Genomic DNA, 115,343 nt, shown 5'->3' with positions numbered 1-115,343 from the left:
CTTGTGAGATTAACGGTTGAATTCCCTGAGCAACACCAGTAAACAAAGACAAGCCGACCAATAATATATTGGCTAAAACACCATAGGCTGCCACAGCAATATCACCGCTTAAGGTAAGTAGGACTTGATTGAAAACTAAAATACTAATACCTGTACTCATTTCAGTCAAAAAAGAGGCTAAGCCCAATTGTGCGCTACGACTAATCGTTTTTAATTGGGGCAATGTAGGTTGCCAAAATAAATGGCGGTTGTTTTTTTTTCGATGGGTGCTTAAAATCATTAAACTTAAAACAGGAGATAATACAGTAGCTAACGCAGCACCAGCCATTCCCATATGCAAGAAAAACACAAAAATATAATCAAAAATAATATTGAAGAGACTAGAAAATAGCATCGCTTTCATTGCAAGTTGGGGATTATTGTCATTTCGAATGAAGGCCAGAACTAAATTATTACAGATAAAAAAAGGTGCCATGATTAAAATAAAACGCAAATACGTGGTCGTCAGCTGCAGTGTTTCTAAACTAGCTCCAAGTAAAGAAGCTAAAGAAGTAGCAGCGGTCACTCCTAAGAAAGTAAAGAACAGGCCTACTCCCATGCCGGTAATTAGTAGCTGGGAAAAATAGTTTCCTTTTCCACCTTTTAAGACAAATAACGTCGCGCCTCCCATTCCCAAAAGTAACCCCAGTCCATTTAATAAGTTGAAGAGAGGTAAAGCAATATTAAGAGCAGTTAAACCGAGTGTTCCTACACCGTTTGCGATAAAAAAGGTGTCTGCTAAAATATACAAAGATAACCCAAAAGTGCTTAAAACACTGCGCGCAACATAACCTCTAATTTCTTTCATAAAAATTCCTCCAAAAAAAGAGCAGAACTTTATCCTCCATTGGCCTATGGGATAAAGAGCTACTCTCAACAATTTTTTTGTTGGCAAAACCCGGCGATTTTGCATGTGTATGAATTAAATTTATTTTAGCAAGTTGTCTAATTTTGCGCAATCTTAATGAGCAAAGGTTCATTTTATTTTTCAAATGAAGTTACTAAATAAGAAAAAAATGGAAAAAAATCAATTTTCATTTATGTAATTTAGTAAGTAAGGAGATGATAAAATGGTTTATCAATGCTTGTTAGAAAAAGATGAACGATTGATTTGGCAAATTTATTTATTAAAACGAAGAGGTGGCTTTATTTCCTATGAGCGATTACAAAAAGAGTTCAGCTTTACTATAAAAAAATTTCATGGTTTATGTGATTGGTGGACAGAAATTGAAGAAAAAAAAGCAGTGGGTATTTGTTTTATAATTCAAAATACTGGGATAGAAATCAAGATTGCCAATTATTTTTGTGAAGCTCGTTTATGGCAGCATCTTTTGTTAGAGAGTCTAACATTTCAGCTATTATGGCAAAAATTAAATGATCCATTAATCTCGATTACTGAACTTTCGCAGCAGCATTATATTGCGCGCAAAACTGTCTCGCGGCGCTTGGAAACATTGCAGCCGTTGTGGGAAAATTTCAATTTGCGTCTAGATGATAATTTTCAAAATTGTCTTATGGGAATGGAAAGCCAGAAACGATATTTGATTTTACAATTAAAAAAGATGCAACTTCTATCTTATGAGCAGAAAAGTTATGAATTGTTATGTTTTATGCAGAAAGTTAGTGAGAAAAGGAAAAATTTTGGTTTTAACATATCCGCAATGGAAACAAAAATTTTACATAGTCGTGCGCCACAACTAGCTTATCAGCTTGATGAAAAAGGCTGGCAATTTTTGTTGCAACAAGTATTAGGGGCAGAAATTTGGTTGCCTAAAAGTTATTCTAAATTTTTAATGGCATTGGAAAAAGAGCCACAATTACGCTCACTTTTATTAGCGGATAAAAAAGCCATTTATCGCTATCATCTTTGTTTGCAACTTTTTTATGGTGAGAGCTGGGAGGAGTTTTTTACACCACAAACTTATTTACCCGAAACGTATTTGATACAAGAGCTCAGTGGCATTTATGTGAATAAGTACGCCCTCTTCACGCGTAAACATACCAATATTCTTAATGGCTACAATTTTTTATTAAAAAAGAAACTTTCCACTTTAGAATTAAGAAAAGTATAATTTTATCTGTGCTTTTATTGCATATAATTATAATATTTTAGCGAAAAATGATAAAATATGCGTAATAAGTGACGGAAGTAGGTGGCAGTATGCTGGAATTATTTTGGTCTTTAGTAGTTGGCAGTGCTTTAGGTCTATTGGCTGGAGTAATTATAGGAAATGATGTCCGTAGCGGTTTTTTAGGCTATATGGTGACAGGTTTTTTAGGTAGCTGGGTTGGGCGGATTTTTCTTGGTCCTACTGGTCCAGAAATTGGCGGCTTTTATGTAATCCCTGCTCTAGTCGGTTCAGTCATGTGTCTGGCTGTCTGCTCATACCTCTTGCAAAAAATTCGTCAACTGGGATTTTACTAATGGATTTTTAGTCACGCATTTTGCGTGGCTTTTTAATTTGATTAAAGTTATTTACTTTTTTTTGTAAACGTTTTAATTTGTGCTATATTAAAATAAATAGAATGACTTCTTTTTAGCTTTAAAGGAGATTGCTGATGAAATTTTGGAATCGCTTATTTGGCAAGAGTCAAACAAATAAAAGAATGCATCAAGTTGTTCCACCAACTAAAATAGCGCCAGAGAAAATATCTGTTGAAGACGAAGGATGGGAAGAAATTCCTTTTTTTATTCCTAGTGAAGCAGTTGAAAAGGAGCTAATAAGTTTGATTGCCACCAGTATAGCAGCTGAAAACCACACAGAAAGTTCTTTTGTAATTAAAAAAATTATGAAAAAAAATCCTGAAGTAAAACACATAGCAATAATTGTAGCAAGTATTGCATCTGGGGTGGCGCCAGCGTCACAGTTTGTTATAAGAAAAATTTACCAAAAAAAATAAAGGAGGAATGATATGTTACGAAAGTTTAAAATTTCAATTGATGGCAAGGAATATTTAGTCGAAATGGAAGAGTTGGGAGTGCCAGCTGTGCAAGAAGAAAGGGCAACAACGAGTGTTACAGAACCAAAGCCTGCACCAACTTTGCCAACAATGATGCCCCCGCAAGCAAAAAATTCGACAGTTTCTTCAGAAAGTCAGTTGTTGACAGCTCCCATGCCAGGTACAATTTTAAAATTACTAGTAAATCCTGGCGAATCTGTTAGTGCCAATCAACCGGTAATGATTTTAGAAGCTATGAAAATGGAAAATGAAATTGTAGCCCCAACAGATGGACATGTTGCTGAAATTTTAGTGCAAGTTGGAACAATCGTCAACGCGAGTGATCCTTTGATCTCCTTTAATTAACCCAAGTACTAATGGACTATCTGATAAAATGCCTGTAATAGTGATAAATGGTTTAAAGACAAATTATTAGGATAAAAATAGTTGCCAAATTTTTTGGAAGGATTTGCTGATGTCTTAATTTTTATCTTAGAAGATGTCATAAAAAGGCAAATTTTATAATTTTGCAAAAGACCGACCTTGTAAGTAAAGTTACAAGCGTTAGTCTTTTTGTTTTTAAGAGTTTTTGCGGTGAAGTTGAGCATGAAAAAATACCTATCAAAAATAGGTATTTTCAATCAAGTATTCTATCTTACGACAAATAGCTTGCCACTTTTGTCGTGATTAAGTCAACTGCGACGTGATTTTCTCCACCTTCAGGCACGATGATATCAGCATAGCGTTTGGTTGGTTCAATAAATTGATGATACATTGGTTTTACTACAGATAAATATTGTTCAATGACAGAATCAAGAGTACGCCCTCGTTCTTCCATATCGCGTTTGATACGACGGATGATTCGAATATCATCATCTGTGTCCACATAAATTTTAATATCCATTAAGTCTCGTAGACGTTCATCTTCTAAAATTAAAATTCCTTCTAAAATAATGACTTCTTTTGGTTCTTGTACGAGAGTTGCTTTGCTACGTGTATGAGCTACATAGTCATAAACAGGTTTTTGAATTGCTTCATAACACATCAATTTTTTGATGTGTTCGATTAAAAGATCGGTATCAAAAGCAAAAGGATGATCGTAGTTTGTGTTCAAACGTTCTTCAAAGCTTAAATTACTTTGATCTTTGTAGTAAGAATCTTGTTCCAGCATCATGATCGAATGGTCGGGAAAATTATTGAAAATTGCCCGGCTGACACTGGTTTTACCACTACCAGAGCCACCAGTCACACCAATAATGATGGGCTTGTTCTTTGTCATGAGAAAACCTCTTTCATTTTTTGTACTAGGTCTATTATATAGATTTTTTCAGAAAATGCTATGCTTTTTCGTCAAATGAGGTGCCTAAAATAGGATAGAGTTGCTCTAAGTCCTTAACTTCATAAGTTGGTTTGACATCTGGCAGTAATTGTTTTGCTTCAGGATTTAACCAGACACTATCTAAACCAGCATTATTGGCTCCTTTAATATCAGAAGTTAAAGAATCCCCGATTACCAATGCCTTTTGCGCAACAAAATGCGGGATACGTTTTGCCACGTAGTCAAAATATTCTGGCATTGGTTTTTGATAGCCAGTATCTTCAGAAACAAAAATGTCTTTAAAATAAGGAAGAAGTTTGGCATCTTCTAAACGCTTGTATTGGGTTTTGGAGACACCATTTGTGACCACGTATAAATCTGCTTTGTTTGCCAGATCAGCAATAATCCGGCGGCTATTACCTAATAATTGATGACCTTGCGTTAAATAGTGGCGATACTTTTGGTCAAGTTGGGAGCCATCAACATTTTTACCTAAATTAGCAAATAATTTTTTAAAACGACTGTCTGTTACTTCTTGACGGCTTATTTTTCCTTGTTCATAATCTGCCCATAAGTGACGGTTCATCGTCTTGTAATATTTTTTTATTTCTGGTGTCAAGGTGGTATTCATAGTGTTAAAAAGCTCTTGTAAGGCATGATCTTCAGCGGCCTTAAAGTCTAACAAGGTATCATCTAAATCAAATAGCAAGGTGGAATAATTCATTTTTCTAACTTCTTTCTATCTAAAATAAGGTTTTAATAATGTTAACTGGGTCTTTGTTAAGGGGTGATATTTTCCAGGCTGCGAGTTTTTAGGTAAGTATAAAGGACCCATTGCAATTCTGCGTAGAGTGATCACTTTTTTTCCACGAGCTAAAAACATTTTTTTTACTTGATGAAATTTACCTTCCCAAATAGTTAAATGAATCAGGCTGTGACCTGTTTTATAATCACTATACAAGATTTTTAAATCCGCCGCTTGACAACGAGTACCGTCTGAAAAAACAATTCCTGCTTGAAAGTGGTAAATATCTTCATTTGTCACAATCTCGTTGATCCAAGCTTCGTAAGTTTTTGCTACTTTTTTACAGGATGGAGTAAATCATAGACTAGTTGCCCGTTGTTTGTTAAAAGCAAAAGGCCAGAAGTATCACGATCAAGTCTACCAACGGCGGACAAATCGTCAAGTTTATCGGTGGGGGTTAAACAATCAAATACGGTTTGATGATTTAAGTCAGAATTAGCAGTAACAACACCTACTGGTTTATCCAATAAATAATAGACTTCGTTAGTGAAAAGGACTTGGTTGTTTACCATGATTTTATGAATTTGACTGTCAACATTACGATTTTGTCGAAATTCTTTTACCCCATCGATTGTTACTTGACCACTTAAAAAAAGACGTTTCATTTTTTTACGGCTGGTATGTAGCTTCTTTTCAATTAATTTATCTAAGCGCATATTTACTCCTTTATTCAGTAACAAAGTCTTATTCATTATAGCGAAAAAAAGAGGATTTTCCAGTAAAACAGCACTTTCCTTGACTTAAAATTAAATAAGGCCTAAGGTTAAATAGTAAAGTAAATAAAGTTTCTCATACACACAGCGTTACGACCTGGTGGAGAAAGTTTTAACCGACTTTGACAGGACAGTTGTGTATACGGCTGTCCTTTTGCGTATTTTTATACGTACCACACTGATGTGCTGAGTAACAAATTTGCTTTTAAAGATTACCGCAAAAGCGGCCAAAATTTAGGAGGAATTTAGTTATGGCAGTAAAATTAAATGTAGAAAAAAGAGCAATTCGTCCCCGTTCCCTTCGCAATAAATTGCGTCACGAAGGTAAAGTTCCAGCAGTTGTAAATGGTTACCAAATTGAAAGTACGCCAGTTGCAGTGGATGCAGCAGCTCTTGAAAAAATCTACCGTGAACACGGTGCCAATGCTGTTATCGTATTAAGCATTGACGGTAAAAACGTGAACACATTAGTCCGCGGCACACAATCAGATACTTTTACTAAAAAATTAACACACGTAGAATTTTTGTCAGTCAATATGACAGAAGAAACAGAAGTAGAAGCCGAAGTATTACTTGTCGGTGAAGCAGCAGGGGTCAAAGCTGGTGGCGTGTTAACACAAACATTGTATAATGTTGTTGTTTCAGCAACACCTGATAAGTTGCCAGAACGCATTGAAGTTGATGTTACAGCACTTGAAATCGGTGACGCACTAGCAGTTGCTGATTTACCAAAAGATGCTGACTTCACCATCGTAACTGATCCGGAAGAACAAATTGTAGCGGTGAGCGAAGCACAAGTTGCTGAAGAAGAAGATAGCGAAGATGCAGCTCCAGAAGCACCGGCTGAAGCTGAATAATTTTGTTTAACAGCACCGCTTTTTGCGGTGCTTTTTTTGTCCACTACTGTTTAATTTGCGTAGTGCTAATTATTTAATCAAAACTTTTATAACTTGCCTTTATAAGTGCAATTTTTTTGCATTATTACTTATTTAAAGTATGATAGACATAGAATTGATACTGCTGTTTAATCTGCGAATCAAGGATGGAGAAAAAGCCACTTAAAAAAATGATCGCAGTAAACACTGTCTTAGGAGGTTTTGAATTTGTTTGAAGTATTTGATAAAAAACGTAGCCGCTTTGCTTCTGTTGGCGTTGTTTCCAGTATGCCAGGAGAATTAATTGACAGCATTTGGTTTATTATCGACCTTGATTTAAAAGGGGTAGTACCTTTAAATAATTTAATCGCTTTTGAATTACTTAATCACGATGGCAAAGTAACAATGCATTTTTCACAAGAGAATAGTGAGGTTGAAATGGATATTGACTTACCATTTCCATTTTCTTATGAATTGCCACAAGAAGTTTATGCTTATGATGATGGCAAACAGCAAACAATATTGTTGCCAAGTGAAACAAATCGTTAGACCCACGGAAGCTGATTTCACCTTTAAAGATGAATATTTTTCGTTAGAAAAGGTTGGTTTCCAGAATATGCACGTTATGTTGATTCATAATGGATACTGATTAAAAACAAAAGATTGACAAGCGATAGATTTGCAGTTAAAGTAATGGACATGCGATGAGTCGATAAGACCAACTTGTTTGGTCGAGTCAACAGCAACACCAGAAGAAAACTTCACTGCCGGATTTGCAGGGTGTTGGAAGTAAGGTAGTGGACGACCAAGCTTCTACCAATTTTGGTACTGGAAAAAAACAGTCTCGAGATTTTTCTCGAGGCTGTTTTTTTATTGCGTAAAAACCACTGAGAGAAAAAAATAAGCTTTGCAGCAAAGATAAAACGGTTTTTCAAACACTTTTAAACATAGTATTTTTAAAAATGTTTGAAAAATGTTTTTAAATGTTTTATTATAAAAGGGAAGATGAAATTAATGGAGGAGGAAGATACAATGCGTGTTGTAATTGGTTCAGATGCACAAGGGATGAATTTAAAAGAAACTATTAAAGAATATTTAGTAGCAGCAGGATTTGAGGTTGTTGATAAAACACCAACGCCCGCGGTAGATTTTGTTGATTCAACATTAGCCATCGCAAAAGAGATTAAAGAAAATGAAGGTGCAATGGGAATTGCCTTTGATGGCTATGGTGCAGGTAGTTTTATGGTAGCAACCAAAGTGAAAGGCATGGTCGCAGCAGAAGTTTCTGATGAACGATCTGCTTACATGACACGAGAACATAATAATGCACGGATGATTACGATTGGTTCTGAAATAGTAGGAGAAGGATTGGCTAAAAATATTGTCAAGGAATTTTTAGCAGCCCATTATGATGGCGGGCGCCATCAAATTCGGGTCGACATGCTAAATAAAATGGCATAATTGTTTTATTTTATCTATGGATAAAAATATCACTTTTGAATGACAAATAATGAAATGAATCTTTTGATGAGAGGGAGTATGAAACATGAAAATTGCAATTGGTTGTGATCATATTGTGACAGATACAAAAATCGCAGTTTCTGATTTTTTGAAAAGTAAAGGTTATGAAGTAATTGATTGTGGAACGTATGACTTTACCCGCACACACTACCCTATTTATGGTAAGCGCGTGGGGGAAGCTGTAGCTAGTGGTGCTGCAGATTTGGGTGTAACAATTTGTGGAACAGGTGTTGGGATTACCAACTCGGTAAATAAAGTGCCTGGTATTCGAGCTGCATTAGTGCGGGATATGACGACGGCGATTTATTCCAAAGAAGAATTAAACGCAAACGTGATTGGCTTTGGAGGAAAAATTACCGGAGAATTTTTAATCAACGATATTATTGAAGCTTTCATCAAAGCTGAATATAAAGAAACGCCAGAAAACCAAGCATTAATTGAAAAAATCAATGCAGTTGAAGGACCAAAACCAGAACAAGCGGATTCTCATTACTTTGATGAATTTTTAGCAAAATGGGACCGTGGCGAGTATCACGATTAATTTTTAGCAATAAAGCGGAGATTTTGTAAATTCTGTTTATTTCTGTTAAATTTTAAATACAGTTATAAAAACCAGCAGTTGATATTCAGCTGTTGGTTTTTGTTATAAACGAGGATAGCCACTAAAAGTGCGTATTTATTTTTAAAGCTATGGGTAGCAAGAAAATCTGTATAATTTTTGACAGTAATTATAGTTTTGAAAGGAGAGTAGATCATGATTTCTTATGGGATCGTCAGTACCGCATCTATTGTACCACGTTTTGTAGCGGGGATACGAGCTAGTAAGGAAGGAAATGTAGCAGCGATTGCTTCACGAGAATTAGCCAAGGCACAAAAAGTAGCAAAGAAACTTCAGATTCCAAAAGCTTATGGTTGCTATGAAGAATTGTTTGGCGATGAAGAAATTGATATCATTTATATTGCAACTTACAATAAAGGACACTACGAGACTGCCAAGCAGGCGCTAGAAGCAGGAAAGTCCGTATTGCTGGAAAAACCGTTCACTTTAGCAGCTGATGAAGCGAAAGAGTTATTTGAAATAGCTGCAAGAAAAAAACTTTTTTTAATGGAAGCTCAAAAAGCTGTTTTTCTACCGATTACTTCAGCAGTAAAAAAAGCTATTGAAGCTGGAAAAATTGGGGAAGTCAAATTCATGCGTTCAACAACCTCCTATCCTCATATTGACCATGTCAAGTGGTTTCCGAGTTTGGAAGCAGGGGGTGGAACTTTGCATGGCTCAGGCAGTTATCCACTTCATTATATGCACTACGTTACAGGTAAGAATTATCAAGATGTTACAGGTAACGCAATCATGCCACAAGGACGTTCTGACATGCAAAGTGATTTGAGTTTGAAATTTGGGACGGATATTTTAGCCAACATTTTTATCACGACTGAGTTCGGGACTGAAAATGGTATGACAATTTATGGAACCAAAGGCAAAATTGAAATTCCAAATTTTTGGAAAACAGAAGTTGCTACTATTTTTACTCAAGACGGACAAGAAACGTTACAAATTCCTTTTACGAGTGAGTTTGCCTATGAAGTCGACCATGTGAATGAATGTTTAAAAGAGGGCTTGCTAACAAGCCCAATCATGACGCCCGAGTTGACAATTGAGACCGTGACACTTGTGGAGCAACAATATCAAAAATGGTTACAAATTTAAGTAAAATTAAAGGACCAACAAAAAATTACTCACGATAGTAATTTTTTGTTGGTCCTTTTGTATAGTTAATGTTTAAAAGGGAGTTTGACTCTGAAAATAACCCCGCTTGGCTTTAAGTCGTGAACGGAAATTTTACCCTGATGGTCTTTGACAATTTGTTGTGCAATAGCTAGTCCTAAGCCAAAACCACCACTGTTTTTATTGCGAGAACGTTCTTCTCGGTAAAAACGTTGAAAAATTTGGTTCTTATCTTCGTCTGCAATATTTGCCCCAGTATTACGAACTTCTAAAAGCCAATTGTCATGTGTAATCTGAGAAAGAACTGTAATTTTATCTCCAGCTTTTGTGTATTTCAAGGCATTGTCTAATAAAATAACTAGTAGTTGATGGATTTTTTTTTCATCTGCGATAACTTTTTCACTCGCGTAGTTTTCTAAAATAAAAGTTTTGTCATCTAACTGTGCAATCTCTTGGAAAGGCTTGGTCAATTGTGCAATAAAAGGCTGAGGAGTGATCGTGGTTAAGTCAAGGACTGTTTCATTGGCATCGCTTCTGGCGATTGTTAATAGATCAGTCGTAAGAGAATTTAGCCGTCTTGTTTCATTTAGTGCTTGTGCAATGACTTCAGACTCTTCTAAGACAGTATGATTGGGTGTGGTAAACAATTTTTGCAAACTATTTTGAATAATGGTCAGTGGCGTCCGTAATTCATGGGAGGCATTTTCCACGAATTCTTGTTGTTTTTGCCAGGCTAATAGAATGGGTGTCATATTTTTTTGGGAGATAAAATAACTGATTGCTAAAGATAACAACCAAAAAACAATCATACACATAATCAAAATTGTTTGGAATGTCTGTAATGATTCATCAATTTGATCGGTGTTTTCTAATAATTGTACATAGGCAACGTCTTCTTGTGGTGTTGTCAGTTTACGCATAATAGAGCGAAAATGTAATGTTTGATTACCACTTTTAACGGACAAAGCCTGAATAGTATTTAGATTTTTTTTACTTAATTGTAAATTTTGCAGCTCTGCAAAACGAGCGCCCAAAACCGCTTTATTCAAAATTTTCCCTTCTGCGCTCCAAAGAATTATTTGTGAATTGAAGCGATTATTTCGCGTAGTTGCTGGTGGAAAATCATTATTTTTAGGTGCTAAAAATGGATTATCTGTTTGTAGCCGTGATATTTCCATAGTAATGACACGATTATCTTGACTAGTGTTTTTTAAGGATTCATCTGTCTGTTTATAAGCAGAACTTTGCAATAGTTGTAAAACGATAAAACCCAATAACAAAAAAATAAGTGCAAACGCACCTGCATTTACTAAGAAAAACTGACGGCGTTGTTTTTTTGACAGTTCTGTATTCATAATCATAATATGCTCCTACTCTTGCAATAAATAGCCGACATTGCGTAGGGTCTTGAAATCATTAGCTATACCTGTTGGTTTTAAATGTTTACGGAGGTGACTCATATAAACTTCTACCACCGTTAGCGTTGTATCCGAATCAAATCCCCAAATACGATCAAAAATTTGTTCTTTTGTCAAAATTACACCTTTGTTTTGAATGAAATATATGAGGAGTTCAAATTCTTTGCCTTGAACTGCTAGCACATCGTTTTGAAAAAGGACTTGTTTACTTTGTAAATTGCAGCTAATTGGTCCATATGTCAGTATGTTTTCTTCATATAAACCAAGGGAACGTTTTAATAGTGCTTTTACCCGTAATAATAATTCTTCGCGATAAAAAGGTTTCGTCAAATAATCGTCTGCTCCTTTTTGAAAACCAGTAACTTTATCATCAATACCATCTTTAGCTGTTAAGATTAAAACGGGTGTTTGAATATTTTGTGTCCGTAATTGTGCCAACACTTCGTAACCATTTAACCCAGGTAGCATTAAATCCAATAAGATTAAATCATAAATATTACTTTGGGCTTCAAACAGCCCAACCTCCCCATCAAAGGCCTGCGTGATTTCCCCTAGTGGCTGAATGATTTCTTTTATATTGTCAGATAAGGTCTGTTCATCTTCTATAACCAGTAATTTCAACATACATTTCACCTCGGTTTAATTTTACCATGTTGACCATAAATGAAACTTAATTTTTCATCGGTTATATAAAAGATAATTTTTTGTTGTTTTAAGCCGATTTTAAGCTGAAAAAAATAGGCTAAAAAAGTAAGTAAAAACAACAAAATAGGAGGACTTAAAATGAATTTTTTTAAGCGCGCTTATCAGAGCCTGTGGGCTAAAAAGGGGCGAAGCATATTATTAATTGCGGTCTTTTCAGCAATTCTAATTTTTGTATTAGCTGGATTGACAATTAAAAGTGCGGCTGAGGTTGCAAGTGAAAATGCCAAAAAAAGTATTGGCGCAACTGTGACTTTGACTACAAATAGAGAAAAGATGTTTGAGCAACACAAAACGAGTGAAGGGGAAGATAGTCGTCCAGAACCAGGTAATTTTGAAATGACGCCCGTCAAAATAGAAGATGCAAAAAAGATAGCTGCTTTAAGCGGTGTGAAAGATTATTCATTTGAAGTGAGCACTTCTGCTGCGAAATCCACTGGAATAGAGCCAATCTCGACTGAGGAAAACCAAGATCAAGAAGATAAGGAAGATGAATCGGAGGAAGAAAATGGTTTTTCTATGCCAGCTGGAGGAAAAATAGAAAAGATTAGCCAAGGAGACTTTCAAATCACCGGCGTTTCAACTAGTGAGACCTATAATAGTTTTGCACAAGGAACAGCAAAAATTATAGAAGGTCAAAGCATTACCACTGAAGATGAAAGTAGCAATAATGTTCTGATTGAATCAGCGCTGGCTAAAGCAAATGGGCTAGCAGTTGGAGATACTTTCAAACTCAAAGATAGTGATGACAAAGCCGTCACGCTTAAAATAAAAGGAATCTATGAAACCAGTGATAGTGGTACAAGTATGGGAATGCGCTTTAACTTTATGAATCCAGCAAATACAATTTTTACTTCCTACACCTTAGCCAATCGGTTAAAAGGTAGCGAGAGCACAGACACCATTGATTCAGCACTTTACAATTTATCTGATCCAAAAAATATGGACAGTTTTGTTGCAAAAGCTAATAAATTAATTGATACCGATACCTATAGCATTCAGACGAATGATCAAATGTATCAGCAAATGGCGCAGCCATTAGATAATGTGGCAAAATTTGCGCAAAATATTATTATTCTCGTAGCGTTAGCCGGTATTATTATTTTGACCTTGATTGTCATGTTAACCATTCGCGAACGCCGGTATGAAATAGGAGTGCTGCTTTCATTAGGAGAAGCACGCGTAAAAGTCATTTTACAATTTTTCACAGAAATTTTTATTTGCATGTTATTTGCTTTATTGCTTGCGACAGCAAGCGGCAATCTGGTTGGAAATGTTGTGGGAAATCAATTACTTGAACAACAAAATCAGACTACCCAAGTGGCAAGTAACCAACCAGCCGCAAATCAAAATAGAGGCGCTAGGCCAGAAGAAGCACCAGGAAAACAAAATGGCAAGTTCGCTAGCATGATGACGTCAAATAAAGCTGTCCAGGAATTGAAGATTAAAGTTTCACCGACTGAAATAGCAAGTCTTGTGGGTATGGGACTTTTAATCAGTATGGGGGCCATTTTATTAGCAAGTATTGGTATCTTTCGTCTTAATCCTAAAGAGATTTTAGTATCTTAAACGTCGATTACCCGGTTAAAAAATACACTACTAACAAATGAATCTAGATTAAGTGTTTTATCAAAAGGAGTAGACAAATGACATTAACAACACAAAATTTAAGCTATTGGTATGATGCACAACAGCCACTATTTGAAAATATCAATTTAACATTTGAAAGAGGGAAACTTTACGCAATACTTGGTACGAGTGGGTCTGGAAAAACTACATTTTTATCTTTAATTACAGGCTTAGATGAACCAAAAAATGGAACTGTTTTATATCAAAATCAATCCCTAAAAGAAATTGGACTTAGAGAATACCGTCGCAAAGATGTTTCAATTGTTTTCCAAGCATACAATTTATTACCCTATATGTCAGCTTTGGATAATGTTTTAACTGCAATGTCGATTGCCAAGACGCAACAAGGAGATCCTACTGCCTATGCCTTAGATAATTTAGCACAAGTTGGAATTACGACAGATTTGGCTAAAAAGAAAATTACACAGCTTTCAGGGGGGCAACAGCAGCGGGTGGCGATTGTCCGAGCGTTGTGTTGTGATCACGAATTGATTGTAGCTGATGAACCCACGGGTAACTTGGATGAGAAGACTTCAAAAGAAATCGTGACGTTGTTTCAAAAAATAGCCCATGAACAAAATAAATGCATTATTTTAGTGACCCATGAAAAAGAAGTTGCGAAAGCTTGCGATACAGTGTATGAGCTGTCTAATCAACAATTTCATTTGATTGAAAAAATGGCTGATTAGAAAAAGAGAAAAATTTGCTAAAAGATCGCTCCTACGTCATACTAGTTGTGAAAAGATTGATGAGGAAGTGAAAATATGCGTTTTGTAGTGGATGGGGATGGTTCACCAGTAAAAAAAGAAGTGATTCAGCTAGCTAAAAAATATCAAGTGGATGTACTAATCGTGACCAGTATCGATCATTACACAACAGAAACTTATCCAGATTTTGTGCAATTCATTTATGTAGATAAGGGAGCTGACAGTGCAGATTACCGCATTGTAAAAGAGATTAAAGCCGATGATTGGGTGATAACGCAAGATTATGGATTAGCTTCATTAGTTTTACCAAAAGGGGCACGGGTATTTCATCATAGCGGAAAAGAATATTTGTTAGAAACAATTGATCAATTGTTAGAACAACGTTACTTAGGCGCTAAATTAAGAAAAGCCGGGCAACGAACAAAAGGACCAAAAGCGTTTACGGCAGAAAATCGGCAAGAATTTGTTACCCAAATGGAAAAATTACTGAAAGAAATAGAATAAAAAAGCAGTATTGTAGTCAAAATACATAAATTTCGACTGCAATACTGCTTTTATTGTTTCTTTTGTTTTTGCGCCAATCCAACCGTTAAGTGAAGGTGCTATTTTTTAAAGCGGCGATAAAGATACCCAATAGCCAATAGTAAAATAGTCACAAAGGCAGCAATATAGCCAAACAATCCCAAATTGTTAACAAACTTCGGTTGAGTATCCGGACTTGAAACGACTAACAAAGAAGAACTTAAAATTACAGCTGCTAAAATCAAGGCAACGACAATCCGATTGAGCATTGTTTCAAGCCGATCTAAAATTTGTTTTTGATCCTTGATTTCTAAATTGACCCGACTCTTACCGTTACTAATGGTATCAAGTGCATTGCTGATTTTTTCTGGTAATTTTGGCAAGTTCCGTAAGTTTTTAAAGAGGTTTAAGCCTTGCCGTTTTGCTTCCTCTTTAATATCAAATTGCTTGAAAAAATATTTTTGCGCGAATTTTTGTAAAACTTCCATCATAGAAAGTTCAGGATCCAATTCTTCAACAACACCTTCTAATGTACCAAAGGCTTTAATTAGCATTGTAATCGCTTGATCCATTTGCAAATTATTGGCGTTACAAATCCTAATAACCTGACTTAGCACTTGTTGTAAATCAATTTCTTTTAAAGACAAGTGATAATACTCCACTAAAAATTGTTCGAGTTCGTCGTGAAACCGGTATTCATCAAACGGTCCTTCTTGACGGCACAAACGCAACACAGCCTGGGCTACAGCTGTAGTATCTTGGGTATAAAGGGCAATGACTGTATCTGTCAGTTTTCCTCGCAAAGTATCATCTAAACTGCCCATCATACCAAAGTCCAAATAGACAATGCGGTAAGGTTGGCATTTTGCAGTTGTTTGCCATCTTGCTTCGTATCCCCAAGGTCCAAATTTACCTACTCGTTCTTTATCAGAAGCGTTGTTTTCTTTTGCGCTGATTAATTGAAAAAAAAGATTCCCAGGATGTGGATCAGCATGGAAGAAACCATCTTCAAAAACTTGTTTCATAAAGGATTCGACTAAAAGCAGACCAATTTTTTTCTTTAAGTCTTTTTTGGTAACATCTTCGTAGGCGACTTCTTTTGCTGGTGCCTCTAGTAAATAACGTAGACTTTCTCCAGGCATAAATTCTAAAACAATGACTTTCTTTGTACAGTATTCATGGAAAACTTGTGGAACTTTGACTTCATGCCAATTATTGTTATTTTTATAAAAACGTTCTGCATTTTTGCTTTCTTTTAAAAAATCTGTTTCGTTATCAAGAGAAGTTTTGACTTCTCGTAAAACACTACGCAAATCAATGACTTTTGTTTCAGGAATTTTCGCAAATAAAGGAATGGCTTTTTCAAATAAGGCCAAGTCGACATGGATAGCTGAAATGATGCCAGGGTGTTGGACTTTTACTACCACTTGCTGGCCGCTTTTTAAAGTCGCACGATGAGCTTGACCAATTGAAGCAGAAGCAAAAGCTTTTTCTTCAAAATCGGCAAAAATAGTATCAAGGGGAAGTTCCCACTCGGTTTCTAATAGTGCTTTGACCGCTGTAAAGTCATCACTTTTGACATTATCTTGCAGGCTTTTAAAGGCTTTAATATAAGCAGGTGAAAGTAAATCAGTGCGTACGGATAGCATCTGCCCAATTTTAATGAAAGTTGGCCCCAACTCTTCAAAAGCAGTTCTAACGGCAGTTGGATTTTTTTGCTGGGTAAAATTTTGGATAACTTTATATTTTGTAAAAATTTTGATGATTGTCTGTAGCCGCTTTTTTTTAGAAACTTCTGCGCTCATTTTTGCACCTCCTACAGGTTCAAACTAAAATGGATTGCTTTTCTTCTATGGTACTGTCTAAATGTTGTGGTGACAAATAATACAGTTACAAAAAGAAGTTAGGAGCTATTTTAAATGAAATTTACAAATAAATTTGGTCAGTACGCTCAGCTACTTTTGAAATATTATGTCGCGAAAGTCTTTTTTGTGCTAAAATGTGAGAGATAAAAAAGATGTGAGTTGATCACGGGAGGAAATACTTTTGAAAATCGTATTATTATATGGCGGTCGCAGTGCCGAGCACGATGTCTCAATTCTTTCAGCTTATTCAGTGCTGAATGCTATCTACTACGACTACTATCAAGTCCAACTAGTTTTCATCACAAAAGACGGCGTATGGGTCAAAGGTCCATTGCTAACTGAAAAGCCAAAAAATGAATCAGTTCTTAACTTAACTTGGGATACAAAAGATGCAACTGGCGAAGTGATTTCACCAAGCACTATCAAAGAAGAAGATGCTGTTGTTTTTCCATTGCTACACGGACCAAATGGTGAAGACGGTACCATTCAAGGCTTCTTAGAAACGATCGATATGCCTTATATTGGTGCGGGCGTCTTAACAAGTGCTTGTGGTATGGATAAAATTATGACGAAATATATTTTACAAGCTGCAGGTATTCCGCAAGTTCCTTATGTTCCGGTATTGAAAAATCTATGGAAAGAAAATCCTAAGCAAATTTTTGAACAATGTGAAGGTACTTTGTTGTACCCAATGTTTATCAAACCAGCCAACATGGGTTCTTCTGTTGGTATTTCAAAAGCGGAAAACAGAGAAGAATTACAAAACGCCTTACAAGAAGCGTATAAATATGATACACGGGCAATTGTAGAACAAGGGATTGAAGCGCGAGAGATTGAAGTTGCTATTTTAGGCAATGAAGATGTCCGCACAACTTTAGCGGGTGAAATTGTCAAAGATGTAGCGTTTTATGACTATAATTCTAAATATATCGACAACCAAATTGTCATGCAAATTCCAGCGGAAGTAACAGAAGATGTGCAAGAAAAAGCGCAAGAATTTGCGAAGAAAGCCTACATTATGCTAGGTGGTAGCGGATTGTCTCGCTGTGACTTCTTTTTAACCAATAAAAATGAATTGTTTTTAAATGAATTAAACACAATGCCTGGTTTTACCCAATATAGTATGTATCCATCACTATGGGAAAAAATGGGATTAAAATATGGTGATTTAATCGAAGAATTGATCCAATTAGCATTAAAACGTTATAAACAACGGCAAAGCTTTTTAACCGACGTGAAATAAAAAAAAGGTGAGATGATTCTTTGCGAATATCTCACCTTTTTTATTTGAATACAATAGATTTGCTCGTTTATTGGTTAATAATTTGAGTTGATTTTTGCCACTTAAGTCAAAAAGTGTAACGGAATTTATAAAATCTTTTTCATTAAAAAGTCAAGTCGGTTTGGGTAGCATTGGTCATGAATATGTTTAGAATGGAGATCAAAATGAAGTTAACTGTTAAAGAAATTGCTACTTTATTTGGGCAAAATGAATTTCAAGAAGAAACGATTATCTCAACTATTGAATTTGATAGTCGCAAGATTACAAGCGGTGGCTTGTTTGTTCCTCTAGCGGGGGAACGAGACGGGCATGACTTTGTCGCCGCCGCAAAAGAAAACGGGGCAGTCGCAACATTTTGGAGTCGAGATTTAAAAGATGCGCCAACGGATATGGTTGTCATTTTAGTTGCTGATGTTTTAGCGGCATTGCAAACTTTAGCACAGTACTATTTGCAAAAGGTCAATCCAAAAGTTGCAGCAATTACTGGTAGTAATGGTAAAACGACCACAAAAGATATGACGGCGGCTGTAATGGCAACACAGTTTAAAACATACAAAACACAAGGCAACTATAATAATAATATCGGTATGCCTTATACGATTTTGCATATGCCAACAGATTGTGAAGTTTTGGTATTAGAGATGGGAATGGACCATGCAGGAGAATTAACAGAACTTTCTTTATTAGCGCAACCAGATGCTGCGGCAATTACAATTATTGGTGAAGCTCATATTGAAAATTTAGGTTCTCGTACAGGGATTGCCAAAGCAAAAATGGAAATTACTGCGGGATTAAAACGGGATGGCTTGTTGGTAATTCCGGCTGATGAGCCTTTATTAACGCCACTTATTGTTGATTTGCCACAAAAAATCACTACTTTTGGCTTAGATAGGGGCAATCTAACAGCAACTATTACAAAAGAGGATAAAGCTAAAACAACATTTATGATTCACAAGACAGAATACACGATTCCCGTTATTGGGGGGTATAATGTTAAAAATGCATTGATTGCGTATGCTCTGGGAAAATATTTTGGCGTGTCACCACAAAATATTCAACGAGGATTAGCTGAATTTCAATTAACTAAAAATAGAACAGAATGGCTTGCAGCGAAAAATGGTGCCCAAATTTTGAGCGATGTGTATAACGCCAATCCAACTGCTATGGGATTAGTCTTAGATACAGTCTCTAATTTAAAAACAGACGGACGTAAATTAGCAGTCTTAGCTGATATGTTGGAATTGGGGCCAGATTCAAAAACAATGCATGCGAATATGGCATATCATATTGATGACCGCTTCAGTGTCATTTTCTTATACGGTAGTGAAATGAAAGCTTTATTTAATGCTTTGACCCAAAAAGATAGCCAGTTTACGGTGTATCATTTTGATAAAGAAAATAAAGCTGAACTAATAAAATTAATTCAAGCTGAGTTGCAACCGACGGATACGATTGTATTAAAAGGTAGTAACGGAATGGGCTTAACAGAAGTTGTATCAGCTTTAGTGTAAAAATGAGAAGGCAAACAATTTGTAATTAGAATTGTTTGTTTTTTTTGTTCCAATATCAAAATTGAAAACTTGCTGAAAGTTTCATTCTGTGTTAAAATGACGCGATACCGAAAATCAAGGGTAAAGTGAAATTCACTTTTTGAAGTTAAGAGGACGGTACAAAAGTAGACAATGAATAAGCGAAAGCAATTTTTATGCTTTATGAATGACTCAAGCTTTTTGATTGTGCCTCTTTTGGCCTTCCTCTTTTGCTATTTGGCAGCAGGCTGCCGAGAGTTATTTTCGGTAGAGGGGCATCTCAAATATAATAGATAAGAAACACATCTCAAGGAGGAAACTTTTGAAATTTAACGAACTTAATTTATCACCTGAATTATTGCAATCTGTCGAACGGGCCGGCTTTGAAGAAGCAACCCCAATCCAAGAAGCAACAATTCCTTTAGCACTAGCAGGTCGCGATGTAATCGGTCAAGCACAAACTGGTACTGGTAAAACAGCAGCGTTTGGTCTACCAATGTTAGAAAAAATTGATACTAACAATCATACCTTGCAAGGACTTGTTATTGCACCAACACGTGAACTTGCGATTCAAACACAAGAAGAATTGTATCGTCTAGGACGTGACAAAAAAATTCGCGTGCAAGCTGTTTATGGTGGTGCAGATATTGGCCGTCAAATTCGCGGCTTAAAAGATCGTCCCCATATTGTTGTTGGGACACCTGGTCGAATGCTTGACCATATTAACCGTCACACATTGAAATTAGGAACTGTTCGGACATTAGTCTTAGACGAAGCCGACGAAATGTTGAACATGGGCTTTTTAGAAGATATTGAAAAAATTATCTCCCAAGTTCCAGAAGAACGCCAAACATTACTATTTTCTGCTACGATGCCCCCAGCTATTAAAAGTATTGGCGTAAAATTTATGAAAAATCCTGAACATGTTCAAATTAAAGCTAAAGAAATGACGGCTGATTTAATTGATCAATATTATGTTCGGGCAAAAGATTTTGAAAAATTTGATGTAATGACGCGCTTATTAGATGTTCAAACACCAGAACTTGCGATTGTTTTTGGTCGAACAAAACGTCGTGTAGATGAATTAGCCCGTGGTTTAGAAACCCGTGGTTATCGTGCAGAAGGTATTCATGGTGACTTGTCACAACAAAAACGAATGAGCGTACTACGTGCTTTTAAATCAGGTCAATTAGACATTTTAGTCGCTACTGACGTTGCTGCTCGTGGTTTGGATATTTCTGGTGTAACACACGTCTACAATTACGATATTCCACAAGATCCAGAAAGCTATGTTCACCGTATTGGTCGTACTGGTCGTGCCGGCAAAGGCGGGATGTCTGTAACTTTTGTAACACCAAATGAAATGAGTTATTTGCACGTTATTGAAAACTTAACGAAAAAACGCATGTCACCATTACGTCCACCAACCGAAAAAGAAGCGTTCAAAGGACAACTAGGTGCTGCAGTCCAACAAGTTGAAGATGGCTTAAAAGAAAACGGTTTGGAACGGTATATGACTACGGCTGAAAAATTAATTGAAGGCTATGATCCAGAAGTTTTAGTTGCATTGTTACTAAAAACTCTTGCAAAAGATCCAGCCGATGCTATTCCAGTTAAAATTACCCCAGAACGTCCGCTACCAAGTGGTAAAAAAGGATTTAATAAAAATAATCGTCGTGGTGGCGGTGGTAATAACCGCAAAGAAGGCGGAAATTACCGCAATAAAAATAAAAACAGTCACTACAATAAAGAAGGCCAAAAACGTAACGATCGTCGTCGCGATGACCGTCGCCGTGATGACCGTCGTCAAAATGATGGCGGCGGCAAACGCAGTTTTGTTATTCGTAATAACCAAGATTAATATGTTACAAAAAGCAACGGATCAAACAAAATTGATTCGTTGCTTTTTTACTATTTATTAACAAAAATATAAATTTTTATATAACAAATAATTCTTTTTTTATTTAAAAAAGGGTTTACATAACGTAGACATTTGCGTTACGCTTGAGATTGAATAAAATTGCCTTTATAATATTTCGTTATAGTTTGTTGAAAGATGTGAAGTCTTTTAATGGTTTTTCTCGCAACATTTGGTAGAATAATACTAGTAAAAAATCATCGCTTGAATTACACAGAAATTGTAATGTGGGAGTTTTCAAATGATAAAAGGAATTGGCATTGATGCTGTTGAACTAACTCGGATCAAAAAAATTATTACAGATAAACCACAATTTGCACAACGTGTTTTAACAGCTAAAGAGTTGGCAATTTTTGAAAATTTGTCATTTAAACGACAAGTAGAGTTTCTTGGTGGACGTTATGCGTGTAAAGAAGCTTTTTCTAAAGCTTGGGGTACAGGAATTGGTAAAGTCACATTTCAAGACCTTGAAATTTTACCAGATGATTTTGGTGCACCAAAAATGACTGCTTCTCCTCACAAAGGTCAAGTATTTGTCAGTATTACACATACAGATGAAACAGCATTTGCCCAAATTTTATTAGCAGAATAATTTGTTTAAACATAGAAAGAAGGAAAAACCGTGGTTACATCGATTCACCGTCCGACTAAAGCAATCATAAATTTAAGTGCTATCGCACAAAATATTAAAAATGTCTTACAGCAATTACCAAAAGGAACCAATCTGTTTGCTGTAGTGAAAGCAGACGGGTATGGTCATGGTGCAGTAGCTGTAGCAAACGCTGCGATAAAAGGTGGGGCAACAGGGTTTTGTGTGGCAACAATCGATGAGGGGATTGAGTTGCGTGAGAGTGGAATTACCCAACCTATTCTAATTTTAGGAGTAGTAGATATTGCGTATTTACATTTATTAAGTGAATATGACTTGTCGTTTCCAGTTGCAACGTTAGCGTGGTTAGAAAAAGCAGCATTGGTTCTTCAGGCAGAGCAGTTGCCACATCCATTGAAAGTTCATTTAAAAGTTGATACTGGAATGGGTCGGATTGGATTTTTGAATTCTGAAGCTGTTAATCAAGCCGTTCATTTAATGGAAGCGATACCGCAAATGCAATGGGAAGGAATTTTCACCCATTTTGCGACAGCAGATCAGGCAGACAAAGATTATTATGAGATACAGAAAAAACGGTTTTTGACTGTTTTGGAGCAATTGCCTTATCAACCTCTTTTTGTACATGACAGCAATAGTGCTACTGCGTTGTGGCATGAACCAATCGGCAATCTAGTGCGCTACGGAATTGCATTATATGGGCTAAATCCTTCAGGCAAAGCATTGGTAGAACCTTATGAGCTTACGGCTGCATTAGAATTAGTGTCAGAGCTCGTGCAAGTGAAACAAGTACCTAAAGGCTATGGTATTGGGTATGGTGAGACATATATTACCTCCAAATCAGAATGGATTGGGACAGTTCCCATTGGTTATGCAGACGGCTGGTTACGGAAGTTACAAGGGTTCAATGTTTTAGTAAATGGGAAGTTTTGTGAAATTGTCGGTCGCGTTTGTATGGATCAAATTATGATTCGTTTGCCATATGAGATGTCAGTTGGTACAAAAGTGACGCTAATTGGGAAAAATGGGAATAATGAAATCACATTACAACAAGTTGCAGAAAAATTAGAGACAATTCACTACGAAGTTGCTTGTGGCATTTCGCCGCGGGTACCACGGGAATATATTGAATGAGGATGAGTTAAATGGTGAAACGCGGAGATATTTTCTTTGCTGATTTGTCACCGGTTGTAGGATCTGAGCAGGGGGGGATTCGTCCTGTTTTGATTATCCAAAATGATCGGGGCAATCATTTTAGTCCAACGGTGATTGTAGCAGCAATTACGGCTAAAATGGCAAAACCTAAATTGCCAACTCATGTCGGCATCAAGGCGGCAGAAAGTGGTATTAATAAAGATTCAGTGATCTTGCTGGAACAGATTCGCACAATTGACAAAAGCCGCTTGAAGGAAAAAGTCTGCGTTTTAGATTCCATTACAATGAAAGCTGTAGATCGTGCGTTACGTATCAGTGTCGGGTTAGCAGACTTAACGCCTGCACCTCAAGATACATAATAAAAAAACACTTCAACAAGTTTTGCTACTTTGTTGAAGTGCTTTTTTATTATTTAAATACTCGTGGGAGGACAAGCATTTTTTATTTATAAGCAAATATGACGAGGTTGTGAATATCATTGATACAAGCCTGTAAGGTAACTCTTTCACCGCCACCAGTACCGATCATTTTGTCCCAATAGTCAGCACCATCACTAAGCCGATATGCTTCATCATCAACTTGAGCAATTTCGCCGACCGTATACGTAGAAATTTTTCCGCTGGCATCTGATATCCTAATTTGAGAGCCAATTCCAAGACTAAAGATAACATCAAAGGCACCGGGGTTGTGGGCGATAATATGTGTATTTAAACCGTCGTCACCAGATTGAACAGGAGCTCCGCCCCAAGTAGCGGCACGACTATGATCTGCATCAATAATTGCTTGACCGCTTCCTTGACCAGCATTTTGATAGTTAATCAATTTGCCGTTAATTTCAAGTTGCATTGGTTGAATAGTTGTAGGAGCAGCTGGAGCAGAATTTGTGTTGGCGCTGTTTGTATTTGCTGGTTGCGCATTATTTTGCGACTGGTTACTAGCTACTTTATTTGTCCTACTTTCAGTTTCATTTGTATTAAAATCACTTGAAGGCGTATCTTGTTGAGTATTTTCAACTTGTGCTGCAATTTCTTCTTGCTCTTTAGCGGCTTTTTCTTCTGCCGCTTTTTTTTCTGCTTGTTCTTTTTTAGCTTGTTCTTTTTTAGCTTGTTCCTCAGCTTTTGCTTTTTCTTCTGCTGCAGTGTCGATGACGTTAACAGTAATTTGTTTAGTACTTGTATTGCCTAGTTCATCTTTAGCAGTCAGTAAGACTGGTGTAACACCTACGACAGATGTATCTACAGCTGTTTGAACTTCTAAAGTAGGATTTTCATCTTGATCGTCTGTTACAGTAAAATGATTGGCTGGTTCAAAAGTCTCTCCGCGTTCCAATGTGATGACTGCATCACCAAGAATTGTGGGTGCGATTACGTCACTCGGTGTTTGCGCCGCCGCTGAATTACTACCATATGTAGTACCAGAAGTATAAAAATCAAAAGCTAAAAATGCAATAAGTGCACCTAGACAAACAATAATTAATTTGGTTGCTCGTTTATTCCATAATTTTTTTAACATAGTCGTTCCCCCCAATTACTATGTTTCCTTATGTGACAAAAGATAATTTATAGTAGTCTCGTTCTTTACACTCTTAGCTTAACGAGAATTTGATAAAAAGTTAAATGGATTTCACAATAGATAACAATGTTTGCTTTTTAAAGCAGGATAGAACAATTGGTGCTATCGCTTTTTCAAAAACCATTCATAAATTTCTTTTTTGTGAAAAAAAGTGGAGTAAGTAAAATTCATCTTCAAAAGTGGCTCGAATTATTCCATACTTGATGCTATATATGTTAAAATAAAATTAAAAAATGGCAAGTTGGTGAGAGCGATGCGAGCATTATTGAATACGGCTGCAAAGAGGCGTCTTTATTTAATTGAATTTTTAACAAAGCACCAACGCTGGTGGTCGCTAGAAGAGGTTGCAGCTCATTTAGATTGTTCTACAAAAACGTTAATAACAGACGTGAATTATATTAATGATGAATTGGAAGAATACCTTCATATTGACAGTTCAAAAGTACGAGGGATTAAGGCGCATCCGCTGCAATCCAATAAGATTAACAATATTTATCAAAACGTAATTCAAAATTCTAATGAATTTCAATTTATTGAGCAGGTTTTTTAAACCCCAATCAAGATGCAGATTATTGGATCAATAAATTATATTTAAGTGAGGCGACTTTTTATCGCTTGGTGAATAATACAGCAAAAGCGTTAAAACGAAGAGGGCTGGTATTAGAGCGTAAACCATTTCGCGTTATAGCACCAGACGAACGCTGGGTACGCTTTTTCTACCAATCATATTTTCTTGAAGCATATGGTACTACTGAATGGCCTTTTGATTTGGAGCGCCAGCAACTCGTTTGTTTTGTAATGCGAACTTCGACGGATTTTGATATTTTATGGGACGATCATGAAATTATCGAACATGCTTATTTATTAATGGTGACAATTATTCGTGCATCGCAAGGTTTTATGTTAAGTGAAGAAATCTACAGTGAGCCAGACGATTTCTTGGACCAACTTATTAAGAGTAATCATAGTTACAGTGAGAAATTTGCCACGACTAATTACAAATTAGTCCCCTTGTGGCATCGGGAAACGAGTCGAACGGTTTTTCACGAATACTACAGTTGGGATAATCGGCAACAAGAATTTCGAATTCAGGCAGCTATTGAACATTTTTTGCATGCCGTTTCTCAAGCTGTTGATTTTCCTTTAAACGAACGGGATGAAAAGAAAATTATCCAGCAGATGATGGGATTGTACTCCACATATAGTCTTTATCCCTATGATCGTGAAATTTTACACAATCAAAGTCAGGAATCTGCTCAAAATATTCAACGGATTTACCCCATTTTTTCTAAAATCGTTAGTGTGAATTTACGGGAAATTGAAAAAGATTGCAATTTCCCTTGGGTACAAAAAACAGAATCAGATGTGTTATGTATTTTATTAAAAGAATGGGGAAATCTGCCTATTCAATTAGAAGGATTACGCCGTCGCTTGTCTATTTTAATTATCAGTGACATGGGCGTGCGTCATGCCAAAATGTTACGTAGTTTATTAAAAGGGCAATATGGGGAACGATTTAAAATTGATTTGTACAACGACTCGCCGTTGTTTGTTTCCCCAGAAGAATTAGCGCAGTTTAAAGAATATAATCTTGTGATTACCAACAATCAAATACACAATTATCAGAATGAGAATTTGATGATTGTCGACAATTATCTTTCAGAAACAGATTGGGAAGTTTTAAATCGACGTGTCATTTCTATTCAAAAAGCAATTTCTGATGAATATTTAGCAAAATTAGATACGGCAGATTTCCGTTCTGGTCGTTCGGTTTATCCAACTAGCCAATCTAATGAACGAATTGCAACTTTTATTATGGATGAAACGCTAAATAATCGAAAACAACAATGATTAAATTTTTAGAAGCTAAGCACCTTGTAACCTTCATTGGTTACAAGGTGTTTTTTGGATTATAATGAGGATAAAAAGTGGTAGGAGGAACGATAATGAAAGAAGAACAGTGGCAAAAAATTAAAGCGAACTATAATGAGAAGCGAGAATTTTTAGATGGCGTGTTTTATCGCTTACGATTATTACCAAATGATACCGCAGAGCTTGCTATTATCCATTCTGGTCCATGTGGCGAGACAATTCATGCGCCTAAAGTAACTTTTGATGTGGTAACTAGACAGCCACTGCGTGTGTTTGATAGTTTGGCAACGCCGACAATCAATGTGACTTACGCTGAGGCACCAGATCAAGTTAATGAGCTGTTTGAATTAACAGTAACGAAATTTTTAAATGCAAAGAATTTAGGGTGATTTGATGACAGAAATGGTAATTTTTGATATGGATGGCTTACTGCTAGATAGTGAACAAATGTACCAACGAGGTTGGTTGAAAGTAGCCAAAAATCATGGTATCTCACTAACGGAGGCTGATATGAGAGGATGGAGCGGGCAAAGTGCTAGTCAAACGATGAATAAACTAGCTGCTCATTTTGGCTCAGAAGAAATTGTAGAAAAAATGAAAATAGAGCGGGAATTTTTTATTGCTGAGGAATTGGCAAAAGGAGCATTGCAGTTGAAGCCTTATGCAAAAGAAACTTTGGCAAAGGTTAAAGAAAAAGGTTTATTTTGTGGCTTAGCAACGTCTACTTTGAGACAAAGAGGTGAAATGTATTTGGATTATTTCCAATTGGCTTCTTTTTTTGACGCAATAACGTTTGGAGATGACGTCAAAGCATTAAAACCTGCCCCTGAAATCTATCTGACAACTGCGGCAAAAGTTGGCGCTGATCCTAAAAATACGATTGCAGCAGAAGATTCATTGACAGGGGCTAAGGCAGCTATGCGCGCAGGAATGAAAGTCGTTTTAATACCAGATCAAAGTCTTCCTGCCAACCACCGCAATCCAGCAGAAATTGGCTTAAAACCTTTTTTAGAAGGCACCACTTTAAAAGTGTTATGGGATTGGTTAGATACCACAAGTGAAAAATAAGAGTATAAAAAATAATAGTTTCCAATCAGCGGTAGTGTTAACCAAGATTGGAAGCTATTATTTTTTTGCGATGTTCAAAAGAACCGTATTTATTTCTATATAATGCTAACTTTGGTAAAATTAAAGTAATGTTTAAGAAGAAATGCAATTTGGAACAATGCAACCCTTTTCTTTATGACAGATCGTCATAAGTGTCAAAAAGTCAGATATGACGAGATTTTTTCGATGGTTCCTTAAAATAAAAAATGGTAAAGTAAGCAAGCAGAAAAAAATAAAGGTGATGAATATGCAGCATATTAGAAATGTTTTTGAATTATATAAAACGGACTGGAAACGAATTTTTAAAAATCCAATGGCAACGTTTTTAATCGTTGCATTAATGGTTTTACCTTCTTTGTATGCTTGGTTTAATATCAAAGCATTGTGGGATCCATATGGAAATACAGGCGAGCTGCCAATTGCAGTCTATAGTGATGATGCAGGTGCTAGTCTACAAGGCAAAAAAATTGAAATTGGTGATCAGGTAATTGATACCCTTCACGCTAACAAACAATTGGGGTGGCGCTTTGTTGATTCTAAACAAGAACTGACAAAAGGCGTGCGTTCAGGTAAATACTATGCGGGCATTTACTTGCCAAAAGAATTTTCTACGGATTTATTAAGTTTTACAACTGGGACGATTAAAAAGCCTACGATTGAGTATTACATTAATGAAAAAATTAATGCGATTGCACCTAAAATTGCTGATAAAGGGGCAAGTAGTTTACAGACTCAAATCTCTGATCAATTTATTGATACGGCCAGCAATACTTTGTTGAAGGTATTTAATGAAATTGGCTATGATATTGATAGCAATTTAGTCAGCATTAATAAAGTGAAAAATTTGATTTTGACCACTAATGATAACTTAGATCAAATTGAAGGTTATACAAAAGAAGTTGTTGCTTTAAAGGATAAAATGCCAGAAATTAAAGAAAAGTTGTCTAAGGCCAATCAATTTATTGATTATTTACCTCAAGTAGATGAAATGGGAAATAAACTCGTCAGTCTAAATGATAAAATGCCGCAATTAAAAAAAGAAGCAGCTATTATTTTAGATTTACAAGCTAAGATTCCTGAAATTCAAAATGCTGGTAAGCAGTTGGCGATGGTTGATGGTGATTTTGATAATATTAAGAGCACAATGGATGCAGGGATCAAAGATGCCAAACAAGGTCTAACGATCATTGAACAAGTTCAAGGGGTTTTACCAGATATTCAAAAGCTGGGAAATGAGGCACAAGCATTTGCCAATACCACTAAAGAAGGGGCCGAAGAATTGCAAAAGGCAATTCCGAACATTACCCAAAGTGTTAACATGATTTTAAATAATTTGCAGTTTATTCATACGGAATTAAATAGTGCATTAGAAGATGTCTCTACAGCTTTAAAAGATAATCAGTTATCCGCTGAAGAAAAAAAGGCAATCGACAAAACGCTTCAAGATTTTGTTAGCCATTTAAATACACAGCAGACAATTATTCAAAATCTGATTGATTTTATCAACAAGTTACCCAATGCCAGTGATAGTCAAATTTTACAAGATTTAGTCAGTCGCTTAAATAATGCCAAAACACTGATTAGTGGTTTAGCTACTTGGATTACCACGTTAAATAGCTATATTCAAGCCGGGGATGTCAACGCAGCGCTTAACTTTATTGACCAAGTCCAAAATGTAGGCGATGAAGTAAATAAGGTTTTAAGTGGCATTGATGCCACTGAGATTTCCAGTGAAATTTCAAAAGGTTTGACGCAGTTAATTGCAACCATTAATACAGCGGATGGTTTATTGACAAAAGCGCAACATATTGATTTTCAAGCGTTATTAGCTTCAACGAAAACGACAGTGACCAATGCGATTAAAATTTTAGAGAAGTATCAAAAAGAAATGCCAGCAATCGGGAAAGAGTTGCATGATGCCAATGTAATGTTAAATGGTCATATGAGTGCAATTGTTGCTGGTATTAATAAAGGTGCTGATCTTTATCAAAATGATCTGCCGGAAGTTGAGAAAAAATTAGCATTAGCCGTTGATTTTTATGAAAAAGATTGGCCAGGAATCAAAAAAGATTTAACCAGTACCATGGGAATGGTTAATGAAAAATTACCTGAAGTTGAAAAAGCATTGGATGTAGCGACAGATTTAATTCAAAATAATTGGCCTTCGTTACGTGCGGGGATTGAAAAAGCGGCCGCCGCTATTAAAAAAGGTGAAGAAACTGCTGATCTTGGTGAAGTCATCAAGCTCTTAAAACTGGATGCAAATAAAGAAAGTGAATTTTTCACTAATCCAGTTGCGTTAAAAACCAATCAAATGTATCCAATGGCAAACAATGGCTCTGCTAGTACACCGTTTTATACTGCACTATGTTTGTGGGTAGGCGCATTGTTATTATCAAGTGTAGCAGCAACGGATGTTTTTATAGAAGATAAAAACAAAGGGCGTTTTTCAAAACGTGAAACTTTCGTTGCCCGAATGCTTACTTTCTTAACAGAGGCAGTGGCACAAGCATTAATTGTGACATTAGGAAATTATTTCCTATTGGGTGTCGATGTCAAACAACCTGTTTATGCGGTGTTGTTTGGATTGCTAGTGGGGCTTTCCTTTATGATGATTGTCTACGTCTTGGCGGCATTGTTTGGCAATATCGGGAAAGGAATTGCGATTATTATTCTTGTTTTGTCTATTTCTGGGGGCGGCGGGAATTATCCAATTCAAGTCTCCGGTAAATTTTTCCAAATGATTAATCCGTTACTGCCATTTACCCATGCAGTTGATTTATTACGCGAGTCAGCAGGAGGAATTTATTGGGCAAATGCATGGCCGAACATCTTCATTATGGTAGGATTATTTGTTTTCTTTGGGGTAGTAGGGACAATTGCCTATCCGTATTTAGAAGGTGTTACCAAGAAACTTGGGAATATGACCAAAGAAAGCCATTTTTTCCACTGATAGAAATGAGAGCAAATTGCAAGACAGATTGTTATTGCAATTTGCTCTCTTATTCATAGTTTTAGTAAACGATTACATTTCCTTCACAATAATACTGGTGAATTTAATAAGTAACAGGAGATTTTTAACTGAAATTTTCATTGACTTTTTCAAAAGAGAAGCGTAGCATACACTCTTGATTGCAGCAATTATTTCTATTTTTTAGGGTTGTTATAAACTACTAAGCATTCATTTGTTAGACTAAATTATTTTTGTAAAGGAGTAAGGAAAAGTGAACTATTTAAAACGGCTGTTAGTGGGGCGGCCTTTGAAATCAGCAGAAAATGATGAACAGAAGTTAACACGATTTGCAGCATTGGCATTATTATCATCAGATGCACTATCTTCTATTGCATACGGAACAGAACAGATTGTGGTTGTTTTATTGGCATTATCTACAGCAGCAATTTGGTATTCGTTGCCAATTGCAGCGTTTGTCATTATTTTGTTGGTTTCCTTAACACTGTCTTATCGTCAAATTATTCATGCTTATCCACACGGCGGCGGTGCTTATGTAGTTAGTAGTGAGAATTTGGGACGCAATGCGGGACTTATTTCCGGAGGGTCTCTTTTAATTGACTACATGCTGACAGTAGCAGTATCAGTTTCTGCTGGTGCTGAAGCAATTACTTCTGCTGTACCAGCACTATATGGTCATCAAGTTGCAATCTCAATTTTTATTGTTTTGTTAATTATGATGATGAATTTACGTGGATTAAGAGAGTCAGCTAGTTTTTTGATGGTGCCGGTTTATACGTTTATTGCCGTTATTACGATTTTAATCGCTGTGGGATTGTTTAAGATTGTCAGTGGTATACAGCCGTTAAATGCAACAGCATTACCAGGGGCAGTGGTACCTGGAATTTCCATTGCGTTAATTTTACGAGCTTTTTCTTCGGGTTCTTCTTCTTTAACTGGGGTAGAAGCCATTAGTAATGCTGTACCTTTCTTTAAAAAACCGCGGGCAAAAAATGCAGCGGCAACATTAGCCATCATGGCAAGTATTTTGGGCTTCTTCTTTGTGGGAATTACTTTTATCAATTATTGGTATGGCGTTGTACCGAAGCAAGAAGTAACAGTCCTATCTCAAATTGGAGAAGCTGTTTTTGGCCATGGAATTATGTATTATGCACTACAATTTAGTACCGCTCTAATATTGGCTGTTGCTGCCAATACAGGTTTTTCTGCGTTTCCAGTTCTGGCTTATAATTTAGCAAAAGATAAATTTATGCCTCATATGTATCAGGATCGTGGGGATCGTCTTGGGTATTCTAATGGTATTATTACTCTGGCAGCAGGGTCAATTGTCTTGTTGTTTATTTTTCAAGGCTCAACAGAACGCTTAATTCCTTTATATTCTATTGGTGTATTTATTCCTTTTGCTTTGTCTCAAACAGGAATGGTTCGCCACTGGCAAAAACAAGGCAATGGTTGGTTAAAAAAATCGATTGCCAACATTGTAGGGGCGTTTATCTCTTATGCGATTATTGCAATTTTATTTATTTATCGTCTAGGTGATATCTGGCCATTTTTCATTATTATGCCAGTTTTATTATTTGTTTTTTATAAGATTCATGATCATTATCGTAAAGTAGCCGAACAACTGCGTTTAATGGAAGACGAGGCAAAACTGCATACGTACGATGGTAATACAGTGATTGTTTTAGTCGGAAACGTAACGCGTGTAAATGTGGGGGCGTTAAATTATGCGCAATCTATCGGCGATTATGTTGTCGCGATGCATGTTTCACTAGACGAGGATGTAAAAAAAGAAAAGGAAATCGAAGCAGAGTTCAAACAAAATTTCCCAGATGTTCGATTTTCTGTGGTTCATTCCTCTTACCGTTCAATTGAAAATCCGATTCTCCGTTATGTCGATCTTGTCAGCAAAAATGCAAAGAAACACAATTATACGACAACGGTAATCATTCCCCAATTTGTGCCACGTCGGCGCTGGCAAAATATTTTACACAACCAAACAAGCTTACGCTTAAGAATGCGTCTGTCTTGGCGACAAAATATTATTGTTAGTACCTATAGTTATCATTTGAAAAAATAAAAAAAGACTTTTAAATTTTATACCGCTGTTCATTACTGGTTTTTGTGCCAACAATGAACAGCGGTACTTTTTACAAGTCTTTTTCTTTATTTTGAAGTTTTCCCAGCTGGATCTAGGCGGTGTTCCACCATTCCTAAAATCCAGTCTGTAATAATGGCCATTAAAGCAGTTGGCAATGCACCGGCCAAAATAATAGAAGCGCCATCTGTAGCATTTGTACCGCGAATAATAATATCGCCTAATCCTCCTGCTCCTACGAATGCTCCAATTGCTGTAATTCCAATTGCAACAACTAAAGCATTCCGAATTCCTGCCATAATAACAGAAATGGAAAGAGGAAGCTCAATCATATAAAGCCGCTGCCAGCTGGTCATTCCCATCCCTTTCCCGACATCCAAAGCATTTTTATCTACTTGCTTCATACCAGTATAGGTATTTTTAATAATAGGCAAAATGGAGTAAAGAAAAACTGTTACGATAACAACGTTTACCCCCAAACCTAAGCCAATCATCAAAATAGATAACATTGCAAGCTGTGGCACGGTTTGAATAACATTGGCAATCCGAATAACCCAATCAGCTAATTTGTGTCTTTTTGAAATTAAAATCCCTAACGGAATAGCCACAATTGCTGCTAATAGTACGCCATAAATCGAAATTAAGAAGTGACGTAAAAATTGGCTGAAAACGTAACTGCCATTTTCTTTAAAATAATAAACAAATTGTTCGGCTAAATTCATATTTTGCAGATCCATCTACTCACTTCCCTTCGAAATAATGATTGTCTTTAAGAAATTTTTCTGCGACGACAGAAGGTTCAACTAAATTGTTATCGGCTTCATAATTTAATTTCTGCATTTGCTTGGTATCAATAACACCTTCTAAACGTCCCAAAGCTGTTTGCAAATCTGGATATTTTTTTAATAACTTATTATCTGCAATTGCCGCTGCATCATAAGGCGGGAAGAATTTTAAATCATCTTCTAACATTACCAAATCATAGCTGGCAATTCGCCCATCAGTTGAGTAACCTAAAACAATATCCATTTTTCCAGCTGCTACTGCATCGTAAACGAGACCGATTTGCATAGGTAAAATATTTTTAAATGAAAAGCCGTATTCCTTTTGAAAGCCATCGTAGCCGTCGCCTTTACGATTTATCCAAGAAGTATCAACGCCAGCAACAAGCTCATCACTCACTTTTTTCAAGTCACTAATTTTTTTCAAATTATATTTTTCAGCTGTATCTTTTCGTACTAAAAATGTATACGTATTGTCAAAACCATAAGATTTAAACCACGTTTGTTGATACCGTTTGTTAAATTCAGTTTTGACCAGTTTGAAAGCTTCTGCAGGGTCTTTAACAGGTTCCATGCCTAACGTTGCAGTTAAGTCTGTTCCGGTATAACGTGCGGCAGATATTTGGGCATCTCCATTTACCATAGCTTGGTTATTAATTGTGGTTGTTGCTAAATTATTAATAATTGTTGTATCCAAATCGGTATAATGTTCAATCATGCCAGCAACCAAACTTGCCAAAATTTGCGCCTCAGAAGTAATACCGCCAGTAATAGCAACAGTATTTTCACTACTTGAAGAAGCTAGTCCTGGAAAGGAACAACCAGCTAATAAAATTGTTGTCACCAGTGCAAGGAAGAGTGTTTTTATTTTTTTCATTAATCCGTCCCCCTTAAAGCTTTAGGTGTTAAATGATTTTCTAATAAGCCTAAAAGAAAATCACTTAATAAAGCCAATAATGTTACTGGAATCGTCCCAGCAAAAATTAAATCGGGTTGGTAGTTATTTAAACCACTAAAAATCAGATCCCCTAAACCGCCGGCGCCAATATAAGAAGCTAGCGTCGCCCAAGCGATAACATAAACAGAGGCTAAGCGAATACCTGCCATAATGGTTGGCATGGCAATAGGGAGTTCTACACTAAAAATTGACTGTAAATTCGTCATGCCCATACCACGTGCAACATCTAAGTAATTTCCATCCACATTTTTCATACCGATATAAGTGTTACGTAAAATTGGTAGCAGAGAATAAATAAACAGTGCGATAATCGCAGGAACTTTCCCCACACCAAAAATAGGAATCATTAATGCCAAAAGTGCAAGAGAGGGAATAGTTTGCAATGCACTGGTAACAGTAATTACAATGTTGGCTGCTTTTTTGAAGCGAGTTAAAAAGACGCCTAGTGGAACAGCGATAACAATTCCCAGTATTAAAGCAAAAAATGAAATATAAATATGCTCAAAACTTTTATTTAAAATTTCCGAACCGTGTTTTGCAAAAAAATCAGCCATACTTTACGCCTCCTCTTTTGCAGATTCAATTGCTTCACTGATGGAAGTTTCATCACCCCATAAAACATCGTAGACAATATCGACCAATGAGGCCCGCGTTAAAATTCCGACAACCCGATTTTTTTGATCGACGACCGGTACATATTTTAAACCACGTTTTAAAATGCGTTGTAACACATCTCGGAGTAACTTATCTTCTTTGACATAAAAGACATCTTTATTCAAAATGTCCCCAACACTGGAGGCTTTTCCTCGCATTTTATCAATTGACTCTACATCAATGAAACCTTTTAAAATTTTACTATTATCTGTGACAAGCAACGTATCTACGCGTTTTTCTCGCATAAGAGAAATTGCTTCTCGCAAAGATTTTTCTGGGGTAATGGTAATCGCATTTTTTAGCATGACTTCGCCAACAGTTGTTGTATCTGGTTTTGCCTGTAAGAGTCGGTCTTCACCAATTAACTCTTCGACGAATTCATTGGCTGGACTTCGTAAAATATTTTCTGGTGTATCAAATTGAATTACTTTACCTTCACTCATAATAACAATGCGATTTGCCAATTTTAAAGCTTCGTCCATATCATGAGTAACAAAGACTATCGTTTTACCTAAGCGTTCTTGTAAATCTTTTACTAAATCTTGGAGTGCATCGCGGGTAATCGGATCTAAAGCTCCAAAGGGTTCATCCATTAAAATGATATCTTGGTTAGCGGCAAGTGCCCGAACAACCCCAATCCGTTGTTGCTGACCACCAGAAAGTTCTGCGGGATAACGATCCAACATTTCTCGTGGTAATTCTACTAAATCAATCATTTTTTCTGCTGTTTCTTGGCGAGTTTGTTCATCGACTTTCAGCAACTTTTGGACTAACGTAATATTTTCTCGAATCGTCATATGGGGCATTAGACCAATGTTTTGAATCACATAGCCAATTTTACGTCGCAATTCAACCGGATTAACTTCTTTTATGTCTTTGTCGTTAATTAGGATTTTTCCTTTAGTTGGTTCATTCATCCGGTTAATCATGCGCATGCAAGTTGTTTTACCAGAACCACTTGTACCAATAAAACAGATAAATTCGCCTTTATTAAAAGACAAATTGACATCTTCCACAGCGACTTTGCCGCCTTTATAAATTTTTGTTACGTGTTGAAATTCGATCAATGTGCTTCACCTCTTCATCATTTTCCCAGTTGTGTATCACTACTAGTATGAAAGTAAATGGAAAATATGACAAATAATACGCATATTTTTTCAAAAATAAACGATTTAGAAGTAAGATGATAGCGTTTTTTAGCAATTCATCTCCTAGAATTACTAAAAATAGGTATGCACGAAAAAGCCTGTAACAAAACTTGTTACAGGCTTTAAGTAAAATCGTTTATTTAATTAGTCAATTGGATATAAATTTGCTTGGATTTCAGCACGTTTATCGGCTAGAAAAGGAGGTAATGCAAAACTTTCTCCTAAACTTTCCAAAGGTTCGTCAAGGGTAAAGCCTGGAGACATTGTAGCAAATTCAAGGCGATTTCCACCAGGTTCGCGAATATACAAGCTCTTAAAGTAACCACGCGAAATAATTTCTTCAATTTGCCAATTTTGTTCTTGTGCTTTTTGATATAAATCATTTAAGGCTTTATCATCTTTTACTGCAAAGGCAATATGATCAATACTGCCACGACCCATCCGGGTTTTTTCTGTTGTATTCGTTTGATAAAGCTCCAAATGTTCTGTCTTACTCAGTGTTATTGTGCTGTCTATCACATTCCAATCCAAATACTTCTTGAAAAAATCAGTGGTAGCTGCTAGGTCTGATACATGAAGCTGGGTTGAAGCTAAACCTAAAATTTGTTTGTCTGCTGGAATATCATTTTTAACCTGCAATTCAGGTTTTAAGGGAGCTTCTGCAACTTCTGTCAAAATTATTCCTACATGATCGGGATCATCAAAAAATATTTGATTTTTCTTACGAGTAACTAGAATACCTTTATTTTCTAAGCGATTTTGCCAATAACTTAAACTATTCGTTGGAATATTTAACCCAATCGTAGCTAAAAAGTGATTGTGATCATAACGTTGCCCCAGATGAGGAACAATAAAAAAGGTAACCACGCTACCGGGACTCCCTGTATAATCGCCGTAGTAGTAATGTAACATTCTATTATTTTCTTGATTGACAGTATTTTTAACAAAGCGCATGCCCAATAATTCGGTATAAAAAGCAACATTTTGCTTGTGATTTTTGGTTAATAGTGAAATATGATGAAACGCTGGCATAAAAGACACCTCTTTTTTAAGTAGCGAAATTCAAATAGTCGCCAATTTTTTCTTACTTAATGTAAGTTTACCGACAAAAAATGTTTTCAGCAAGTATTGTGTCTCATTCATCGTCAAGGATTATAAAAAGTGTTAAAATACAAAAGACAATTTCAGGAAAAGAAAGAGTGGTAAATATGTTAACAACAGAAGATTTTGATTTTAATTTGCCAGAAGAATTAATTGCGCAAACACCATTAGAAAAACGTTCCAGTTCACGATTGCTGGTAGTAAATCGGCAAACAGGTGAGATGCAAGACAAGCACTTTGGCGATATTATTGATGAGTTAAATCCAGGAGACGCTTTAGTAATGAATGATACTCGCGTTTTACCAGCTCGTTTGCATGGTGAAAAACCTGACACTGGTGGGCATTTAGAGGTCCTGCTTTTAAATAATACCAAAGGAGATACGTGGGAAACTCTGATTAAACCTGCTAAAAGAGCCAAAGTTGGGACAGAAATCACTTTTGGTGATGGGCGCTTAAAAGCTGTGGTAGAAGAGGAATTAGAACATGGTGGGCGCATCATTACATTTAAATACGAAGGGATTTTCTTAGAGATTTTAGAATCATTGGGAGAAATGCCCTTACCTCCGTACATTAAAGAACGGCTGGAAGATCCGGAGCGTTATCAAACCGTGTATGCAAAAGAAAATGGCTCTGCTGCTGCGCCAACAGCTGGCTTACATTTTACACCAGAATTATTGGCAGCAATTGAAGCAAAAGGGGTAAAATTAGTTTATTTAACCTTACATGTAGGGCTTGGTACCTTTAGACCAGTTAGTGTCGATAACATCGCTGAACACCAAATGCACAGCGAATTCTATCGCTTGACAGAAGAGGCTGCACACGTATTAAATGATGTTCGCGCAAATGGTGGTAAAATTATTGCTGTAGGAACAACATCCATTCGTACTTTAGAAACAATCGGTACTAAATTTGCAGGGGAAATAAAAGCTGACAGTGGCTGGACCGATATCTTTATTACACCCGGCTATGACTTTAAAGTTGTCCAAGCTTTTAGTACCAATTTTCACTTGCCAAAATCAACGCTAGTTATGTTGGTGAGTGCTTTTGCCGGACGCAAATTAACGTTAGATGCTTATCAACACGCAATCGATGCGCGTTATCGTTTCTTTAGTTTTGGGGATGCGATGTTTGTCAAATAAAAAGAAGAGGATGGGCTCTCGAGTGCCCATCCTCTTTTATATCATGGAAGGATTTGTTGAAAAGGGTTATTTGCAGTTTATATATGCAAAGTACTCATCTCTTGTGTTAAACATAAAAATTTTGTTTTCACTACATTTTCTACACTAAAACATGTGATTCTTGTTGCTATTCACTTGTAATCTTGTATCCTGTAATTGTTACGTATTGATTTTTACTACATGTTGTATTACTTTTCAACCTCTAATACGCATTCACTATTTATAATTTGGTTCTACTTCACACATATAAATCTAGGTGAATCTTGTACATCGAACAACTTTTAGCTTGTTTAATTTTTCTTCTTTCGAGATCTCCTTTCCAACAAATAACTTCCTTCCTTACACCCATAGTATAGCACTTAATAAAAGCGCTTTCAAGTAATAAACTCACCTTTTTTTTAATAAAAATCCCTACCTTAATTGTGAATAAAAAATGAACATTTGTGAAAAAACCGCATATAATTTGTTGTATTAAAAAATCGTATGTTATAGTTAAATTATGAATTAAATTAAGGGAGAGAAGATGATGGACTATTATAAAAAAACGACCCATGAAATACTGAATGAGTTTTCTTCACAAAGTAAAGTTGGACTTGGTAATGCTGAGGTACAAAAAAGACATGAAAAATATGGCTTCAACCGTTTTGCTGAAGAAAAAAAAGATACCATGCTAAAGAAAATTCTATTAAGTTTAACGGACTTTACGACATTAGTTTTAATGGTAGCAGCAATTATTTCGTTTTATACAGCAATTGCGACCGATCATGGAGATCTATTTGAAGGAATTTTGATTATTGCAATCATTGTTATTAATTCTGTCTTAACGATTGTACAAGAAGGAAATGCAGAAAAAGCGTTAAGTGCTTTACAAGATATGAATAAACAAACAGCAACAGTGATTAGAGAAGGGCAACAACAAGACATCGATGCAGACGAGTTAGTGCCAGGTGATTTACTCGTTATCGAAAATGGTGCGATGATTGCGGCAGATGCTCGTTTAACGCAAGCTTCTCAATTGCGAATTGAGGAGTCTGCTTTGACCGGGGAAAGTGAGCCGGTAGAAAAAGATGCTGATTTCATTAGTAGCAAAGACTTACCTTTAGGAGATCAGCAAAATATGGTATTTAAGGGCTGCACGGTAGTAAATGGTCGTGGCCAAGCGATTGTTACTGCGACCGGTATGCAAACGCAGATGGGTAAAATTGCGGGCTTACTAAGTGATTCAGGTAATTCGTTAACTCCTTTACAAAAAAGATTAAATCAATTAGGCAAACGAATTAGTTTAATTGCATTAGTTGCAGCAGCTTTGGTTTTTTTAATTGGTTATTTACAAAACGAACCGCTTTTAGAAATGTTTATGACTTCAGTTTCGTTAGCTGTTGCAGCAGTCCCAGAAACACTAACCGTAATTGTAACCTTGACATTGGCTTATGGCGTGCAGAAGATGGCGAAAAAAAATGCAATTATTAGACGTTTGCCAGCAGTTGAAACTTTGGGCACTGCAAGTGTTATTTGTTCAGATAAAACTGGGACGTTAACACAAAATAAAATGCAAGTTCGCCGTGTTTGGTCTAGAGGTGATGAAGTAACAGATGTTGAAGATGGCATGACTGATGAAGCAATGGAAGTATTAAAAATTGCCAGTCTTTGTACTGATGTTATCGTTGAAAAAGGTGAAGACGATGAAGTACTTGTGAAGGGAAACCCAACAGAGGTAGCCATCGTTCGTGCCATTGAAGAAAATTATCATACAAAAAAAGAACTTGACGAAGAATATCCACGAATTGCAGAACTACCTTTTGACTCGCAAAGAAAAATGATGACAACCGTGCATAAAATGGGAAATAAAAAATTTCTTTCTGTTACTAAAGGGGCATTTGATGTATTGATGCCAAAATTTCATTATGGTGATGTAGAACGGGCACAAGTCGTAAATGACCGTTTTGGGAAGAAAGCATTGCGGGTCATTGCAGTGGGGTATCGTGTCTTTGAAGCTGAACCAACTGAAATTACCTCAGAAAATTTGGAACAAGATTTACGTTTGCTGGGCTTAGTAGGCATGATTGATCCGCCACGACCTGAAAGTAAAGGTGCGATTAAAAAAGCGCGTAAGGCAGGAATTAAGACCGTTATGATTACTGGCGATCATGTTGTAACTGCGAGTGCAATTGCAAAAGAGTTAGGGATTTTAAGTCATAAGCAACAGGCAATTTCTGACTCACAATTGCAAAAATTAACAGATGAAGAATTAGATGGAAAAGTAAAAGATTTAACGGTTTATGCGCGGGTGACACCTGAAGATAAAATTAGAATTGTAAAATCGTGGCAGCGTACAGGGGCTGTTGTCGCCATGACCGGAGATGGTGTCAACGATGCTCCAGCGTTGAATGCTAGTGACGTTGGCTGTGCGATGGGGATTACCGGGACAGACGTTGCAAAAGGGGCAGCAGATATTGTTTTAACTGATGATAACTTTGCAACCATTGTCGATGCAGTGGCTCAAGGGCGAACGGTTTATCAAAATATACGTAAAGCAATCAACTTTTTATTAAGTTGTAATATCTCGGAAATTTTTATCGTTTTAATTGCCATGTTAATTGGCTGGGGAGCACCTTTTAGTGCGGTTCAATTGTTGTTTGTCAATGTTGTGGCCGATGGTTTACCAGGTTTTGCTTTGGGAAGAGAGCCAGCAGAAGCAGGTATCATGAAAGAGCCGCCAATTCCAGCGCATGAAGGGATTTTTGCCCGAGGTCTTTGGAAGAAAATTGCTGTGAATGCCGGTATTTTTACTATCGTCACTCTTTTTGGCTATTATTTAGGAACATTTGTAAATAGTGTTAGCCCATGGGTAGATGCAAGTCCAGAAGTTGGCCAGACGGTTGCCTTTTTAGTATTAGCCTATTCTTCGATTATCCATGTCTTTAATGTGCGAAGTAGCCGCTCTATTTTTCAAGTGAAATTATCTACCAATAAATCACTCTTTGAGATGGCAATCTTAGCAGTTTTGATTACAACGGCAATTGCCTTGTTACCATTTACCCAAGATTTGTTTAACTTGGTGCATATTAGTTTGAATCACTGGTTTTTAGTAGCAATTTTGTCGATTATACCAGTGTTTGTAAATGAAATGATTAAATTCCACTTTTCCTCTGAGGAAGAGTAAAAAAAAATCTCTGGGATTTTTCCCAGAGATTTTTTTTTATTAAAAAGTATCTGCTTCGTTAGGTAAATTATTGTAAAAAGCAGCTTTTGTAGCATAGATATACGGATTTAACCATAAGTAACCAATACCGCAAGTTAGCAAGGCTAAGATATGCCAGCCGATAAAACTTAAATCCAACCAGAATAATTGTCCTTTAAAACCATCCATTAAACGTCGACTAGTGGTAATACACTCTAAATAACCAGGTTTTTGACCCGTACCTTCCAAAATATCGTAGTAAATAAAGTTTGCTTGAGAATAAGAATAACTTTTTACAATCCCTGGAATAATAAGAAGAAGAGACCATAACCCAATGAAGATAGTTGAGAGTAAGTAAATACATAGTACACCCACAAGAAACGGACTTTTGAATGCGCGAAATACATCATTCAAAGGATTAATATCTACGCGTTTACCGCGGTAAATATCTAAAAAAGTCCAAGACATACCTGAAACAAAAAGGGTTGTTATCAATCCACTAATAATGCCGCTACCTTGATTTCCAAGTTGAGCAGTCCAAGAAATATCGCCATTCCCGCTTTGGATATTATTTGCTACATTGTCCACAGCATCAGGATTAAGCAATGCAATTCCACCAATAATTGTAACCAAAGGAATAATGATAATAGCAGCAATCGCAATTCCGATAAGTGTTGGAATCAGGTTCATCAATACGGCATCTTTCCAACGCCCTTGTAACATTTGTTTTGCTTCTAATTTTAATTCACCAGATGTTTTCATTTTTTTCAACTCCTTTTCAAATTAAATTCAGTATACCAAAAAGCCACTCATTTGGAAATTACAAGTATTTTTTTGAATTTTGATGATTATTCCAATTATAAAGGAAATTTGTTTAAGAGAAAATAACAGTGGGAATTATGACCTTGCAAAATTATTCTTAAGCCTTTATGATGATTGAAGTTGCACAGATCAAAGTAGAAAGTAGGGAGTAAAATGGCGCAAGAACCTGCCATCAAATACCGTTTAATAAAAAAAGAAAAACACACAGGTGCCCGTCTTGGTGAATTAATTACACCCCACGGCACTTTTCCAACACCAATGTTTATGCCAGTTGGAACATTGGCAACGGTTAAAACAATGGCACCAGAAGAATTAAAAGAGATGGGTGCTGGTGTAATTTTAAGCAATACGTATCACTTATGGCTACGTCCTGGGGAGGATTTAGTTGCAGAAGCGGGCGGGCTACACAAATTTATGAACTGGGATCAGCCCATTTTAACCGACTCTGGCGGCTTCCAAGTATTTTCATTAGCAGATATGCGTAATATCACAGAAGAAGGGGTACACTTTAAAAATCATTTAAATGGTGCTCCTCTTTTCCTCTCACCGGAAAAAGCAATTGATATTCAAAATAAGTTAGGTTCGGATATTATGATGAGTTTTGATGAATGTCCACCTTTTGACGAAAGTTACGACTATGTCAAAAAATCTGTTGAAAGGACGTCTCGCTGGGCGGAACGCGGACTTAAAGCGCATGCTAATCCGGATCGTCAAGGTTTATTTGGAATTATTCAAGGTGCTGGTTTTGAAGACTTGCGTCGTCAAAGTGCCAAAGATTTAATTAGCATGGATTTTCCTGGCTACTCTATTGGTGGATTATCTGTGGGTGAACCGAAAGTTGAAATGAATCGTGTTTTAGATTTCACGACGCCTTTAATCCCTGACCATAAACCACGCTATCTAATGGGTGTTGGAGCAGCAGATTCCCTGATTGATGGTGTAATTCGTGGAATTGACATGTTTGATTGTGTCTTACCAACAAGAATTGCCCGCAATGGCACTTGTATGACTTCACAAGGACGTTTAGTTGTAAAAAATGCGAAATTTGCTCATGATTTTAGACCATTAGATGAAAAATGTGACTGCTATACTTGTCGTAACTATAGTCGTGCGTATATTCGTCATTTGATCCACTGCGATGAAACATTTGGAATTCGGTTAACGACTTACCACAATTTGTATTTCTTATTGAATCTAATGAAACAAGTTCGTCAGGCAATTATGGATGACAATTTGTTAGAATTTCGTCAAGCTTTCTTTGAAGAGTATGGCTATAATAAAGAAAACGCGAAAAGTTTTTAAAATTCATAGAAAAAACTAGTTTAAGTAAAGAATCTTTGTTAAAGTTATTCTTGTGAATTAAATTAAACGAGGTGAATAAAATGGGTGGCTTACCAACGATTATCATGTTCGTTGTTTTATTAGGGGCGATGTGGTTTATGTCACGTTCAACGAAAAAACAACAACAAGAACGTCAAAATACGTTGAATGCAATGAAACCAGGCGATGAAGTTGTAACAATCGGTGGTTTACATGGTGTTTTGTCTGAAGTTGACGAAACGAATAAAACTGTGACAATCGATTGTGAAGGTGTGTTTCTTGTTTTTGATAAACAAGCAATCAAATCAATTACACCTGGAAAATCAGTTGTAGTGGACGATACGGTGACAGAAGTTAAAACAGAAGATTTGATTTCTAATCCAACTGATGAAAATAGTGATAAAGAATAATCCTGCTTTTGCGGGATTTTTCTTTTATCCTTTAGTGTTAGTCAGCTAATAAAAAACCAATACATAAAAAAGATGGAGTTTGCACTGCCTTTTTAATACAAGGAGAAAAAAATGCAAAGCTTAATTAATAAACTGCAAAAAAGACGGGACCAGCTAAGTGAATTGGAACGCCAAGTTTTTGATTATATTTTACGCAATCCACAAAAAATTGGGCAAATGACCGCCGATGAAGTCGCTGGGCAGCTGTTCATTTCAACGGCGACAGTATCGCGTACGGCAAAACATCTAGGATTTCGCGGCTTTCAAGAATTAAAATACGCGATTGCGCAATATGACGATGTGGAAAAAGCAGAACAGCACGATTTACGAATTGATCACGATATAAAAACCATTATGGCCTCAATTGAAAAACAATTGCATCAAACATTTCGTCTGTTGCAAAAAGAGCTGTTAGATGAAGTAGTGACAAAGCTATTTCATGCTGAAAAAATTGAAATATTTGGTGTTGGAGGCAGTTTGCCAAATTGTATTGAAGTTGCACGCAAATTAACCTTCTTAGGTAAAAATGCCTCTGCAAGAATTGATTGGGATGAACTTCAAGCGGTTTCTAAATCTTTAACAAAAAAAGATGTCGCAATTATTGTTTCCAATAGCGGCGAGACAATTCATTTAATGGAATACGCCCGTAATCTGATGGCAAATAAAGTTCCAATCATTGCTATTGTGGGAACGAAGAATTCAACCTTGGCTAAACTGGCGGACTATCCCTTACAAGTTATGGTAGAAATGGTTTATTTTGATCAAGTTGATTTAAGCTCGCGGGTGTCTTTAACAGCTGTTACAGATATTTTAATGATGAAATTAGCAGAAAAAATGGGGTAAAAATGGTAATAGCTATAATGAAAGAGCATACAAAGCCTTGTATGCTCTTTCATTATCTTTAGCAAATATTGCATTTTTGTTTTAACTGGCTAAAATAAGACAAGTGATAAGAAAGCGGATACATAATGTTTCTCTTGTTACAGGTGATGCGTAGTAAAATAAAAAATATTATGCACTACCACAAATTAAAAATTATCATTGAAACTTATCTAATGTATCAGCAATAATTTATAGCACTCATTTAATTAGCATAAGAACAGATGATAATAAAAATAACAAGTTTGGAGGACACAAAAATGAAGAAAAAAGCTGGATTTTGGGAATTTTTTCAAGGATTAGGAAAAACGTTTATGCTTCCCGTAGCATTGCTGGCGTTTATGGGGATTTTACTGGGGATTGGGAGTTCATTTTCTAGTGAGTCAACAATCCAAGCCGTACCATTTTTAGGAAATAATATCTTACAAGTTATCTTCCGTTTTATGTCAGCGATTGGTGGCTTTGCATTCACTTATTTACCAGTTATGTTTGCCATGGCAATTCCTTTAGGTTTGGTTCGTAAAGAAAAAGGGGTAGCAGCTTTTTCTGGTTTTGTCGGCTATGTTGTAATGAATTTAGCTATCAATTTTTACTTAACTGAAACGAACAACTTAGCTGCTGCTGAAAGTTTACGAGAAGCAGGCCAAGGGATGGTCTTTGGTATTCAGACAATAGAAATGGGTGTACTAGGTGGTATTATTGCCGGAGTAATCGTCTATCATCTGCATAATCGTTTTTATCAAACGCAGTTGCCAGATAGTTTTGCTTTCTTTTCAGGTGCTCGTTTTGTTCCAATTATCACATCACTTGTAATGGCATTGGTAGGGACAGCGATTCCGATGATTTGGCCATTATTTGCTTTACTTATTACTGGTATTGGCACTTTAATTCAAAAAGCAGGTCCATTTGGTCCGTTTTTATTTGGTTCAGGAGAACGTTTATTACTTCCATTTGGTTTGCATCATATTCTAGTATCTATGATCCGTTTCACAGAAGCTGGGGGCCATGCAGTAATTGATGGTAAAGAAGTCTTTGGTGCTTTAAATATTTTTTATGCAGAATTGCAAAATAATTTACCAATCAGCTCTGCTGCTACTGCCTTTTTATCACAAGGTAAAATGCCAACATTTATGTTTGGTCTACCAGCAGCAGCACTGGCAATGTATCAAACTGCCAAACCAGAAAATCGTCATAAAATCAAAGGCCTATTAATTTCCGGCGTAATTGCAACTTTTGTAACAGGAATCACAGAACCAATTGAATTTCTATTCTTGTTTATTAGCCCATTACTATGGATTTTCCATGTGATTATGACCGGCGCTGGTTTTATGGTGATGAGTTTATTAGGAGTTACGATTGGCAACACAGATGGTGGGGTATTAGACTTCTTAATTTTTGGGGTGATGCAAGGCAATTACACCAAATGGTGGATGGTATTAATTGTGGGTGCTTTTTGGTTTGCGATTTACTACTTCGTCTTTAAAACCGTTATCTTACGAAAAGACTTGAAAACACCAGGTCGTGAGGCAATAGTAGATGAAACAGAATACACAGATACTGAAACAAACTACGCTAAAAAAGGTAGCTATGATGCGACTGGTATTTTAAATGCTTTAGGTGGCGCAGAAAATATTGAATCATTGGACAATTGTATTACACGTCTTCGTTTGGTTTTACAAGATGGTAAAAAAGTTCAAGATGATGAATTAAAAAAACTAGGTGCTTTAGGTGTCGTACATTTGGATGATACCAATGTTCAAGTCATTATCGGTACTAAAGTTACAACAGTGCGCAATGCACTAGACAATTTGATTTAAGAAAAGAGGCAAAGACGATGGATTTTGACACAGTCGTCAATCGTAAAGGCACATTTTGTACCCAATGGGATTATGTTCAAGATCGTTTTGGCGTAGCGAACTTGCTACCTTTTACGATTTCAGATACCGATTTTGCTTTACCTGATGAAGTAATGACAGCTTTAAAAGAACGGCTGCAACATCCAGTTTTTGGCTATACCCGCTGGAATCACGAAACATTTAAACAAAGTATTTTACATTGGTATGAAAAAAGGTTCACGAGTTATCTAGCTCCAGAAGATATCGTTTATAGTCCGACAGTTATGTATAGCATTTCAAAATTATTGCAAATCGTCTCGAAAAAAGGAGAAGGTGTCATCGTTCAAACGCCGGCCTATGATGCTTTTTATAAAACAATTGATGGCAATGAACGTAAAATTATTCCCAATCCCTTACGCTATGAAGAAGGTCAGTATGAAATTGATTGGCAAGATTTAGAACTAAAATTAGCAAGTCAAGAGAATACGGTGCTGTTATTATGTTCTCCTCACAATCCTACTGGACGTGTGTGGCAAAAAGAAGAATTGACTAAAATTGTCAGCTTGTGTTGGCAATACGATGTCTTTTTGATCAGCGATGAAATTCATATGGATATTCTTCGTAAGGGGCAAAAGCATTACCCGATTATAGATTTCATGGATAAAAATGTTGCGCTAGTAACATCGGGGTCTAAAACTTTCAATTTTCCAGGGTTAATTTTTTCATACGCCATTTTACCAGATGAAAGAATACGTGAGCAGTTTCAACTGGCTTTGAAAAATCAAGATGGTCTGTCTTCAGCTAGCAATCTTGGCATGTTGGCTACTATGACTGCGTATTATGAATGTAGCTACTGGGTGGATGAATTAAATGAATACTTAGACGATAATTTTGCCTTTGCTAAAAAATATCTGGCAGCAAATTTGCCGCAAATAAAAAGCGTTGATTCAGCAGCAACGTATCTGATGTGGTTAGATATCACAAAACTTAATTTACCAATGGAAGTTGTTCAACGATGCTTAATAGAAATTGGGCAAGTTGCAATTATGGATGGCAGTGTTTACGGCGATGAGGGGAGTAATTTCTTGCGTCTAAATATCGGGTGTTCAAAAAGCAAGTTAGAACTGGGATTAGAAAAAATGGTAAAAAGTTTCACTTGAAAATAAATTGTGGTTTTTTGCACGAGTTTTTAAATGGTATTAAAAAGTCTAAATGAAAATAAAATACTTAAGTTATAATTAATCTATTTTCATTTTATCTAACGAAATAAAAAAATATTTTATGAGCAGTTACAATAGATGAAAATCTTGTAACTGCTTTCTTTGTTTTTAAATCAGTGTTTGTCAAAACGTGATTAGAACAGTAAAAACAGCGTTATAATAAAAACTGTGAAAAAAATCACAAAAAGTATTTACAACGAAAAAAATATAGTGTATAGTTCTGTATGTGAAATGATTAACAAAGAAAAATTAACCAACTTTTAGGAGGAACACAATGGCTAAGACATTGGAAAAAGAAGTTAAAGTAATCGATACAGATGCAGTAATCGACGAGTTAGCAGCAAAAGCAAATGCAGCTGCAAAACAAATGGAAAACTTTACACAAGAACAAGTAGATAAAATCGTTCATGAAATGGCAATGGCCGCTTTAGACAAACATATGCCTTTAGCAAAAATGGCAGTTGAAGAAACTGGTCGTGGGATTGTTGAAGATAAAGCAATCAAAAACATGTATGCATCAGAATATATCTGGAATTCAATTAAACATGATAAAACAGTTGGGGTTATCGGCGAAGACAAACAAAAAGGTTTAATCGAAGTTGCAGGACCAGTTGGCGTTGTTGCAGCAGTTGTACCAACAACAAACCCAACGTCAACAACAATTTTTAAAGCAATGATTTCATTGAAAACTGCAAATTCGGTTATCTTTTCATTCCACCCATCTGCACAAGAGTGTTCAAAAGAAGCTGCGCGTATTGTACGTGATGCAGCAATCGCAGCGGGTGCTCCTGAAAATTGTATCCAATGGATTGAAAAAGAACATTCTTCAATCGAAGCTACACAAAAATTAATGAATCATCCAGGCGTTGCAATTGTATTAGCAACAGGTGGTCCTGGCATGGTGAAATCAGCTTATTCAACTGGTAAACCAGCTTTAGGCGTAGGTGCAGGGAATGTTCCAGCTTACATCGAAAAAACAGCAAAAATTAAACGTGCCGTAAATGACGTGATTGTTTCAAAAACATTTGATAACGGTATGATTTGTGCCTCTGAACAAGGTGTAATCGTAGATAAAGAAATCTACGCAGCTGTAAAAGCTGAATTTGAAGCACATCAATGTTATGTTGTGAAAAAATCAGAATTGAAAAAATTAGAAGATGCTGTTATGAACGAGGGCAAATATGCTGTTAACCCAGCAATCGTTGGTCATCCAGCAGTTGAAATTGCCAAATTAGCTGGTATCAAAGTTCCTGAAGGTACTAAAATGTTAATTGCGGAACTTGACGGTGTGGGAGCAGATTATCCATTATCTCGCGAAAAATTATCACCAGTTTTAGCAATGATGAAAGCCGAAAGTACAGAGCATGGTTTTGATTTGGCACAAGGAATGTTGGAATTAGGTGGTCTTGGTCATACAGCAGTTATTCACTCTGAAAATGAAGACTTACAATTACAATATGGCTTGAAAATGAAAGCTTGCCGTGTCTTAGTAAATTCTCCATCTGCTGAAGGTGGTATCGGAAATATTTACAACGAAATGATTCCATCATTAACATTAGGTTGTGGCTCTTACGGTCGTAACTCTGTATCTAAGAACGTATCTGCGATCAACTTAATCAACGTTAAAACTATCGCGAAACGGAGAAATAACATGCAGTGGTTCAAATTACCTTCAAAAATTTACTTTGAAAAGAACTCTTTATTATACTTGGAAAAAATGGAAAATGTTGAACGGGTTATGATTGTTTGTGATCCAGGTATGGTGCAATTTGGTTATGCGGATACAGTACGTGAAGTTTTAGCTCGTCGTAAAAACGATGTTAAAATTGAAATTTTCTCAGATGTTGAACCTAACCCTTCGACAAACACGGTTTATAAAGGTCTTGAAGTCTTCAACGCTTTCCAACCGGATACAGTAATTGCTCTTGGTGGTGGTTCTGCAATGGACGCGGCAAAAGGGATGTGGATGTTCTTTGAGCACCCAGACACTTCATTCTTTGGCGCAAAACAAAAATTCTTAGATATCCGCAAACGAACTTACAAAATTGGCAAACCTGAAAAAACACAATTTGTATGTATCCCGACGACATCAGGTACTGGTTCAGAAGTAACACCATTTGCCGTTATCACAGACAGTGATACACATGTAAAATACCCATTAGCTGACTACGCATTGACGCCAGATGTTGCGATTGTGGATCCTCAATTTGTTATGTCGGTGCCAGCAGGCGTTACTGCTGATACTGGTATGGATGTTTTAACACATGCAATTGAATCTTATGTTTCTGTTATGGCATCTGATTACACCCGTGGTTTAAGTTTACAAGCAATTAAAATTGTCTTTGACTATTTAGAAAAATCAGTAAAAACACCGGATATGGAATCACGTGAAAAAATGCATAATGCTTCCACAATGGCTGGGATGGCATTTGCAAATGCATTCTTGGGTATTTGTCACTCAATCGCTCACAAAATTGGTGGCGAATATGGTATTCCACACGGACGTACGAATGCGATTTTATTACCGCACATCATCCGTTACAATGCCAAAGACCCACAAAAACATGCAATGTTCCCTAAATATGACTACTTCCGTGCTGATACAGACTATGCGGATATTGCAAAATTCTTAGGTCTTAAAGGTGAAACTACTGAAGAATTAGTTGAAGCATTAGCAACAGCAGTTTACGAATTAGGTAAAAAAGTCGGTATCGACATGAGCTTGAAAGCACAAGGTGTAACGCAACAAACATTGGATACAACTGTTGATCGCATGGCAGAACTTGCTTATGAAGACCAATGTACAACTGCTAATCCAAAAGAACCTTTAATCTCGGAATTAAAAGGTATCATTATTGAAGCGTACAACGAAAAAGCTTAAATTTTACAGCTAACGTTTAAAACGTATAACCAACAAAAACCGTCAGGCTTCTTAGCAGCGTGACGGTTTTTTATTTGCCTTGACTTTTTGTAGCCATAATTTGATACTTGGCTATAAGAAATAAAAGGAATGAAGGTGAAAAAATGTTAACAGCCAAAATTGTGCAATTAAAAACATCCCAAACATTGTTGAAGAAATTTATCGCAGGAATTGAAAATTCTACAAATGATGCAACAATATCTCAATTACGCGATGATTTAATTGATTATGGTGAAAGTTTATCTGTGATAAGCTATTTGGTAACTGAGCAAGAAGAAATTCAATCTGAAAAATACGAAATACGGAATATTTTGCAACAGCAATATCTGCTGATACAAAATATTATGGCTGCGTTACAATCAGCAGAAGGTCAACAAGAAGCACAAGAAATATTTGCCTTGACTCCTGGTGCAATTCGACGCATGAGGGAAAGTTTAAAGGGGATAATGGAGCTCAACCGAACATTGCAAAAAGAGCCTAATCTAATAGTCGATTTGACTAAAGTACCTGTTACAAACAAAACGGCAGTACCAGAAAAGCAGAGCTTTTTGAAACGTCTTTTTAAAAAATGATAAAACAAAAATAGCATTCTTTTCAAATTTTGAGAAGAACGCTATTTTTTTGTTGAACTCAAAAGCTAAATGTGTTTAAAAACGTAGAGGTATTTCATTTTGTCCTCTACCGGCATACTTTTTTACATCGATACTGCGGGCTTGGCACCATTGCCATACCTCATCAGTAAAGATAACTGGGACTGTTTCCAGAGTATGTGTATTTTTTTTACCCACCATTGTGTAAAGCAGGGCTAAGTCTTCTTGCCAACTTTGAATCATCTCAATGGTAGCCTCAACGCCATGGCTTAAAAGGTGATTTAAGATTGTGGCAGAAATTCCGACGGTGTCGGCACCTAAAATAAGGGATTTGAAAATATCAAAAGCGTTCCGAATACCACCTGAAGCGATTACTTCAAACGAGCGGGTTACTTGGGCAGCCTCAAGTAAAGAAATAACGGTCGATTGACCGAATTCGCTTAAATATGCCATCTCGCGCTTTGGTCGGCGTGCATTTTCAATTTGGGTAAAGCTAGTACCGCCTTGTCCAGAAACATCAATTGTTTGAACTCCGGCACTAATTAACTGCAGCATTGCTTCTCTTGTCATACCAAAGCCCACCTCTTTGACGACCACAGGTACTTCAAGTTTAGCAGTAATCTCAGCGATATTATCCAACCAATCAGAAAATGAACGATCGCCTTCTGGCATTACCAATTCTTGTGGTGCATTTAAATGAAGTTGTAAGGCATTTGCACCAAATAGTTCCACAGCGCGCTGCGCATTTTCTAAGGTATTGTGCGCACCAATATTTGCGAGAAAAAAGCCAGTGGGATTTATTTTGCGCACCACTTTAAAACTATCACTAACACTTTCATCTTTTAAAGCTGCGGTAACAGAACCAGTTGCCATCATTAAACGGCATTCTTTTGCAACGAAGGCCAAATCACGATTGATTTGTAATGATTTTTTGGAACCACCTGTCATGGCATTAATGAAAAAAGGAAATTCTTCCTTGTGATTTAAAATTTCAGTAGACAAACTGACATCTTTAACGTCAATTTGCGGCAAAGGGTTGTGAATTAAACGGACTGCGTCAAAATCATTTGTTTTCTCTTTGTGAAAAGCTTTTGCTAAGCTTACGTGTTCATCTTTGCGATTCATGCTGCGTCCTTTCTTCAACCTTTTTAGGATAATGATAAACGTGTAGGGGAAGTGGCGTGATACCCGCTTTTTCCCAAGCGCTCATCAGAGGCAATATACCACTTTTTTGATCGGTAATTACAATTCCGCAATCACCACCGCCGGCACCAGATGATTTAGCAGCACCACCGTAGTTTTCAGCTAAATCACACAATGTTTTCAATGCCGGCGTTTCGATTGTGACATTGGTGATTTGCGTTAACTCATTTAAAAGACGACGATTTTTCTTAATCATTTTCTTGATTAAGGTGATATTTTTAGTGTGAAATCCAGTAACCATTTGTTCCACACATTCTTTGCTAGCAGCTAGGAATTCTTCATAGGAAGTAGAGGTTTGTTTATTTGCTCTGGATTCATTTACTTGATCCACTAAATCAGAAGTAGAAGCAGGAGATCCTGTCCAACCAATTAATAAACGCAAATGAGAAACTTCAGGTAGCGGTGTAATGGCAAGCTGAGGCCATTCTTTTACTAATAAATTCGTAATGCTCTCAGTTTGACGATGTTTTTGCAACCAATTTTGATCAAAGGTAGAAAAAGCAATCCAACCACCATAAGAACTTGCCGCAATATCTCCGCAAGACCCATTGCCTTGGACTTCTAGATGGGCTAAAGCTGCGAGTTTAAAGGTCATCATTGGTGTTAAAGAAAGCTCATAAAAGGCACTCAACGCCTTAACTGTTGCGACGGTTACCGCCCCGCTAGAACCTAAACCGTATTTACGACCATTAGAATTATCCAATTCACTCGTTACTTTTAGATCAAAAAATGCCAGTTGCTTATCTTGTTCTTGAGCATATTTTTCGGTGATTTTAATTGCGGCTAAAATATAATGGAATGGATTTTCCCGAATATCTAAAACCAACTCACCACCACGACGTGTCCATTTTATTGGTAGCTCGCTGTATTGCGCTGATTGGATGCTACCACTTTTTTTGGCTGCAGTAATAGTAACTGTGATAAATTGGTCGACAGCAATAATGATTGCTGGATGGCCTGCTTCAACCACTGCGTATTCTCCTGCAATATAAAGTTTTCCTGGAGCCGAAGCTTCCACTAACATCTTTTCTTCCTCCTATAAGTTGCCTACTTTGTTATAAATAGGTGATTCCTGGGCCACTAAATGCGGTAATGAGTTGCTCATCAGCAAAATAATGTGTAAGTTTTTCTTTTAGTTGTGCGACGTCTTTTCGTTGGCACAAAACTTTAACGTTTGGCCCAGCATCCATGGTGAAGTAACAAGGTAAACCTGCTGCACGAATTTTTCTAACGGCATTCATCGCCTTCAAACTATCGGGTGACCAATAAGTAAACGGTGGCACGGCAGCTAATGTTGTCCCGTGCATTTTTAAAGCATTGTTTTCAGTGACAGTGCCAAGCTTTTCAAAGTCCTGCGCATGAATGGCGATTTTAGCACTGGCTAAATCTTGTGTTGTCGTTTGCAACCAACCATCATAAAAGGCGGAAGTTTCAACTGTTTTACGCATCCCATCACGGCTGGAAATATCTTTTTCTTGATCGTTAATTAAAATGAATAACATTGCAAGTTCATTTTCCCAACCGCTACTTGGCACAACTTCGGCAAAAGAAGTTTCATCACTATTGCCTTTTTGCCACTCTACAAAACCAGGAAAAATACTGCGACAAGCAGATCCGGAACCTCGTCTTGCTAAACGCGATAAATCGCGGTCAGATAAATCTAATTGCAGTGCTTGATTACACGCTGCGGCAAGAGCTGCTAAGCCGCTTGAAGAAGAGGCTAATCCAGCCGCTGTAGGGACATGGTTATAGCTGTTCACTTCCGCAAAAAGTGGGCAGGCCGCTTTTTTACGCACCAAGTCTAAAAAGCGGCTAATTTTTTTTGTCCCTTTTTCATCTTGTAAAGTATCATCTAGATAAAAAATATCAGTTGTTAACTCTTCTGAAAATGTCACTGTTGTTTCAGTATAAAAAGCATCTAAAGTTAATGAAAGGCTATTATTCATGGGAATAATTAAATCTTCATTTGCTTTGCCCCAATATTTGATTAAGGCGATATTGGTGTGTGCTCGGGCACTTCCTTTAAGCATATTGATAAACTCCTAATTCTTGAATCCAAGTTGCTTTAGCACCTTGGTTGGTTAAAGCCGTGGTGATTTTTTTGGCAGTTTTGTAATCGGAAGCTAAAGCGATCATACAACCGCCTTTACCACCACCGGTTAGTTTTGCTCCTAGTGCACCGTTTTGATTGGCAACGGTAATTAAATTATCCAATGTTTGATCGCTTACTTGCAAAGCTGCTAAATTTTTTTGAGCAGCATTCATTAACTCCCCTAAGTAAGGAGCTTGATTATTTAAAATAGCATTTTTGGCTTTTAAAGTTAAATCCCCTAACTCATTCATCAAACGACCGGTAGTCTGGGCGTCTTGTTCAAAACGCTTTGCTACTGCCTTGACAGTTTGTCTGGTTTTACCTTTGACTCCTGTATCTGCCACAATTAAAAAAGCACTGATATTGATGGGGAAAGTTTCAAAAGTAGCACCTTTTTGAAATAAAATTGGCTCGTCTCCTGCTGTAGCTGCAGCATCAATACCGCTTGGATTACCATGAGAAATTTTCTCTGCATAGTTTACATAGTTTAGTAAAAGCTTAGAACTTAAGGGACGATTTAGCCAATCAAAAAAAGCACGCGTAATGGCGACTGCCACAGCAGCGCTAGATCCCATTCCTCTTTCAGCAGGAATAGTACTGGAAATCGTGATTTGAACAGGTGGTGTAGAAAAGTCATGACGCAATTGGTGAATTAGTGTTTTAATATTTTCCAGACTTTTTGGTGCTTTAGCTAAGGGTCCGACAAAATACCCTGAACGCAATTTTTCATAAGCATGGTCGGTTATTTCAGCTGTGACATGGGTAGGTTGAAACGGAAAAGCAATTGCTGGTTTTCCATAGACAACAGAATGCTCTCCCATTAAGATAATTTTCCCATTGGCATTACCTTCACCACTGGATTTCATGCAAATGCCTCATTTCTTTTTTTATTTATACAAAACAAAATATGTACTGCTTGTCCATTCTACTAAAAATTAAGCGACTCGTTAAGAGTTTATGAAAAATTTCAATACTTTTCAATTTTTTCTTAAGAGATTTTTTTAACTTCTTTTTTTATTTTATTTAAAAAGAGTAGTCAAAGTTAGCGATTTACTTTTTGTCAGGGAAAATAAATGATCAAACGTCACCTGTTCATTTTTATGCTATGTTGGCTGTAAGATTTATTGAAATGGTGGCAATTTTTGTGAGTATTTTCTTATTTGACGCAACTAGATGTTGTGGAGTATATTGTTTTAAGTAATAGCAAAACACAATATTTAGTGATAGGTGAGTTGGAGGTCCATGAGTGTGATTGTATTAGCGGGTACCATTGGTGCAGGAAAATCAAGTTTAACTGAGATGATAGCCAATCATTTAAACAGTAAAGCGTTTTATGAATCAGTTGATGACAATGAAGTATTACCATTATTTTATCAAGATCCTAATAAGTACGCCTTTTTATTGCAAATTTACTTTTTAAATAAACGTTTTGATAGTATTAAACAAGCCCTACAGCATGAAGATAATGTTTTGGATCGTTCTATTTATGAAGATTCGTTGTTGTTTCATTTAAATGCTGACTTGGGACGGGCCACTGCAACAGAGGTGCAAGTTTATGATGAATTACTTGCCAATATGATGCAAGAATTACCCTATGCAGCGCAAAAAAAACATCCTGATTTGTTAGTTCACATTAAAGTTTCTTTTGAAACGATGTTAGCTAGAATTAAAAAACGTGGTCGCGAGTTTGAGCAATTAGAATATGACCCAAGTCTGTATGATTATTATCAAGAATTAAATCGGCGTTATGATGCGTGGTTTGATAATTACCACGAAAGTCCAAAATTACAAATCGACGGTGATTTGCTGAACTTCGTAGAAGATGAAGGAGCAGCAAAAGAAGTAATCAAAATGATTGATGATAAGTTAGCAGAAATTCGGCAGTTAGAATTTATTAGCTAAAAGTAAAAAGCTGGAATCCATGCGTATAAGTAGGGATTCCAGCTTTTTTTGTTATAATGTTATAAGTAAAAGTAGAAAATCAAATGAGGTGGAAAATGGAACATAAAAGAGAATTCAATCAAGGCGCCTCTTATTGGGTACAAGTAGATAACCACAGTGTTACTACTTTAAGTGAACTGCAAGAGAAGTATCAGTTAAGTGATGAGATGCTAACATATTCTTTAGATAAAAATGAACGTGCACGGGTAGAATACGATCCAGAAGAACATGCTTTTTTATTAGTGTACAATGTTCCACATCGTCATAAGACCGACAATCATTATGAAACAAGCCCTATGACTTTTATTATTAAAGAACGCCATCTTTTTTCTTTTACGACCGAACATACGGGGTATGTAACGGACATGATGGAAAATCTCCTTCACAAAAATAGCAATCAAAGTGAATATAGCTTATTGTTTCACACGCTGTTTTTAATTTCAGATTCTTTTTTTCCGTTAGTAGAAGAAGTCAATAGTGAACGAATGCGCTTAAATAAAAAATTACGAGAACGGACAACAAATAAAAATTTGCTAGAACTTTCAGACCTGGAGATTGGGTTAGTCTACTTAGTAACAGCCACTAAGCAAAATGCTGTTTTATTACAACAAATTCGGGCTTTGAATATTTTCCATCGCCTGCAAGATAATGAAAAAGAGCAACTGGATGATGCTTTAATTGAAGCCAAACAAGCTGTTGAAATGACGAATTTAGCTTCTCAAGTCATTGATCAGCTTTCTGGTGCGTATAACAATCTTTTAAATAATAATTTAAATGACACGATGAAATTTTTAACTATTTGGTCACTTTTACTAACTGTACCAACAATTGTTACCGGTTTTTTTGGCATGAATGTCCCATTGCCTTTTTCAAATTCTGTCTTCGGCTGGGCAATTGCAATGTTAATTAGTATCGGCTTATCTATCTGGATGCTTTTAGCTATGTGGCGACGCATTAAATAAGCGAATCTTCAATCACAAGTCCCAGACTTGCTGCAATGACTAAGGCTTGTTGAGAGTTTACAATAAGCCCGCGTAAGTTTTGGTGGTCAAATGTGATGCGATAAAATTTATTTGTGCTAAAATCAAGTTTGTTTAAACGGGTATGACTCCAATTGCTACCTGTCAAATCATTATCAAGCAAAGCTATATGTTGCCAGTTTAGACTGTAAAACTCACTATCAGTTAGACGACAACGAGAGAAAGTCACCACTTTTAAATTGGCTTGGCTAAAAGAGGCAAAGTCACAAAGACAATCTTGAAATTGACAATCACGTAAATAACTTTCTGAAAAATTGGCCCCTGTTAATTTACATTGGTCAAAAATTACTTGGTGAAAGCTGGCTTTTAGCCATTCAATATTGGAAAAATCACAATTACGAAAAATCACGTTGCTCGCCTCAAAGTTGTCTAGGCGCGTTTTATGCAAGGTGATTTTTTCTAATACGCTCTGGCGAATGATAATATTTTTACCAGTTAAGTAGCTGTAATCACTGTTAGTAAAAGCATTTCCCTCAAAGAAGGCTTCATCTTCAATAAAAAAATCAGTTTTAATTAAATCCGGTAATTGGGGTAGGGCAGGTTGTTTCATAGTAGGCTCCTTTTTTTGTTGGTAGGTGCATTGTAGCGAAAAAAAGCATGAAAAACAAACGGTGTAAAGGAAATGTGTCAGAGTACTTAAAAATATTTATTATTTTAGAATAATTATTGTGAAAAATATTTTATCTCATAAATTTTTAATTTTGAAAACGTATTATCGCAAGCTTTAGAATGAAAACTACCGTTATAAATAAGGAGATAGAGATTCACAAGCAGAATGATCGCCTTTCGTTTGTTTTTTTTCTAGAATGTAAACGGAAACAGGAAATAGACTGTTTTACACTTACTTTTTTTCAGAAGTGCTTTTTTCTCTTTTTTTGAAGAACTTTGTGAAAAAAGTAGTATGAATGAGTTCATTATTGGAGGAATTAAAAATGACAAAAACAATTATTGTCGGAACTAACCATGCCGGAATTGCTGCTGCAAATACGTTATTAGATAATTACCCAGATCAAGAAGTTGTAATGATCGACCGTAATACCAATCTGAGCTATTTAGGTTGTGGAACTGCTTTATGGGTAGGTCGCCAAATTGATGGTTATCAAGACCTATTTTATACAAACAAGGAAGCATTCGAAGAAAAAGGCGCTAAAATTTACATGGAGACATCTGTAACAAGCATCGATTTTAATAAAAAAATTGTATATTGTGAGAAAAAAGACGGTACTACTTTTGAAGAAAATTACGACAAAATTATTTTAGCAACCGGTTCGCGTCCAATTTCACCAAAAGTCCCTGGGCATGATTTAAATGGGATTCACTTCTTGAAATTATTCCAAGAAGGGCAAGATGTTGATCGTGAAATGGCGCGAGACAGTGTGAAAACTGTTGCCGTCATTGGTGCAGGCTATATTGGGGTGGAAATTGCAGAAGCTGCAAAACGTCGTGGTAAGAATGTGCTGCTCTTTGATGCAGCTGACCGCTCATTACCGTCTTATTATGACAAATGGTTTACTGATGACATGGATAAAAACTTAGCTGATCACGGAATTGAATTACATTTTGGGGAATTAATTAAAGAATACAAAGGAACAGATCGGGTAGATGCTGTTGTTTCTGAAAAAGGCGAATACCCAGTGGATATGGTTATTAATGCGATTGGATTTGGACCAAATGCACAATTTGGTAAAGATCATCTAGAACTATTTGCTAATGGTGCTTATTTAGTTGACCGCCATCAACAAACAAGCGATCCAGATGTCTACGCAGTTGGCGATTGTGCGACAATTTACTCAAATGCACTCGATGCAACGACTTATATTGCACTTGCATCCAATGCTGTTCGTACGGGGATCGTTGCCGGTCACAATATTGGTGGTACGTCAGTTGAATCAGCAGGTGTTCAAGGTTCAAATGGTATTTCAATTTTTGGTTTCAATATGGTTTCAACAGGGTTATCGGTTGCCGCTGCTGAAAAGAACAATATGGAAGTTAAATATACAGACTATGAAGATTTACAAAAACCTAGTTTTATTAAAGAAGAAAATGGAGATGTGAAAATTCGGATCGTATACGAAGCATCTTCTCGCCGGATTGTGGGGGCACAAATGTCTTCAACAGAGGATATTTCTATGGCTATTCACATGTTTTCACTAGCAATTAGTAAGCATGTCACAATTGATGAATTAAAACTATTGGATATTTTCTTCCTACCACACTTTAACCAACCATATAACTACATTACAATGGCTGCTTTAGCTGCTGAATAATTTGTCGTGTAGGAAAATGATAAAAACGCTAATGCTAGTTGTGTCTCTAGCTTTAGCGTTTTTTATATAGGAAAGTTTGTAAATAAATGAAATATCCTCTAGTTTTCCATCTTTTACTTGACGTCAGTCCCGTGGTTGAAGGCATAATGAAATTAGAATAAAATTTTTATTGGTGTATTTATTATAAAAAGTATGAAGGAGATGTGAACATGGTAAGACCAACAAATAAGAGGGATTTAATTGAAGTTGGAAATGCAAGCTATGGGAAAATGACGGCTCTGTTAAATACACTTCCTCAAGAAAGTTTAAGGCAAAATTTTACTTTTGACGTTGAAAAAGAAAAGCAAGCACATTGGCAACGAGATAAAAATTTACGAGATGTTCTGATTCATCTCTATGAATGGCACAAGCTGTTGCTAGATTGGATAGTGGCAAATCAGAAGGGCGAAAAAAGGCAATTTTTAAAAGAAGGATATAATTGGAAAACTTACGGCAAGATGAATGAAGAATTCTGGGTAAAACACCAGCATACCAGCTATGAAGAAGCGTATAGTCTTCTAGCGCAAACCCATCATGAAGTTATGAAGTTGGCTGAGATATTTTCCAATGAGGAATTATTTGAAAAAAATGTCTATCCTTGGATTGGAGGAAGTACGCTGGGAAGCTATTTTGTTTCCGCTACTTCGAGTCATTATGAATGGGCGATGAAAAAAATTCGGAAGTTTAAAAAGAGTGTATAGGTTGTAATTTATGAAATGTGACGTCAAGCAATGACTTTAACAATAACAATAAAAAGGCAAGATAAAATAAATAAAAAAAGAATATTCAGAAAATTTAGAATAAATTGTTGACATCATTTTCTCTAAGCCTTATGATGTTTGTAACAAACAAGCAGGTGATGAAAATGACAACTTCGAAATTTATGACAAATTTATTATTATAGCTGAGGACTCTTTTAATAATTTAAGAGTCCTATTCGCATTGCATTAACGGGTAAAACCTTAATGGAATGCTTTTTTTGTAAATTTTTTTGAAAAGACGACGGCGTTATAAATACAGTATCTAAACAAGGAGGAAATTTCATGCGCAAAATTCAGTTTTTTGACACAACTTTACGGGATGGCGAACAAACCCCCGGCGTTAATTTCAATACCAAAGAAAAAGTACAGATTGCTTTACAATTGGAAAAATTAGGCATTGATATAATTGAAGCTGGTTTTCCTATTGCCTCAGTGGGAGATTTTGAGGCTGTAAGAGCAATTGCAAAAGTAGCAACTACAATGACGGTCGCCGGATTAGCCCGTTGTCAAAAAAAAGATATTGATCGTGCTTATGAGGCACTACAATCTGCTAAATTTCCTCAGATACACGTTTTTTTGGCCACAAGTGATGTACACATGCAGTACAAATTAAAAATGACTGAAAGAGAAGTATTACTTGCCATCAAAGAACATGTGCGTTATGCAAAAGAGAAATTTACGCAAGTTCAGTTTTCACCAGAAGATGCTACCCGCACGAGAAGAGAATTTTTATTACAAGCGGTTCAAACAGCAATTGATGCTGGCGCTACAATCATCAATATTCCTGATACTGTGGGCTATTCCAATCCGACTGAATACGGAGGGTTGTTCAAATTCTTATTGGCAAATATTCAAAGTAAAGAAGACATTATTTTTTCTTCTCATTGTCATGACGATTTAGGCATGGCTACGGCGAATGCATTAGCGGCAATTGAGAATGGTGCCAACCGGATTGAAGGAACGATAGGTGGGATTGGTGAACGGGCAGGAAATACAGCGTTAGAAGAAGTTGCTGTAGCTTTACACATCCGCCGTGACTTTTATCAATATGAAAGCAACATTCAATTACACGAAACAAAGCGAACAAGTGATATAATTTCCCGTCTTTCCGGTATTTCTGTACCGCGCAACAAAGCGATTATTGGAGGCAATGCTTATGCTCACGAGTCGGGTATTCACCAAGATGGCGTTTTAAAAAATCCAGAAACCTATGAAATTATTACACCACAATTAGTGGGGGTAAAAACGAACTCTTTGCCGCTGGGAAAACTTTCTGGCCGCCACGCGTTTGTAACCAAAATGAAGGAATTAGGTTACGACTTGTCTGAAAAAGAGGCTGAACCTCTTTTTAAACGTTTTAAAAATTTAGCAGATAAGAAAAAGCAAATTTCCGATGACGATTTGGTAGCCTTAGTAGTTGATCAAGTACGTCAAGCTGAAACATCGCTTCATTTAGCCGGCGTTCAACTGCAATATGTTTCCAATGGCCATCAAGGTGCAATTGTCTCGGTTAAGAGCCAAGAAGGTCAGACGAAAATTGCTTCAGCTATAGGCTCTGGTAGTATTCAAGCAATTTATAATTCAATTGATCAGATTTTTGAACAACAACCGGTTCTAATTAGCTATGACATTACAGCATTGACTGCTGGAGAAGATGCGCAAGCAGAAGTACGGGTTGTAATAGAATGTCCTAATACAAAAAAACAAATTAATGGAATTGGGATTGATTTTGATGTTCTAGAAGCGTCGGCTAAAGCATATGTTCAAGCTAGTAGTAACTTGAAGCGTCTTTCAACGTGAGATAAAAAAGTGAGAATAAGGGGTCATGAGATGAAAAAAATTACGGTTTTAGCAGGAGATGGAATTGGGCCAGAAATTATGAATAGCGCCATTGCAGTATTACAAGCTGCTGCACCCAAATACGAGCAAGAATTTCAATTTGATTCACAACCTTTTGGGGGTGCAGGAATTGAAGATAGTGGTAAAGGATTGCCCTCAAAAACATTAGCCTCTTGTCAAAACGCTGATGCAATTTTATTAGGGGCTATCGGTGGTGGCGTGAATTCATCGTGGGAGAAGGCTGAACAAACGCCTGAACAAGGTCTCCTAGCTTTACGAAAAGCGCTAAATTTGTTTGCCAATATTCGCCCTATTAGCGTACCAGATGCTTTATTAGCGTTATCACCTATTAAAAAAGAAATTGTTAAAGGTACAGATTTTATCGTTGTTAGAGAATTAACCAGTGGAATATATTTTGGAAAACCAAGAGAGCTACAAAAAACAGCGGCTTTTGATACTTGTTATTATACAGAAACAGAAATTACACGAATTGCTCATCAGGCATTTCAAATCGCACAAAATCGGAATAAAAAAGTTACGTCAGTAGATAAAGCCAATGTTTTGGCTACAAGCAAATTATGGCGCAAAGTTGTGACGGCAGTTTCAAAAGAATATCCCGATTGTACATTAGAGCATCAATTAGTTGATTCTTGTGCGATGCGAATTGTGCAACAACCAACAACATTTGATGTAATCGTCACCGAAAATTTATTTGGGGATATTTTAAGTGATGAAGCTTCCGTTTTACCAGGGACATTAGGTGTATTGCCAAGTGCGAGTCATAGTGAAAAAGGTGTTTCTTTATACGAACCAATCCACGGTTCAGCGCCAGATATTGCCGGACAAAATATTGCCAATCCAGCTTCAATGATTTTATCTGCGGCTTTGATGCTGCGACAAAGTTTTAATGAAGAAAAAATGGCTCAAGCAATTGAAGCGGCAGTTTTTGCTGTTATAAATGAGGGAATTGTTACGGCTGATCTAGGCGGTAATGCCAAAACAACGGAATTTACTGCAGCTGTGATTAATAAAATTAAAGCATAAATCGATAGAGATTTAAAAATGAAAAGACAAGCAAGTGACGTTAGCAGGAGGAAAAAGATGGGAAAAACACTTTTTGATAAAGTTTGGGAACGCCATGTAATTACAGGAGAAGAAGGAGGCGCCCAACTATTATATGTAGATTTACAATTAATTCATGAAGTCACTTCACCGCAAGCTTTTGAAGGCTTGCGACAATGGGTCAAAAAATCAAGGAATTGTGCATATGGTGGGACCTGAAATGGGATTGACACAACCGGGAAAAGTAATTGTTTGTGGTGATTCCCATACAGCGACTCATGGAGCTTTTGGTGCAATTGCTTTTGGGATTGGTACAAGTGAGGTGGAACATGTTTTTGCTACTCAAACAATTTGGCAAAAAAAGCCAAAACGTATGGGGATTAAAGTGACGGGTCAACTACAACTAGGCGTTTATGCCAAAGATATTATCTTAGCTTTGATTGCTAAATATGGTACGGATTTTGGTGTTGGATATGCTGTGGAATTTTTTGGAGATACAATTACAAATTTATCGATGGAAGAACGCATGACAATTTGTAATATGGCAATTGAAGGTGGAGCTAAAATGGGGATGATAGCTCCGGATCAAAAGACGTTTGACTATGTCTTAAACCGTAAATATGCACCTGAAAATCGGACAGCAGCAGTTCAAGATTGGCAGAAACTTTACACTGATGAAGACGCAAAGTTTGATGCATTATTAGAATTGGATGCAAAAAATTTAGCACCGTATATTACCTGGGGCACTAACCCGGAGATGGGAATTTCTGTTGAAGAAAGATTTCCTGCAATTAAAGATCATAATGATGCGTTAGCTTATGACTACATGAATTTGAAACCGGGACAAGCCCCTAATGATATTCCAATTAAATATGTTTTTATTGGCTCTTGTACCAATGGCCGGCTTTCAGATTTACAAGAGGCTGCTAAAATTGTCGCAGGCAAAAAAATTAAAGCAGACGTTACCGGAATTGTTGTCCCAGGTTCACGACCAGTAAAAAAAGAGGCTGAAAAATTAGGATTGGATGAGGTTTTTAAAGCAGCCGGATTTGAATGGCGAGAACCAGGATGTTCCATGTGCTTGGGGATGAACCCAGATAAAGTTCCAGAGTTTGTCCACTGTGCTTCTACATCTAATCGCAACTTTGTTGGCCGTCAAGGGAAGAATTCCCGAACGCATTTGTGCAGCCCAGCTATGGCTGCTGCCGCTGCCTTAAACGGCACTTTCGTCGATGTGAGAAAAATTGTGAAAGGGGCGATTTGTTGATGGAATCATTTAAAATCTATACAGGGATGCTCGTTCCATTCCTAAATGACAATGTGGATACCGATCAAATTATTCCAAAAGCGTATTTGAAACGTGTCGATAAAAAAGGCTTTGGACAGTTTCTTTTTGATGATTGGCGCTATTTATCAAATCGTCGTCTCAATCCTGAATTTGTTTTAAATTTTCCTCACTATCAGAATGCTACGATTTTAATTTCAGGAGATAATTTTGGTTCTGGTTCTTCTCGCGAACATGCTGCGTGGGCTTTAATGGATTATGGATTTAAAGCAGTAATTGCCGGCAGTTTTAGCGATATTTTTTACATGAATGCCACAAAAAATGGTCTATTACCAATTGTTTTAAATAAAATAGCGCGCGAAAAATTAGCCGCGTTACCGCCAAAGACAGAAATTACGATTGATTTACCAAATCAAGTTGTGAAAACTAAAGAGACTACATTTTTATTCACTATTGATGCGGCATGGAAAAATAAATTGGTGAATGGTTTAGATGAAATTGATAGTACCTTAGAAGCTGAGACCTTGATTAGTCAATACGAAAACGAAAGAGTTCCCATTTATTGGCAATAATAAAAAAACTTCTGACACAGTCTCTTATGTAACAAGAAACTGTCAGAAGTTTTTTAGTTTAAAAAGCTAAATTTAATTGATACAAGAAATGCATCAACTGAGGATAGTCAACATTGGGATTCCGAGTTTTGAGATCGTGATAAATTTTTTTTGAAATTGCCGGTAACTGCGCTTTCACTGTCTGTCCTTTTTGCGTTAAATCAATTTTTAAAAGGCGTTCATCTGTTTCAGACCGAGTACGGTGTAATAATCCCTGGTGTTCCATCTTTTTTAAAAGTGGACTTAAAGTCCCAGAATCTAAAAATAATTTTTCGCCTAAATATTTAACACTCATATTGTCTTCAATTGCCAATAATGCAATAAAGCTAGTATAAGTTAAGTCTAATTCAGCTAAAAAGGGTTTATACAGACGTATTATTTCTTTTGAGGCGACATAAAGTTGGAAACAAAGTTCTTTTGTTAAAAAATCTTCCGTCAAATTTTTCACGTCCTTTTGCTTTCTTTTAGTCTAAGCAGAATTCAAATTTTTGTCAAATACAATTAAATTGTATACAATTTAATTGTACGCTAAGAAAGAGGGGGATAAGATGAAAAGAATTTATACGACCAAAATGATTAATACTGGGGGTAGATCAGGAGAAGTTCATTCTCCTGACCACACATTTGCTTTAAATATTTTACCTCCTGGTAGCAAAGAAGAAGGTGCAACAAATCCAGAACAACTTTTTGCTGCTGGCTATAGTGCGTGTTTTAATAGTGCGCTGTCTTATATTAAAGAGCAAGCGGGTTTTGAAGGGGAATCTACTATTGAAGTAACAGTATCTTTGTATAATTTAAGCCAAACGGAGTTACCTGATGTACAATTAAGCGTTGAAATCACTGGGCACATTGCAAATGCAACAATTGAAGAAACAATGGAATTGTTACAAGAAGCTCATGAAGTTTGCCCATATTCTCGTGCGACAAAAGGAAATATTAAAGTAGAAATTAAAGCTTTTTAACAAGGAGAGAAAACTATGAATACACGTGCCATTACGATTAATCAGTATGGTAGTAGTGAAGGTTTAGATGAAGAAGTCGTTAACTTACCCAATTTAAAAGCAAATCAAGTTTTAGTTCAAGTTAAAGCAACGTCAATTAATCCAATTGATTGGAAATTGCGAGAAGGCTATTTGAAACAGATGTTTGATTGGGAGTTTCCAATTATTTTAGGCTGGGATGTGGCTGGAATTATCACATCTGTTGGAGAAGGCGTTACAGACTGGAAAGTAGGAGATCGTGTTTTTGCCCGCCCTGCCACGACACGCTTTGGAACTTATGCTGATTACACCATTGTGGATACTACACTTTTAGCTGAAATTCCCGCGAATGTTTCTTTTGAGGATGCTGCAGCTGTTCCTTTAGCAGCTTTGACAGCTTACCAAGGCTTGTTTGATCACGGTCATTTACAAAAAGATGAAAAAGTTTTGATTCACGCTGGTGCTGGCGGGGTCGGAACGTATGCAGTTCAATTGGCTAAAGCATATGGCGCAAAAGTATATACCACTGCTAGTAAAAAAAACCATGAGCTCCTCTATCAACTGGGCGCAGAGAAAGTAATTGATTACCACGATGAAAATTTTGCCGAAGTTTTTTCTGACATGGACTTGGTATTAGATACAATGGGTGGAACAGTTCAAGAAGATAGCGTTCAATCGCTTAAGAGCAACGGACGCTTAATCTCAGTGTTAGCTATTAGTAACCCGGATTTAATGATAGCTAAAAATATTGCTGCACAAGCTATTTGGTTAGAGCCAAATGGTGAAGAATTGACTAAATTAGCAAAAATGATGCAAGCAGGGCAATTAAAAAGTATCATTGGAGCCAAATTTCCGCTAACAGCTGCGGGGGTGAAATCTGCCCACGAGCTAAGCGCAACTCATCATGCAGTGGGAAAAATTGTTTTAATTAATGAATAAAAAAACAACATCAATTGTGGAAGCTGAGTCTTTGAAAGAGACTTCTTGCAGTAGCACAATTGGTGTTGTTTTTTCTTATCAAGTTAGCTGTATCATTTAGCGACGATTTTGTTGACGCCATTTTAAGGGAGTCAAACCTTTAATTTTTTTAAACGAGCGAATAAAATAGCTGGGCTCAATATAACCGAGCTCCTCACTAATTTCGCTAATTGTTAAATCGGTATCTTTTAGTAATTCTTCAGCCCAATAGATTTTTAGTTTACTATAGATTTGACTAAACGGTTCACCAAATTCTTCTTTTAAAAGCCGACTTAAATGACTAGGACTTAAATTTATTAATTGTGCCAAGGTCGGCAAATCTACATGACTACCTTTATTTACAAAGACAGCATCAACAGCAGGTTGGAGTATTTTGTTTTTAGCTTGATAGATGCCACTAGTTTGACTTAAACGTTTTTCTAAAACAGATTGGCGGATATCTTCTTGAATGAAAGATAAATCGATAGGTTCTTTGTTTTCCACAATAGGAAAATTAGCGGGACGTTTTGTTAGGCGTAAGGTTTGTTGATAGGCTTTAATTAGGTAATCTTTTTTTATGGCCTCGGTGACGATATATTCACTTAGTTGTTCCAACATACTAGCAGCGTTATTTAAGTCTGCTAAACTAAAATGAGGATAAGCATCAATTAAAGACTGATGTTCGGCTTTAAAGGCGACGACATCTGCGCGGGTATCTAAATTCAAAATTTGTTCAAATTCTTCTTGATCCTCATCGAGTAAAATTTCTCCTGCCATAATAGCACCTACGTAATTGTTATCCACCATAATTGGAATTGCCAAATCAATAATATCAAAATGACAACGATAAATAAAAGGTTCCCCGGTACGGACAGCTTCTAACCCGCCACGAGCATCGCATTTTTCACAAAACTGAGCTAGTTCAGGATGATTGCGTGCTAAGTTACAAAAAGATTTTACTTGACTATGTTTTGTAATAGGTTTTCCCCGGTAATCAACCAAGATAATGGCTAAATGAGTAGCAATAGCAATGCTTTCTTGAAGCCGCTCCCATTTTTCTAAATCTAAAACTCTCTCAATTTCAAATTGCGCGCGCATACCTTTCCTCCTTTAACTTCATTATAGAACTTTTTTTCTTGATGACAAATAATTACTATTTCGCAAAAAAGTTCAATTAAAATTTAAAAGAAAGCGCTGTCAAAATCCCGTGTCCTTTTGAATGTAAGCGGTTATTATTAGGGACGTAGAGAAGAAAGAGATCGTCAGATTTAGACTATCTTCAACTCCCAATTTATAAATTAGTACAACTACAGTTAACAAGGAGGAATTCATCATGAGAAAAGCATTAATCTTACCAACAAAATATGTTCAAGGAGAAAATGAATTACTTAATTTAGGGTATTTTGTCCAAACATTCGGCAAATCAGCTTTACTAATCGCAAATCCAGAAGATGTCAAACGGGTTAAACCGCAATTAGACGAAACGACTAAAAAATTCAATATTACATTTGTAGAAGGCGGTTTTAATGGAGAAGTTACTCGTGCGGAAACAAGACGACTACAAGCTGTAGCAAAAGAAAATCATACTGATGCCATTATTGGACTAGGTGGCGGTAAAGCAATCGATGCCTCGAAAGTCGTTGCAGAAGGGGAACATCTAATTATTGTACCTACGATTGCAGCTACAGACGCGCCAACATCTCACTCAGCTGTTTTATATCATGAAGATGGTTCTTTTGATGATTATGCTTACTTCAAACAAAGTCCAAGTGTTGTTTTAGTAGATACTACAGTAATCGCAAAAGCACCAACTCGTTTTTTAGTTGCGGGAATGGGTGATGCTTTGTCTACTTATTTTGAAGCTAGAGCAACGCATAATTCATATTCACGCGTAAATGCTAGTTTGCCAATGGGATCAAGAGAAGGATTAACTCCCAATGCAGCAGGGACTTATGCTGCATTAGCAATGGCTAAATTATGTTGGACGCATTTACAAGAAGATGGATTAAAAGCCAAAATTGCAGCGGATAGTAATTTAGTAACAGAATCTTTAAATAAAATTGTTGAAACCAATATTTTACTTTCTGGCCTTGGTTTTGAAAGTGGCGGGTTAGCAGCTGCACATGCGATTCACAATGGGATGACTGTTTTACCAGGCGCTCATGGTTACTTACATGGTGAAAAAGTTGCTTTTGCGACGATTGTTCAATTAGTTTTAGAAGATGCGAACAAAGAAGAATTAGAAGCTGTAATGGATTTTAGTGCTTCTGTTGGGTTGCCGTTAACATTGGCTGATTTGGGTGTTGAAACGATTACGTTTGATGAGGCGATGGCAGTTGCCAATATTGCATGTATTCCTGAAGAATCAATTCATTCGATGCCGTTTCCAATCGTCGCAGAAGAAGTAGCTAACGCGTTGATTGTGGCAGATAAAATTGGTCAAAATTACAAAGAACGTCACGGATTGGCATAGAATTATTATTGACGAAGGAGTAGGTTATTCCATGAAAAAAAGCATCTTATTAGTTTCCCATAGCAAAGAAATTACTGACGGGATTAAAGCAATGGTGGAACAAATGTCACAAAAAGAAGAAGTGTCCATCTTTTCATTAGGTGGCACAACAGACGGTGAATTAGGCAGCGATCCGACTAAAATTATTGCGGCGGTAGAAGCTTCACCAGATGCAGCATATTATCTGGTTTTTGCAGATCTAGGCAGTGCCGTTTTAAGTGCAGAGCTAGCCTTTGATATGCTTTCAGAAAGTGCCCAAAAAAAATATCACCTGATTGATGCCCCTTTAGTTGAAGGTGCTTTTGCCGCTGCAATTACAGCGGGGATAACAGACGATATGGAAAAGATTGTGTTAGAAGCTAAACAAGCAGGGCAGAAAGGCTGGTAAACAAAATGAAAAAAATTATTAACGATCCAAGTATGATTGTTGATGAAATGTTGCACGGCATAGTAAAAAGCTATCCTGAAATACTTCACCAAGTAGAAGAATCTCGCGTAGTGGTAAAAAATAAAAGAAATAAACAAGTTGGTCTTGTATCTGGCGGCGGCAGTGGGCACGAACCAGCTCATGCTGGGTTTGTCGGTGACGGAATGTTGAGTGCGGCTGTTTTAGGTGATGTCTTTACCTCACCTACTCCGGATCAAATTGAAATTGCTATCAAAGAAGCAAATCAAGGAGCAGGTGTTTTATTAATAGTTAAGAATTATACGGGTGATATTTTAAATTTTGAAATGGCAAAGGATATGGCTGAATTAGAAAATATTCCCGTTGAAATGGTTATTGTAGATGATGATGTTGCTGTAGAAAATAGTACCTATACTGCAGGAAAACGTGGTGTAGCTGGAACTGTTTTGGTGCATAAAATTTTAGGTGACGCTGCTAGAACTGGTTTATCTTTGATGAATTTAAAAGCTTTAGGAGAGAAAATTGTAGCTGAAATAAAAACTATCGGGGTTGCGTTATCGGCAGCAACTGTACCAGAAGTTGGCAAACCTGGTTTTGTTTTATCAGAAGATGAAATTGAATTTGGGGTCGGTATTCATGGAGAACCTGGTTATCGGCTTGAAAAAATGCAGACTTCCAAAGAAATGGCCCAAGAATTAGTCAGCAAAATTTTAACCCAATATAGTCAAAAACCTAGTGAAGTTGGAGTATTGGTTAATGGTATGGGAGCAACGCCTTTAATGGAACAATTTATCTTTATGAATGATGTTTTGACCGTATTAGCGCAACAAAGTATTACTGTTACGTTTCATAAAGTAGGCAATTACATGACTTCTATTGATATGGCGGGAGTTTCTTTGACACTGTTTAATGTAACAGATTCTAGTTGGTTAACGGCGTTAAATAGTGAAGTTAATACGATTTCTTGGTAGAAAATAGAAGAATGGAAGGTAAACAATGGAAATAACAGTAAAAGAATTGCAAGAATGGCTGGCAGATTTTGCAACTGAAGTTAAAGCTAAAAAGGATTATCTAAGTGAGCTAGATACACCCATTGGTGATGGAGATCATGGAAATAACATGGCTCGTGGAATGGAGGCTTATGAAGAAAGTTTAGCCAAACAAAAGCCAACTACAATTAGTGATACATTTAAAATTTTGGCAATGGCTCTCATTTCTAAAGTTGGTGGAGCTTCAGGACCGTTATATGGCTCGGCGTTTATGAATATAACGAAAGCAACAAAAGATATTACTGTCATTACGCATCAAGCAGAGTTAGGCAGTTTATTGGAGACAGGCTTGAAAGGAATACAACAACGGGGAAAAGCTGAAGCTGGCGATAAAACAATGGTAGATGTTTGGTTTCCAGTTGTAACAGCATTAAAAGAAGAAAGTTTAACTTCTGAAAAAATTGAAGCTGCCAAAGAGTCAACTAAAAATTTAGTCGCCAAAAAAGGTAGAGCTTCTTACCTTGGAGAACGAGCCGTCGGACATATAGATCCAGGTGCTGCCTCAAGTGCTTTATTATTTACAACGCTTTTAAAATTTTGTTAAAGGTTTTGGATAGTTTATTACCATTTATTTTACAAAGGAGAAAATATGAAAACTAATTTTGATTTTATGATGCCCAGTGTCAATTTCTTTGGACCGGGTGTTATTGAAAAGATTGGCCAACGTGCCAAAATGTTAAATATGCAGAAAGTTTTAATTGTAACCGATAGTTTTTTGAAACAAATGGAAAACGGACCAGTTAAACAAACGGAGGCTAGCTTACGTGCTGCTGGTGTATCTTATGCTATTTTTGATCAGGTAGAACCGAATCCTAAAATTCGAAATGTAAAAGCAGGGGCGGCACTGTATAAAGCTGAAAACTGTGATTCAATCATAACCGTGGGTGGTGGTTCAGCTCATGATTGTGGTAAAGGAATTGGGATAGTTTTGACGAATGGTGAAGATGTCACAAAATTAGCAGGAATCGAAACATTAGACAAACCATTACCGCCATTAATGGCAGTGAATACAACCGCAGGCACTGCTTCTGAAATTACCCGGCATGCAGTTTTGACAAACGAAGAAACACATTTGAAATTTGTAGTGGTATCTTGGCGAAACGTTCCGTTAGTTTCTTTTAATGATCCGTTATTAATGTTAGATGTTCCAACAAAATTAACTGCTGCTACAGGGATGGATGCATTATGCCATTGTGTAGAATCTTATGTTTCAGAAAATAGCAATCCTATTACTGATGCGCAAGCTATTCAAGGGATGAAATTGATTGGGCAATATTTACGTCGAGCTGTGGCAAATGGTCATGATCTAGAAGCTCGCACCAACATGGCGTATGCTTCTTTACTAGCGGGTATGGCATTTAACAATGCTGACTTAGGTTATGTTCATGCGATGGCACATCAACTAGGTGGACAATACGATGCCCCTCACGGTGTGTGCTGTGCGGTGTTAATGCCAACTGTGGAACGTTGGAATATGATCGCTAGTCCGGAACGCTTTGCCGATATCGCTGTTTTTTTAGGCGAAAATGTTAACGGTCTGTCAAAAATGGCAGCTGCTGAACGTGGTATAGCAGCATTAGAACGTATTTCAGCAGATGTCGGCATTCCGGCAAATATTAAATCTATTGGCGCTAATCCTGCTGATTTTAAAGTGATGGCAGAAAATGCTTTAAAAGATGGCAATGCTTTTTCCAATCCTCGAAAAGGGTCAAAAGCAGATATTATTTCACTTTTTGAAGCAGCCTATAATGCTTAATTAAAAAGATATTAGGTGGTATTAAAACCGTCATAGTAGCGCCTTTTATTTAAACGACTACTCCTACTCGTCGTTTGTTGACAGGAATGTCAGCAAAAGAGCTGTGACAAAAAATGTCACAGCTTTTTTGGTTAGAAAGCTTATAAAAAGTTTAGTAAAGTATAAAATCGTATAACTATTAGGCGAACTATTTTAGTTTTAATGACAAAAATGATACGCTTACATTGAAGTTGAATCAGATAATAAAAAGGAGTGATGAAAATGGACGAAAAGGAAAAACAATTGGCAGACTTAGCCAAAGAAGCAAAAAAAGATAAAACGATGGAAAAAATCGATGAAATGGAAAAAGAATTGCAACTAGATGATGACAATGAAAAAAAAGATGACCAAGAAAGTAAAGGGCTTGAAAAGGTGTTAGAAGATACACCGTTACCTGGTGCCAATTTTCGTGGCCCGAACCAAACCTTTTAGTGATCACTAAAAATAAATTTATAAAGAGCTAAAAGTTAATAGGAAGCCGTCTTCTAAGTTTGCAGTGACCTGAAAAATTAAACTTTTGGATTGATGTTTTTGGGTGACAATAAAAGAAGATGGCTTTTTTGGGGAAAAGAAGTTTATTAAATATTAGACAAGTTTCGTTCTTGTTGACAAAAAAAATTGGATATAGTATATTATACAAGTTGAGAAATGAAAGCAGAAGCACCCGCTTCTCGCCTTAGTGAAGATATTGCTGGGCAGAATAGTTAAATCGCTTGTTTGCAAGCTGATTTTGCGCGCGGGTTCGAATTCGAACTCGTTTTTTTATTGCTTTCTCTCTTCAAAAAACTTGGAGGTGAATGACCATAGCAAAGGATATGATGGTAAACGACGGCATTCGTGCACGTGAGTTGCGTTTGATCGATCAAAACGGTGAACAATTAGGTGTTAAAACTAAAGCAGAAGCATTGAGTATTGCAGAACAAGCAAATCTTGATGTCGTTTTAGTAGCTCCCGGTGCGAAACCACCAGTAGCGCGGATCATGGATTACGGGAAATATCGTTTTGAACAACAGAAAAAAGATCGTGAAGCTCGTAAGAAACAAAAAGTGATCAACATCAAAGAAGTTCGTTTAAGTCCGACAATTGACGTCAATGATTTCAATACAAAACTGCGTAATGCACGTAAGTTCCTAGAAAAAGGAGACAAAGTGAAAGCTTCTATCCGTTTTAGAGGTCGTGCCATTACCCACAAAGAAATTGGTCAGAAAGTCCTTGATCGCTTAGCTGAAGAAGTTGCAGATATCGCAGTTGTTGAGCAAAAAGCGAAGATGGACGGACGCAGCATGTTTCTAGTGGTTGCACCAAAACCTGAGAAATAAGCGTCAGTCAGTCAAAGTTCATGAAGAATTGATTTTGAGGAGGAAATTAGTTATGCCAAAACAAAAAACACACCGCGGTTTAGCAAAACGCGTAAAACGTACCGGTAAAGGCGGATTAAAACGATTCCGCGCGTTTACAAGTCACCGTTTCCACGGCAAAACAAAAAAGCAACGCCGTCAATTGCGTAAAGCAAGCATGGTGTCAGCTGGCGATTACAAACGTATCCGCCAACAATTAGCTCGCATGAAATAAGCGAATTAAACCCTTGCTTTACTATTCAAAAATTCGAGATTTATTTTTAGGAGGAATTAAACATGGCACGTGTTAAAGGTGGAACAGTAACTCGTAAACGTCGTAAAAAAGTGCTTAAATTAGCTAAAGGTTACTACGGTTCCAAACATACTTTATTTAAAACAGCAAAAGAACAAGTAATGAATTCATACAACTACGCATATCGCGATCGTCGTCAGAAAAAACGTGACTTCCGCAAATTATGGATTGCGCGTATCAACGCAGCAGCTCGTATGAATAACTTAAGCTACTCAAAATTGATGCATGGCTTAAAATTGGCTGAAATCGACATCAACCGCAAAATGTTAGCTGATCTTGCAGTTAACGATGCAGCAGCTTTCACTGCCTTAGCTGACCAAGCGAAAGATGCTTTAGCAAAATAATTAAATCATATGATTTTTGCCACTCTTTGAGAGTGGCTTTTTTTTATAGCAATTTTTTAATAACACGGCGTCATTATTCCTCTGAAATCTTGATATATATATATAAGGTGATTAATAAGCATAATTTTTAATTTTATATTTTTAAAATGACAGTATTGTTAGTTTTTTGACAGATAAATAAATTTTGCTTTTTCTTGATAAAGTCCATAATAAAAGCATAGATGAAAGGAATGAAAGAATATGAAAAAATTACTTATTATTCTGGTTTCGCTTGTAGGAATTGGATTTGTTGGTCTAAAAGTAGCCGACTTCTTTATCATGGGTGGCGAACAATATTATGTAAAAATTACAACCAACGGGCAAAGAGAAGATGGAAAATCTGACTCTGGTGAAAATATCACACAATATAAATACTCTTTACCGGGTTATGATAAAGAAGGAAATGAAAAACAAATGGACTTCAGTGCTTTCAAAGATCGTCCTTTAAAAAAGGATGCCTATTTAAAAATAACTTGGAATAAAAATAAGGGCGTCACTTCGTATGAAGAAGTCACAAAAGCTGATGTACCCAATGCAGCAAAAGAAAAATTAGGTTAGGAGAAGTTATGGAAAATATAGTAGAAATTAAAAACGTCAAAAAAACGTATGGTACAGGGAATCAAAAGAAAACAGAAGCATTAAAAGGAATCTCTTTTGATGTGGAAAAGGGTGAATTTATTGGGATTATGGGGGCTTCTGGTTCTGGTAAATCCACGTTATTAAATATTTTGTCAACTTTGGACAAACCAACTGCTGGAAATGTTACCATCAATCAAAAGGATGTAACTAAATTAAAAGGAAATCAATTGGCGGATTTTCGAAGTGAAGAAATTGGCTTTATTTTCCAAGATTTCAATCTTTTAGAGAATATGACGGCGGCAGAAAATATTGCAGTTCCTTTGTCATTACAAGGAGTAAAGCCTAAGGAAATCAAACAGCGAGTGAAAAAAATTGCAGAACGATTATCCATCACACATATTTTAGACAGCTATCCTGCTGCGATTTCCGGTGGACAAAAACAACGGGTTGCAGCAGCGCGGGCATTAATTACACAACCGACTATTTTATTAGGTGATGAACCAACAGGAGCTCTCGACTCTAAAAGCGCACGAGATTTATTGGATACTATGGAAGAATTAAATGTAAAAGATCGTGTCTCTATTTTATTAGTAACACATGATCCTTTTTCAGCAAGCTATTGTCAAAGTATTTTGTTTATTAAAGATGGCGTAATTCACCAAGAACTTAAACGAGATGAGCAGACGCGAGAAGAATTTTATCGTGAAATTTTAGCGCTTCTAGCTGAACAGTAAGGGGGAATTTAGATGCTTTTGAAATTATCTCTTACAGGTATTAAAGGAAAATTACGGGATTATTTAGTTCTATTTTCCGGTTTAGTAATGGCTTCGGCGATATTTTATATGTTTGAATCAATGGCAACAAACAAAGCCTTTTTAGAAAGTAACTCGATTATTTCAGCTGTCGTGATGATTTTTCATCTTGGCTCAGTGTTACTCGCTATTATTACATTGGTTTATATTCTTTATGCCAATTCATTTTTGATGACAATGCGGCAAAAAGATTACGCGATGTTTATGATGTTGGGAGCAAAAGGACGTAAAATTGCGCAGCTAATCTTTGTAGAAACACTGTTTATTGGTCTTTTAGCGACAGTTGTGGGTTCCGTATTTGGGGTTGGGCTATCTGTTGTTGTTAATCAGTTATTAACAAAACAACTGGATGTTCAAGTACAGCACTTTTCCCCCTTTAATACCGAAGCTTTATTGATTACATTTGTCTTTTTCATCATTCTATTTTTAGTTTCGGCGGTGATTAACGCAGGTTCAATGGTAAAAAAACCAATTTTAACTTTATTGCGAGCCAGCGAAACTCCTACGAAAAGCCAACGAAAAAATAGTATATTATTTATCGAAGCTCTTTGCGGAATTGCATTTTTAGCAGTGGGGTATTGGATGATGACCCAAGCTAACGAAGTAGGATTGACAGCCTTAGTAATTGCTTTAGTTACGATTGTTTTGGGAACATATCTTGTCTTCCACGGTGTTCTAATTTTCATTTTACAGCTTTTAAAACGTTCCGACCACTTAGTTCTAAAAAAATTGAATGGCTTTACCTTTTCCCAATTAAGTTTCCGCATCCAAGATTATACGCGGATGTTGTCAATGGTAGCCATGTTATTTGCATTAGCTTTAGGAGCGTTGACGGTAGGGTTAGGTTTCCGCAATGAGATTCCTAAAATGACTGAAAAAACTTCACCTTATGATTTAGTATTAAATAATGCTCAAAAAGCGACGCAAGATGAAGTAGAGGCATTGAAACCAATTGAAAATACAACGTATTTGCAAAAAGAAGATGATAAAACTGTTTATTATCTAAAAGATCAATTTAATTCAAAACCTTTAACTGCTGTAGTTTATGAGAAAAATACAGCAAGAAAAACAAAATACGATGGTAACAAATTAGCATCTGATGTGCAGGCGATGGATGGCTTGCGTTCTTTAGAACTACCTAGCCAACAAACGAAAGAACATCAAGTTGTTGCACAGGAAAGGTTTGAATCACTTGATTTACCCGTAAAACAATTGCAAGTGGTAAAAGTGAAGGATTTCCTAGCAGCTTTACCACAATTGAAAAAATTAACAGTCGAAAATGAAGCGATAAATAATAAAGAATTGAGTGATTCTGCCGCAATGGGTGGACTTGGTCAAAAGGTGGACGCCTATATAGTTTTTAATGGGATGTTTTCTGGTTTTGAATTTATGGGCTTTTTCTTAGGCATTGCCTTTTTAACGATGCTAGCAAGCTGTTTAATGTTTAAAATCTTATCTGGAGCCAATAGTGATGTTCGCCGCTATGCAATGTTAAATAAAATAGGGACCCGTAAAAGTTTATTAAAAGCTTCTTTACGCAAAGAAATTGGGATTCTTTTTCTCGTACCTGGAATTCTTGGTGTAATTCATGTTCTGTTTGGTTTACAAATGTTCACGACTTTATTGAGTGAACCATATAGCGGGATTGCTGTTCCATTTACCATTTTCTTTGTCCTTTATTTTTTATATTATGTACTGACAGTTTGGCTATATAGTGGCATTGTATTAAAGAAAATAAAATAAAAACGAAAAAGCATCCTCCTTTGGAATAAGGGAGGATGCTTTTTATTAAGCAAAGGACAGAATTGATTATAAAGAATTGTACTTGATTTAAGAAAATTTATTTCTAAAAAGCGATAAATAGTCAAATTAGCGAGATTGAAAGATAGAAAGCAGTTCTCCTATCACTTGGCTATGCGTGTTATTGCTTAATAGCTTATATGCAACAAATTTACTTGGATGAAGTACCAACTATGTTGGAGAAAGACTTCTAATTGTGCATTAATAATTGGTAAGAGGATAATTCCCAACAGTAGAGTAAGTATTAAGAAAATAAAAGGATGAAAAATAGATTTTTTTTGAACCATAAAAGTAACCCCCATTAAAAATGTTGTCTTTATTATAGGAGCTTAAACTCTAACTGAACAGGAACATTGTTGTAAGGAAAAACAAAGAGAACTGACAGTTTAGAAAATAAAAAATGAGTGAACTTTCAAAAGAAAATATAGGTTAAAACAGTAGGTATTTTATTAGTGTATTTCATTTAACAAAGAATATAACGGTAGCAGTTTGATATAAGTTGTTTCCATATATTGGAAAGCTGTATCAGGATGCTCCCACAATTCACTTTCTTTTTTAATGATGCGGCCAATTTGAAATTCAGCTTTTTTAATTGTTTGGAGACGTATTAGAGCATTTTCTAAATTTTCTTTTGTTAGTGGGAGTATTTCTGACTTGGTATGATCCAAACTGATCACGGTATCTTTGGGCAAGGTATCAAATAGAGATAGATTTTTTAGTAACAGTTCTGCCATTTCTTTTTGTCCTTTAGGCTGGTCAATAATAGAAAGCCACATAAAAACGTATTCTGGCCAAATGCCAATTTGAAAATGAGAGCTCATTTTATACCCCCTTTTCCCCTCACTCATAGCAGCCCAAGTATTTTCTGGTGGGTGAACGGTTCTACGGCGATGTTGGGCAAGGTGAAGATAAAAAGGGCGTTTGTAGTGTTGTGTGAACATTTCGCAAATGGGTTGACCAACCGCTGTAAAAATTGGTTGAATCTCGCTGCGGATAGCTGCCATTCGTTCCTCTAAACTCAGCGCATTAAAAACGGTAAAACTTTTTTCATTAAACATTTTGTAACTCCTTTTAGTCATTGTTAGATTAAAGATAGCATATTTCTATTTTTAGATAAAAAATAACGAATAGAAAAAATTTACCGTTAAAAAAACTTTCATTTTTTACGAGTAATGTTACAATTATATTACAAAGAAAATCTTTTTGTAAAAATAAAAGTGAAGAAGTGTGATAAAAGTGAAAAAAATATTAGGGATTTTAGCTTTCATGGCACTATTAGGGATTCAAACTGTATACGCCGCTGAAGACAATACAGCAGCAAGTGTAAGTGAAAGTAAAACGATGATAACAAGTGATCAAAAACAAACGACACAAACTACCTCCTCATCAGAGACAGCAATTCGTGAAGTAACAACGAATGCGACAACTAATGCTGTTGAAGTGGGGGAAGCAATCAAAACTGGCATTGAAGAACAAACTGGAATCAAATCTGTTGCAGATAGTGAAACTGTTAATCAAAATGTAGTTGAAATAAAAAAAGAATTAGCAAGCGGGCAATATACGATTACACCAGAACAATTGGCAAATTACACAGATGAACAGCTTGATGATGCATTACAGCTATTTACTCGTATAAATCAAGATTTTTATGGCATGGATCTTAGTGCCTACGTCCGTCTATTAACTGCTTTGTACCAAGATAAAACAGTAGATGTCTCTACTGCTCTAGCCGCCCTAAGTTTTGATGCGACTGGTTTATCTCTGACAGAATTGAAAAATCAAGTGGATGCATTAGAAAATTATTTGCAAACTGTTTATCCTAGTAATAGTAGCTTTATTTCGATTCGGCAGTTAAGTCGTGATGAATTGCTTGCAATTTTAAATTTTGTGACACCCTTACAAGCAAAAATGTTGGCTGAGGAAGATCGATTTTTTCCAGGGATTATCGCTTGGATTGCGCGCTATGCTTCTGAAGGAATCCCACAACCCCGCAATGAACTAGTAAAGCCTGCTGTGACGACTACGACAACAACCTCTTTTGTGGAAGCGACAACCGTGCAGTCTTCTGTAACAACTAAAGCAGATCCTAAAAAAGAACAAACTGGTATTTTACCAAAAATGGGCGACAATCCCATGTTTTACCTCTCTATTATCGGTGTTTTGGTAATTGTTATTGCGGGCTTTATTTATTATCGACGTAAAAGAAATAAACGAGACTAATTACTGAAAAATAAAACATCCTTGTGAAAGAAACTAGTAAAAACAGTTTACACTCACAAGGATATTTTTTGTCTGATTTTTTTATTTTAAAAATGTTAGCGTCATCTTCAAAACCAAAGTTGCTAAAGTAAATAAAGAAATGATCAAAAATAGAATCGGGAAAACAGGATTTGAACCTGCGACCCCTTACTCCCGAAGCAAGTGCTCTACCAAGCTGAGCTATTTCCCGTTGACCTCTACTACGTTACTGCTAAAAGATAATTTTTGCAAAAGAAAAGATCAACTGGTCAGTAAAAAGACTTAGTACCATGACAGCATGCAAGTCATCAGTTATACTAATTAAAACTTATCTTTTAAAAAGTATTAAGGAGGATTTTTATGGATTTTGCCTATTATGAGCGTACCATCGACTTAATGTATCGTAAATTTTTTGCAAAACGAATTACTATAACGCTTTTGGCACTTTTAATTATCGTTATTTATAGTCTTGTTTTTAAAGAACATTTACTGGTAAACAGTGTTATTATAGTCCTTCTTTTAGGGTTAACTTTTTTGTTTCTACAGAAAATGCAGGAGTTTCCCAAAGTTTATGCTGCTTTTTTAGCTCAAAATGAGCCTTTCGCACAAATTATCAAAATTGAAGAAGCAGAATACACTTATAATGTCAAAAAAGATAATCAGTTGGTGGTAGCCATTAATAAAAAAGGGGCGCGCAATTTACCAGCGGCTAATAAACAATATACTTTATTAGTGGGTTTTACTAAGAATCTTTTTACAATGCAACCTTTGGAAATTTATTATTACGATATGTTAGAGCTGACCTATGAAGAGAAATTTCGACTAAAACGAAACGGTTATAGTAATGTACCGCGTTTCTTGCGTCGTTTTACTTGGGGAAATTTGAAAGCGACTGCTGGTAACAGTGTGAATTTTATTTTAGGAAATTTATTCTTTTTATTTATTTTATATCGATTACTTCGTTATTTGTGGCGCTTTGTTCAAATGTTGTTTTAATTGTTATTTAAAAAATTATTTGTTGACAGCAAATAGTGTGAATGATAGATTTATATCAAATTTTAAGAAAAGGGGTCACAAAGACATGGCACAGCGGACTGTTTTAGTTGCAGATTGTTGTTGTATGGTGCAAAAAATTGCAGCATACCATTTTGTCATGCCTATTAATAGACCTACTTTCTAAAATTTGGAGCGAATCATTCTGTGTGCACTAGAATTTATTTGCAGATATTTTAGACTTTTCGAGGTACTGATTAATAGTCAGTACCTCTTTTTTTGTTTTCAATTTCAAAAGCGATGAAAGGAGCAAAAAGATGATTGTAAATCAGATTGATGAATTAATTGGCAAAACACCAATGATACGGTTTACTCATGAACAACTTCCATTGCCCTATGGTACAGAAATTTTGGCTAAGTTAGAATTTTTAAATCCTGGGGGGAGTATTAAAGATCGGTTAGGTCAATTTTTAATTCAAAAAGCGTTACAAGATGGTCGGCTACAAGTAGGTGGTACGTTGATTGAACCGACAGCAGGCAATACAGGAATTGGGTTAGCACTTGCGGCACAGCCGTATCAGATTCAAACGATTTTTGTAGTACCGGAAAAATTCAGTTTAGAAAAACAAGCTTTAATGCAGGCGCTGGGAGCTAAAATTATTCATACGCCAACTTCAAATGGAATGAGTGGTGCAATCAAAAAAGCCAGGGAATTAGCAGCAGAAATTCCCAACAGTTATTTGCCATTGCAGTTTGAAAATAAAGAAAATCCGCAAGCTTACTATGAAACCTTAGGCCCGGAAATTGCTGCCGAGTTTCCAAGCGGCTTGACTGCTTTTGTAGCAGGAGTCGGCTCAGGGGGGACTTTTGCTGGAACAGGAGCTTACTTGCAAGAAAAATCTCCTGAAATTTTGTTGTATGGTGTAGAACCAGTAGGCTCTATTTTAAACGGTGGAAAAAGTCATAGTCATGAAATTGAAGGCATTGGGGTAGAATTTATCCCGCCATTTTTTAGCGAGTTGACAGTGTCAGGGTACGAAACGATTAGTGATGACTTGGGTTTCAAATACACACGTAAATTAGCTAAAGAATTCGGCATTTTGGCCGGTAGTTCTAGTGGTGCAGCTCTAGCTGCAGCAATAAACGTAGCGCAAAAGTTGCCAGTTGGTAGTTTGATTGCGACGATTTTTCCTGATGCAGGCGATCGTTATTTATCAAAAGAAATTTACAAGCGACTGAATTATTAGAAAGTACAACGTGTAATAAAGACGACTAAAAATCTTGAGGAGGAAATTTTTATGCATCTCAATACAAAACTTATTCATGGGGGTATTAGCACAGATCCTATTACCGGTGCAGTAAGTGTACCCATTTATCAAACCTCTACGTACAAGCAAGATGCTGTTGGCAAACCAAAAGGATACGAGTATTCCCGCTCAGGTAATCCTACTCGTTTTGCCTTAGAAGAATTAATTGCAGATTTAGAAGGTGGGGTTAGAGGCTTTGCTTTTGCTTCTGGGCTAGCAGGAATTCACGCAGTTTTATCTTTGTTTAATCCGGGAGATCATATTTTATTAGGCGATGATGTTTATGGCGGGACGTTTCGTTTACTAGCACAAGTTTTTGAAAAAAATGGTCTAACATATACCACCATTGACACGAGTGATTTAAGTAATATTGCTGAAAATGTTCAAAAAAACACGAAGGCCCTCTATTTAGAAACGCCGAGTAATCCACTTTTAAAAATTACAGATTTAAAAGGTGCTACAACTCTTGCCAAAGCCAACAATTTAATCACCATTGTAGACAATACTTTTGCCACACCGTATTTTCAACAACCCTTAAACTTGGGCGCAGATATTGTTGTGCATAGTGGTACAAAATATCTAGGAGGGCATAGTGATGTCGTTTCGGGATTGGTTACGACTAATGTTGCTGAATTAGCCGAAAAAATCGGTTTCTTACAAAATGCGATTGGAGCCGTTTTAGGTCCTCAAGATAGCTGGTTAATGCAACGAGGAATTAAAACGTTGGGCGTACGAATGCGAGAGCATCAGCGAAATGCGCTAAAAGTAGCTGAATTTTTGCAAAGTCATCCGGCTGTTGCAAAAGTTTATTATCCAGGTCTTAACACTCATCCGGGCTTTGAGATTGCGCAAAAGCAAATGCAGGGATTTTCTGGAATGGTTTCTTTTGAATTGTCAGCAGAAGAAAAAACGACTGCGTGGGTGGAAAGTCTAGACTTATTTACCTTAGGAGAAAGTTTAGGAGGGGTTGAAAGTTTGGTCGAAGTACCGGCTGTAATGACACACGCCTCGATTCCAAAAGACAAGCGAGAAGAAGCTGGAATCAAGGATGGATTGGTTCGTCTATCTGTTGGTTTAGAAGACAAAAGAGATTTACTAGCAGACTTAAGTAAAGCTTTTGAAAAGGTGGGATTGTAATGGGGTTAGAATTTATACCGATTTTTAAAGAATGGGCAGATGAATACGATGAAACCGTTGCGGGTCATGATCCAGAGTATGCCGATGTTTTTTTAGGCTATGAAGAAATGTTAAAAATGATTACTGAAAAATCTGGTCAAACTGTGCTAGAATTTGGCAGTGGTACGGGGAATTTGACCTTGGCCTTGTTAAATGCCGGTAAAGATGTTTATCCGGTGGAACCCTCCGTTGAAATGCGGGCATTGGCTCAAAGTAAACCAGAGCTTGCAACGGTTGAATTTTTAGCTGGAGACATGGAAAATTTTCCCTTACCCAATCGGAATATAGATACCATTGCGGCTAATTTTGTCTTTCACCACTTAAACGGAATTGAGAAAAAACGCGCGTTAAAAAAATATGCTGCACTATTACCTCAAGGAGGCAAAGTAATTATCGGTGATACGATGTTTGTTTCACAGCTACGTTTTGATGCGATTATTACAGCTGCTATTGCTGCTGGAAAGCAAACATTGGCTTCAGATTTACAAAGAGAATATTATCCTTTACTGCCAGATTTAGAAAACTATTTTCACGAGGCTGGTTTTGCGGTAAAATTTTGGCAGATTAACACCTTTGCCTGGATTGCAGAAGCTGTAAAAAAATAACGGACAACTTCCCCAAATAATTCAGAAAATTTAACTAGAAAAGGAGTAAAATCAATAATGAAGATGAATGTTGAAAGTTTCAATTTAGACCACACTAAAGTTAAGGCACCATATGTTCGCGTTGCTGATCGCAAAACTGGGGGTAATGGTGATAAGATTATTAAGTATGATGTTCGCTTTAAACAGCCGAATAAAGAACACATGGAAATGAAAAGTCTACATTCTTTGGAACACTTAACGGCAGAATTAATTCGGAATCATGCTGATTATATTGTTGACTGGTCCCCAATGGGATGCCAAACAGGTTTTTATTTAACGGTTTTAAACCATGATGATTATGAGGAAATTTTAGATGTTTTGAAAAAGACGATGGTAGATGTATTAGAAGCAACAGAAGTTCCCGCAAGTAATGAAAAACAATGTGGCTGGGCGGCAAATCATACGCTAGCAGGTGCCCAAGAACTCGCACGAGAATTTTTAGCCAAAGAAGACGAATGGTCACAAGTTTTTGAAAAAGAATAAAAGAATATAGGAAAAGAATCTGGTAAAAGCTGTGTGCCTTTTACCAGATTCTTTCTTTACTAAGCAATATCCTTGCTTCCATAAAACAATGGTTATAATGCAGCATAATCACTGAAAAGTTGGTGAAACACTGGATTCGCTTTTTTTAAATGAACCAACCGTCCACTATTGCCTTGTAAGAAGCAGTGTTGGCTAGTTCCTGTGGTTAAAATTTTACTTTCATCTGTTACAGGTGTAATGCAATAGGCAAAATTTAGGCGTGTTCCGGTATATTTTTCCACTGTAACGTGAATTTTTACCGCATCAGTATAGCGGATCATCTCTTTGTATTGACAGCTTACCCCTAACACCGGCACAATGATGCCACTTTCTTCTAAAACGTGGTAAGGCAAGCCTAAATGTTCCAGTAAATCAACCCGGGCTTCTTCAAACCAACGGATATAATTTGAATGATGAATAATTTGCATTTGGTCAGTTTCGTAATAGTGGGGCCGACGCAAGTATCCTGGGTATTTTTCCATGTTTACTCCTATCTTTTGTTTTTTTAGAAAAGGTTTTTCTTTAGCATAACAATCTTTTCTATAATGAGCCAGTAGAATTAAAAGCGGAATAAATCATCGATTAACTCATAATCGTCATGAGAGATACGAATATCTGTTGCTTTGGCGTTAGCAAGCATTTGTTCCACATTACGAGCCCCTGGGATTACAGCCGCAATATGTGGATTTTTTAAATACCAAGCCAAAATCAATTGAGGTACAGAAGCATCATTGCGTTGAGCAATAACTTTTATTTCTGCCATTGTTGCAATAATTTTTTGATAACGTTCACCCGTAAAATCGTCTTTTTTACTTCTCGGGTCTTGTTGATCGAATTTTTGAGTGGCAGTGTATTTTCCTGACAATAGACCAGAAGCTAGTGGAAAATAAGGAATAAAACTGATGTGATGTTTGTCTAAATAAGGAAATAATTCTGTTTCAGCCTCGCGATGCAGTAAGTTATAATTGTCTTCTACAACATCAACATAACCTGCTAAATTTGCTTCTTTTATTTGAGCTAAAGAAAAATTAGAAACACCAATGGCGCGAATTTTACCCGCTTCTTTTAATTCATGTAAAGCGGCTACGGCTTCATTTTTAGGTGTAGTATCATCTGGAAAGTGAATGTAGAAAATATCAATGTATTCTGTTTGGAGTCGCTTTAAAGCATCTTCTACCGCATTTTTTAAAAATTCAGGACTATTGTCCATTTTGCTTTCATCACCAGGAATATGAGCTGCTTTAGTGGCGATAATTACCCGCGCCCGATCAAATTCATCTTCTTGCAGTACTTCTCCAATTAATTTTTCGGATTGACCAAAACCATAAGCATAAGCAGTATCGAGCATAGTAATTCCATTACGTAATGCGGCCCGTATAACGTCTTTTCCTACTTCGTCATCCAAATTTTTAAAAAGATTGTGCCCACCCACTTTGTTTGTACCAAGTCCTAACGTTGAAGCGTAAACTTGTGATTTACCAATTTGTACATCTGCCATGAAAAAGACCTCCTATAATCTTTGGTTGATTACCTTTTCTTTAGTCTAAATCAATCTGGTAAAAAGCTGAATTGAAACGTCTTATAAAAAATCTGATGCAGACGATAAAACCCACTTTTGAAAAAAGCTTTTTGAAAAATCTTGACATTTTCATGTAATTCTAGTAGCTTATCATTAATAGTAAAAATCAGTGAAAGAAAGAGTAGCAAATAAGTCGCTTTTTAGAGAGAACTATCTAGGCTGAAAGTAGTTTAAGTCTTATTTGTCAAAGACATTCTGGAGATGAGCGCGTGCAAAGCCGCTTCCGTTTCACCAACGTTATCGGTGTTTGAGGAAAGTTTAACTTTCAAATTTAGGTGGTACCGTGGATTAATAATTCGCCCTTGTGAGAACAAGGGCTTTTTTTGTATTCTCAAAACTACCAATTACTGATTAAAAAGTTTTTATGGAGGGTAAAAAATGGCAAAACGAACTGTATATTGTGGATTAGTTTCAAAAGCAGAATTAGAACACACAGTCACATTAAAAGGATGGGTACAAAAACGTCGAGATTTAGGTGGCGTAATTTTTATTGATTTGCGAGATAGAGAAGGTATTGTACAAGTCGTTTTTAATCCAGAGTTATCAAAACAAGCTTGGGAAATTGCTGATAAATGCCGTAGTGAATACGTAATTGAAGTAACTGGTAAAGTTATTTTAAGAGATAATGCAGCAATTAATCCAAAAATGAAAACCGGTGAATTCGAAGTTATCGCCAGTGAGATTACAGTTTTAAATAAAGCAAAAACACCACCGTTTGCAATTGAAGATGAGCAAGAAATTAGTGATGAAATCCGGATGAAAAATCGTTCGATTGATTTACGACGTCCCAAAATGACACAAAACATTATAATGCGTCATAAAACAACGCAAGCTATTCGTCATTATCTAGATGAAAATGGCTTCTTAGATATTGAAACACCTTATTTGGGTAAATCAACACCAGAAGGCGCACGCGATTATTTAGTTCCTTCACGGGTACACCCAGGGCATTTTTATGCATTACCACAATCACCACAATTGTTTAAACAATTGTTGATGAATGCAGGTTTTGACCGCTATTATCAAATTGCCCGTTGCTTCCGGGATGAAGATTTGCGGGGCGATAGACAACCTGAATTTACCCAAGTAGATATGGAAATGAGTTTTCTAACAGTTGAGGAAATTCAAGATTTAACAGAAGGTATGATTGCGCGTGTAATGAAAGAAGTTAAAGGAATTGATGTAACGTTACCTTTCCCACGCATGACGTATGATGATGCAATGAATCGTTATGGTAGTGATAAACCGGATACTCGTTTTGAAATGGAATTAATTGATCTGGGAGATGTGGTAAAAGATGTTGATTTCAAAGTTTTCCAGATGGCACTAACTTCAGGCGGGGTGGTAAAAGCTCTAAATGCCAAAGGCGCAGCAAGCAAATATTCTCGTAAAGATATGGATAACTACGCACACTATGTTAGTCAATTTGGTGCCAAAGGTTTAGCATGGGTAAAAGTTGAAGAAGATGGCTTAAAAGGACCGATTGCTAAATTCTTAACGGAAAAAGAAGCAGCTATTATTGCCGCAACTGATGCACAAGTTGGTGACTTGCTTATGTTTGGTGCTGATCAATTTAACGTAGTCACAGCAGCTTTGGGTGCAATTCGAAACAAAATGGGTAAAGAATTGGGCTTAATTGATGAAAGTAAATTCAATTTCTTATGGATTACAGATTGGCCTCAATTTGAATATAGCGAAGAAGAAGGACGTTATGTCTCTGCCCATCATCCATTTACTTTACCAAAAGAAGAAGACATCCAATATTTGGCAACTGATCCTACGAAAGTATACGCCCAAGCGTATGACATTGTTTTAAATGGATATGAATTAGGCGGCGGTTCTTTGCGGATTCATGAAAGAGAATTGCAAGAAAAAATGTTTGCTGCATTAGGTTTTGGCCGGGTAGAAATGCAAGAACAATTTGGGTTCTTATTAGATGCTCTGGATTATGGTTTCCCACCACTAGGCGGAATAGCGTTGGGCTTAGATCGTTTTGTCATGTTACTTGCTGGAGAAGATAATATCCGTGAAGTGATTGCGTTTCCAAAAAACGGAAAAGCAGCTGATCCGATGACGCAAGCACCAAGTACAGTTTCACCATTGCAACTATTTGAATTAAATATTGATGTGACTGCTACAGAAGAAGACTAAAAGAATCTTAAAAGGACGCTCACTTTGGTGGGTTGTCCTTTTCTTTTTTGGCTAGACTTCGTATAATGTACACAGCGAGAAGAAAGTTAAATTATTGTGTTGGACATTGATTTGGCTAGCCTCTTAGTTAAAGGCATAAGGAGCTTTTTTATCATGAAAAATATTGCGCAAAAAGTCAACTTTACTGACTATTTGCAAAAGTTTTCGTTTTCGGTCGTTTACGCAATTCTAGCCTCAATTGCAGTGAACTTTTTTTATCAACCTGGAAAGATTTATTCTAGTGGGATTACTGGGGTAGCTCAAATCATTACAACACTGTCAAAAGATTTGTTAGGTTTTCATCTGCCGGTCTCCGCAAATTTATTGATTTTGAATCTGCCGTTATTTTTAGTTGGTTGGTATAAGGTAGGCCATAAATTTACAATATTTACAGGAATTACCGTTGTATTAACTTCATTATTTATGCAAATTATGCCCGAAGAAGTTTTAACGACAGACCCCATTGTCTGCGCTATTTTTGGTGGTGCCGTCATGGGAGCGGGGATTGGTTATGCACTAAGAAGTGGCTTGTCTTCTGGGGGGTTAGATTTTGTCAGTATTGCGATCCAAAAGAAGACTGGTAAAACCGTGGGATCAATTTCCATTATTTTTAATATTTTAATTATGTTTGCTGCTGGATTATTATTTGGATGGCAATATGCTTTATATAGCGCTATTGCTATTTTTGTTAGTGGCAAAGTGACCGATGCAGTTTTTACCAAGCAAAAGAAAATGCAGGTCACAATTATTACGCGTCATCCAGATGCGGTAATTCATCATATCCAAGATAAAATGCGACGGGGCATTACTATTATTAATGAAGCAGAGGGAGCTTATAAACACGACAAGCAAACGGTTCTTTTAACCGTTTGTACGCGTTTTGAGTTACCTTTACTTCGACAGGCCATGCGAGAGTCTGATCCAAGGGCTTTTGTGAGTATTGCTGAGAACGTTCAAATTTTAGGACGCTTTTATGAAGAAGAACTATAGATAGCAAGCTAGAAAAATGATCTACAAGAATTTATTTTGAAAAGTGGCGAAGTCATGGAACAAAAAACAAAACGACGATATATTACCGGCCTTGACGGTGTACGTACCTTGGCTGTTTTAGGCGTTATCTTCTATCACCTTTTACCAGATAAAGTAAAAGGTGGTTATTTAGGAGTAGCGATATTTTTTGCAATTTCAGGTTATCTGATTACCGATCATTTAAATCAAGAATGGCAAGCAACAGGAAAAATTCGCTTGCTGACCTTTTACAAAAAACGATTAAAGCGGCTGTGGCCCAATTTAGCATTGGTAATGGTGCTTTCTACTACGTATATTACGTTGTTTCAGCGTAATCTTTTGAATAATTTGCGGGGTGTTTTTTTTAGTAGCCTCCTATTTTTCAATAATTGGTGGCAAATTGACAATGGGGCTTCTTATTTTGATCGTTTCAACAACGAGTCGCCATTTACTCATATTTGGTATATTGCTGTTGAAGCGCAGAATTATTTAATCTGGCCTATTTTATTTATCATCTTGATGTTGGTTTTGAAAAAGAAGGGGAAAATTTTTATTGCCATTATGATTGGTGCTGTGGCTTCGGCTATATGGATGGCGATTTTATTTAAACCTGGTAGTGATCCAACGCGGGTTTATTATGGGACAGACACTCGTGTCTTTGGTATTTGGCTAGGGAGTGCTTTGGCATTTATTTGGCCCTCGAATCACTTAAAAGAAAAAATCCCCCGTGAAGCGAAGCGCTTATTAAATGGGGTAGGGTTAGCTGCGTTGCTTCTTTTGACTCTGAGTTTCTTTTTCTTAAGTGACCAGAATAGTTTTCTTTATTATGGTGGTTTCTTTTTAATTAGTATTTTATGTGTGTTGTTAATTGCAGTGGTTGTACATCCTGGAGCTAGTTTAAATAAGTGGTTAAGTAATCCGATATTTCATTACGTTGGTAGTCGCAGTTATTGGATTTATTTGTACCAGTATCCGGTTATGATTTTTTACGAAGCAAAAATAAAAAATTTGGCAGATAACGTGTTGTTGCATACAGTAATTGAAATTTTTCTTATTATCACGTTGAGCGAATTATCCTATCAGTTTTTTGAAAAGCCTTTAAAACATTTTGATTACAGTCAAACGTGGCAAACTGTCAAAAGCTGGTTTAAAAAGCCAATTTTAAGTTTGGATAAGCCAGCCTTACTTCCTGCTATTACTGTTTTAGGAATTACAGTTGTTGGTTTAGTCATTGCGCCAGTCAACCATGTGGATGCTAATCAACAAAGGATGAAAGAACAGATTTTGGCAAATCGTAAGATTGCGGCTGAATCAAAAAAATCGGCCAAAGAAAAGACTGCGACTAGTTCAACTGCTAAAAGTCAAGATAAAGAGGCAACAGCAAAACAAGCGGAACAACATTTAGTGTTAGCCAAGAAATATGGCGTGACCGATGCACAGGTTAAACAAGCAGACGAAGCGAAGTTCACCTTTTTTGGAGACTCTGTTATGTTGGGTGCTGCCGCCGGGTTAAACGAGATGTTCCCTAACTCGGTTGTGGATGCTGAAATTAATCGACAAGTATATGCTAGTGTTGATTTACTCCAAAAGCTAAAAGATGATAAGTTATTACATGATACAGTTATTATTGGACTTGGTACGAATAGTCCATTTACAGATCAGCAATTTGCCGATATTATGCAGATTATGGGAAATAATCGCAAAGTTTATTGGATCAATATGCGGGCGCCAAGTGTCCGCACACAAGGAACAGTAAATGCTGCCTTAACAAAAATGGCAAAACAATATAAGAATTTAACGATTATCGATTGGTATGATTACAGTATTAATCATAATGAATGGTTTTATGATGATAGTACCCATATTAATCCAGATGGGTTAATTGGGTATGTGAAATTAATGGTAGATAGTTTGATTAAGCCTTAATTGAATAAACGATAAAAACTCCTTTGACTAAGTGTCCCTCTGATCTGCAGGTTCTCTTAGTTAGAGGATTTTTTTGTTAAAAGCTGTAAAAGACGTAAAAACCGCCTTTGTTAATGGATTGTGGTACCATTAAATAGTAAGAAAGTTTTGAAAAAATAAAGAACGGGTCCAAATTTTTTAGTAATAAATATGTCTTGGCACAGTAATCTAGCAGAAAACTTAATTAAAAGGAGCATAACAATGACAGTAGATTATGATTCAAAAGCTTATTTAGCAAAAGTTGATGCATGGTGGCGTACGGCAAATTATATTTCAGTTGCACAAATATATTTAAAGGACAATCCCTTGCTTAAATGTGAACTGACAAAAAAAGATGTCAAAATTCATCCGATTGGTCATTGGGGAACGATTGCGGGACAAAATTTCATTTATGCCCATTTAAATCGTGTAATTAATAAATACAATTTAAACATGTTTTACATTGAAGGCCCGGGGCATGGTGGTCAGGTAATGGTTTCAAATTCTTATATTGATGGTAGTTATTCTGAAATTTATCCTGAAGTTACACAGGATGAAGCTGGTTTAAAACGATTATGTAAGATCTTTTCGTTTCCAGGAGGCATTGCTTCTCATGCGGCACCAGAAACACCAGGATCTATTCATGAAGGCGGTGAACTAGGCTATTCTTTATCTCATGCGACAGGGGCTATTTTGGATAATCCAGCAGTTATTGCTGCTACAGTCGTGGGAGATGGAGAAGCAGAAACAGGTCCTTTGGCAACATCATGGTTTTCAAATGTATTTATTAACCCAGTTAATGATGGCGCAGTTTTACCTATTTTACATTTAAATGGGGCAAAAATTTCCAATCCGACAATTTTGTCTCGGAAAACAGATGAAGATTTGCAAAAGTATTTTGAAGGGATGGGCTGGACACCTCTTTTTGTTGTCGGAGATAATCCAGCAATCTTACATTTTCAAATGGCAAAAGTTATGGATGAAGCGATAGAAAAAATTAAAGAGATCCAAACAAAAGCGCGGCAAAAACCAGCTGAACAAGCAGTAATGCCTCATTGGCCAATGATTATCTGTCGCACGACAAAAGGTTGGACGGGACCAAAAGAATGGGATGGGGAGACAATTGAAGGTAGTTTTCGGGCGCATCAAGTGCCTATTCCAGTAGATGGTACTCACATGACTCATAGTGATGCTTTGGTTAAGTGGTTAAAATCATATCGTCCAGAAGAACTATTTGATGAAAATGGGACGATCAAAGCGGAAATTCGCGAAATAGCACCCAAAGGAAAACAACGGATGTCTGCAAATCCAATTACAAACGGTGGACTTAATCCCCAACCATTAAAAATGACTGATTGGTATAAATATGCTATTGATACTACGACACCCGGAGCTGTAACTGCGCAAGATATGATTGAATTTGGTAAATTTGCGCGGGATTTAATCGTCGCTAATCCGCATAATTTTCGTGTCTTTGGGCCGGATGAAACGAAGTCGAATCGTTTAAATGAGATATTTTCTGCCACAAATCGGCAATGGTTAGAACTAGAAAAGCCAAAATATGATGAGTGGTTGTCGCCAGCAGGACGAGTGATTGATTCACAATTGTCTGAACACCAAAGCGAAGGATTCTTAGAAGGATATGTTCTAACCGGCAGACATGGCTTTTTTGCCTCCTATGAAGCGTTCTTGCGTGTGGTGGACTCCATGATTACACAACATTTCAAGTGGATGCGTAAAGCTAAAGAACAACCTTGGCGAAAACAATATCCTTCTTTAAATTTGATTGCTACTTCTACTGCTTTTCAACAAGATCATAATGGTTATACACATCAAGATCCAGGCATCTTAACCCATTTAGCTGAGAAAAAACCGGAGTTTATCCGTGAATATTTACCAGCGGACACCAATACCTTGATGGCAGTAATGGAAAAGACGCTAACGTCAACTGAAAAAATTAATTTAATCGTATCGTCTAAACACCCACGGCCTCAATTTTATTCTGTTGAAGAAGCAGAAGTATTGGTGAAAGATGGCTTGAAAATTATTGATTGGGCCTCAACTGAAGAAAATGAAAATCCAGATGTTGTCCTTGCTGCAGCCGGTACTGAGCCCAATTTAGAAGCATTAGCAGCGATCACAATCTTACACAAAGAATTTCCTGATTTAAAGATTCGCTTTATTAATGTTGTCGACTTATTGAAATTGCGTCATCCGACTATTGATCCTCGGGGCTTAAAAGATGAAGAATTTGACAGCTATTTTACCAAAGATAAGCCAATTATATTTTGTTTTCACGGTTATGAAGGATTGATTCGCGATATCTTCTTTAATCGTGAGAACCGCAATCTTCACATCCACGGTTATCGGGAAAATGGGGATATTACAACGCCGTTTGATATGCGGGTATTCTCTGAGATGGATCGTTTTCATGTTGCACAAGTTGCAGCACAGGCTGTCTATGGGGCTAAAAGTGCTGAATTTGTTCAGAAAATGGCAGATATACTGAATTATCACCATGACTATATTCGAACCAATGGTGTAGATATACCAGAGGTTCGAAACTGGCATTGGGAAAAATTGTAAAAGCAGCAGGTATAAACCAATTGGGTAGAAAGTGACTATTTTTTGACAGATAAATGATAAACTGGGTCCAATGCTTGCAAAAGTGTTGGATCCAGTTTTTAGGTTTAAAATTTTTATTTGACGTGTGTATCTAATAAAATAGATTAGTTGCTGAAATAACACATATAATGCGGAAGTGCAGCACTGATAGTTGTTGGTAAAACGACATAGTTTTCAGTAGCAAGCAAATCCCCGATATAACTATGAAGATAGACAGCTGCACAAATAGTAGCATCTTTTCTGGGAAATTGTGCCAAAAAACCTGCAATCATACCAGCCAATGTATCGCCTGTCCCTCCTGTAGCCATGGCGGAATTGCCTAAAGGGCACCGATAAATATTCTTGTTGGTATAAATTTCTGTGCGATGACTTTTAACAACAATACTGGCAGCTAACTTTTTTTGAAAGGCGCGATTGGCTAATTCATTTTGTTCCACGATGGGAATCCCGCTAAGACGCTGCCACTCCATTTGATGTGGGGTAAAAACGGTCTTGTGTGGGTGAGAAAGAGTAAGTTTTTCTTGTGCAAATAAGCTAATCGCAGAGCCATCAATGACAAGCCATTGTTTTTCTTGTAAGTCTAAGACTAATTTTAATAAAATCAGACTATGGTTTGTTAATCCTAGGCCAGGTCCAATTAAGACCACGTCTGCATTGCAGATAGATGCGGTAATAGCTGCTTGATCATGCCAATCCAATACCATTACTTCAGGTAAACGAGCATGAAGGGGGGCGTGGTTTTCTTTTGCGGTAATGACTGTTACCAGACCTGCACCGCTTTTGAGACAGCTTTCCGCACTCATGATGATGGCACCGCCGTACTGGGTGTTACCTCCGATTAAAACAGTACGGCCAAAAGATCCTTTATGGGAAATTGCCGGTCGTTTTTTTATCACGGTCGTTAAAATTTCTTCAGTTAGAGTTTCCATTTTTACTCCTTTATATTGTTTTTAACAACAAAATTTACTCGACTTCATTTTTGTGTCGTACATTCTTTGATTCCATTATAACTAATCTTGCTGACCTTACCAAAAATCAGTCACCATCCTTTGTCAAAAAGCCTTTAAAAGTGGTATGATGGGTGGGAAAATAACGAAGATTTATACGGAGATGGAGAATTAGAACAAGAAAGTTCAAATCAAAGTCTCGTAATTGTCAGGAGGAAATGCAGATGGAAATTAATTGGCAAAAAGAAGTCGAAGCTCGAAAAGACGATTTGTTAAAAGACTTATTCGACTTACTGCGCATTAACAGTGAAAGAGATGACAACAAAAAAACAGTAGATGCGCCTTTTGGCCCAGGGCCACGGGATGCTTTAAAACATATGCTGGCTTATGGTGAAAGAGATGGATTTACAGTTAAAAATGTCGCTAACTATGCCGGACATATTGAATTTGGTGAAGGTGACGAAACTCTTGGTATTTTTGGCCATATGGATGTGGTACCTGCTGGTGATGGTTGGGAGACAGATCCATACGAACCAGAATTGAAAGATGGCAAAATTTTTGCACGTGGTTCTTCTGATGATAAGGGGCCAAGTATGGCAGCTTATTATGGTATGAAAATTGTTCGTGATTTAGGCTTACCACTAAGTAAAAAAATTCGCTTTGTCGTTGGTTCTGATGAAGAATCTGGTTGGGCAGACATGAATTATTATTTTGAACATGAAGAAAAACCAGATTTTGGTTTCTCACCAGATGCTGAATTTCCAATTATTAACGGTGAAAAAGGGAATATCACATTAGGTGCACACTTCCACGGCAATAACGAAGGCGAATACCGATTGAAAAATTTCGCCGCTGGTTTAAGAGAAAATATGGTTCCTGGGGCAGCAAATGCTAAAGTTATCTTACCAAGTGATCAGGAAGCTCTAGCAATGGAAAAAGCATTTTATGACTTTGTTGAAAAAAATCCTGTTACAGGCACAATTACAGTTGAAGGTGTAGAAGCTTCATTAGAATTAGTTGGTAAAAGTGCACATGGTGCTAGTCCACAATCTGGGATAAATGCAGGAACTTTCTTAGCGTTATTTTTAGATCAATTCAAATTTGGTGGTGGCGCAAAACAATTCTTGCACGTAGCAGGCACAATTATCCATGAAGATTTTTACGGTGAAAAGTTAGGCGTAGCTTACGAAGATGAAAAAATGGGCAAACTTACAATGAATGCTGGTTTGTTTGCTTTTAAAGAAAGTACTGATGGTTTTCAAGCTGATAACTTTATCGCGATGAACTTCCGTTATCCAAAAGGGGTTACGGCAGAAGGCTTAGAAATTTCTGTTGATGGTAAATTAGGCATGCAAGGTGCTTCCATTACTCACAACGAACGGAATATGTTACCACATTACGTACCAGAAGATGATCCATTGGTAGCGACATTATTGTCAGTTTATGAAGATCATACTGGCGAAAAAGGTCATGAAAAGATTATCGGTGGAGGGACTTATGGACGCTTGTTGGAACGTGGTGTAGCTTATGGCGCGATGTTCCCAGGCTATGTGGATACGATGCACCAAGCAAATGAATTTATGACTTTAGACGATTTATTGCGAGCAACAGCAATATATGCCGATGCTATTTATCGCTTAGCAAAGTAAAAAAATGAAAAGCTGAAACATCAGCCTTCATAATTGACATCACTGGGATAAAACAAGATGCGCTTTTTAAGCAATGTTGTATGTGTTACGTTGAAACATACGCAGATTATTTTTGTCCGCGGTGTATTCTCACGTTTAATACAGGAAAGAAAATACGATAAAAAACGACTGCAAAGGTTTAGTAGTATAGGCCTTTGCAGTCGTTTTTTTATCGCAATTCATAAATGTAGCAACTTTTTGCCAATTTGGAATCATTCGCTAATTTTTACTCGCTTAACATCTAGAACAGTCCCAGTTTTCGCATCAGCTAAAAATTCATACGTCACCAATTGGTCATCTTCTAAGCGTGTGATACCGCCTTCATAGCCTTCAGAATGAATGGCAAATTTTCGCAATGGTTGTTTTTCAAAATTAATCCAAGATCCTTCAATTGGGCCTTCTTTTAAAAATTCCTCTTTTACAATGTGTAAAACATTATCTGCCCGCAATGTTCTTTTTTGCTGTAGCCAAAAGGCCGAAGCCATTCCACCGACCAGACCAACACTCATTCCCAGCGCCAGTCCGCCTTTAAAATATGAAAATTCATTTTCGTTGTTCATTCGGCGCCCTCCTATACTCTTTCATCCAATAATCTCTGCTATTAACAGCTAGAGTGTGTCTTCATTATTTATCCACTTTTATTTTAGCACAAAGTAAAAAAATAAATAGAAAAAACTACTTTCGTATTGAATCAATTTTGCTTTGAGTTTGTTATGCTATAATAGGCATGTAAAGATTTTTTATGAAAGAAGGGTTAGCCTACGGGCGTAAATAGATGGAAGAAAAAACATTTGCACGTATTAAAGAACTAACAGAATTACAAGGAACAAGTGGTTTTGAACATGAAGTCAGAGCATACATGAAAGAAAAAATGACACCACTTGTGGATGAAATTCAACAAGATGGTCTGGGTGGACTTTTTGGTATTCGTCATAATGAAGACGCATCAGCACCACGGGTAATGGTAGCCGCTCATATGGACGAAGTAGGATTCATGTTGACAGAAATTACGGCAACCGGTTTATTTAAAGTTGTACCATTAGGTGGTTGGAATCCTTACGTTGTTTCGGCACAACGTTTTACTTTAAAAACAGCCACGGGTCATAACTACCCATGTATCTCTAGTTCCGTTCCACCACATTTATTGCGAGGAACAAGTGGCCAACAAAATGTTTCTGTGGACAGTATTTTATTTGATGCTGGTTTTACTTCAAAAGAAGAAGCTCTAGAGTATGGAGTGTTACCAGGAGATACAATCGTACCGCAAGTGGAAACGATTAAAACTGCAAACGGCAAAAATATTATTAGTAAGGCATGGGATAACCGCTATGGCTGTACACTTGTTTTAGAAGCCTTAGAAGCGTTAGAAAATGAAAAATTAGGTCATACTTTAATTGCCGGTGCGAATGTGCAAGAAGAAGTTGGTTTAAGAGGATCAAAACCCTCTGTTTCTAAATTTAAACCGGATTTATTTTTTGCCGTTGATTGTTCTGCAGCTGATGATACGGTCACAAAAAACGGTACTTTTGGTCATTTAGGTGAAGGCACGTTAATGCGAATTTATGATCCAGGTTTGATTATGTTGCCACGCTTGAAAGAATACTTGTTAGATACAGCAGAAACAAACAATATTCCGTATCAATACTTTGTTTCAAAAGGCGGAACAGATGCCGGTGCGGCGCATACAACTAATGAAGGTGTACCAAGTACAGTTATTGGGGTTTGTGGACGCTACATTCATACACACCAAACGATGTTTAGTATTGCCGACTTTGAAGCAGCTCGTGAAATGTTAATTCAAACATTAAAAGGTTTAGATAAAAGTACAGTAGCTACCATTGTTGGTGGCAAATAATTGGCAGTTGTAAGTTAAATTATTTACTTTTAACTAGCTAAATTTCAGTAACCTTACCAATTTTACGAGTAAAGTGTAAAAAGGAGATATTATGATTATTCCTAAGAATTTAGAAGAATTAGCGACTTACGTAGATAAGGGGCAAAATGTTTTTTTCTTCACCGCTGATTGGTGTGGAGACTGTCGTTTTATTAAGCCGGCGTTACCAGAAATTGAGGCAGATTTTCCTCAATTTCAATTTATTGAAGTCGATCGTGATGAATACATTGATGTTGCAGCTAAATGGAATATTTTTGGCATACCGAGTTTAGTAGCGATTAAAGATGGTAAAGAGCTAGGTCGTTTGGTCAATAAAGATCGTAAAACAAAAGGAGAAATTGAAGAATTTCTAAATAACTTACCACAAGCATAAAGAAGGAGATTACTATGAGTGAACAGGCATATCAAAACATTTTAGTCGGTATTGACGGTTCAGAACAGGCAACTCAGGCTTTTCAAAAAGCTGTGGAAGTTGCACGGCGCAATGATGGTAAAGTTTACGTTGCCAATGTCATTCAACAAAATGTTCCAGTTTTAATGGGGTATAGTTCGTTGAATCAAAATATTGTCGATCAAGAAGCCAATACGGCCAAATTACTAATTGAAGAGTGTAAAAAATATGGTAAGTCTGTTGACTTTACCAATATTGAAGGCATTATCGCGTATGGCTCAGCCAAAAGTGCAATGGCGCAGCAACTACCGGAAAAATACGCTATTGATTTAGTGATGGTTGGCCAATCAGGCTTAAATGCTGTCGAACGATTTATGACTGGAAGTGTAGCAAGTTTTGTTATCCGAGAAGCTCCCTGTGATGTTTTAGTTGTAACTTATGAAGAAAAAAACGAAAAAGCATGACGACATCCTTCTTTTTTGGTAAGATAGCTAGCGGTAGTTAAGACAATTACGCTACAAATTTTGAAAGAGTTTTTTGAGGAGGAAACGTTGTGATTTTTGCATACAACAAAGCCCACGTTGGCGACACTTTAATAGTAATGATGGCTGACGATAAGGGATTAGAACAAACTGTTGAACGAAAATTCAATATTGCGCAAATTAAAAATAGCGCAGGTACAATTGTCGGTTGGAATTTTTTTCACGTTTCTGAATTTCTATCATTAACTGGCAGTGGCGCCATTTCACTAACAGACGAGCAAATTGATCTATTAAATGAAAAGTTAGCAATTTCTGGATTTAGTGAGAAGCTACCTTATGATCATGCGCCACATTTTGTGGTTGGGTTTGTCAAAAGCTGTGTGCCACATCCTGATAGCGATCATCTATCAATTACACAAACGGAAGTTGATAATGGAGAAGTGCTGCAGATTGTCTGCGGTGCTGCCAATATTCGTGAAGGATTGAAAGTAGTAGTTGCAAAACCTGGGACGATGATGCCTGATGGAATGCTAATTTGGCCGGGTGTGTTACGGGGTGTAGAAAGCTATGGTATGATTTGTTCAGCTAAAGAATTAGAATTGCCTAATGCACCACAGAAAAAAGGCATTTTAGAATTAAGTCAAGATGCTGTTGTGGGTAGTGAATTTAAGTTAGCCTAAATAAAGAACTTTTCGCAGAATGTAGTACGCCTAAAAAGTTAGATTAAAAATCTAACAATAAGGACGATACAAATACTGTGAAAGGTTCTTTTTGTTTTAGACAAAAACACCTGCAATCAGATGACTGCAGGTGAATTCCTGTTTAAATTAATTATTTTGCTTTAAAGCAGACTGATCAATAGTTAATGAAACTTTAGTTGTGTGTTCTTTACTACCACGGTAGTAAGTAATTTCAATGGAATCGCCAACTTTTTTCTTGTATAAAGCAGATTGCAAATCAGAACTGGAATCAACTTCTTTTCCATCAAGTTTTGTAATAACATCATATTGTTTTAAACCAGCTTGCTCTGCTGGCGTAGCATTTTGAACAGAAGTGATAACCACGCCGTTTTTTACAGTATTTGGTACTTTCAAAATTTGTTCTTGTTGTTGTGACGTTACCGCAGATAAGTCAACCATAGTAATACCAAGTGCTGGACGAATAACTTTACCATTTTTCTCAAGCTGATTAATAATGGAGACTACATCGTTACTTGGAATGGCAAAGCCCATGCCTTCAACACTAATATCAGAGCTTGAAGAATTTGTTGAAGCAATTTTACTTGAGTTAATTCCAATCACTTGACCAGCGATATTTACTAATGGGCCACCAGAGTTACCCGGATTAATCGCAGCATCTGTTTGAATCGCACTGATATTGACGCCGGTTTGAGAATCAGCTACTTGGCGATTTAATGAAGAAATAATCCCAGAGGTTACAGAGTTTGCATATTGTGAACCGAGTGGGGAGCCGATAGCAATCGCAGGTTCGCCAACTTTTAATTCTGAAGAATCGCCGAACGTAGCTGTTTTATCAACTTTATCACTGCTGATTTTTAAAACAGCCAAATCGGTATAACTGTCTGTTCCAACTAACTCAGCTTTGATTTTTTCACCATTCTTTAAAACGACTTCCAAACCATCTTGTCCTTCAACAACGTGATTATTGGTTACAACATAAGCGGTTTTACCGTCTTTTTTATAAATGACACCACTACCTTCACCGACAGCTTGTAAGCCACCTGATTCGCTATCACTTTCAGATTCTGCTTCAGATTGTCCTTGACCAAATAAATCGCCAAAAGGATTACTTGATGAGGCTTGTTGTTTTTGTAAGTTAATGACAGAAACAACTGCATCTTGGACTTTATCCACCGCTGAGGTAATATCTGTATCTGCATTGACTTTGACATTTGAGACTTTGGTATCTCCACTTGCAGTGGTTGTTTGTTCAGTTGCGTTATTATTTGGTTGCAAGTCTGCTCCTGTAGCTAATAAGTAGCCGCCTCCGACTAAGACAGCCCCTAAGACACCACCTAATAATCCGACTAAAAAACGGCTAAATGTGCCTCCTGATTTTTTTCTTTGCATGTTTTTTCCCCCTTAATGTGGAATTCTTATAAGTATAGTATATGATTTATTGCTGAGTTTAGTCTAATTATAGACTTTGAAAAAAATATGAAGAAGTTGGTATGAAATATTTCACAAATAACGAAATTTTATCTTGTTCCTTTAAAAATAGTCGATACAAGCATAAAAAAGAACTGGGGATTAGTTATCCACAGACTTGTGAACAATGTGGATAAAAGGATAGAAACGTATGTTTGGGTGGGGTTAATAGGGACAAGCAGGCTTTTTTGCGTGACAAATATTTATCAAAAAGAAACAGGACTGTGTAAAACTTTGTGGTAAACTAAAACAGACTTATTAACACTTGGGGAAAAGAGGAAAAACATGCAAATCAAAATCATTGCAGTCGGTAAATTAAAAGAAAAATATTTAGTTCAAGGGATAAAAGAATATGTAAAACGTCTCGGTGGCTATACAAAAATTGAGTTACTCGAAGTACCTGATGAAAAAGCACCAGAAAATTTAAGTGACGCACAAATGGTGCAGGTAAAGGAAAAAGAAGGCGAACGCATCTTGGCTAAAATTAGAGAACAAGATTATGTTTTTGCATTGGCAATTGAAGGAGAAAACCCAACTAGTGAAGCTTTTGCTAAACAAATTTCACAATTAATGCTCCGAGGAAAAAGTAGTTTTGTTTTTGTAATTGGTGGCTCTCTGGGTTTAAGTCCAGAGGTTATAAAACGTAGTAATACGCAAATTTCCTTTGGCAAAATGACCTATCCCCATCAATTAATGCGTTTGATTTTAGTGGAGCAAATATATCGCGCTTTTCGGATAAATAATGGGGAACCGTATCACAAATAATGACAATCTAAGATATTTATAAAACAATCTAGGGAAGTTAAATCCTAACTAATAAAAAACAGAAATCTATTCCATATATAATATAAGAAAACTGGAGGAAGAAATGAATAATAACGATCGATTATTACGATTGCGATACGCAATTGATCTTAAAGATACGGATTTAATAAAAGCTTTTGAACTTGGTGGTGTTTCGGTAACTAAAGAAGAAGCTCGAGCAATGCTGACAAAAACTCAAGGTAAACACGAAGACAGTGCAGAAAAAAATATTTACGAAAAAGCCATTAATAATCAGATTTTTGATTCATTTTTAAATGGCTTAATTATCTTAGCAAGAGGACCACAAAAAGATAAACCCGCTATAGAAGGGACGTCACAAAAGAGTAAGGAAATTAAAAATATCAATAATGTGTTGTTGAAAAAGTTAAAAATTGCACTTTCCATGACTACAGAAGATATCTTAGCTATTTTTGCCGAGGTTGAGCTTTATCCATCAAAGGGGGAGATTGGCGCTTTTTTACGAAAAGAAGGACAACGAAATTTTAAACCTTGTGGAGATAAATATATGCGTAATTTTCTTAAAGGGTTGGGTATTTATAATAGAAGGAAAGTATAAGAGCCCTGTTTGTAGTATTATTTTGGAATAATAAATTGAAAGCTCCCAATTTACTTTTAAGCCAGCCTTGGAATGAATATATTTGCTGTTTATTATAATAATCTACTAAAGATAACTAATCAAATCAGAATTAATCGGTACAAGCCATCTGATTTCAGGTCTTGAACAGAAGCTTACATAATAATATGTAAGCTTTAATTTATTAAATGGATCTTTATAGTTGACGTTATTCAGTTAATGTTTTATTATTTGCTTGCGCAAACAAATAATAAATATAAGAAGGAGATGTATTTTTGGATCACGATTGCAATGAAATTGATATTTTAAAAAAATTACCAACTGTTAGTCGGCAATATATCCAACTAATTGATCGTTATTTGATGTCTTATGAATTAAATTCTAGTCTGTATTATTACATCTTAAAACTATATGATTTTGGTGATTTACCACAAGAAAAGCTTGTCCAACTAACGGGAGTAAACGCCAGTAATGTCACACGGGCATTACAAAAATTGATGGATAGTAATTACGTTATACGCAAGGAAAATCCTAGTGATCGCCGCGGATATCTCCTTTCCTTAACACCAAAGGGAAGAGAAATGTACCATATTATCTTGAATAATTTGAAATTAGTGAATGAAATGTTTTTACAACCCTTAACACCAGAGGAACAAAATGTATTTATTACGGCTATTCATAAATTAAATTCTTAATCTAAAGGAGGGTTTAAGGATGAAGCACGAAAAATTATTAAAAGGGATGGTTACGATACCGGATTCTTACCAATTAGTAGAGGAGAAAAACGTCTATCGAAATAATAAAGCTGTAACTGTTTGGCGTTTTCAAGAAGATGGCATCTTCAGCTTAAATGGTCCTCGTATTATCATAGTTTTTTCGAACACTACTATTTTAAGTATTAAAAATTTAACCACTATTCCTACTGGTAAGCTTCCATCTTCCCAATTAGCTCAAGAAGTTGCCCAAAAAACTTTTTTAAAGAGTGATTCTAGTTACGCAAGGAGATTATCCTTTATCCGAATTGAACGCCAACAGCGGCAAATTACTTTGGAAAATAAGACAGCTCAGTTTCCTGTTCTTTGGATTAAGTATGCACATGCTAATGGAAGTTACAATTGGGTTACATTGGGAGCAGATAATCAAATAATTGAGATGGAAATTGACTCGCGTTGGGATTATTCTCACGGACGCCGAAAGACAGAAATGTGGGATAACGATGATTGGGTATTGGCCAGAGAAAAAAACGGGCCCCAGTTGATGCCACCCAATGCATTGGCCTAAGTTAAAGAGGAGCATATCAATATGAATGAATTGCAGTATGAGTCCAATATTGAACTTTTAGGGAAATTAAGAGATAAATTACAACACTTAGAAGAAAGCGAGTATATGACGGCTTATTATAAAGGTTACAGCATAAATGGTGCAACACTAGAGGAAGTAAAAGAGGAAATAGAGCAATTGTACGAAGAAATAAATGAATTACAAACCCAGCTAGATGATTTTGGAAATAATTACAGTTGAATGGTAATAAGGAATAAAGCTACATAACAAAAAATTCCAAGGAATTAAATTCCTTGGAATCAGACCGTAGACAAATACCGCTTCGAGTAGTGATAAAGGCTACTTGAAGCGGTATTTTTTAAACAAAAACTATTATTGCTCAAATACAGGGAAGAAGTGTGTTATTAAAAGTATCGCAAGATATTTCCATATTGGAAAATGTTCTTGTAGATTTAAAAAATAATTTCCTTGACGCATGAGCAATATTTGATTAAAGAAAAATAGCGTGTTCTTCTCAGTTGGGTCATAACGATTAACTCGCGTAATTAAGGAAAAAATTTTTTTTGCTGCATCAAGAATCATAAATATTTTGCGTAAATCGATTGGAAATGATATTTTGTATTATTTTTTCAATTTCTTTTAGATCATATTGATTGCAACAATCAGAAAAGACATAGTAATAGCTTTCCTGTTCTTCAAAAGAAGTAAGATAGACATTTGAAAGTAAAATGTCACTAGGAGTATCTTCATCATAAACGCTTAATTCAAGTTCATATTTATTTCCCAGTGTATTTTTTATAAGTTGAATGGTCAATGCTGCTAGATAAGAATTAATACTGTGATGAACAGAAATCAAAATGTGTTGATTTGATAAATCTTGGGCGATATTCAAAATTGAAGAGTAATTGATTTCAGATAAGATATTCCGATAACGTTGAATAGGATCATCTGGAAAAAATTGTTTTTGGCAGAAATCCATGAATTTCTGGATTTCTTCAGAGTTAATAGGATTTCTTAAACTTTCAACAGTTAAGTAAATTCCCCACGCATCGAAGTTTAAAACAAAGCCATCAAAATAGTATAATTGTGAATGATATTGATATAAATAATGTGACAGAATCAAATTACGTTTTGGAAAAACTTTATTTTCAATATAGCCGATTTGTTGCAAATAATACAAAATTTGTTGATTTTGATAGTCAAGGTACGTTTGTTCTTCTCGTTGTTGTTTTGCAAGACGAAAAGCAAAAGGAGAATAAGGCGAAAAGTTACGTAAGCTACAAAAAAAGTCATAAAACATTAATCCCTCGTGGAGAGTATAAGGTCTATCGTAACTTTTCATATATTGAAACAATATTGTGTTTATTTCATCGAAAAGCGGACGATCTTTTTTCTCAAAGTCACTTGAAAAGGTATAATTGCGTGTTTGATTTAGACGAGTAAAAGAGATTTTCATCCATAATTTTATTTGTAATACTTCCATTGGGTCAAAAGAGATTGTTAGTTTTTCTCTAAGTTCTTGAATAAGCGGACTATAAAGTTGATTGACTTCTTTACTAAATTCACTTTTATTTTCTTTTAAAAACCAATAATAAGAAAAGTAAAAATAGCGAATTTGATTTTCGTCGCCTTCTAATTTTCCTCGTTTAATACTTAAGCGAAATTCTTGTAGCAGTTCATTTAATTCACCTACTCGGCGATAGTAAGTAGCAGAACTAATGTTAAAATGGTTTTGGAAGATAGGCGCATTGATCGTGCCATTGGTGAAAAGCCATTTTATTATTTGAAATTTTATAGATTGTTCTAAAAATCTCAGGTAGCAGAGTTTTAGTGGAAAATCATGTTTTTTTATCAGAATAAGATTTTGACGTTCTTCTTTTAGTGCAATTTGATTGGAAAAACCATTGTTTTTAATAAATTCCTTTAATAAGGTAAAATATTCTGTTAATGTATTTGGTGTAATGACCAAACTCACACAAAGTTCCTCTTTTGGACAATTTCCACCATTGTTGTATAGATAAACTAAGATATCGTTCATTAAATCATATGGCTTTTCCAATAGCTCTCTTTTTAACAAAATAACACTCCTTTTACTTAATCCTGAGTAGATATATTATTTTTAAAGGATATTGTTTGATTAAATATAACTATATATCGTTAAAAAAAACAAGAAAAATGAAGTGGAATGAAAAAATGGAGATAATAGATGAAAAAAACATTAATTATCGGTGCTTCTCATAGTGGACAAATGGCAGCTAGGGAATTGCGGAGACTAGATCCTAGTCGTAAGATTATTTTAATTGAAAAAGAAAAGACAACTCCCTTTATAGCTAGCGGTATAAATTTAGTACTATCCGGTCACATATGTGATTTGAAAGAAGCGATAACAGCACCTGCAGATTTAGAAAAAATAGGCATCAAAACTTTTTTCGGTTACAAAGTAACCAAAATTATGTGGGAATATAAAAAAGTCTATTTTACAAACGGTAAAAATTTTTATGAAGAAACGTATGATGAGTTAATTTTGGCAACAGGGGCAAAACAATATCTTCCAAAAAAATATGAAGGTATGTCTAAAGTTTATAGTTATAAATCATTCTCAGAATCAGAAAGTACCTTAGCCGCCATAGAAAAATCAAATTGCATTGCGATTTCTGGAGTTGGATATGTCGGGTTGGAGTTAGCTGAATCTTTACTAAATGTAGGTAAAAAAGTAGTTTTAATTGGTTCTGGCCAACACTTGGTTCACGAATATTATAACGAAAAAATAAGCGATTTTCTAAAGAATAAATTCAAAGAAAAGGGGGCATCCCTTTATTTAGAAAACCAAATCATTAAAATAGAAGAAGGAAATAAAGGATTGTCCCTCCAATTGCTACAGGAAAATATTGATTGTGACATATTAATTATTGCAAAAAATTCTCGTCCAAATAGTAGCTTATATTGGGATAGACTAATACTTTTACCTGATAAAACTATTAAAGTAAATCAATATTTACAGACAAATTATCCAGATGTCTATGCTATCGGGGATTTAATTGCTTTACCGGATTTGATAACTAAAAAAAGAGTCCGCTTGTCTTTAGTAATGGACGCGTTGCAAACAGGTCGAATTGCGGCGCTGAATATTGCACAGAAAAAACTAGCAGTGCCTGAGCATTTGGATATATCAACTACGAAATTTTTTGATTATTATTTAGGCTCAGTGGGGTTAACTGCGCGAAAAGCTGAACAGAATAATTTGATCTATGAACAAATTACAGTGGGAGATTTGACTACTACAAAAGCGACTGTGTATATCGATTCGCAACAACGCTTGATTGGTGCGCAATTGATTGGTAAGCAGCCGATTCAATCTTTTTTAGATTTAATAGCTGTCCTTATCCGAAGTAATTGGACAATGGAGGATATTTATTGCAATAGTAGTGCCTTTTTCCCCACTTATACTTCTTTTACTCCGTTACTAAATGAAGCAGCAGGAATTTATTTAAATGAAAAATAAAAGTAAAAATAGAAAAAAGTTCAGATCTATTGTAAAAAAGGCAATAGATCTGAACTTCTTTGTTAAGAGAAATATAGCGAAATTGAAATCTATATCCTGAATACAGCTCTGTCTTTTTAATTTGGGCGGACTAAGCTTAAAACTTCACCGAATAACGCATAATTGTTACCGGCTAATCGGGCTACTGGACGTAATTTTTCGCTTAAAATGTATTCTTTCTCTAAATCAAAAACAGTTTCATTAAAATAATAATCCAAGACTTTTAAAATGAATAAATCAGAAACTACAGTATCCTCGTCATTTTTTAAAGGAATTTCTTGTTGTAAAGTGACTTCTAAACGAATGAGAGGATCCACAAGACCTGGGGGTGTAACGCTACGGCTTTTGACAGTTGGGATATCAATTAAAGAAAGTTCACTTTCATCTGGTTTCAAATTTGCTGCTGTTTCGTTCATCAGAGGTAAAATAGTTTCATCAACTACATGAATAACGCCTTCTTTTGTCTGACTTAAATTTCTGGCAGTGTCTTTTTTTGCCCATTCTTGCGCGTAGTTGCAATTAAGACATAGGGCAAGTCACTGGATACTACAGTAAAAAAGCTAAATGGAGCAAGATTTACAATCCCACCTTCTTTACTTGTTGTTGTAATCCAAGCAATGGGCCTGGGGGCAACGGCTCCCGTTAAAAATTTGTAATTTTGTTTTGGCGCCAATGTCTCAGCAGAAAAATGAATCATAAATTAGCCTCCTTTAAGAATGTGAGCAAATAAAATAATACCCGAACATTTATGGCATTATCTGAGTGTCTAGAGTTAATCATAACAATTTATAGACAATAGCCCAATGATAATACTGTTGTTCGGGTAATTATGAATTAGTTAATCAATTAAAAGCAAACTTACGCCCGCTTTGTATTCGCGTCACTGGTATCAAATGGACGCACATAATCTTCAATTTCTTGTCGTTTTGGTTCTAAGAAAGGTGGCAAAGATAAAATTTCGCCAGCTGTTTCGTAAGTTTCATCTTCCAAGAAACCTGGTCCATCTGTTGCGAGTTCAAATAAAACATTTGGAGCCGCCATAAAATATTCAGATGCGAAGTAAAAACGTTCTGTGAAACCAGAATTTGGAAATTCCAATTCGTTAATCCGATCAATCCACCACTCTAATGCTTCTTTGTCAGCAACACGCAAAGCCAAGTGATGAACATTTCCGAAACCTTCTGACGCACGTGGAATATCGTCGCGATGTTCTACGATGATACTAGCCCCATTACCACCTTCACCAATTTCGAATAAATGAAAGTTGCCATCATTTGCTGTTTCTTTAAAACCTAAAACATTTGTTAAAACTAAATTCATATGTTCTAAATTTTCAATTGTAACAAAAGCTGGTCCTAAGCCAATAATTGCATGTTCACTTGGAACATTACTATTTTTCCAAGGGGTACCACCAGCAACACCGTGATTATTTTGGTCAGAAATTAATTGATAACGTTGATTGTCAAAATCTTCAAATTCCATGTATTTTTTACCAAAGCGTTCTTTGATTTCGCTATGTTCGATTTTGTATTCATCAAAGCGGGATGCCCAATAAGTCAAAGCGGCATCATTTTTCACACGAAACGAGGTGCGAGAAATTGTATTTGTCCCTTTTGTACCTTTAGGGATACCTGGAAAATCAAAAAATGTCATATCTGTTCCCGCAGAACCTAAGTCATCAGTGAAATATAAATGATATGTTTCAATGTCATCTTGGTTAACTGTCTTTTTAATGAGACGCAATCCTAAGATGTCAGTAAAAAAGCGGTAAATTTTTTCAGCGCTTGAAGTCATAGCAGTAACGTGATGAAGCCCTCTAATTTGTGTATCCATTTTTATTCCTCCAAATTGAACAATATTTATCTTACTAAAAGTAAGTATAACGATTAATCTGCTTTACAGCAATTAATATGCTTATTAACTTAGTTTTACCAAAAGAATTAGGCGTTAAAACTTATTTACCATAATTTGCTGCTTTGAAGTAAACTACTTATATAGTTATAGTAATAAAAAAGAAAGGATGTGTTGTTATGGAACAAAATCATCTGTTTTTTGATTTGGATGGTACCATTATTAATTCACAAAAAGGAATATTTTCTTCTATTCGTTATGCCCTACAAAAAATGGAATTGACAGATATAGCGGATGAAGAACTAAATTCATTTATTGGCCCACCTTTGTTAACCTCTTTTAAAAAAATAGGGATGGATGAAAAACAAGCAAATAGAGCTGTTGCGTTTTATCGCGAACATTACCGTCAAAGTGGAATGTTTGAAATAACACCTTATACTGGAATTAAAGAGAGTTTATTAACATTAGCAAAAGAAAAAAAGATTTATTTAGCTACTTCAAAACCAGAAGTTTTTGCTAAAGCAATTTTAGACTTTTTGGATTACACACAATATTTTACTGGGATATATGGTGCTGATTTGGATAATAAGCGTAGCGAAAAAGCAGAAGTTTTAGCTTATGGAATTGAAAAATCAGAATTAAATGATAAAGCAGACGCCGTGATGATTGGTGATCGAGAAAATGATGTTGTAGGTGGAAAAATAAATGATATTTTACCAGTAGGTGTCTTATATGGTTTTGGTAAAAAAGCAGAACTAGAGAAAGCCGGATGCAAAATTTTTGTTGCATCACCAAGAGATTTAATTGATCTTTTTAATTGATTATTGGAAGAACTAGGTTTTAAAGCCTAGTTCTCCTATAATTTTTATAGAAAAAAAGATTCAACTAAAAAAAGGTAAAAAATTTTTTTCCGAATTTACTGAAAGATAAGATCGTTACTTTTATGTAAGTATGGGTTCTTTTCTTTTTATTAACCAAGGTTAATTTTTTGTATTCGGTGTAAAACCGAATATTAAAGTAAAGTGGAGAATAATCTCAAATTATTCTTACTATTTTTGTGTTGACCTAGTCTTTTTTTAGTGGTAAATTAATCAACGTTGACGAAACAGTCATGCAATTGAAAACAACTTGAAACATTTTTGAAAAAATTGTTGACAGTTGCCAAAACGACTGTTAAACTAACGAAGTTGCTTAGTAAACAGCACATTTCTGAAATATCGTTTCAAAAAGTTTTTAAAACTTTTTGAAAAAACAGTTGACAAGAATTAAGTCAACTGATAAGATATAAGAGTTGCTGAAACATTTTTAAAAGCAACGAAGTAGACCTTTGAAAACTGAACAAAGCAAGCAAACGAACCAATGTGTAGGGCGCTTCTTTTAGAGAAGCAAACAACATGCAAGCAATAGCTAGCAGAATCAATTTTATTTGAGCTTAACAGTCATTTGACTGTTCAAACACTTTTTATGAGAGTTTGATCCTGGCTCAGGACGAACGCTGGCGGCGTGCCTAATACATGCAAGTCGAACGCTTCTTTTTCCACCGGAGCTTGCTCCACCGGAAAAAGAGGAGTGGCGAACGGGTGAGTAACACGTGGGTAACCTGCCCTCAAGCGGGGGATAACACTTGGAAACAGGTGCTAATACCGCATAAAAATCATAAACACATGTTTGTGATTTGAAAGGCGCTTTTGCGTCACTTGAGGATGGACCCGCGGTGCATTAGCTAGTTGGTGAGGTAACGGCTCACCAAGGCCACGATGCATAGCCGACCTGAGAGGGTGATCGGCCACACTGGGACTGAGACACGGCCCAGACTCCTACGGGAGGCAGCAGTAGGGAATCTTCGGCAATGGACGAAAGTCTGACCGAGCAACGCCGCGTGAGTGAAGAAGGTTTTCGGATCGTAAAACTCTGTTGTTAGAGAAGAACAAGGATGAGAGTAAAATGTTCATCCCTTGACGGTATCTAACCAGAAAGCCACGGCTAACTACGTGCCAGCAGCCGCGGTAATACGTAGGTGGCAAGCGTTGTCCGGATTTATTGGGCGTAAAGCGAGCGCAGGCGGTTTCTTAAGTCTGATGTGAAAGCCCCCGGCTCAACCGGGGAGGGTCATTGGAAACTGGGAGACTTGAGTGCAGAAGAGGAGAGTGGAATTCCATGTGTAGCGGTGAAATGCGTAGATATATGGAGGAACACCAGTGGCGAAGGCGGCTCTCTGGTCTGTAACTGACGCTGAGGCTCGAAAGCGTGGGGAGCAAACAGGATTAGATACCCTGGTAGTCCACGCCGTAAACGATGAGTGCTAAGTGTTGGAGGGTTTCCGCCCTTCAGTGCTGCAGCAAACGCATTAAGCACTCCGCCTGGGGAGTACGACCGCAAGGTTGAAACTCAAAGGAATTGACGGGGGCCCGCACAAGCGGTGGAGCATGTGGTTTAATTCGAAGCAACGCGAAGAACCTTACCAGGTCTTGACATCCTTTGACCACTCTAGAGATAGAGCTTTCCCTTCGGGGGCAAAGTGACAGGTGGTGCATGGTTGTCGTCAGCTCGTGTCGTGAGATGTTGGGTTAAGTCCCGCAACGAGCGCAACCCTTATTGTTAGTTGCCATCATTTAGTTGGGCACTCTAGCGAGACTGCCGGTGACAAACCGGAGGAAGGTGGGGATGACGTCAAATCATCATGCCCCTTATGACCTGGGCTACACACGTGCTACAATGGGAAGTACAACGAGTTGCGAAGTCGCGAGGCTAAGCTAATCTCTTAAAGCTTCTCTCAGTTCGGATTGTAGGCTGCAACTCGCCTACATGAAGCCGGAATCGCTAGTAATCGCGGATCAGCACGCCGCGGTGAATACGTTCCCGGGCCTTGTACACACCGCCCGTCACACCACGAGAGTTTGTAACACCCGAAGTCGGTGAGGTAACCTTTTGGAGCCAGCCGCCTAAGGTGGGATAGATGATTGGGGTGAAGTCGTAACAAGGTAGCCGTATCGGAAGGTGCGGCTGGATCACCTCCTTTCTAAGGAATATTACGGAAACTACACAGTTTGTCACTTGTCTTTGTTCAGTTTTGAGAGGTTTACTCTCAAAATATTTGTTCATTGAAAACTGGATACTTGAAGAAAAAATCAAAACAAACCGAGAACACCGCGTTGAATGAGTTTTTTAATAAGTTCAATTGCTTATTTTCTTGAGTAAGCTTCTATCGCTAGAAGAACTGCTCAAAACCAGACCGTAAGGTCTTATAAGGTTAAGTGAATAAGGGCGCACGGTGGATGCCTTGGCACTAGGAGCCGATGAAGGACGGGACTAACACCGATATGCTTTGGGGAGCTGTAAGTAAGCTATGATCCAGAGATTTCCGAATGGGGGAACCCAGCATCTTTTATAGGATGTTACGTATACGTGAATACATAGCGTATACGAGGTAGACGCAGAGAACTGAAACATCTAAGTACCTGCAGGAAGAGAAAGAAAAATCGATTCCCCAAGTAGCGGCGAGCGAAAAGGGAACAGCCCAAACCAAGATGCTTGCATCTTGGGGTTGTAGGACTCCGATATGGTAGTTCTTTCAGATAGTCGAATGACTTGGAAAAGTCAGTCAAAGAGGGTAAAAACCCCGTAGACGAAATTTGGAAGGCACCTAGGAGGATCCTGAGTACGGCGGAACACGAGGAATTCCGTCGGAATCCGGGAGGACCATCTCCCAAGGCTAAATACTCCCTAGTGACCGATAGTGAACCAGTACCGTGAGGGAAAGGTGAAAAGCACCCCGGAAGGGGAGTGAAATAGATCCTGAAACCGTGTGCCTACAACAAGTTAGAGCCCGTTAATGGGTGATAGCGTGCCTTTTGTAGAATGAACCGGCGAGTTACGATTGCATGCGAGGTTAAGTTGAAGAGACGGAGCCGCAGCGAAAGCGAGTCTGAATAGGGCGAATGAGTATGTAGTCGTAGACCCGAAACCATGTGATCTACCCATGTCCAGGTTGAAGGTGCGGTAAAACGCACTGGAGGACCGAACCCACGTACGTTGAAAAGTGCGGGGATGAGGTGTGGGTAGCGGAGAAATTCCAAACGAACTTGGAGATAGCTGGTTCTCTCCGAAATAGCTTTAGGGCTAGCGTCGAAGTGAAGAATGATGGAGGTAGAGCACTGTTTGGACTAGGGGCCCATCTCGGGTTACCGAATTCAGATAAACTCCGAATGCCATTCATTTATATTCGGCAGTCAGACTGTGAGTGATAAGATCCATAGTCGAAAGGGAAACAGCCCAGACCACCAGCTAAGGTCCCAAAATGTATGTTAAGTGGAAAAGGATGTGGGGTTGCACAGACAACTAGGATGTTGGCTCAGAAGCAGCCACCATTTAAAGAGTGCGTAATAGCTCACTAGTCGAGTGACCCTGCGCCGAAAATGTACCGGGGCTAAACATACTACCGAAGCTGTGGAGTACACCGTAAGGTGTATTGGTAGGAGAGCGTT

General features: G+C 36.7%; 106 protein-coding genes, 1 tRNA gene, 2 rRNA genes, 2 pseudogenes and 2 other annotated features (2 of these 113 cut by a window edge). Of the genes and pseudogenes, 79 read left to right on the top strand and 32 right to left on the bottom strand.

The window, feature by feature from the left end:
• On the bottom strand, positions 1-847 hold the 5' portion of the coding sequence (locus EsVE80_RS10740) for an MATE family efflux transporter (RefSeq protein ID WP_173103710.1). It extends 446 nt beyond the left edge of the window; only the first 847 of its 1,293 coding nucleotides appear in the window; its start codon is at positions 845-847; its stop codon lies off the left edge, out of view.
• Positions 848-1,109: 262 nt separating this feature from the next.
• On the opposite strand from EsVE80_RS10740, the gene EsVE80_RS10735 reads away from it, so the two are divergent.
• The 4 genes from EsVE80_RS10735 (at position 1,110) to EsVE80_RS10720 (ending at position 3,345) form a co-directional block, all read left to right on the top strand.
• Positions 1,110-2,111, top strand: a complete 1,002-nt coding sequence (locus EsVE80_RS10735) for a helix-turn-helix domain-containing protein (protein ID WP_173103709.1) — start codon at positions 1,110-1,112, stop codon at positions 2,109-2,111.
• An 89-nt stretch (positions 2,112-2,200) separates the two neighbouring features.
• A complete protein-coding gene (locus tag EsVE80_RS10730; RefSeq protein ID WP_173103708.1) occupies positions 2,201-2,464 on the top strand; it encodes a GlsB/YeaQ/YmgE family stress response membrane protein in 264 nt (87 codons plus the stop codon).
• A 134-nt stretch (positions 2,465-2,598) separates the two neighbouring features.
• Entirely contained in the window at positions 2,599-2,940 is a 342-nt protein-coding gene (locus tag EsVE80_RS10725; RefSeq protein ID WP_173103707.1) for a hypothetical protein, read from the top strand.
• A 12-nt stretch (positions 2,941-2,952) separates the two neighbouring features.
• Complete coding sequence (locus EsVE80_RS10720) at positions 2,953-3,345, top strand: acetyl-CoA carboxylase biotin carboxyl carrier protein subunit (protein WP_173103706.1); 393 nt, start codon at positions 2,953-2,955, stop codon at positions 3,343-3,345.
• Between the two features lie 289 nt (positions 3,346-3,634).
• Here EsVE80_RS10720 and udk read toward each other — a convergent pair whose 3' ends face one another.
• The 3 genes and pseudogenes from udk to EsVE80_RS10705 all read right to left on the bottom strand — a co-directional run bounded on the left by udk (position 3,635) and on the right by EsVE80_RS10705 (position 5,758).
• A complete protein-coding gene (gene udk / locus EsVE80_RS10715) occupies positions 3,635-4,258 on the bottom strand; it encodes a uridine kinase (protein WP_173103705.1) in 624 nt (207 codons plus the stop codon).
• 58 nt (positions 4,259-4,316) lie between these two features.
• Positions 4,317-5,021, bottom strand: coding sequence for a YjjG family noncanonical pyrimidine nucleotidase (locus EsVE80_RS10710; protein ID WP_173103704.1), 705 nt, complete (start codon positions 5,019-5,021; stop codon positions 4,317-4,319).
• 15 nt (positions 5,022-5,036) lie between these two features.
• Positions 5,037-5,758: pseudogene (locus EsVE80_RS10705) on the bottom strand (16S rRNA pseudouridine(516) synthase).
• Positions 5,759-6,066: 308 nt separating this feature from the next.
• On the opposite strand from EsVE80_RS10705, the gene EsVE80_RS10700 reads away from it, so the two are divergent.
• The 5 genes from EsVE80_RS10700 to EsVE80_RS10680 all read left to right on the top strand — a co-directional run bounded on the left by EsVE80_RS10700 (position 6,067) and on the right by EsVE80_RS10680 (position 9,919).
• Positions 6,067-6,672: a 50S ribosomal protein L25/general stress protein Ctc gene (locus EsVE80_RS10700; RefSeq protein WP_173103703.1), complete on the top strand. Its 606-nt coding sequence runs from the start codon at positions 6,067-6,069 to the stop codon at positions 6,670-6,672.
• A gap of 246 nt (positions 6,673-6,918) precedes the next feature.
• The gene (locus EsVE80_RS10695; RefSeq protein ID WP_173103702.1) at positions 6,919-7,239 is read left to right on the top strand and encodes a DUF960 domain-containing protein; all 321 of its coding nucleotides are present in this window, start codon (positions 6,919-6,921) and stop codon (positions 7,237-7,239) included.
• Between the two features lie 483 nt (positions 7,240-7,722).
• A complete protein-coding gene (gene lacA, locus EsVE80_RS10690; protein WP_173103701.1) occupies positions 7,723-8,151 on the top strand; it encodes a galactose-6-phosphate isomerase subunit LacA in 429 nt (142 codons plus the stop codon).
• 85 nt (positions 8,152-8,236) lie between these two features.
• Positions 8,237-8,752, top strand: coding sequence for a galactose-6-phosphate isomerase subunit LacB (gene lacB / locus EsVE80_RS10685; RefSeq protein ID WP_173102820.1), 516 nt, complete (start codon positions 8,237-8,239; stop codon positions 8,750-8,752).
• Between the two features lie 213 nt (positions 8,753-8,965).
• Positions 8,966-9,919 carry a Gfo/Idh/MocA family protein gene (locus EsVE80_RS10680; protein WP_173103700.1) on the top strand — a complete coding sequence of 318 codons (954 nt, stop codon included), beginning with the start codon at positions 8,966-8,968 and terminating at the stop codon, positions 9,917-9,919.
• Between the two features lie 65 nt (positions 9,920-9,984).
• Here the strand turns inward: EsVE80_RS10680 and EsVE80_RS10675 are convergent, their stop codons facing one another.
• The gene (locus EsVE80_RS10675) at positions 9,985-11,292 is read right to left on the bottom strand and encodes a sensor histidine kinase (RefSeq protein WP_173104192.1); all 1,308 of its coding nucleotides are present in this window, start codon (positions 11,290-11,292) and stop codon (positions 9,985-9,987) included.
• A 15-nt stretch (positions 11,293-11,307) separates the two neighbouring features.
• Positions 11,308-11,979: a response regulator transcription factor gene (locus tag EsVE80_RS10670; RefSeq protein ID WP_173103699.1), complete on the bottom strand. Its 672-nt coding sequence runs from the start codon at positions 11,977-11,979 to the stop codon at positions 11,308-11,310.
• 159 nt (positions 11,980-12,138) lie between these two features.
• Between EsVE80_RS10670 and EsVE80_RS10665 the strand changes: the two genes are divergently transcribed.
• The 3 genes from EsVE80_RS10665 (at position 12,139) to EsVE80_RS10655 (ending at position 14,897) form a co-directional block, all read left to right on the top strand.
• Positions 12,139-13,626: an ABC transporter permease gene (locus tag EsVE80_RS10665; protein WP_173103698.1), complete on the top strand. Its 1,488-nt coding sequence runs from the start codon at positions 12,139-12,141 to the stop codon at positions 13,624-13,626.
• Between the two features lie 77 nt (positions 13,627-13,703).
• Positions 13,704-14,375, top strand: a complete 672-nt coding sequence (locus EsVE80_RS10660; RefSeq protein WP_173103697.1) for an ABC transporter ATP-binding protein — start codon at positions 13,704-13,706, stop codon at positions 14,373-14,375.
• A gap of 75 nt (positions 14,376-14,450) precedes the next feature.
• Complete coding sequence (locus EsVE80_RS10655; protein WP_173103696.1) at positions 14,451-14,897, top strand: YaiI/YqxD family protein; 447 nt, start codon at positions 14,451-14,453, stop codon at positions 14,895-14,897.
• 98 nt (positions 14,898-14,995) lie between these two features.
• Here the strand turns inward: EsVE80_RS10655 and EsVE80_RS10650 are convergent, their stop codons facing one another.
• Positions 14,996-16,720 (bottom strand): ABC1 kinase family protein, encoded by a 1,725-nt coding sequence (locus EsVE80_RS10650; protein ID WP_173103695.1) that lies wholly within the window; start codon positions 16,718-16,720, stop codon positions 14,996-14,998.
• A 241-nt stretch (positions 16,721-16,961) separates the two neighbouring features.
• On the opposite strand from EsVE80_RS10650, the gene EsVE80_RS10645 reads away from it, so the two are divergent.
• The 6 genes from EsVE80_RS10645 (at position 16,962) to EsVE80_RS10620 (ending at position 23,630) form a co-directional block, all read left to right on the top strand.
• Entirely contained in the window at positions 16,962-18,023 is a 1,062-nt protein-coding gene (locus tag EsVE80_RS10645; RefSeq protein WP_173103694.1) for a D-alanine--D-alanine ligase, read from the top strand.
• Between the two features lie 203 nt (positions 18,024-18,226).
• Positions 18,227-19,573 (top strand): UDP-N-acetylmuramoyl-tripeptide--D-alanyl-D-alanine ligase, encoded by a 1,347-nt coding sequence (locus EsVE80_RS10640; protein ID WP_173103693.1) that lies wholly within the window; start codon positions 18,227-18,229, stop codon positions 19,571-19,573.
• Between the two features lie 340 nt (positions 19,574-19,913).
• Positions 19,914-21,452: a degradosome RNA helicase CshA gene (gene cshA, locus EsVE80_RS10635; RefSeq protein ID WP_173103692.1), complete on the top strand. Its 1,539-nt coding sequence runs from the start codon at positions 19,914-19,916 to the stop codon at positions 21,450-21,452.
• Positions 21,453-21,750: 298 nt separating this feature from the next.
• Complete coding sequence (gene acpS, locus EsVE80_RS10630) at positions 21,751-22,101, top strand: holo-ACP synthase (protein ID WP_173103691.1); 351 nt, start codon at positions 21,751-21,753, stop codon at positions 22,099-22,101.
• A gap of 30 nt (positions 22,102-22,131) precedes the next feature.
• On the top strand, positions 22,132-23,250 hold the full coding sequence (gene alr, locus EsVE80_RS10625; protein WP_173103690.1) for an alanine racemase: 1,119 nt from the start codon (positions 22,132-22,134) through the stop codon (positions 23,248-23,250).
• Between the two features lie 11 nt (positions 23,251-23,261).
• A complete protein-coding gene (locus EsVE80_RS10620) occupies positions 23,262-23,630 on the top strand; it encodes a type II toxin-antitoxin system PemK/MazF family toxin (protein ID WP_173103689.1) in 369 nt (122 codons plus the stop codon).
• A gap of 82 nt (positions 23,631-23,712) precedes the next feature.
• Here the strand turns inward: EsVE80_RS10620 and EsVE80_RS10615 are convergent, their stop codons facing one another.
• On the bottom strand, positions 23,713-24,783 hold the full coding sequence (locus tag EsVE80_RS10615; protein WP_173103688.1) for an immunoglobulin-like domain-containing protein: 1,071 nt from the start codon (positions 24,781-24,783) through the stop codon (positions 23,713-23,715).
• Positions 24,784-25,096: 313 nt separating this feature from the next.
• Here EsVE80_RS10615 and EsVE80_RS13910 point away from each other — a divergent pair, with 313 nt between their 5' ends.
• The 6 genes from EsVE80_RS13910 to EsVE80_RS10590 all read left to right on the top strand — a co-directional run bounded on the left by EsVE80_RS13910 (position 25,097) and on the right by EsVE80_RS10590 (position 32,873).
• Positions 25,097-25,393, top strand: a complete 297-nt coding sequence (locus EsVE80_RS13910) for a helix-turn-helix domain-containing protein (protein WP_232061188.1) — start codon at positions 25,097-25,099, stop codon at positions 25,391-25,393.
• A 68-nt stretch (positions 25,394-25,461) separates the two neighbouring features.
• On the top strand, positions 25,462-26,694 hold the full coding sequence (locus EsVE80_RS10610; protein ID WP_232061335.1) for a hypothetical protein: 1,233 nt from the start codon (positions 25,462-25,464) through the stop codon (positions 26,692-26,694).
• A 95-nt stretch (positions 26,695-26,789) separates the two neighbouring features.
• The gene (locus tag EsVE80_RS10605; protein WP_173103687.1) at positions 26,790-27,104 is read left to right on the top strand and encodes a hypothetical protein; all 315 of its coding nucleotides are present in this window, start codon (positions 26,790-26,792) and stop codon (positions 27,102-27,104) included.
• Between the two features lie 4 nt (positions 27,105-27,108).
• Entirely contained in the window at positions 27,109-27,783 is a 675-nt protein-coding gene (locus EsVE80_RS10600) for an HAD family hydrolase (RefSeq protein ID WP_173103686.1), read from the top strand.
• Between the two features lie 286 nt (positions 27,784-28,069).
• Entirely contained in the window at positions 28,070-30,775 is a 2,706-nt protein-coding gene (locus tag EsVE80_RS10595; protein WP_173103685.1) for a YhgE/Pip domain-containing protein, read from the top strand.
• Between the two features lie 271 nt (positions 30,776-31,046).
• Positions 31,047-32,873, top strand: a complete 1,827-nt coding sequence (locus EsVE80_RS10590) for an APC family permease (RefSeq protein WP_173103684.1) — start codon at positions 31,047-31,049, stop codon at positions 32,871-32,873.
• Positions 32,874-32,959: 86 nt separating this feature from the next.
• Here EsVE80_RS10590 and EsVE80_RS10585 read toward each other — a convergent pair whose 3' ends face one another.
• The 5 genes from EsVE80_RS10585 to EsVE80_RS10565 form a co-directional block, all read right to left on the bottom strand.
• Positions 32,960-33,622: an ABC transporter permease gene (locus tag EsVE80_RS10585; protein ID WP_173104191.1), complete on the bottom strand. Its 663-nt coding sequence runs from the start codon at positions 33,620-33,622 to the stop codon at positions 32,960-32,962.
• 10 nt (positions 33,623-33,632) lie between these two features.
• Positions 33,633-34,550, bottom strand: coding sequence for an osmoprotectant ABC transporter substrate-binding protein (locus EsVE80_RS10580; protein WP_173103683.1), 918 nt, complete (start codon positions 34,548-34,550; stop codon positions 33,633-33,635).
• Complete coding sequence (locus EsVE80_RS10575; RefSeq protein WP_173103682.1) at positions 34,550-35,185, bottom strand: ABC transporter permease; 636 nt, start codon at positions 35,183-35,185, stop codon at positions 34,550-34,552. Before EsVE80_RS10575 ends, EsVE80_RS10580 begins: the two co-directional genes overlap by 1 nt.
• Before the next feature lie 3 nt (positions 35,186-35,188).
• A complete protein-coding gene (locus EsVE80_RS10570; RefSeq protein ID WP_173103681.1) occupies positions 35,189-36,352 on the bottom strand; it encodes a betaine/proline/choline family ABC transporter ATP-binding protein in 1,164 nt (387 codons plus the stop codon).
• 225 nt (positions 36,353-36,577) lie between these two features.
• Positions 36,578-37,465 carry a VOC family protein gene (locus EsVE80_RS10565; protein WP_173103680.1) on the bottom strand — a complete coding sequence of 296 codons (888 nt, stop codon included), beginning with the start codon at positions 37,463-37,465 and terminating at the stop codon, positions 36,578-36,580.
• Between the two features lie 176 nt (positions 37,466-37,641).
• Here EsVE80_RS10565 and queA point away from each other — a divergent pair, with 176 nt between their 5' ends.
• Entirely contained in the window at positions 37,642-38,673 is a 1,032-nt protein-coding gene (gene queA / locus EsVE80_RS10560; protein WP_173103679.1) for a tRNA preQ1(34) S-adenosylmethionine ribosyltransferase-isomerase QueA, read from the top strand.
• 565 nt (positions 38,674-39,238) lie between these two features.
• Positions 39,239-41,875 (top strand): cation-translocating P-type ATPase, encoded by a 2,637-nt coding sequence (locus tag EsVE80_RS10555; RefSeq protein WP_173103678.1) that lies wholly within the window; start codon positions 39,239-39,241, stop codon positions 41,873-41,875.
• 39 nt (positions 41,876-41,914) lie between these two features.
• Here EsVE80_RS10555 and EsVE80_RS10550 read toward each other — a convergent pair whose 3' ends face one another.
• Positions 41,915-42,655: a DUF975 family protein gene (locus EsVE80_RS10550; protein ID WP_173103677.1), complete on the bottom strand. Its 741-nt coding sequence runs from the start codon at positions 42,653-42,655 to the stop codon at positions 41,915-41,917.
• Positions 42,656-42,868: 213 nt separating this feature from the next.
• Between EsVE80_RS10550 and tgt the strand changes: the two genes are divergently transcribed.
• From tgt to EsVE80_RS10515, 7 genes are all read left to right on the top strand, one after another.
• Positions 42,869-44,017 carry a tRNA guanosine(34) transglycosylase Tgt gene (tgt, locus tag EsVE80_RS10545; protein ID WP_173103676.1) on the top strand — a complete coding sequence of 383 codons (1,149 nt, stop codon included), beginning with the start codon at positions 42,869-42,871 and terminating at the stop codon, positions 44,015-44,017.
• A gap of 80 nt (positions 44,018-44,097) precedes the next feature.
• Entirely contained in the window at positions 44,098-44,445 is a 348-nt protein-coding gene (gene yajC, locus EsVE80_RS10540; protein WP_173103675.1) for a preprotein translocase subunit YajC, read from the top strand.
• Between the two features lie 111 nt (positions 44,446-44,556).
• Entirely contained in the window at positions 44,557-45,327 is a 771-nt protein-coding gene (locus EsVE80_RS10535; protein WP_173103674.1) for a MurR/RpiR family transcriptional regulator, read from the top strand.
• Positions 45,328-45,623: 296 nt separating this feature from the next.
• Positions 45,624-47,180 (top strand): maltose/glucose-specific PTS transporter subunit IIBC, encoded by a 1,557-nt coding sequence (gene malX, locus EsVE80_RS10530; protein ID WP_173103673.1) that lies wholly within the window; start codon positions 45,624-45,626, stop codon positions 47,178-47,180.
• A 17-nt stretch (positions 47,181-47,197) separates the two neighbouring features.
• Positions 47,198-48,358: a MalY/PatB family protein gene (locus EsVE80_RS10525; protein ID WP_173103672.1), complete on the top strand. Its 1,161-nt coding sequence runs from the start codon at positions 47,198-47,200 to the stop codon at positions 48,356-48,358.
• 334 nt (positions 48,359-48,692) lie between these two features.
• A complete protein-coding gene (gene adhE, locus EsVE80_RS10520) occupies positions 48,693-51,299 on the top strand; it encodes a bifunctional acetaldehyde-CoA/alcohol dehydrogenase (protein WP_173103671.1) in 2,607 nt (868 codons plus the stop codon).
• Positions 51,300-51,442: 143 nt separating this feature from the next.
• Entirely contained in the window at positions 51,443-51,910 is a 468-nt protein-coding gene (locus EsVE80_RS10515; protein ID WP_173103670.1) for a hypothetical protein, read from the top strand.
• A gap of 75 nt (positions 51,911-51,985) precedes the next feature.
• Here the strand turns inward: EsVE80_RS10515 and fni are convergent, their stop codons facing one another.
• Genes fni through mvk form a run of 4 tightly spaced genes read right to left on the bottom strand, consistent with a single transcriptional unit; the run spans position 51,986 to position 56,089 of the window.
• Positions 51,986-53,053: a type 2 isopentenyl-diphosphate Delta-isomerase gene (fni, locus tag EsVE80_RS10510; RefSeq protein WP_173103669.1), complete on the bottom strand. Its 1,068-nt coding sequence runs from the start codon at positions 53,051-53,053 to the stop codon at positions 51,986-51,988.
• Positions 53,037-54,155 carry a phosphomevalonate kinase gene (locus EsVE80_RS10505; RefSeq protein ID WP_173103668.1) on the bottom strand — a complete coding sequence of 373 codons (1,119 nt, stop codon included), beginning with the start codon at positions 54,153-54,155 and terminating at the stop codon, positions 53,037-53,039. The genes fni and EsVE80_RS10505 overlap by 17 nt, the downstream gene beginning before the upstream one ends.
• A 31-nt stretch (positions 54,156-54,186) precedes the next feature.
• On the bottom strand, positions 54,187-55,161 hold the full coding sequence (mvaD, locus tag EsVE80_RS10500) for a diphosphomevalonate decarboxylase (RefSeq protein ID WP_173103667.1): 975 nt from the start codon (positions 55,159-55,161) through the stop codon (positions 54,187-54,189).
• Positions 55,154-56,089 carry a mevalonate kinase gene (gene mvk / locus EsVE80_RS10495; RefSeq protein WP_173103666.1) on the bottom strand — a complete coding sequence of 312 codons (936 nt, stop codon included), beginning with the start codon at positions 56,087-56,089 and terminating at the stop codon, positions 55,154-55,156. The genes mvaD and mvk overlap by 8 nt, the downstream gene beginning before the upstream one ends.
• A gap of 376 nt (positions 56,090-56,465) precedes the next feature.
• Between mvk and EsVE80_RS10490 the strand changes: the two genes are divergently transcribed.
• Both EsVE80_RS10490 and EsVE80_RS10485 read left to right on the top strand, forming a co-directional pair.
• Positions 56,466-57,125, top strand: coding sequence for a deoxynucleoside kinase (locus EsVE80_RS10490; protein WP_173103665.1), 660 nt, complete (start codon positions 56,466-56,468; stop codon positions 57,123-57,125).
• Between the two features lie 95 nt (positions 57,126-57,220).
• Positions 57,221-58,126 carry a magnesium transporter CorA family protein gene (locus EsVE80_RS10485; protein ID WP_173103664.1) on the top strand — a complete coding sequence of 302 codons (906 nt, stop codon included), beginning with the start codon at positions 57,221-57,223 and terminating at the stop codon, positions 58,124-58,126.
• On the opposite strand, the gene EsVE80_RS10480 is transcribed toward EsVE80_RS10485, so the two are convergent.
• Positions 58,119-58,754 (bottom strand): pentapeptide repeat-containing protein, encoded by a 636-nt coding sequence (locus tag EsVE80_RS10480; protein ID WP_173103663.1) that lies wholly within the window; start codon positions 58,752-58,754, stop codon positions 58,119-58,121. The two genes, EsVE80_RS10485 and EsVE80_RS10480, sit on opposite strands and share 8 nt — an antisense overlap.
• A 382-nt stretch (positions 58,755-59,136) precedes the next feature.
• Between EsVE80_RS10480 and nox the strand changes: the two genes are divergently transcribed.
• From nox to leuD, 6 genes and pseudogenes are all read left to right on the top strand, one after another.
• The gene (nox, locus tag EsVE80_RS10475; protein WP_173103662.1) at positions 59,137-60,471 is read left to right on the top strand and encodes a H2O-forming NADH oxidase; all 1,335 of its coding nucleotides are present in this window, start codon (positions 59,137-59,139) and stop codon (positions 60,469-60,471) included.
• Between the two features lie 209 nt (positions 60,472-60,680).
• Positions 60,681-61,211, top strand: coding sequence for a ClbS/DfsB family four-helix bundle protein (locus EsVE80_RS10470; protein ID WP_173103661.1), 531 nt, complete (start codon positions 60,681-60,683; stop codon positions 61,209-61,211).
• A gap of 342 nt (positions 61,212-61,553) precedes the next feature.
• A complete protein-coding gene (locus EsVE80_RS10465; protein ID WP_173103660.1) occupies positions 61,554-63,071 on the top strand; it encodes a 2-isopropylmalate synthase in 1,518 nt (505 codons plus the stop codon).
• 30 nt (positions 63,072-63,101) lie between these two features.
• Positions 63,102-64,154 (top strand): 3-isopropylmalate dehydrogenase, encoded by a 1,053-nt coding sequence (gene leuB / locus EsVE80_RS10460; RefSeq protein WP_173103659.1) that lies wholly within the window; start codon positions 63,102-63,104, stop codon positions 64,152-64,154.
• A gap of 57 nt (positions 64,155-64,211) precedes the next feature.
• A pseudogene (locus EsVE80_RS10455) lies at positions 64,212-65,439 on the top strand (3-isopropylmalate dehydratase large subunit).
• Positions 65,439-66,029 (top strand): 3-isopropylmalate dehydratase small subunit, encoded by a 591-nt coding sequence (gene leuD, locus EsVE80_RS10450; protein ID WP_173103658.1) that lies wholly within the window; start codon positions 65,439-65,441, stop codon positions 66,027-66,029. Before EsVE80_RS10455 ends, leuD begins: the two are co-directional and overlap by 1 nt.
• Positions 66,030-66,087: 58 nt before the next feature.
• On the opposite strand, the gene EsVE80_RS10445 is transcribed toward leuD, so the two are convergent.
• Positions 66,088-66,507 (bottom strand): MarR family winged helix-turn-helix transcriptional regulator, encoded by a 420-nt coding sequence (locus EsVE80_RS10445; protein ID WP_173103657.1) that lies wholly within the window; start codon positions 66,505-66,507, stop codon positions 66,088-66,090.
• 109 nt (positions 66,508-66,616) lie between these two features.
• Here EsVE80_RS10445 and EsVE80_RS10440 point away from each other — a divergent pair, with 109 nt between their 5' ends.
• Positions 66,617-67,030, top strand: a complete 414-nt coding sequence (locus tag EsVE80_RS10440) for an Ohr family peroxiredoxin (protein WP_173103656.1) — start codon at positions 66,617-66,619, stop codon at positions 67,028-67,030.
• A gap of 15 nt (positions 67,031-67,045) precedes the next feature.
• The gene (locus tag EsVE80_RS10435; RefSeq protein ID WP_173103655.1) at positions 67,046-67,987 is read left to right on the top strand and encodes an NADP-dependent oxidoreductase; all 942 of its coding nucleotides are present in this window, start codon (positions 67,046-67,048) and stop codon (positions 67,985-67,987) included.
• Positions 67,988-68,083: 96 nt separating this feature from the next.
• Here EsVE80_RS10435 and EsVE80_RS10430 read toward each other — a convergent pair whose 3' ends face one another.
• Positions 68,084-69,103: a PocR ligand-binding domain-containing protein gene (locus tag EsVE80_RS10430; RefSeq protein ID WP_173103654.1), complete on the bottom strand. Its 1,020-nt coding sequence runs from the start codon at positions 69,101-69,103 to the stop codon at positions 68,084-68,086.
• Positions 69,104-69,338: 235 nt separating this feature from the next.
• Between EsVE80_RS10430 and EsVE80_RS10425 the strand changes: the two genes are divergently transcribed.
• The 12 genes from EsVE80_RS10425 to EsVE80_RS10370 all read left to right on the top strand — a co-directional run bounded on the left by EsVE80_RS10425 (position 69,339) and on the right by EsVE80_RS10370 (position 78,934).
• Positions 69,339-70,478, top strand: a complete 1,140-nt coding sequence (locus EsVE80_RS10425; RefSeq protein WP_173103653.1) for a glycerol dehydrogenase — start codon at positions 69,339-69,341, stop codon at positions 70,476-70,478.
• A 31-nt stretch (positions 70,479-70,509) separates the two neighbouring features.
• A complete protein-coding gene (gene dhaM / locus EsVE80_RS10420) occupies positions 70,510-70,905 on the top strand; it encodes a dihydroxyacetone kinase phosphoryl donor subunit DhaM (RefSeq protein ID WP_173103652.1) in 396 nt (131 codons plus the stop codon).
• A gap of 5 nt (positions 70,906-70,910) precedes the next feature.
• Complete coding sequence (dhaK, locus tag EsVE80_RS10415) at positions 70,911-71,894, top strand: dihydroxyacetone kinase subunit DhaK (protein WP_173103651.1); 984 nt, start codon at positions 70,911-70,913, stop codon at positions 71,892-71,894.
• 25 nt (positions 71,895-71,919) lie between these two features.
• A complete protein-coding gene (gene dhaL, locus EsVE80_RS10410) occupies positions 71,920-72,516 on the top strand; it encodes a dihydroxyacetone kinase subunit DhaL (protein WP_173103650.1) in 597 nt (198 codons plus the stop codon).
• A 45-nt stretch (positions 72,517-72,561) separates the two neighbouring features.
• Positions 72,562-73,728: an iron-containing alcohol dehydrogenase gene (locus EsVE80_RS10405; RefSeq protein WP_173103649.1), complete on the top strand. Its 1,167-nt coding sequence runs from the start codon at positions 72,562-72,564 to the stop codon at positions 73,726-73,728.
• Between the two features lie 261 nt (positions 73,729-73,989).
• Positions 73,990-74,199 (top strand): hypothetical protein, encoded by a 210-nt coding sequence (locus tag EsVE80_RS10400; protein WP_173103648.1) that lies wholly within the window; start codon positions 73,990-73,992, stop codon positions 74,197-74,199.
• 214 nt (positions 74,200-74,413) lie between these two features.
• Positions 74,414-74,539 (top strand) — a sequence feature (ribosomal protein L20 leader region).
• A gap of 25 nt (positions 74,540-74,564) precedes the next feature.
• On the top strand, positions 74,565-75,086 hold the full coding sequence (gene infC / locus EsVE80_RS10395) for a translation initiation factor IF-3 (RefSeq protein ID WP_016173761.1): 522 nt from the start codon (positions 74,565-74,567) through the stop codon (positions 75,084-75,086).
• Between the two features lie 52 nt (positions 75,087-75,138).
• The gene (gene rpmI / locus EsVE80_RS10390; protein WP_016173762.1) at positions 75,139-75,339 is read left to right on the top strand and encodes a 50S ribosomal protein L35; all 201 of its coding nucleotides are present in this window, start codon (positions 75,139-75,141) and stop codon (positions 75,337-75,339) included.
• Between the two features lie 62 nt (positions 75,340-75,401).
• Positions 75,402-75,761 (top strand): 50S ribosomal protein L20, encoded by a 360-nt coding sequence (gene rplT, locus EsVE80_RS10385; RefSeq protein ID WP_173103647.1) that lies wholly within the window; start codon positions 75,402-75,404, stop codon positions 75,759-75,761.
• A 240-nt stretch (positions 75,762-76,001) separates the two neighbouring features.
• Complete coding sequence (locus EsVE80_RS10380) at positions 76,002-76,358, top strand: YxeA family protein (protein WP_173103646.1); 357 nt, start codon at positions 76,002-76,004, stop codon at positions 76,356-76,358.
• Positions 76,359-76,366: 8 nt separating this feature from the next.
• Positions 76,367-77,113, top strand: a complete 747-nt coding sequence (locus EsVE80_RS10375; RefSeq protein WP_173103645.1) for an ABC transporter ATP-binding protein — start codon at positions 76,367-76,369, stop codon at positions 77,111-77,113.
• Positions 77,114-77,125: 12 nt separating this feature from the next.
• Positions 77,126-78,934 carry an FtsX-like permease family protein gene (locus tag EsVE80_RS10370; RefSeq protein ID WP_173103644.1) on the top strand — a complete coding sequence of 603 codons (1,809 nt, stop codon included), beginning with the start codon at positions 77,126-77,128 and terminating at the stop codon, positions 78,932-78,934.
• A 506-nt stretch (positions 78,935-79,440) separates the two neighbouring features.
• Here EsVE80_RS10370 and EsVE80_RS10365 read toward each other — a convergent pair.
• Positions 79,441-80,049, bottom strand: a complete 609-nt coding sequence (locus tag EsVE80_RS10365; protein ID WP_173103643.1) for a DUF1054 domain-containing protein — start codon at positions 80,047-80,049, stop codon at positions 79,441-79,443.
• Between the two features lie 178 nt (positions 80,050-80,227).
• On the opposite strand from EsVE80_RS10365, the gene EsVE80_RS10360 reads away from it, so the two are divergent.
• Entirely contained in the window at positions 80,228-81,211 is a 984-nt protein-coding gene (locus tag EsVE80_RS10360) for an LPXTG cell wall anchor domain-containing protein (protein WP_232061186.1), read from the top strand.
• 155 nt (positions 81,212-81,366) lie between these two features.
• Here the strand turns inward: EsVE80_RS10360 and EsVE80_RS10355 are convergent.
• A tRNA-Pro gene (locus EsVE80_RS10355) sits at positions 81,367-81,440 on the bottom strand.
• 149 nt (positions 81,441-81,589) lie between these two features.
• Between EsVE80_RS10355 and EsVE80_RS10350 the strand changes: the two genes are divergently transcribed.
• The 5 genes from EsVE80_RS10350 (at position 81,590) to EsVE80_RS10330 (ending at position 85,832) form a co-directional block, all read left to right on the top strand.
• Positions 81,590-82,225, top strand: coding sequence for a hypothetical protein (locus EsVE80_RS10350; protein WP_173103642.1), 636 nt, complete (start codon positions 81,590-81,592; stop codon positions 82,223-82,225).
• 314 nt (positions 82,226-82,539) lie between these two features.
• Positions 82,540-83,469 carry a PLP-dependent cysteine synthase family protein gene (locus EsVE80_RS10345; protein WP_173103641.1) on the top strand — a complete coding sequence of 310 codons (930 nt, stop codon included), beginning with the start codon at positions 82,540-82,542 and terminating at the stop codon, positions 83,467-83,469.
• A 51-nt stretch (positions 83,470-83,520) separates the two neighbouring features.
• Entirely contained in the window at positions 83,521-84,666 is a 1,146-nt protein-coding gene (locus tag EsVE80_RS10340) for a cystathionine gamma-synthase (RefSeq protein ID WP_173103640.1), read from the top strand.
• Positions 84,666-85,310, top strand: a complete 645-nt coding sequence (locus EsVE80_RS10335) for a class I SAM-dependent methyltransferase (RefSeq protein ID WP_173103639.1) — start codon at positions 84,666-84,668, stop codon at positions 85,308-85,310. Before EsVE80_RS10340 ends, EsVE80_RS10335 begins: the two co-directional genes overlap by 1 nt.
• Before the next feature lie 57 nt (positions 85,311-85,367).
• Positions 85,368-85,832 (top strand): S-ribosylhomocysteine lyase, encoded by a 465-nt coding sequence (locus EsVE80_RS10330; RefSeq protein WP_173103638.1) that lies wholly within the window; start codon positions 85,368-85,370, stop codon positions 85,830-85,832.
• A gap of 92 nt (positions 85,833-85,924) precedes the next feature.
• Here EsVE80_RS10330 and EsVE80_RS10325 read toward each other — a convergent pair whose 3' ends face one another.
• Positions 85,925-86,353, bottom strand: a complete 429-nt coding sequence (locus EsVE80_RS10325) for an acyl-CoA thioesterase (RefSeq protein ID WP_173103637.1) — start codon at positions 86,351-86,353, stop codon at positions 85,925-85,927.
• 77 nt (positions 86,354-86,430) lie between these two features.
• Positions 86,431-87,369: an aldo/keto reductase gene (locus EsVE80_RS10320; RefSeq protein WP_173103636.1), complete on the bottom strand. Its 939-nt coding sequence runs from the start codon at positions 87,367-87,369 to the stop codon at positions 86,431-86,433.
• Between the two features lie 181 nt (positions 87,370-87,550).
• Positions 87,551-87,757: a binding site (T-box leader), on the top strand.
• Positions 87,758-87,828: 71 nt separating this feature from the next.
• Here EsVE80_RS10320 and aspS point away from each other — a divergent pair.
• The 4 genes from aspS (at position 87,829) to EsVE80_RS10300 (ending at position 95,178) form a co-directional block, all read left to right on the top strand.
• The gene (gene aspS, locus EsVE80_RS10315) at positions 87,829-89,601 is read left to right on the top strand and encodes an aspartate--tRNA ligase (RefSeq protein ID WP_173103635.1); all 1,773 of its coding nucleotides are present in this window, start codon (positions 87,829-87,831) and stop codon (positions 89,599-89,601) included.
• Between the two features lie 153 nt (positions 89,602-89,754).
• Positions 89,755-90,630, top strand: coding sequence for a YitT family protein (locus EsVE80_RS10310; RefSeq protein WP_173103634.1), 876 nt, complete (start codon positions 89,755-89,757; stop codon positions 90,628-90,630).
• Positions 90,631-90,684: 54 nt separating this feature from the next.
• A complete protein-coding gene (locus EsVE80_RS10305) occupies positions 90,685-92,574 on the top strand; it encodes an acyltransferase family protein (protein ID WP_173103633.1) in 1,890 nt (629 codons plus the stop codon).
• A 240-nt stretch (positions 92,575-92,814) separates the two neighbouring features.
• On the top strand, positions 92,815-95,178 hold the full coding sequence (locus tag EsVE80_RS10300; protein ID WP_173103632.1) for a phosphoketolase family protein: 2,364 nt from the start codon (positions 92,815-92,817) through the stop codon (positions 95,176-95,178).
• 143 nt (positions 95,179-95,321) lie between these two features.
• Here the strand turns inward: EsVE80_RS10300 and EsVE80_RS10295 are convergent, their stop codons facing one another.
• Positions 95,322-96,146, bottom strand: coding sequence for an NAD(P)H-hydrate dehydratase (locus EsVE80_RS10295; protein WP_173103631.1), 825 nt, complete (start codon positions 96,144-96,146; stop codon positions 95,322-95,324).
• A gap of 242 nt (positions 96,147-96,388) precedes the next feature.
• On the opposite strand from EsVE80_RS10295, the gene pepV reads away from it, so the two are divergent.
• Positions 96,389-97,813 carry a dipeptidase PepV gene (gene pepV / locus EsVE80_RS10290; RefSeq protein WP_173103630.1) on the top strand — a complete coding sequence of 475 codons (1,425 nt, stop codon included), beginning with the start codon at positions 96,389-96,391 and terminating at the stop codon, positions 97,811-97,813.
• 251 nt (positions 97,814-98,064) lie between these two features.
• Here pepV and EsVE80_RS10285 read toward each other — a convergent pair whose 3' ends face one another.
• Entirely contained in the window at positions 98,065-98,412 is a 348-nt protein-coding gene (locus EsVE80_RS10285) for a PepSY domain-containing protein (protein WP_173103629.1), read from the bottom strand.
• 215 nt (positions 98,413-98,627) lie between these two features.
• On the opposite strand from EsVE80_RS10285, the gene pepA reads away from it, so the two are divergent.
• From pepA to ytpR, 4 genes are all read left to right on the top strand, one after another.
• Positions 98,628-99,707 carry a glutamyl aminopeptidase gene (gene pepA, locus EsVE80_RS10280; protein ID WP_173103628.1) on the top strand — a complete coding sequence of 360 codons (1,080 nt, stop codon included), beginning with the start codon at positions 98,628-98,630 and terminating at the stop codon, positions 99,705-99,707.
• A 91-nt stretch (positions 99,708-99,798) separates the two neighbouring features.
• On the top strand, positions 99,799-100,119 hold the full coding sequence (locus EsVE80_RS10275) for a thioredoxin family protein (RefSeq protein WP_173103627.1): 321 nt from the start codon (positions 99,799-99,801) through the stop codon (positions 100,117-100,119).
• A 14-nt stretch (positions 100,120-100,133) separates the two neighbouring features.
• The gene (locus EsVE80_RS10270; protein WP_173103626.1) at positions 100,134-100,601 is read left to right on the top strand and encodes a universal stress protein; all 468 of its coding nucleotides are present in this window, start codon (positions 100,134-100,136) and stop codon (positions 100,599-100,601) included.
• 89 nt (positions 100,602-100,690) lie between these two features.
• Complete coding sequence (gene ytpR, locus EsVE80_RS10265) at positions 100,691-101,299, top strand: YtpR family tRNA-binding protein (protein WP_173103625.1); 609 nt, start codon at positions 100,691-100,693, stop codon at positions 101,297-101,299.
• 147 nt (positions 101,300-101,446) lie between these two features.
• On the opposite strand, the gene EsVE80_RS10260 is transcribed toward ytpR, so the two are convergent.
• Complete coding sequence (locus tag EsVE80_RS10260) at positions 101,447-102,709, bottom strand: S1C family serine protease (protein ID WP_173103624.1); 1,263 nt, start codon at positions 102,707-102,709, stop codon at positions 101,447-101,449.
• A gap of 363 nt (positions 102,710-103,072) precedes the next feature.
• On the opposite strand from EsVE80_RS10260, the gene rlmH reads away from it, so the two are divergent.
• From rlmH to EsVE80_RS10235, 5 genes are all read left to right on the top strand, one after another.
• Entirely contained in the window at positions 103,073-103,552 is a 480-nt protein-coding gene (gene rlmH, locus EsVE80_RS10255; RefSeq protein WP_173103623.1) for a 23S rRNA (pseudouridine(1915)-N(3))-methyltransferase RlmH, read from the top strand.
• A gap of 103 nt (positions 103,553-103,655) precedes the next feature.
• Entirely contained in the window at positions 103,656-104,168 is a 513-nt protein-coding gene (locus EsVE80_RS10250; RefSeq protein ID WP_173103622.1) for a YehS family protein, read from the top strand.
• A gap of 293 nt (positions 104,169-104,461) precedes the next feature.
• The gene (locus EsVE80_RS10245) at positions 104,462-104,881 is read left to right on the top strand and encodes a MarR family winged helix-turn-helix transcriptional regulator (protein ID WP_173103621.1); all 420 of its coding nucleotides are present in this window, start codon (positions 104,462-104,464) and stop codon (positions 104,879-104,881) included.
• A gap of 19 nt (positions 104,882-104,900) precedes the next feature.
• Entirely contained in the window at positions 104,901-105,467 is a 567-nt protein-coding gene (locus tag EsVE80_RS10240) for a hypothetical protein (protein WP_173103620.1), read from the top strand.
• Positions 105,468-105,488: 21 nt separating this feature from the next.
• The gene (locus tag EsVE80_RS10235) at positions 105,489-105,707 is read left to right on the top strand and encodes a hypothetical protein (protein WP_173103619.1); all 219 of its coding nucleotides are present in this window, start codon (positions 105,489-105,491) and stop codon (positions 105,705-105,707) included.
• Positions 105,708-106,038: 331 nt separating this feature from the next.
• Here the strand turns inward: EsVE80_RS10235 and EsVE80_RS10230 are convergent, their stop codons facing one another.
• Positions 106,039-107,544, bottom strand: coding sequence for a helix-turn-helix domain-containing protein (locus tag EsVE80_RS10230; protein WP_173103618.1), 1,506 nt, complete (start codon positions 107,542-107,544; stop codon positions 106,039-106,041).
• Between the two features lie 129 nt (positions 107,545-107,673).
• Between EsVE80_RS10230 and EsVE80_RS10225 the strand changes: the two genes are divergently transcribed.
• Positions 107,674-108,969, top strand: coding sequence for an FAD-dependent oxidoreductase (locus EsVE80_RS10225; protein ID WP_173103617.1), 1,296 nt, complete (start codon positions 107,674-107,676; stop codon positions 108,967-108,969).
• Between the two features lie 116 nt (positions 108,970-109,085).
• Here EsVE80_RS10225 and EsVE80_RS14035 read toward each other — a convergent pair whose 3' ends face one another.
• The 3 genes from EsVE80_RS14035 to EsVE80_RS10215 all read right to left on the bottom strand — a co-directional run bounded on the left by EsVE80_RS14035 (position 109,086) and on the right by EsVE80_RS10215 (position 110,841).
• Positions 109,086-109,457, bottom strand: coding sequence for a hypothetical protein (locus EsVE80_RS14035; protein WP_332107358.1), 372 nt, complete (start codon positions 109,455-109,457; stop codon positions 109,086-109,088).
• A 20-nt stretch (positions 109,458-109,477) separates the two neighbouring features.
• Positions 109,478-109,705 (bottom strand): hypothetical protein, encoded by a 228-nt coding sequence (locus EsVE80_RS14030; protein WP_332107353.1) that lies wholly within the window; start codon positions 109,703-109,705, stop codon positions 109,478-109,480.
• A gap of 161 nt (positions 109,706-109,866) precedes the next feature.
• The gene (locus EsVE80_RS10215; RefSeq protein ID WP_173103616.1) at positions 109,867-110,841 is read right to left on the bottom strand and encodes a ring-cleaving dioxygenase; all 975 of its coding nucleotides are present in this window, start codon (positions 110,839-110,841) and stop codon (positions 109,867-109,869) included.
• A 197-nt stretch (positions 110,842-111,038) separates the two neighbouring features.
• Here EsVE80_RS10215 and EsVE80_RS10210 point away from each other — a divergent pair, with 197 nt between their 5' ends.
• The 3 genes from EsVE80_RS10210 to EsVE80_RS10200 form a co-directional block, all read left to right on the top strand.
• The gene (locus EsVE80_RS10210) at positions 111,039-111,680 is read left to right on the top strand and encodes an HAD hydrolase-like protein (RefSeq protein ID WP_173103615.1); all 642 of its coding nucleotides are present in this window, start codon (positions 111,039-111,041) and stop codon (positions 111,678-111,680) included.
• A gap of 639 nt (positions 111,681-112,319) precedes the next feature.
• Positions 112,320-113,878: ribosomal RNA gene (locus EsVE80_RS10205) — 16S ribosomal RNA — on the top strand.
• Between the two features lie 229 nt (positions 113,879-114,107).
• Positions 114,108-115,343: ribosomal RNA gene (locus EsVE80_RS10200) — 23S ribosomal RNA — on the top strand (it continues 1,679 nt past the right edge of the window).
• Together the 16S and 23S rRNA genes form the textbook arrangement of a ribosomal RNA operon.

This window comes from Enterococcus saigonensis (genome assembly GCF_011397115.1).
GTDB lineage: Bacteria > Bacillota > Bacilli > Lactobacillales > Enterococcaceae > Enterococcus_C > Enterococcus_C saigonensis.
Note: the sequence above shows the minus strand (reverse complement) of the source record. Positions and strands in the feature narration are given on the sequence as shown.

What these genes read in the sequence shown, in the direction of transcription:
- EsVE80_RS10700 (WP_173103703.1), top strand. Translation starts at nt 6,067, where the DNA reads ATGGCAGTAAAATTAAATGTAGAAAAAAGAGCAATTCGTCCCCGTTCC.
- leuB (WP_173103659.1), top strand. Translation starts at nt 63,102, where the DNA reads ATGAAAAAAATTACGGTTTTAGCAGGAGATGGAATTGGGCCAGAAATT.
- fni (WP_173103669.1), bottom strand. Translation starts at nt 53,053, where the DNA reads ATGAATCGCAAAGATGAACACGTAAGCTTAGCAAAAGCTTTTCACAAA.
- mvaD (WP_173103667.1), bottom strand. Translation starts at nt 55,161, where the DNA reads ATGCTTAAAGGAAGTGCCCGAGCACACACCAATATCGCCTTAATCAAA.
- EsVE80_RS10250 (WP_173103622.1), top strand. Translation starts at nt 103,656, where the DNA reads ATGAATAATAACGATCGATTATTACGATTGCGATACGCAATTGATCTT.
- EsVE80_RS10670 (WP_173103699.1), bottom strand. Translation starts at nt 11,979, where the DNA reads ATGTTGAAATTACTGGTTATAGAAGATGAACAGACCTTATCTGACAAT.
- EsVE80_RS10575 (WP_173103682.1), bottom strand. Translation starts at nt 35,185, where the DNA reads ATGGCTGATTTTTTTGCAAAACACGGTTCGGAAATTTTAAATAAAAGT.
- dhaK (WP_173103651.1), top strand. Translation starts at nt 70,911, where the DNA reads ATGAAAAAAATTATTAACGATCCAAGTATGATTGTTGATGAAATGTTG.
- EsVE80_RS10605 (WP_173103687.1), top strand. Translation starts at nt 26,790, where the DNA reads ATGAAAGAAGAACAGTGGCAAAAAATTAAAGCGAACTATAATGAGAAG.
- EsVE80_RS10305 (WP_173103633.1), top strand. Translation starts at nt 90,685, where the DNA reads ATGGAACAAAAAACAAAACGACGATATATTACCGGCCTTGACGGTGTA.
- udk (WP_173103705.1), bottom strand. Translation starts at nt 4,258, where the DNA reads ATGACAAAGAACAAGCCCATCATTATTGGTGTGACTGGTGGCTCTGGT.
- EsVE80_RS10730 (WP_173103708.1), top strand. Translation starts at nt 2,201, where the DNA reads ATGCTGGAATTATTTTGGTCTTTAGTAGTTGGCAGTGCTTTAGGTCTA.
- EsVE80_RS10270 (WP_173103626.1), top strand. Translation starts at nt 100,134, where the DNA reads ATGAGTGAACAGGCATATCAAAACATTTTAGTCGGTATTGACGGTTCA.
- EsVE80_RS10615 (WP_173103688.1), bottom strand. Translation starts at nt 24,783, where the DNA reads ATGTTAAAAAAATTATGGAATAAACGAGCAACCAAATTAATTATTGTT.
- EsVE80_RS10735 (WP_173103709.1), top strand. Translation starts at nt 1,110, where the DNA reads ATGGTTTATCAATGCTTGTTAGAAAAAGATGAACGATTGATTTGGCAA.
- EsVE80_RS10660 (WP_173103697.1), top strand. Translation starts at nt 13,704, where the DNA reads ATGACATTAACAACACAAAATTTAAGCTATTGGTATGATGCACAACAG.
- dhaM (WP_173103652.1), top strand. Translation starts at nt 70,510, where the DNA reads ATGAAAAAAAGCATCTTATTAGTTTCCCATAGCAAAGAAATTACTGAC.
- EsVE80_RS10600 (WP_173103686.1), top strand. Translation starts at nt 27,109, where the DNA reads ATGACAGAAATGGTAATTTTTGATATGGATGGCTTACTGCTAGATAGT.
- EsVE80_RS10580 (WP_173103683.1), bottom strand. Translation starts at nt 34,550, where the DNA reads ATGAAAAAAATAAAAACACTCTTCCTTGCACTGGTGACAACAATTTTA.
- EsVE80_RS10210 (WP_173103615.1), top strand. Translation starts at nt 111,039, where the DNA reads ATGGAACAAAATCATCTGTTTTTTGATTTGGATGGTACCATTATTAAT.
- EsVE80_RS10655 (WP_173103696.1), top strand. Translation starts at nt 14,451, where the DNA reads ATGCGTTTTGTAGTGGATGGGGATGGTTCACCAGTAAAAAAAGAAGTG.
- EsVE80_RS10725 (WP_173103707.1), top strand. Translation starts at nt 2,599, where the DNA reads ATGAAATTTTGGAATCGCTTATTTGGCAAGAGTCAAACAAATAAAAGA.
- EsVE80_RS10380 (WP_173103646.1), top strand. Translation starts at nt 76,002, where the DNA reads ATGAAAAAATTACTTATTATTCTGGTTTCGCTTGTAGGAATTGGATTT.
- rlmH (WP_173103623.1), top strand. Translation starts at nt 103,073, where the DNA reads ATGCAAATCAAAATCATTGCAGTCGGTAAATTAAAAGAAAAATATTTA.
- rpmI (WP_016173762.1), top strand. Translation starts at nt 75,139, where the DNA reads ATGCCAAAACAAAAAACACACCGCGGTTTAGCAAAACGCGTAAAACGT.
- EsVE80_RS10275 (WP_173103627.1), top strand. Translation starts at nt 99,799, where the DNA reads ATGATTATTCCTAAGAATTTAGAAGAATTAGCGACTTACGTAGATAAG.
- EsVE80_RS10215 (WP_173103616.1), bottom strand. Translation starts at nt 110,841, where the DNA reads ATGGATACACAAATTAGAGGGCTTCATCACGTTACTGCTATGACTTCA.
- leuD (WP_173103658.1), top strand. Translation starts at nt 65,439, where the DNA reads ATGGAATCATTTAAAATCTATACAGGGATGCTCGTTCCATTCCTAAAT.
- EsVE80_RS10405 (WP_173103649.1), top strand. Translation starts at nt 72,562, where the DNA reads ATGAAAACTAATTTTGATTTTATGATGCCCAGTGTCAATTTCTTTGGA.
- yajC (WP_173103675.1), top strand. Translation starts at nt 44,098, where the DNA reads ATGGGTGGCTTACCAACGATTATCATGTTCGTTGTTTTATTAGGGGCG.
- EsVE80_RS13910 (WP_232061188.1), top strand. Translation starts at nt 25,097, where the DNA reads ATGCGAGCATTATTGAATACGGCTGCAAAGAGGCGTCTTTATTTAATT.
- EsVE80_RS10320 (WP_173103636.1), bottom strand. Translation starts at nt 87,369, where the DNA reads ATGGCAGATGTACAAATTGGTAAATCACAAGTTTACGCTTCAACGTTA.
- EsVE80_RS10375 (WP_173103645.1), top strand. Translation starts at nt 76,367, where the DNA reads ATGGAAAATATAGTAGAAATTAAAAACGTCAAAAAAACGTATGGTACA.
- EsVE80_RS10335 (WP_173103639.1), top strand. Translation starts at nt 84,666, where the DNA reads ATGGGGTTAGAATTTATACCGATTTTTAAAGAATGGGCAGATGAATAC.
- EsVE80_RS10525 (WP_173103672.1), top strand. Translation starts at nt 47,198, where the DNA reads ATGGATTTTGACACAGTCGTCAATCGTAAAGGCACATTTTGTACCCAA.
- malX (WP_173103673.1), top strand. Translation starts at nt 45,624, where the DNA reads ATGAAGAAAAAAGCTGGATTTTGGGAATTTTTTCAAGGATTAGGAAAA.
- EsVE80_RS10310 (WP_173103634.1), top strand. Translation starts at nt 89,755, where the DNA reads ATGAAAAATATTGCGCAAAAAGTCAACTTTACTGACTATTTGCAAAAG.
- aspS (WP_173103635.1), top strand. Translation starts at nt 87,829, where the DNA reads ATGGCAAAACGAACTGTATATTGTGGATTAGTTTCAAAAGCAGAATTA.
- EsVE80_RS10300 (WP_173103632.1), top strand. Translation starts at nt 92,815, where the DNA reads ATGACAGTAGATTATGATTCAAAAGCTTATTTAGCAAAAGTTGATGCA.
- EsVE80_RS10400 (WP_173103648.1), top strand. Translation starts at nt 73,990, where the DNA reads ATGGACGAAAAGGAAAAACAATTGGCAGACTTAGCCAAAGAAGCAAAA.
- EsVE80_RS10240 (WP_173103620.1), top strand. Translation starts at nt 104,901, where the DNA reads ATGAAGCACGAAAAATTATTAAAAGGGATGGTTACGATACCGGATTCT.
- EsVE80_RS10535 (WP_173103674.1), top strand. Translation starts at nt 44,557, where the DNA reads ATGCAAAGCTTAATTAATAAACTGCAAAAAAGACGGGACCAGCTAAGT.
- EsVE80_RS10680 (WP_173103700.1), top strand. Translation starts at nt 8,966, where the DNA reads ATGATTTCTTATGGGATCGTCAGTACCGCATCTATTGTACCACGTTTT.
- pepV (WP_173103630.1), top strand. Translation starts at nt 96,389, where the DNA reads ATGGAAATTAATTGGCAAAAAGAAGTCGAAGCTCGAAAAGACGATTTG.
- EsVE80_RS10365 (WP_173103643.1), bottom strand. Translation starts at nt 80,049, where the DNA reads ATGTTTAATGAAAAAAGTTTTACCGTTTTTAATGCGCTGAGTTTAGAG.
- EsVE80_RS10490 (WP_173103665.1), top strand. Translation starts at nt 56,466, where the DNA reads ATGAGTGTGATTGTATTAGCGGGTACCATTGGTGCAGGAAAATCAAGT.
- EsVE80_RS10225 (WP_173103617.1), top strand. Translation starts at nt 107,674, where the DNA reads ATGAAAAAAACATTAATTATCGGTGCTTCTCATAGTGGACAAATGGCA.
- EsVE80_RS10485 (WP_173103664.1), top strand. Translation starts at nt 57,221, where the DNA reads ATGGAACATAAAAGAGAATTCAATCAAGGCGCCTCTTATTGGGTACAA.
- EsVE80_RS10720 (WP_173103706.1), top strand. Translation starts at nt 2,953, where the DNA reads ATGTTACGAAAGTTTAAAATTTCAATTGATGGCAAGGAATATTTAGTC.
- lacA (WP_173103701.1), top strand. Translation starts at nt 7,723, where the DNA reads ATGCGTGTTGTAATTGGTTCAGATGCACAAGGGATGAATTTAAAAGAA.
- rplT (WP_173103647.1), top strand. Translation starts at nt 75,402, where the DNA reads ATGGCACGTGTTAAAGGTGGAACAGTAACTCGTAAACGTCGTAAAAAA.
- EsVE80_RS10650 (WP_173103695.1), bottom strand. Translation starts at nt 16,720, where the DNA reads ATGAGCGCAGAAGTTTCTAAAAAAAAGCGGCTACAGACAATCATCAAA.
- EsVE80_RS10235 (WP_173103619.1), top strand. Translation starts at nt 105,489, where the DNA reads ATGAATGAATTGCAGTATGAGTCCAATATTGAACTTTTAGGGAAATTA.
- EsVE80_RS10675 (WP_173104192.1), bottom strand. Translation starts at nt 11,292, where the DNA reads ATGAATACAGAACTGTCAAAAAAACAACGCCGTCAGTTTTTCTTAGTA.
- EsVE80_RS10350 (WP_173103642.1), top strand. Translation starts at nt 81,590, where the DNA reads ATGGATTTTGCCTATTATGAGCGTACCATCGACTTAATGTATCGTAAA.
- EsVE80_RS10295 (WP_173103631.1), bottom strand. Translation starts at nt 96,146, where the DNA reads ATGGAAACTCTAACTGAAGAAATTTTAACGACCGTGATAAAAAAACGA.
- acpS (WP_173103691.1), top strand. Translation starts at nt 21,751, where the DNA reads ATGATAAAAGGAATTGGCATTGATGCTGTTGAACTAACTCGGATCAAA.
- EsVE80_RS10440 (WP_173103656.1), top strand. Translation starts at nt 66,617, where the DNA reads ATGAAAAGAATTTATACGACCAAAATGATTAATACTGGGGGTAGATCA.
- EsVE80_RS10340 (WP_173103640.1), top strand. Translation starts at nt 83,521, where the DNA reads ATGCATCTCAATACAAAACTTATTCATGGGGGTATTAGCACAGATCCT.
- EsVE80_RS10435 (WP_173103655.1), top strand. Translation starts at nt 67,046, where the DNA reads ATGAATACACGTGCCATTACGATTAATCAGTATGGTAGTAGTGAAGGT.
- EsVE80_RS10260 (WP_173103624.1), bottom strand. Translation starts at nt 102,709, where the DNA reads ATGCAAAGAAAAAAATCAGGAGGCACATTTAGCCGTTTTTTAGTCGGA.
- adhE (WP_173103671.1), top strand. Translation starts at nt 48,693, where the DNA reads ATGGCTAAGACATTGGAAAAAGAAGTTAAAGTAATCGATACAGATGCA.
- EsVE80_RS10515 (WP_173103670.1), top strand. Translation starts at nt 51,443, where the DNA reads ATGTTAACAGCCAAAATTGTGCAATTAAAAACATCCCAAACATTGTTG.
- EsVE80_RS10345 (WP_173103641.1), top strand. Translation starts at nt 82,540, where the DNA reads ATGATTGTAAATCAGATTGATGAATTAATTGGCAAAACACCAATGATA.
- EsVE80_RS10330 (WP_173103638.1), top strand. Translation starts at nt 85,368, where the DNA reads ATGAAGATGAATGTTGAAAGTTTCAATTTAGACCACACTAAAGTTAAG.
- EsVE80_RS10595 (WP_173103685.1), top strand. Translation starts at nt 28,070, where the DNA reads ATGCAGCATATTAGAAATGTTTTTGAATTATATAAAACGGACTGGAAA.
- EsVE80_RS10430 (WP_173103654.1), bottom strand. Translation starts at nt 69,103, where the DNA reads ATGCGCGCGCAATTTGAAATTGAGAGAGTTTTAGATTTAGAAAAATGG.
- EsVE80_RS10640 (WP_173103693.1), top strand. Translation starts at nt 18,227, where the DNA reads ATGAAGTTAACTGTTAAAGAAATTGCTACTTTATTTGGGCAAAATGAA.
- infC (WP_016173761.1), top strand. Translation starts at nt 74,565, where the DNA reads ATGACCATAGCAAAGGATATGATGGTAAACGACGGCATTCGTGCACGT.
- EsVE80_RS10665 (WP_173103698.1), top strand. Translation starts at nt 12,139, where the DNA reads ATGAATTTTTTTAAGCGCGCTTATCAGAGCCTGTGGGCTAAAAAGGGG.
- queA (WP_173103679.1), top strand. Translation starts at nt 37,642, where the DNA reads ATGTTAACAACAGAAGATTTTGATTTTAATTTGCCAGAAGAATTAATT.
- EsVE80_RS14030 (WP_332107353.1), bottom strand. Translation starts at nt 109,705, where the DNA reads ATGATTCATTTTTCTGCTGAGACATTGGCGCCAAAACAAAATTACAAA.
- EsVE80_RS10505 (WP_173103668.1), bottom strand. Translation starts at nt 54,155, where the DNA reads ATGTTAGTGGAAGCTTCGGCTCCAGGAAAACTTTATATTGCAGGAGAA.
- EsVE80_RS10285 (WP_173103629.1), bottom strand. Translation starts at nt 98,412, where the DNA reads ATGAACAACGAAAATGAATTTTCATATTTTAAAGGCGGACTGGCGCTG.
- nox (WP_173103662.1), top strand. Translation starts at nt 59,137, where the DNA reads ATGACAAAAACAATTATTGTCGGAACTAACCATGCCGGAATTGCTGCT.
- EsVE80_RS10425 (WP_173103653.1), top strand. Translation starts at nt 69,339, where the DNA reads ATGAGAAAAGCATTAATCTTACCAACAAAATATGTTCAAGGAGAAAAT.
- EsVE80_RS10370 (WP_173103644.1), top strand. Translation starts at nt 77,126, where the DNA reads ATGCTTTTGAAATTATCTCTTACAGGTATTAAAGGAAAATTACGGGAT.
- lacB (WP_173102820.1), top strand. Translation starts at nt 8,237, where the DNA reads ATGAAAATTGCAATTGGTTGTGATCATATTGTGACAGATACAAAAATC.
- EsVE80_RS10470 (WP_173103661.1), top strand. Translation starts at nt 60,681, where the DNA reads ATGGTAAGACCAACAAATAAGAGGGATTTAATTGAAGTTGGAAATGCA.
- mvk (WP_173103666.1), bottom strand. Translation starts at nt 56,089, where the DNA reads ATGAAATCCAGTGGTGAAGGTAATGCCAATGGGAAAATTATCTTAATG.
- EsVE80_RS10325 (WP_173103637.1), bottom strand. Translation starts at nt 86,353, where the DNA reads ATGGAAAAATACCCAGGATACTTGCGTCGGCCCCACTATTACGAAACT.
- EsVE80_RS10565 (WP_173103680.1), bottom strand. Translation starts at nt 37,465, where the DNA reads ATGCCAGCGTTTCATCATATTTCACTATTAACCAAAAATCACAAGCAA.
- pepA (WP_173103628.1), top strand. Translation starts at nt 98,628, where the DNA reads ATGGAAGAAAAAACATTTGCACGTATTAAAGAACTAACAGAATTACAA.
- EsVE80_RS10550 (WP_173103677.1), bottom strand. Translation starts at nt 42,655, where the DNA reads ATGAAAACATCTGGTGAATTAAAATTAGAAGCAAAACAAATGTTACAA.
- EsVE80_RS10465 (WP_173103660.1), top strand. Translation starts at nt 61,554, where the DNA reads ATGCGCAAAATTCAGTTTTTTGACACAACTTTACGGGATGGCGAACAA.
- EsVE80_RS10620 (WP_173103689.1), top strand. Translation starts at nt 23,262, where the DNA reads ATGGTGAAACGCGGAGATATTTTCTTTGCTGATTTGTCACCGGTTGTA.
- EsVE80_RS10480 (WP_173103663.1), bottom strand. Translation starts at nt 58,754, where the DNA reads ATGAAACAACCTGCCCTACCCCAATTACCGGATTTAATTAAAACTGAT.
- dhaL (WP_173103650.1), top strand. Translation starts at nt 71,920, where the DNA reads ATGGAAATAACAGTAAAAGAATTGCAAGAATGGCTGGCAGATTTTGCA.
- EsVE80_RS10710 (WP_173103704.1), bottom strand. Translation starts at nt 5,021, where the DNA reads ATGAATTATTCCACCTTGCTATTTGATTTAGATGATACCTTGTTAGAC.
- tgt (WP_173103676.1), top strand. Translation starts at nt 42,869, where the DNA reads ATGGCGCAAGAACCTGCCATCAAATACCGTTTAATAAAAAAAGAAAAA.
- EsVE80_RS10555 (WP_173103678.1), top strand. Translation starts at nt 39,239, where the DNA reads ATGGACTATTATAAAAAAACGACCCATGAAATACTGAATGAGTTTTCT.